We start from the raw sequence: 115,343 nt of genomic DNA on the forward strand, positions 1-115,343 counted from the left end.
ACGCTGAAGTCGGTGATGTATCCCTCGCGTTTGAGGATCTCGGCGATGTTCACCTTGATCTTCGACGACGGGAGGGTCACCTCGTCGTGGAACGCCGAGTTGGCGTTACGCAGACGCGTCAGAAAGTCTGCGATCGGATCAGTCATGGTCATGGTTGACCGTCAACCTTTCTCGTAGCGGTTCCCATACAGCAGTGACCTGCGGATTACTCCGCACGATGCGCCGGTGGGCCTTCCACGAAGTGGATAGTTGTGCATTTTCTCCCCCGCTGATGCCATTGGCTTTTCACCGGCACCCGCGAGCTATGAAGTTGTGGCTCCTGGGGGCACACTTCACCCAGGCAACTGGTCCAGTGTAAGGAACGCTGCGGCCTGAGCCAAATCGGTGGCTGAGCATCGGTGGTCGAGACCCCCTACGAGCCCTGTGACCACATACCGGTAACACCGCTCGTAGCCGTTGTTACCGCTCGGTATCCACAGATTGTCAGAGGGTACTTCCGTCCGGGCGTGCGTCCAGCAAGACTTCAGCCATGGGGGACGATACCGGCTGGGCAGAGGCCCGTTTGAAACAGCTACTGCATGATCAGAGCGACGTCGTCAGTCGCCGCCAGGTCCTCGAATGCGGGCTCGACTCCGCATTCGTCAGACGCAGGCTCCGACGCCGGGAGTGGGTCGCCGTCTACGACGGTGTCTACGTCACGCACACCGGTCCGATGACGTGGACGCAACGAGCGTGGTGCGCGATCTTGTGCGCGGCGCCCAGCGCGTTGAGTCACGAGTCGGCGCTCTTCGCGCACACCGGCGACTGCGACGGCCGAGGTCCGATCCACATCGCGGTGAAGGCGCACCGCAGTCTGCGAGGCAGGCCGGGGCTGGTGATCCACTACCGCGCCGACTTCGACGACGCCGTCGCTCGTCTCGACCCGCCGAGGATCCGGCTGGACGAGACCGTGCTCGACCTGGCCTCGGCCGCGACGTCGAAGGTCGACGTGATCGCTGTCCTGTCGGGCATCGTCGGTGCTCGGCGGACCACTGCCGAGCGACTGCTCGCGGCCCTGGACCGTCGTGAGCGAGCCCGGCACAGCGCGTTCATCCGTGCGGTTCTCCACGATGTGCGGGACGGGACCTGCTCGGTCCTCGAGCACGGATACCTGACGAAGGTCGAACGGGCGCACGGACTCCCCGCGCCGACTCGCCAGGCGCCTACCTGCGTCGGCCGCTCCGGATTGCGAGATGCCGACTATCCGGATTGGGGCGTGATCGTCGAGCTCGACGGTCGCCTCGGCCACGACGACGCCGTCTCCCGGGACCGGGACATGGAACGCGACCTCGACGCCACGGTGCTCGCGGACCGAACCACGCTGCGCGTCGGTTTCGGACAGGTCCACGACCGCCCGTGCTCCACCGCGCAGAAGGTCGGCATCGAACTGTCGAAGGGCGGTTGGCCTGGTCGACTGCACGCCTGCCGACTTCCCGACTGCCTACTACGAGCCGCGTGACCGGTATGTGGTCACGCGGCTCGTAGTAGTCGGATCTCCCCCTACTTCTGTGCAGGCAGGATGTGCGCTCCCGTCTTGTCGCAGGCCAGGGCGAGGGACGAGATGTACTGCGTCGAGCCGTCGGGAGCGGGGACGGCGGAGGCCAGCATGTCGGGGCGCTCGAACTCGGCGCCGGTCACGCAGCACAGGAGGATGGCGTCGCTCGGGTTCCCGTACTCGTCGTACATCGGCAGGTCGATGCCGTCGTCGGTGCGACGCAGGTAGTACCGACCGCGAGTCGCGACGGCGAGGATCGGCGGGAGCACGAGAGCCAGGACTGCGGCGACGAGCGGCGAATACGGTGCGATGCCGTCGCCGAACGCTCCGAAGAACACGGCGATCGACGCGCCCGCGGCGACGGCGACCGACACGAAGCCGACCGGGTTCACGGCGTACAGCATGCCGCGACGGAACTCGGGAGCCATCGGGCTGATCTTCAGCAGCCACTTGTTGACGACGATGTCCGTGGCGACGACGACGATCCAGGCGATGGCGCAGTTCGCGTAGAAGTTGAGCAGTTCGTTGAGGAAGCTGAACATGTTGGCTTCCATCAGCACCAACGCGATCAGCAGGTTGACCACGACGAACACGAGCCGTCCCGGATACGTCTTGGTGACGCGAGTGAACGAGTTGGTCCACGCGAGCGAGCCCGAGTACGCATTCGTCACGTTGATCTTGATCTGCGAGACCACAACCAGAATCAGCGCGAGCGTCATCGCCAACCACGGCGGCATCATCTCTTCGTAGACCATCACGAACTGGTGGACGGGCTGGTTGGCGACACCTGCACTGTCGGCGACGTGGCCGATCATGTAGACGGCCAGGAACAGTCCGACGATCTGCTTCACTGCACCGAACAGCACCCAGCCGGGGCCTGCGACGAGGACGGCGGTCCACCAGCGTCGCGTGTTCTCGGGGGTCTTCGGCGGCATGAACCGCAGGTAGTCGATCTGCTCGGCGATCTGCGCGATCAACGAGAGGCAGACTCCCGCACACAGCATGATTCCGGCCCAACTGACGCCCTCGCCTGCGGGCGCACCGTTCTCGTCGATGCCACCGAACGAGAGGAAGTCACTCACCGCACTCGGGTGCGCGACGAGCAGGTAGACGAGCGGGCCGACCATCATCACCAGCCACAGCGGCGTCGTCCAGACCTGCAGTTTCGCGAGCGCCTTCATCCCGTAGATCACCAGCGGCAGGACGATCAACGTCGACGCGAGGTAGCCGACCGGCAGCGGTATCCCGAGGCCGAGTTCCAATCCCTGCGCCATGATCGAGCCTTCGAGCGCGAAGAAGATGAACGTGAAAGACGCGAAGATCAGGTTGGTGACGACGCTGCCGTAGTACCCGAAGCCGCTGCCTCGGGTGATCAGGTCCAGATCGAGGTTGTAGCGGGCGGCGTAGACGGCGAGCGGGATGCCCGTCGCGATGATGACGGCCGCGAACAGCGCGATCCCCCACAAGGCATTGCCTGTGCCGTGCGCGAGCCCGATGTTGGCGCCGATGGAGAAGTCCGCGAGGTAGGCGATGCCGCCGAGCGCGGACGTCGCGACCACCGCGGTGCTCCACTTGCGGTAGCTGCGCGGCGCGAACCGCAGCGTGTAGTCCTCGAGCGTCTCCTTGAGTGCCTCTCCCTCCCCTCCACCTGCGACTGGACCGTCTGGAACGCGCGTCAACTGGTCTGTCATTCGTCCTCCACTCACCATCTCTTCGATCGGTGAGTTGAACGTATGCAGGTGTTGTCACCAGGGCGGGGCGATCGTGTTGCGTCGCCGAAACCGTTGGTGTCGAACGTGTTACGTCGTCGCGCGTCGACGCGTCACGACGAACACCGCAGCCCAGACGGCCAAGAGGACACCGGTCAGCCAGATCCCGAGAGTCTCCAGGTCGGCTCCCCCGAGCCACGCGAACGGCCCGGTCCAGCCCCACTCCTCGTAGGCGAGGCCGGACAGTTGGACGACGGCGATGAACGCGGCGACCGCAGCCGAGATGCCCGTCATCAACGACCGGTACGAGATTAGGCGAGGGCGCTGCCCGCCGGGCGACCACACGTACGCGCGGCGCATCACCGCGCCCTGCACGGTGTCGAGCAACGACATTCCCGCCGCGAAAAGGACGGGCAGGGTGAGGACGGCCCACCACGGCACCGCTCCCAGGCTCGCCGATCCGGCGAGCGCCAACAGGCCGATCTCGGTCGCGGTGTCGAACCCGAAACCGAAGGCGAAGCCGACCGCGAACATCCGGGTAGGGCGGTCGACGACGCGCTCGAACCGGCGCACCACCGGCCACACGAGGCCGCCGGACGCGCCGTCGGACGTGCCGAGCGATCGGACGTTGACTGCGGCGATCACCAGGAGGAACAACGACGAGACGAGCGGCCCCCACACGCCGGTCACCTCGTGCAGGGTCGAGTCGTCGTCGGTGACGGCACGACCGAGCGCGCCGAGGCCGACGACGAGCGCCAGACAGAGTCCGAACACGACGCTCGAGTGGCCGAGCGAGAACCAGAGGCCGACCGTCGACGCTGGTCTGCCCCGGTCGACGAAGCGGCGCGTCGTGTTGTCGATGGCAGCGATGTGATCGGCGTCGAACGCGTGCCGCAGGCCGAGCGCGTACGCGCCCAGTCCGACAGCGAGCGCGGCTGGCCCTGCCGAGTCGTAGGTGATGCCCGACGGAACCACCACCGCCAGCAGAAGGCCCCACCCGAGCAGGTGGAGTCCGACGATGACGGCGATCGCCCACCGGCTGCCGGGATCGCGAACCGGCGGTCGCTCGGCGAGCACAGCTTGGTCTTCGGCCGTCACAGATCCGCCTCCATCAGTCGTCGCCACGTGTCCCACGTGTGTGCGAGCGGACTCTCGTGAACAGAGTGCCCGAGGTATCGGGCCAATGCGCCCCGTCCGGCGGTCTCCATCGTGTGCGCGTCGGGCTCGCCGGGCCGAATGCCTGCCAGCACGATCGACTCGATGACACGGTTCGGTCCGAGCACTCCGGACATCGGCCGGTCGCCGTGCACGTCGATCGACTCGACGAGCAGCGGGACGTCGTCGACCGTTACGGTGGTCTCGACGCAGAGTCGTCCGCCGCGCTCGCCGGAGCGTCCGAGCACACAGACGTCACGGACCAGAACGCGTGCGTCGTCGGCGAGGGCGATCTCGGTCCGACGATGCAGGTTCGCGCCGTCGGCGACGACCGTCTCCAGACCACGCCAGATCAGCGTCGCCCCGGGTCCGACGATCACGTGCGTCGACCAGTGCGACGCTTCGCCGTCGGCGTCGTAGGCGACGGTTCCGCCGACTTCGGTGAGGTCGAGCGTGCATCCGGTCCCGACGCGTATGTCGAGACCGATCGCGTCGCCGCCCAGGAGCATCGCGCCGCCGGCCACGAGCGCGACCCGCGCCGACGATGCGGTCCGGCCGAGGAGCCTCGGGACCAGCGTTGTGCCTGCTCCCGTCGACAGATCGACGCGCGCCCGACCCGGCGCGGCGTCGACGGCGATCCAAGCCGTTATCAATGCTCGTGCGAGTGCACGTACCCGCCGTCCGGGTGCGCTTCGTCGGCGTGGAAATGCGGGGCCATCGGGCCCGGATCCACCGGCTCGTGCGATCCACTGCGATGCGAAGCGAGCACACTGAGGACCCATTCACGCAGGGCGGCAACCGATTCGGCGTCGGTCCGGGACAGTGCGAGGACGGGCCGTCCTTCCCTTGCTTCGGACGCGTCGGCGACCATCGTCGGAACGTCGACGCCGACGTACGGCGCGAGGTCGGTCTTGTTGACGACGAGGAGGTCGGCACGCCCGATGCCCGGCCCGCCCTTACGTGCGACGTCGCCGCCGCCCGCGACGTCGAGCACGAAGATCTGTGCATCGACGAGCGCGGGCGAGAACGTCGCCGTCAGGTTGTCCCCGCCGGATTCGATGAGGACCACGTCGAGCGGCGCGAAGTCGGCCTCGAGGTCTTCGGCGGCGAGCAGGTTGGCGGTCACGTCGTCGCGGATCGCGGTGTGCGGGCAGGCCCCGGTCTCGACGGCTCGGATCCGATCCGGGTCCAGGACGCCCGCCGACCGCAGGAAGCGCGCGTCTTCGTCGGTGTAGATGTCGTTGGTGATGACGCCGAGCGCGAGCTCGTCGGCGAGGGAGGCGCAGACGGTGGCGATCAACGACGACTTGCCGGTGCCGACGGGGCCCGCGATCCCGAGTCGGAGTGCGCGGTCTGGTGCAGCAGTGTGGTCAGGCACGGAACAACCTCTGGGTCAGGCGGGCGTGGGTCTGCGCCCACTGCTCGCTGTGTGGAGCCCCGGACGCCGGAACGGCGGCGGGGTCGGTGACGGCGGCGATCTGCGCCACCGTGGGTTCGGCCGCGGCGCACGCGTCGAGGATCCACGCCGTGGTCTCGGCGGGATCGCGGGGATCGAGTTTGAGCAGCGCCGCCGCCGCGGTCGCCGCCTCGTCATAGATCACGAGGCGGACCAGGTCCTCGGCTGGCAGGCCGGCCGCAGCGGCGATCATCCCGAGAACCACGGCGCGGCAAGGCTTCTCGGGAAGCGCTGCGTAGTCGGCAGCGGGCCAGAGTCGGCGGGCCAGCCGCAGGTATCCGCGGGCGTGGGCTGTGGACGCGTCGCGCACCGCGGGCGACGGCGTCCGCGCAGCCCACGCGTCCTGCACCGCCTGCAGCGGTGCACCGACGAGCACGCGATGACGCGCCAGGACGGCGGTCCCGGCTTCCACCTGCGAGGTGGTCCGCGCCCGCGCACGCAGCAGGTCGCGCGCGTCGGCTCGCGGCATTCCGCTGGTCAGTGCCGGCTCCATGCCCGCCGAGTACGCATGCCCGCCGGTCGGCAACCGCGCGTCGGCCAGGAGCATCGCGAGCTGGGTCGGCGCCGTCATCAGAACATCGAGTAGAGCTGCGTCATCGGCAGCTCGGCGGCGGGGGCCGGCGTCACGAGTTCGCCGTCGATCCGGATGTCGAAGGTGTCGGGCCGGATGTCGATCCGCGGCAGGGCGTCGTTGACTTTCATGTCCGCCTTGCCGATCGCGCGCGTCGGCCGGACCGGCGCCAGACGACGTCGTAGCCCGAGCCGGTCGGCGAGCCCGTCGTCGAGCGCGGCGGGCGACACGAACGACACCGACAGATCGGCGCCGATCTGGGCGCCGAACGTCGGCCGCTGCAGCACCGGCTGCGGCGTCGGGATGGACGCGTTCGAGTCGCCGAGCGACGCCCAGACGATGGTCCCGCCCTTGATGACCAGCGACGGCCGGACTCCGAAGAATCGCGGATCCCACAGAGTCAGGTCGGCGAGCTTGCCGGGCTCGATCGACCCGACCTCGTAGTCGATGCCGTGCGCGATCGCCGGGTTGATCGTGTACTTGGCGACGTATCGGCGCGCGCGGTAATTATCGGCCCCGCTCACTCCGCTCCCGGCGACCAGGTTGTCGCCGCCACCGAGATGCCCCCGCCGCGCCTTCATCACGTGCGCCACCTGCCAGGTACGGGTGATGACCTCGCCGATGCGACCCATCGCCTGCGCATCCGACGATGTGATCGACAGTGCGCCGAGGTCGTGGAGCATGTCCTCGGCGGCGATCGTCGCCGCTCGGATGCGCGATTCGGCGAATGCCAAGTCCTCCGGGACCGCCGGGTTCAGGTGGTGGCAGACCATCAACATGTCGAGGTGTTCGGCGACGGTGTTGACGGTGTGCGGGAGCGTCGGGTTGGTCGATCCGGGGATCACGTTGGGCAGCCCGGCGATCGACAGGATGTCGGGTGCGTGACCGCCGCCCGCGCCCTCGACGTGGAACGCGTGAATGCTGCGGCCGCCGATCGCGGCGACCGTCGAGTCGACGAAGCCCGCCTCGTTCAACGAGTCCGAGTGCAAGGCGACCTGCAGCCCCCAGTCGTCGGCGGCGCGGAGCGCGGCGTCGATCGCGGCGGGAGTCGCACCCCAGTCCTCGTGGACTTTGAAGCCTGCGGCGCCGCCGAGCGCCTGTTCGGCGAGCCCCTCCGCCGACACCGTGTTGCCTTTGCTGAGGAACAGGACGTTCACCGGGATCTCGTCCAGTGCGCGGTGCATCTGCTGCAGATGCCACGGGCCGGGCGTCACGGTCGTCGCCTTCGACCCTTCGGACGGCCCCGTCCCGCCGCCGATGAGCGTCGTCAGTCCGGTCGCGAGTGCTTCGTCGCACTGGGACGGCGACAGCAGATGGACGTGGGAGTCGATCCCGCCCGCGGTGAGGATCTTCCCCTCCCCGGCGATCACGTCGGTGGACGGCCCGATCACCAGATCGGGGTGCACGCCGTCGGCGACGTCCGGGTTGCCGGAACGTCCGAGTGCGACGATCCGGCCGTCGCGGATGCCGACATCGGCGCGCTCGATGCCCCACCAGTCCAGGACCACGACATTGGTGATCACCGTGTCGAGGGTGCCCGCGCTCCGCGGCACGGCCGACTGACCCATGGACTCGCGGATCGACTTGCCGCCGCCGAACACAGCCTCGTCGCCGCCGACCGTGTGGTCTCGTTCGATCTCGATCCACAGGTCGGTGTCGGCCAGACGGATCTGGTCGCCGACGGTCGGACCGTACAGCGACGCATAGGTTCCGCGATCGATCTCGACCATCAGCATGCCTGCTTTCCGAGTGCGATTCCCGGCACGGCCCGCAGTCCCCGGAGAGATACCGCCGCAACCGATTTCGAGGCTCCTGGCTCGAATCGGACCGATGTCCCGGACGGGACGTCGAGCCGGAAGCCGTCGGCCGCCGCACGGTCGAAGTCGAGCGCCGTGTTGGCGTCGGGCAGGTGCAGGTGCGAGCCGATCTGGACCGGTCGGTCGCCGGTGTTGACGACGACGAGTTCGATCCGCTCGGACTCGTCGCGGTCGGCATTGAGGGCGATGACGCCCGGTCGGACGCGGATCGCGCCCGGTCCGTCGGTGCGTGGTGTCGACGACATGACGCCCCTTCTAATCGATCGGGTGGTGGATGGTGACGAGCTTGCGGCCGTCCGGGAACGTGGCCTCCACCTGAACGTCATCGAGCATCTCGGCGACGCCGGGCATCACGTCGTCGCGCGTCAGGACTCGCCGTCCCTGCTCCATGAGTTCGGCGACGCCCACTCCCTCGCGCGCCCGCTCGATGACCCATGTCGACAGCAGTGCGACGGTCTCGGGGTGGTTGAGCAGCACCCCGCGAGCCTGCCGGTCGCGCGCCACCATCCCGGCCACCGACAGCAACAGTTTCTCGGTGTCTCCCGGCGTGAAGCGCATAGAAAAGATAGTGCCACCGCGCACAGGCCCCGACGACCATCCGCCCGCCACGTCACACGAACGTCATTGACGCGCAACGGCCCAGAAACGCTCGACGCCGCCACGCTGGTCGAGCGGCGTCCCCACGCTGATCGAGCGGAGTCGAGATAGCTCTGCTGATCGAGCGGAGTCGAGATCCCGGCAGCAACACAGGCTACTACGAGCCGCGTGACCGGTATGTGGTCACACGGCTCGTAGGTCTCGACTCCGCTCGACCAGCGGAACAGGACTCCGCTCGACCAGCGGAACAGGACTCCGATCGAGCGGCACAAACCACGATCCGTGCCGGAAAACCGCAATCTCTGGCGAAGCACGGACGTTCGGAAGAGTCCGGCCTACAGTGCGGTCATGCGGGAATCCCACAGCGTGCAAGGACCGGCAGCGCAGGCGCTACTCGACGTCGGCAGATTCTTCACGAAGTGGGACGAGACCGACGACGGGCGCGCCGTCTTCCGGGACGGCGGCCGCAAGGGTGACGTGTTCTACCGCGACCGGTGGAGTCACGACAAGATCGTCCGATCCACGCACGGCGTCAACTGCACCGGATCGTGCTCGTGGAAGGTGTACGTCAAGGACGGCATCATCACGTGGGAGACGCAGGAGACCGACTATCCGTCGGTCGGCCCCGACCGCCCCGAGTACGAGCCCCGCGGCTGCCCGCGCGGCGCCGCGTTCTCCTGGTACACCTACTCCCCGACCCGCGTCCGCCACCCGTACGCGCGCGGCGTCCTCGTCGAGATGTACCGGGAAGCCAAGAGCCGAGTCGGCGGCGACCCCGTCCTCGCGTGGGCCGACGTCGTCAACGATCCGATGCGTCGTCGCTCATACCAGCAGGCGCGCGGCAAGGGCGGACTCGTCCGTGTCACGTGGGACGAGGCGATCGAGATCGCGGCGGCCGCGCACGTGCACACCATCAAGACGTACGGCCCCGACCGGTGCTCGGGCTTCTCGCCGATCCCGGCGATGTCGATCGTCAGCCACTGCGTCGGGACCCGGTTCATCCAGTTGATCGGCGGCGTCATGACGTCGTTCTACGACTGGTACGCCGACCTCCCCGTCGCGAGCCCGCAGGTGTTCGGCGACCAGACCGACGTCCCCGAGTCCGGCGACTGGTGGGATGCGTCGTATCTGATGATGTGGGGCTCCAACGTCCCGGTGACCCGCACCCCGGACGCGCACTGGATGGCCGAGGCCCGGTACCGCGGGACCAAGGTCGTCTCGGTCTCGCCCGACTACGCCGACAACACGAAGTTCGCCGACGAGTGGCTGCCGGCCCAGGCGGGCACCGACGCGGCACTCGCCATGGCGATGGGCCACGTCATCATGCGCGAGTTCTACGTCGACGCGCAGACGCCGTTCTTCAGCGAGTACTCGCGCAAATACACCGACCTCCCGTTCCTGATCCGCCTCGACGAACGCGACGGCACGCTGGTCCCCGGCAAATTCATCACCGCAGACGAGCTCGACGGCGGATCGCAGGCCGACGAGGAATTGTGGAAGCCCGTCGTCCTCGACTCGGTCACCGACTCTCCCGTCGCACCCAACGGGTCGATGGGATTCCGGTACGCCGCGTCCGGCGAAGGCAAGTGGAACCTCGACCTCGGCGACGTCGTTCCCGCACTGAGCCTCTACGACGGCGACCACGAGCCCCGCGAAGTCAGCTTCCCCGCGTTCGACTCCCCCGACGGGAGCGGCAGCATCGTGACCCGCGGCGTCCCGACCCGCCGCGTCCACGGCCACCTCGTCACGACGGTCTTCGACCTGATGCTCGCCCAGTACGGCGTCCAGCGCGACGGGCTCCCCGGCGTCTGGCCCACCGGGTACGACGACGCGTCAGTCCAATACACGCCCGCCTGGCAGGAGGAGATCACGTCGGTGCCCGCGGCCGCCGCGATCCGGGTGGCCCGCGAGTTCGCGGCCAACGCCCGCGAGTCCGGCGGCCGTTCGATGATCATCATGGGCGCCGGGATCTGCCAGTGGTTCCACGGCGACGCGACCTACCGCGCGATCCTCGCGATGCTGTTGCTGACCGGCAGCATGGGCCGCAACGGCGGCGGCTGGGCACACTACGTCGGCCAGGAGAAGTGCCGCCCGATGACCGGATGGATCTCCCTCGCCAACGGCCTCGACTGGTCGCGCCCGCCGCGCACCCAGCCCGGCACGTCGTACTGGTACATGCACACCGACCAGTGGCGGGGCGACGGCTACTCGACGTCGACGCTGGCCTCGCCGCTCTCGCAGGGCACCCTCGACGGCAAGCACACCGCGGACGCGATCGCCCAGTCGGCGGCGCTCGGCTGGATGCCGTTCTACCCGCAGTTCAGCACCAACCCACTCGACGTCGCCGACGACGCGCAGGCCGCCGTCGCTGCGGGCGACGCGACGGATGCGGCGTCGTACGTCGCCAAGAAGCTGCTCGACGGCGGGCTCACTCCGGCGATCTCCGACGTCGACGCCCCCGAGAATTGGCCGCGCACCCTGGTGCTGTGGCGGTCCAACCTCCTCGGGTCGTCGGCGAAGGGAAACGAGTACTTCCTGCGGCACCTCCTCGGCACCCACCACAACGTGTTGGGGACCGAGAAGCCCGAGACCCCGCATCCCGAAGGCATCACCTGGCATGACGAGGCGCCCGAGGGCAAGCTCGATCTGATGGTGTCGGCGGACTTCCGTATGACGAGCACCACGCTCCTCTCGGACATCGTGTTCCCGGCAGCCACCTGGTACGAGAAGCACGACCTGAGCTCAACCGACATGCACCCGTTCGTGCATGCGTTCACGCCGGCGATCGACCCGCCGTGGGAGGCCAAGAGCGATTTCGAGCTCTTCCACCTGCTGGCCGAGAAACTCTCGCAGCTCGCGAAGACCCATTTGGGCACCCGACACGACCTGGTCAGCACTCCGTTCCAGCACGACACCCCGGGCGAGACCGCCCAACCGCACGGCCGCGTCGTCGACTGGCGCGAGGACGGCAAGCCGGGCAGGCCCGGCGTCAACATGCCGACGTTCTCCGTGGTCGAGCGCGACTACACATCGATCGCCGACAAACTCGCAACCGTCGGGCCGCTCGCCGACACACTCGGGTTCACCGTCAAGGACGTCAACTACGACGTCGGCACACAGATCCCGAGGCTCTCCGCGAAGAACGGCGTCATGGCGTCCGGTGCCGGTGCGGGGCGGCCGGCCATCGAGACCGACGAGAAGCTCGCCGAAGCGATCCTGACGTTCTCGGGGACGACGAACGGCGCGCTCGCCGTCAACGGTTTCGAGAAGCTGGAGAAGCGCGTCGGCAAGCCCCTCGCCGACTATGCGGCGGGTTCGGAGGAGAAGCGGATCACGTTCGCCGACACCCAGGCCGGCCCCGTCCCGGTGATCACGTCGCCGGAGTGGTCGGGGTCGGAGACCGGTGGACGGCGGTACGCGCCGTTCACGGTGAACATCGAGCGCGACAAGCCGTTCCACACGCTCACCGGCCGCATGCACTTCTATCTCGACCACGACTGGATGATCGACATCGGCGAGTCCCTCCCGATCTATCGGCCGCCGCTCGACATGCACTTGCTGTTCGGTGAGCCGAAGCTCGGGTCCGGCGGCGAGAAGGAGATCACCGTCCGGTATCTCACGCCGCACAACAAGTGGTCCATCCACTCCGAATACCAGGACAACCTGTTGATGCTGTCGCTCTCGCGCGGCGGTCCCACGTGCTGGATGTCGGCGGAGGACGCGGCGTCGATCGATGTGAAGGACAACGACTGGATCGAGTGCGTCAACGGCAACGGCGTGTTCGTGGCCCGCGCCGTCGTCAGCCACCGGATGCCCGAAGGGGTCTGCTACGTCCACCACGCGCAGGAGCGCACCATCGACGTCCCGAAGTCGGAGGCGACGGGACGGCGCGGCGGCATCCACAACTCGGCGACGCGCCTGCTGGTGAAGCCGTCGCACCTGATCGGCGGGTACGCACAGCTGTCGTACGCGTTCAACTATCTCGGCCCGACCGGCAATCAGCGGGACATGGTCTCGACGATCCGCAAGCGCAGCCAGGAGGTCACGTACTGATGCGAGTCATGGCGCAGGTCGCGATGGTGATGAACCTCGACAAGTGCATCGGGTGCCATACGTGTTCGGTCACGTGCAAGCAGGCGTGGACCAACCGGGCGGGCACCGAGTACGTCTGGTTCAACAATGTGGAGACCCGCCCCGGGCAGGGGTATCCGCGACAGTACGAGGATCAGGAGCGTTGGCGCGGCGGCTGGAAGCTCGACAAGCGGGGCCGTCTCCGACTCCGTGCGGGCGGACGTCTGCAGAAGCTGCTGACCATCTTCCACAGCCCCGTCCAGCCGACGTTGCACGACTACTACGAGCCGTGGACCTACGACTACGAGAAGCTCGTCAGCGCGCCGCTGGGCGACGACTTCCCCGTCGCCCGACCGAAGTCGCTGATCACCGGCAAGGACACCAAGGTCACGTGGTCGGCCAACTGGGACGACAACCTGGGCGGCGGACCCGAGGCGGCCGAACTCGATCCGATCATCGCGAAGCTGCGCGCCGAGTCGGAGGCGCAGATCAAATTCTCGTACGAGCAGACGTTCATGTTCTATCTGCCGCGGATCTGCGAGCACTGTCTCAATCCGTCGTGCATGGCGTCGTGTCCGTCGGGCGCGATCTACAAGCGGTCCGAGGACGGGATCGTCCTCGTGGACCAGGACCGCTGCCGCGGTTGGCGCCAGTGCGTCACCGGCTGCCCGTACAAGAAGATCTACTTCAACCACAGGTCGGGCAAAGCCGAGAAGTGCACGTTCTGCTATCCGCGCATCGAGGTCGGGCAGCCGACGGTCTGCGCGGAGACCTGTGTGGGACGGCTGCGCTACATCGGTCTGATCCTCTACGACGCCGACCGAGTCACGGATGCGGCGTCGGTGGAGAACGACACCGACTTGTACGAGGCGCAGCTCGATCTGATGCTCGATCCGCACGACCCGGAGGTGATCCGCCAGGCGCGCGCCGCAGGCATCACCGACGAGTGGCTGGACGCGGCCCGACGTTCGCCGGTGCACGCGCTGGCCAAGAAGTATCGGATCGCACTGCCGCTGCATCCGGAGTATCGGACGATGCCGATGGTCTGGTACGTGCCACCGCTCTCGCCGATCGTCGATCTCCTCACCGAGCAGGGGCACGACGGCGAAGCGGCAGGCACGCTGTTCGGCGCGATCGAATCGTTGCGGATCCCGCTCGAGTACCTCGCCGAACTGTTCACCGCGGGCGACACCGACACAGTGGCACATGTGCTGCGGACGCTGGCGGCGATGCGCGCATACATGCGCGACATCAATCTCGGACGCGAGCCGGACGCGTCGATCCCGGCCTCGGTCGGCATGTCCGAGGAGACGATGTACGAGATGTACCGGCTGCTGGCGATCGCCAAGTACCAGGACCGGTACGTCATCCCGACCGCGCACACCGAACAGCACGACAAGGCAGCCGAACTCGAGGAGCTCGCGTGCTCGCTCGACTACGACGGCGGTCCCGGAATGTACGAGTCGGGGGCGTTCGGCGAGGCCAGCGGCACGCCGACGCCGGTCTCGGTGGAGACCTTCCACGCCTTGCAACAGCGGCAGACCAGCGACACCCCGGCGGGCGACGAAGCGCTGCGTGGGCGCACCAACTTGTTGAACTGGGACGGCAACGGGAGCCCCGCCGGGCTCTACCCGGAGCGAAAGGCGTCGACATGAGGCTGCGGCTGCGTTCGGAACGCTCCCCCGCCACCGACCACCGCGTCGTGCGTCTCGCGGCGTCGTGGTGCCTCGCCTATCCCGACGACGACCTCCTCGACAAGGTCGATCTGCTGCGCGCGGGCGTGGCCGAGACACCGCAGACCGCGGCGAGCAACGAGCTGGCGGCCTTCCTCGATCACCTGTCGGCGACCGATCCGGCGCGGCTGCGGCAGGACTACGTCGACGTGTTCGACCTCTCCGGCAGGCAGACCCTGTTCCTCACGTACTGGACCGACGGCGACACCCGGCGACGCGGCGAGACGCTTGCCGCGATCAAACGTGTGTACCGGGACTCCGGGTTCGTCGTCGACCTGCGCGGCGAACTGCCCGACCATCTGCCGGTGGTCTTGGAGTTCGCGGCCCGCGTCGACCCGGAACGCGGCACGACGCTTCTCGCCGAGCACCGCGGTGCCCTCGAACTGATCCGCTTCTCGCTGCTCGACAAGAAGTCGCCGTACGCGCACGTCCTCGCCGCGATCTGCGCGACGCTGCCCGGTGAGTCACCGCCCGACCGCGCGGCCGCGGTCGCGATGCGCGGGCACCACCCCGAAGTGGAGACCGTCGGTCTCGAACCGTTCGATCCTCGGCTCCTCCCGCTGCATACGGGAGCCGAAGCGGGAGCACTACGATGAGCATCTTCCTGTGGGGCGTCCTCCCCTATCTGGCGTTGATCGCGGTGATCGGCGGCACCGTCTGGCGGTACCGGTACGACAAGTTCGGGTGGACGACGCGCTCGTCCGAGCTCTACGAGTCCCGCCTGCTGCGCATCGGATCGCCGCTGTTCCACTACGGCATCCTGATGGTGATCGCCGGGCACGCGATCGGCCTGGTGATCCCCGAGTCGTGGACGCATGCGGTCGGCATCAGCGAGACCGCCTATCACTGGGTCGCCGCCGTCGGCGGCGTCATCGCGGCGATCGCCGCCCTCGTCGGCGTGGCCATCCTGATCTATCGACGGCGCACCGTCGGACCGGTGTTCATGGCCACCACCCGCAACGACAAGCTGATGTACGCCGTGCTGCTCGCCGCGCTGCTCGCCGGCAGCTACATCACGCTCATCGGGATGATCGACCCCCACGGACCGGGCGTGAACTACCGCCAGACCGTCTCCCCGTGGTTCCGCTCGATCTTCGTGCTGCAACCGGACATCTCCGCGATGGAGGCCGCGCCGCTGCGCTTCCACATCCACGTCGTCATCGGCATGTGCATGTTCATCCTGGTGCCGTTCACCCGGCTGGTGCATATCTTCACCGCGCCGCTGCACTACCTGTTCCGCCCCTACATCGTCTATCGCAGCCGCGATGATCAGCCGGCTCCGGGCAACGCTCCCCCGCGTCGCGGCTGGTCGCCCATCGGAGTGAAGGATCGCGATCGATGACCGCCCCCAGCGTCTCGACCGGCGCTGCCGTCGGCGGACAGACCCGTAACCTCGCTCTCGCCACCGCCGCCTTCGTGATCAGCTTCTGGGCGTGGAACCTCGTCGGACCGCTCAGCAAGTACTACACCGAGGCGATGGACCTGTCGGCCGGCCAGAAGTCGGTGCTCGTCGCCGTCCCGATCCTCGTCGGCTCGCTGGGTCGAATCGCAGTCGGCGTCCTCACTCCGAAGTACGGCGGGCGAGTCATGTTCCCCGCGCTGCTGCTGCTGACCGCGCCGTTCGTCGTCCTCCTCGCCGTCGCCAGTAACCTCGGCTCGTATCCGATGATGATCGTGATCGGCTTCTTCCTCGGCATCGGCGGCACCACGTTCGCGGCGGGCATCCCGTTCGTCAACAACTGGTTCGAACCGTCCCGGCGGGGTCTCGCGACGGGCATCTTCGGTGCGGGTATGGGCGGCACCGCCCTATCGGCGTTCTTCACCCCGCGGTTCGTCACCTGGTTCGGCTACACGACGACCCACATTGTCATCGCCGTCGCGCTCGTCGTCATGGCTGGCGTCTGTTGGACGTGGATGCGCGACGCGCCGTCGTTCGTGCCGAGCACCGAACCGGGTCTGCCTAAATTGGTCGGCGCACTGAAGCTGCCGATCACCTGGCAGATGTCGTTCCTGTACGCGGCGGCCTTCGGCGGGTTCGTCGCCTTCTCCACGTATCTGCCGACGTATCTGAACGACGTGTACGACATCACCGACCCGGCGGCCGCGGGAACCCGCACCGCAGCATTCGCGATCGCGGCGGTCATCGCCCGCCCGGTCGGCGGCGCGTTGTCGGACAAGTTCGGCGCACGCACGATCACCGCGATCTCGTGCGGCGGCGCCGCCTTGCTCGCCGTCTGGATGATCAGCAAACCCGCTCTCGGGTCCGGTCTGGCCGCCGTCGACTTCATCGGTATGGCGATCATGATGGGCCTCGGGTCGGGCTCGGTGTTCGCATGGGTCGCGACCGCGTCGCCCGTGGCGCGCGTCGGCGCAGTCACCGGCCTCGTCGGCGCCGCCGGCGGCCTCGGCGGATTCTTCCCGCCACTGGTCCTGGGCGCCACCTACGACGCGACGGCCCACTCGTACACGATCGGCCTCGTGCTGCTCGTTGTGTTCGCCGCCGTGGCCTGCTTGTTCACCCTGTTCGGTATTCCCCGTAAGCACGACGAGTCCGAGGAGAAGTCATGAGTTCGGTATCGCTGCCAGTCGTCGTCGACGAGTTGCTGTCTCAGGCGCGAACGGCGAGTTCCGGGCGGTCGGCGCGCACCGTCCGCGGGCACGCCGAGCACAGGCTGCGGCACACCGTCATCGCGTTAGCCGCCGGCAATGGACTCTCCGACCATGAGAGCCCGGGCGAGGCCACCCTCCAGGTACTCCGCGGCACGGTCCGGCTGACCACGCCTGACGGCGAATGGCGTGGCACCGCAGGCGATCTCGTCGACATCCCGAACGTCCGGCACGGATTGACGGCCGACGAGGACTCCGCGGTGATGTTGACGGTGGGTCTCGGCGGCTCTCGCGTCTGAGATTGATCCAGCCCGTTTGCTTGTCCTCCGATCGGAGTAGTTGAAACAGACGAGCGTGTCATCCGAACGAACTACAGTCGGAGGGTGTGACAACTTCCCGAGTGACACCGTACGACGCCACTTTCACCTACGCCGAGTCCGAGCGGGTCCGATCGTCGATCGTGACTGCATACGCATTCGATGAGAGCTCCGTCGACTCCGCGGAACTCGTCGATCAGGTCGCACGGCGCGCCGCTGCCGTGTTGCGCCTTCGCCAGCGAATGGTCCGGGCACACCTGGACATCGGCGACGCCTATTGGACCGAGGTTCCGAATTTCGACGCGCGCACGCATATCGAGGCCCGCCCCTCCATGGGGTGGGAGAGGCTCGTGCGCTTCATGACCGACCTGCACGAACTCGACTTCGACCACGACCGCCCGCTCTGGCGCGTCTACATCGTGCGCGACGTGAAAGGCGTCGAACCGACGGGCCGCCCCTGCACCGTGGTCGTGCTCCGCTTCCACCATTCGATGGCGGACGGAATGGGTGTGGCGTCGATCGCCCGATCGTTGTTCGGACAACCACTGGCACCGGCCGCACCTACCACCGAAAACGGGCCGGTGAGTCGCGGCAAGATCACCGCCATCGAGTTCGCTCGGGGATTCATCCGACCGTTCCTGATCGTCGCTGACGTCTGGCGATTGTTCACGGTGAGCCGGCGCGCCGCCAAGGACCGGAAGGCGGGCGTGTGGACGATGCCCGACGCGCAACCGCGCGCCACCGCGGTGAACCAACCGTGCGGTCCCGACCGGGACTCCGCGATCATCTTCGAGTCCGTCAGCCGAGTACGCCGCGTCGCCCACTCCATCGGATCTATGTCGGTGAACGACGTGGTACTGAGCGTTATCGGCCGCTCGATGGCCGCACACCTCGGCGAGCCGGAGCAACCACTCGCCGCAAGTGTCCCCATCTCGGTCAGGGACCTCGTCGATCCCGCCATGCGGAACGCACTGGGATTCGGGACCGTTCCCCTGAGCCCAGATCTCCCGTTCGAGGAGCAGGTCCAAGCCGTGCATGATCGTGTCCGGTCCGAGCGCACTCGGCTCAATCTCCCGACTTTCGCTGCCATGTATTCGATCCTTCCGCGCCTGCCGGGATTCGCGTACCGCCTCCTCTACCGGCGCGGACAGGCGCGTGAGGCGCGAGGCCCCAAGCCCGGTCCCACACAGCTGCGCATCAGCACCATTCCGAAGGGCCCGTCGGACTCGTGGACCCTCGCGGGCCAACTCGGCGTCGCCTGCTTCGGTGTGACACCGGTGGCCGACGGACTGGGCGTCAACCACACCGTCTCGACCTTCGGCGACAACCTGGCGATCGGAATCATGGCCGACCCCGCGCAGCTAAACGACCTCGACGGCTACGTCGCCACTCTCCGCGCGAACCTCGACGAGGTGATCGCCTCATACGGGCGCTCCGCCTGACTCTCACTCCCCGCGCGACACGTAGTACGGGCGGGGACCGCGCCACCCGTACTTCAGGGAGGCCAGACGCGCCACGATCACCAGCAGCGCGCAGATCAGCCCCATCCATCCGCGATACCAGTCGAAGGCCATGAGCGTGGACGCCACGACGGCTCCGGCGAACGCGGGGATCGCGTAGAGCGGCTCGTCGGTGCGCAGGATCGCGGGCACTTTCCCCGACAGGACGTCGCGGATGATGCCGCCGCCGACGCCCGTGGTGAAGCCGAGCAGAGCCGCGACCGTCGGCGACGCACCCCACGCGTGGCCCACGGTGGCGCCGACGACGACGAACATGCCGAGGCCGATCGCGTCCGTGACGTCCAACGGCCACCGCGTCAGCCGCGGCGGCGGATGCCAGAAGAAGATGATCAGGCCGGTGGCCGCCGCAGCCGCGAGGAACTTGAGGTCGGTGAATGCAGTCGGCGGGGTGTTGCCGACCATGATGTCGCGAATGACGCCGCCGCCGAGCGCCGTGCTGACAGCCAGAAACACGATGCCGACGATGTCCAGGTTCCGTCGTACGGCCAGGAGCGCGCCGGACGCCGCGAACGCGACGGTGCCGATCATCTCGCCGACCTCTTGGACGACCGATGCCGCATGATCGATGTCGGCGGCCAACACCGCCTGCGCAACGCTCATCGACGTCTCCTCACCGACTGGCTTGTCCTTCATGTGGAGCGTAGTCACCCCCGCACGAGCGGCCCGCACCTCGGTACAGTGAACCTGTGAGGCAGTTGTCCCCCGGCGAGAATCAGCCGCTCCCGTCATCGACGATCCGTGTGCAGGTCCGCTCGGCCTCCCCGGTGAACACGTCGGCAATCCTCGTGACCGACAACGGACGCGTCCGCTCAGACGCCGACTTCGTCTTCTACAACCAGCCGTCCGCACGCGGTGTGCAGTACCGCGACGAAGGCTCCGTCGACACGGTCACCGTCGACACCACCGCCGTCGATCGCGACGTGTCGACGATCGCTGTCACCGCGAGCCTCGACGGCACCGGCCCCAGTTCGTTCGCAACCGCAGGAGCGCTGCAGGCGACAGTGTTCGACGCCGCGGGCACCGCGGCCGCCGACTTCACCGTTCCCGGACTGACGAGCGAGACCGCCGTCGTCTGCCTCGAGGTGTATCGACGCGGCGACCAGTGGAAGGTCCGCGCCGTCGGACAGGGCTACGACAACGGGCTGTCCGGGCTGGCGACGGCGTTCGGCATCACCGTCGATGACGACCCCGCGCCGCAGAACGCACCGCGCATGACCGATCCTCAGCCGTGGCCGCCCACCGCCAGTCCCACACCGCAACCGCCGACACCGTCGCCGGTCCCCAATCCCGCCGTGGCCCCCGTCGCCGCGGGCCGTACCCCAGGAGGGTCCATGCAGAGCGAACTCTTCGCCCCCGACCACGCCGAAGTACAGGCGCAGGGCATCACGAAGCAGGGCAGCAAGATGTGCCGCGTCGGACTCAACGGCGACGTGATGGCCCGTCAGGGTTCGATGGTCGCTTACCAGGGCGACCTGCACTTCGAAGCGCTCGGTTCAGGCGGCATCGGCCGAATGGTCCGCCAGGCCGTAACCGGTGAAGGCGTTCCACTGATGAAGGTCTCCGGTCGAGGCGACCTGTTCCTCGCCGACAACGCCTCCGACGTCCATCTGATCGATCTCGACGGGTCGGACGGCCTCACCATCAACGGCTCCAACGTGCTGGCCTTCGAGCCGTCCCTCCAATACAACGTCGAGCGCATGAACGGCGCGGGCGCGATGAGCAATGCCGGCATGTTCAACTGCGTGTTCACCGGTCGCGGCCGGATCGCCATCACTACGAACGGCTCCCCCGTGGTGCTGAACGTCGCGGGCGACACCTACGCCGACCCACAGGCCGCCGTCGCGTGGTCCTCGAGTCTGCGGACGTCGGTCAAGACCAACGACAACTTCGGCCTCAACACGCTCCTCGGACGCAGCACCGGCGAACGATTCACCCTAGCGTTCGCCGGACAGGGATTCGTCGTCGTCCAACCGTCCGAGCAGCCGCCCGGCGGTTTCATCGGCGGCACTGGCCAGGGCAAGGACGCCGGAGTCGGTGGAGCGCTCGGCGGCTTCCTCGGACGCTGAGAGTCGCCGATGCGGACCCAGAAGCGCGAACTCTTCCGGGCATCGTGACCTGGCTCTTTCAAGGGCTTCTTGAAACTGGCATCGACCCCGACCCCGGGTGCTGATACCCCTCGTCACGACTCCAGAATCACCCGCAACGCCGACGCGAACTCGCCGGCGTCTCGCCCGCCCAGGCGCGCGTAGTTCAGCACGAGCCCGGACACCGCGTGCTGCGAGGATTGACTGCTCAGTGATCTCGTCCGCCACCCGGCCGCCTCGAGCGTACGAACCACCTCGTCGTCGTCACGTTCCGGCAGCAGCACGCACAGGTGCAGGCCTGCTTCGACCCCGGTCACCGCGAGGTCGGGACACTCCCGGCCGAGCGCCGCGACGAGCCGCGCCCGTCGGTCGCTGTAGACGCGGGCGGCCCGCGCGAGATGACGATCCATCGCGCCCGATCCGATGAACTCCGCCAACGCGTCGGCGGGCACGGACGACGGCCCCCGACGGTGCACCGCGAGCCACCGCTCGACGTCGCGGCGCAGTGCGGTCGGCGGCAGACACCAGGCGACGCGCAGATCCGGTGACACGGACTTAGACGACGTGCCCACGTACGCCACGCTCTCGTCCCCGCCCGGCAGGGTGACGAGCGCGGGCAGCGGAGCGACGCCGTAGCGGAACTCTCCGTCGTAGTCGTCCTCGATCACTAGAGAACCAGTCCGCCGTGCCCACTCGACCAACGCCACTCGCCGGTCCACGCTCACCCGGTACCCGAGCGGATACTGGTGTGCAGGCGTGGTGAACACGATGGTCGGTTCGTCGCCGAGGTTGGCGACGTCGAGTCCGTCGGGGTCGGCGGGATGGAACCGAACAGGGAGTCCGTGTTCGCGGGCCATGAGCACGGCTCCGCGATATCCGGGGTCCTCGATGTGAAACACAACCGGGCGGTGAGCGGCGAACGCGGCGCACAGCGCGGCGACCGCCGATCGCGAACTGTCGAACAGGATCGGGTCCGCCTCGGCGATGCCGCGGTGTCGCCGCAGATGCCCGGACAGTGCCGCGCGCAGCGTGGGGCTCGGCTCCTCCCACGGGTTCAGTCCGGACAGTCCCGCGGCCGCGGCAGCCCGCATGGCGCTGCGCCAGGCTCGCCCGTCGACCAGCGCCGCGTCGGGAATTCCGGGACGAAGGTCTCGCTGAGATCGCCCTCGTCGCCGTTCGACGTCAGGTCCGGGACCGGCGTCGTCCCGTCCGCGAGTGCGCGCCCCGGCCTGCGCGGCCTGCACCGCTCCGGCGCTGACGCATGTGCCCGAGCCGTGCTCGGAGACGACGAAGCCTGCGGCGACCAGTTCGTCGAACGCGCGCACCACCGTGCCTCGAGAGAGTCCAGTCTGCTCGGCGAGCGCCCTACTCGACGGGATTCGGTCGCCGTCGGCGAGGGCGCCGTCTGCGATGCGGTCGACGATCGCGTCCACCAGATCCGCAGCACCCGCCACGTAACCGAGGACGAGCGAACCGGGACGAGGACTGCGGGGCATGACGCCAGCATAGTGGTCCTGCGAAATTGGCAGAAGTGGATCTACCGTCCCCACCACTTAGACGGTGGAATAGCGGTATGACAGCGTTCCGACAGTCCGACCGTCTCCGTAACGTCCGCTACGACGTCCGTGGCCCCATCCTCACCGAGGCCATGCGCCTGGAAGCCGAAGGCCACGACGTCCTGCGTCTCAACCTCGGCAACATGCACCCGTTCGGGCTCGAGGCGCGCCCCGAGATTGTGGACTCCATCGCCGCGAGTCTCGCTCCCGCGCAGGCATATTCGGACTCTCGCGGGATTCGTCCCGCGCGGGAGGCCGTCGCCGACCATTACCTGCGGCACGGCATCGACGGGGTGTCCGCCGACGCCGTGTTCCTGGGCAACGGCGTCAGCGAGCTCATCACGCTCACCCTCCAGGCGCTCGTGAACCCCGGCGACGAGATCCTGGTGCCCGCACCCGACTACCCGACGTGGACCGGCGCGGTGAACCTGACCGGCGGGGTGCCGGTGCACTACCTGGCCGATGAGTCGAACGGGTGGAATCCGTCCATCGAGGACATCGAGTCCAAGGTGACTCCGCGGACCACCGCGCTCGTCATGATCAACCCCAACAATCCGACGGGCGCCGTATACAGCGAGGAGACCGTCCGCGGGATGGCCGACGTCGCACGCCGCCACGGGCTGATCCTGCTCAGTGACGAGATCTACGAAGAACTGATCTTCGGCGACGCTCGCCATCACTTCGCTGCGCGTGCAGCGGGCGACGACGTCCTGTGCCTGACGTTCGGCGGCTTGTCGAAGGCCTACCGTGTGTGCGGCTACCGCGCAGGCTGGGTGGTGGCGACCGGGCCACTCCACCTCGCGACCGATCTCCTCGAAGGCATCACGCTGCTGTCCAACATGCGCGTCTGCCCCAATGTGCCCGGCCAGTACGCCATCCCGGTCGCGCTGGGTGCGGGCACGCCCGGCTCACCCCTGCCCGCCGACATCATTGATCCCGACGGACGACTGGAGAACCAACTCGCGCGGACGGCCGAAGCGCTCAACGCGATCCCCGGCGTCAGCTGCGTCCCACCGCGCGGAGCGTTGTACTGCTTCCCGCGCATCGACCGAGAGATGTTCGGTGTCGACGACGACGAGGAATTCGTCCTCGACCTGCTCCGCACCAAGCACATCCTGGTCACGCACGGCACCGGGTTCAACTGGCCCGAACCGGACCACTTCCGGATCGTGTGTCTGCCCGACGAGCAGGTACTTCACCGCGCCGTCTCCACGATCGGCGACTACCTGTCCGATCGGCGTCGCTGACACGGCCACCGAACGCAGAACACCGTCGGCCCCGTCTCCTGACAAGGGAGACGGGGCCGACGGTGTTATTGCAGTTGTTCTCGGATCAGCGCAGAGAGAGGATCCGAGAAGAAGTCACCAGCTCGACTTCTGCACGCCCGGCAGCTCGCCTGCGTGAGCCATGTCGCGCAGGCAGATGCGGCACAGGCCGAACTTGCGGTAGACCGAGTGCGGACGTCCGCACTTGTTGCAGCGCGTGTAGGCACGCACGGCGAACTTCGGCTTCTTGTTGGCCTTGTTGACCAGAGCCTTCTTTGCCATGTCAGTTGTCCTTAGCGTTGTTGTCCTTGAACGGGAAGCCCAGCGCGCGGAGCAGCGCACGGCCTTCGTCGTCCGTGGTGGCCGAGGTGACGACGGTGATGTCCATGCCGCGCGGCCGGTCGATGTTGTCGATGTTGATCTCGTGGAACATCGACTGCTCGGTCAGGCCGAACGTGTAGTTGCCGTTGCCGTCGAACTGACGGTCGCTCAGGCCACGGAAGTCGCGGATACGCGGGAGGGCGATCGACACGAGGCGGTCGAGGAACTCCCACATACGGTCGCCACGCAGCGTGGTGCGGGCGCCGATCGGCATGCCCTCACGCAGCTTGAACTGGGCGATCGACTTGCGTGCGCGACGGATCTCCGGCTGCTGGCCGGTGATCAGAGCGAGATCGGCGACGGCGCCGTTGATCAGCTTCGCGTCACGGGCAGCGTCGCCGACGCCCATGTTCACGACGACCTTGACGACGCCCGGGATCTGCATCACGTTGGCGTAGTTGAACTCGGTGTTCAGCGATTCCTTGATCTCGTCACGGTAACGCTGCTTCAGCCGCGGCTGAACTTTTTCGGTTGCGGTCATGATCAGATGTCCTTCCCGGTCTTGCGCGAGATGCGGACCTTCTTGCCGGTCTCGTCATCGATGCGGTAACCGACGCGGGTCGGGTTGCCCTCGGAGTCGACGATCATCACGTTCGAGACGTGGATCGGAGCTTCCTGGGTCACGATGCCGCCGGAGCTTGCACCGCGCTCGTTAGCCGAATCTGCGACGTGCTTCTTGATGCGGTTGACGCCCTCGACGAGGACGCGCTCGCGCTTCGGGTAGGACTCGATGACCTTGCCCTTCGCGCCCTTGTCCTTGCCTGAGACGATGACGACTGTGTCACCCTTGTGAATCTTCATAAGGTCAGATCACCTCCGGTGCGAGCGACACGATCTTCATGAAGCGCTTGTCGCGAAGTTCACGGCCGACCGGGCCGAAGATGCGGGTACCGCGCGGGTCGCTCTCGTTCTTGAGAAGCACAGCGGCGTTCTCGTCGAACTTGATGTACGAACCGTCGGCGCGGCGACGCTCCTTGGTGGTGCGAACGATGACGGCCTTGACGACCTCACCCTTCTTGACGTTCCCGCCGGGGATGGCGTCCTTGACGGTGGCGACGATGACGTCGCCCACGCCTGCGTAACGACGCGACGAACCACCGAGGACACGGATGCAAAGGACTTCCTTGGCACCAGTGTTGTCGGCGACGCGCACGCGGGATTCCTGCTGAATCACTGCTTGTCTCCTTGACCTGGATTTCTATGTCCGCCGGATTTCCGACCCGACGCACACGGTCTGTCGCCACCGAATCATGCGCCTGCCTGGGGTTTCGCCGCGTAGCGGCTCTACTCCAGTGGGTTCGCAAGTCGGCTCGCGGTGCACGCACCGCAGGCAACCGGTCTAGTGTAGGCGAAACTGCCGGTCAGGACCAAATCGGTGCATGATCCCGACGTGACGAGATGCCCGTCACTGGGCCGCCGACGCGAGCGTGAACTCCTGGAGTTCGACGGAACCGTCTACGACGACGGAGATCGTCGCGGCGACCGCACGACCCGCGGGCAGAAGTCGGACGGTCACGTCCGTGTTCGGGGCGGCATCGCCGAGGGCAGCGACGGCGGCAGTCTGGACGGCCGTCAGGAGGTCCGCACGCTCGTCGTCGACCAGTGCAGGCGACGTCAACGTGTGGTTGGGCAGGCCGGACTGCGCCGACTCTGCCCGCGCAGAGTGGTCGTCGAGGAACAGCACCCGAACCCCACGACGGCGAGCCGCCCAGGCGGCGTCCGCGAGTTCGGGCACGTCGAGGCCGGGCGCGCGGATCCGGTCCCGCAACTGCGCTTCGGCGAGTCGGCTCTGTTCCAGCCCCTGATCGTCGAGAGGTTCGCCCGCAGCGATCTGCTGAAGCAGTGGCCGCACACGCTCGTCCAGGCGAGCCAACTGCTGATCGCGGACGGCGCGCACAGCGGTGGACGCACTCTCTCGGCGCGACTGCCTGCGCAGCGCGTAGATCTGTTCGGCCCGTGGACCGACGACGGCCGCGAACGCCGTCATCACCAGGAGGACCCCGAGGTTTCCGGGGACCATGATCTCGACGTATTCGAGCGAGTCGGCGCGCACGGTGCCCGTCACCCCGATCGCGGCGGCCAGCACGACGAACGAGATCCAGGCGGCGACCGCCTGGCCGCGCAGGCACAGCAGCGCCCCGACGATCGCGCTCGCGCCGGCGCACGGCAGAAGTCCGCCGCGCATGACGGGTTCCACCGCGACGATCACTCCGACGGCGGCCGCCGCTTCGAGGACCACGACGCTCGCGGCGGAGGCCCGACCGATCGGGCTGCCCGGGGCGCGCAGCGCGACGGCCCACGCCGTCCCCAGCGCGACGAACGCCGCGGTGTAGAGGCCTGGTCGGTCGAGGTCGCCGCTGCTCACGCCGAGGGCGAGGAAACCCGCCCAGACGACGACGGCAGCGATCAGGACGGGACGGCTCTGCAGCCCGACGATCGCCGACGCGTCTTCACGCGGCTGTCCCCGCCACCACGTGTAGCGGGCCTCGGCATCGACGGCGGTCATGGGCGAATCCATTCGATCTCCACGGTGGTCCCCGCACCCGATGAACTGCGGATTCGCGACCGCCCGCCGTCCACCGAGCGCATTCGTTGCCCGACGCTCAACCGCAGCCCGAGCCGGTCGTTGGCGACAGCGTCCGGATCGAAGCCGACGCCGTCGTCGGCGACCACCACGGACACCTGATCGTCGGACACGTCGATGGCGACGACGACGTCGGCGTCGACTCCCGCGTGCAGTCGTGCGTTGCGCACGGCCTCCCCGACCGCTTCGGACGCCGCTCGCGCCATCGACGGCGGAAACCCTCTCGCGTCGTTCAGATCCGTCCGGACGACGGTCTCGACGGTCGGACCGATCGCGGTGCGGACGCGGGCCACCAGTTCCACGTCGGAGATCTGTTCGCCGTCGGCATCGTCCGCGTCGGCCAGCGCGTCGAGTCGGGTGAGCGCCGACGAAGCGAGGTCCACGACCCGCGGATCTCGTGGATCGGCAACGGCGGCCACCAGCGTGGAGATGACGTGGTCGTGGATCAGCCCGTCGAACCGGGCGAGTTCGGCGTTGCGCACTCCCGCAGCCACCAGGTCGGCAGTCGCCGATCGGGACTCGTCCAACGACGCGCCCGCTCGCACCATCATCGCCGTCATATAGACGAACAACGACGTGAAGAGAATGCCGAACACAGCCTCTCCGGCCACCGCTCCCACGTCGGCTCCGGGACAGTGGACCACAGCCACGTATGCTGCCGAACTCTTGCACACGACGAGCACCGCGAATGCTTCACGCATCGGCCGGACCGCCGCCACCGCCACCGCGGGCAGACCGGCGAAGTCAAGCATCCACACTGCGGGTTCGGCGGCGTCGGCGACACCGGCCGCCGCCCACACCGCGGCGCCCGTCACCGCGCCGAGCGGACACAGGACACCGACGAAGAGTGCACGCCGCTGCGGGTCGGCCGCCCACCGAACGCCGAACAGTGCCAGACCGGGCCCGAACACGAGGGCGGTGCCGACCACCGGAAACCAGTCAGCCACGACGCCGTCGGCTTCGGCGACCATGACCGGCAACGTCACGAAGGCGTAGACGATGTAAGCAAGAGCGTTGATCGTCGATATGACGACGAGGATCCGGTCGTGCTCGGCCGATGCGGACACACTCTGACGGCTGGTCTCGAGGTCTTCCGCTGAAGACTTCGAGACCAGCCGTCGGAGTGTGGAGACTGTCGCCACGCGGCGCCTTAGACGACCATCGTCGGTGGCGTCACCAGACGTCGAGTGTGGTGAAGCCGTCCTGCAGGGCGCGAGCCAGCAGATGTGCCTTGGTCGGAGCCGGGCGCCCGATAGCTCCGTACTTGGCGCGGATCCGCGAGATGTGAGTGCTCACGGTCGACGACGAGATGAACAGTCGCGCGGCGGCGTCTTCTTTCGAATCGGAGACCAGCCACGCGAGCAGCACCTCCACTTCGCGCCGCGACAGTGCCGGACGCACCGTCGAGGTATCGGCGACGGCGAAGTACGCCGGCGCGCCGAGCGGCGCCTCCGTGGTGGGTACGCCAACAGCAGAGAGGGAAGCATCAATGGATGCGGCCATCGGCCTGATGTCTACGACGGTCATGCGTCAGTCCTCCTGTGAATACCCGACCAATGGTGTGAAAGTCCCGCTCGGGTTAGACCCCCTCAGGCTCGTTTACAACCGTACGAACACACGACATGGTCCGGTAGACCCAGAACTAGTGACACCTGCTGTCCGATCACCGAGACGGGGGTCACCCGGAGTGCGAACGGTTCGGCATCGGCAGCCATCCGTCCTCGACCGCACGCTTGAACAGATCGAGTTTGGTGTGGGTGGGCCGACCGGCGTCGGCGTACTTCTGCCGGATCCGTTTGAGGTACTCGTTCACCGTGTCGGGCGCGACGTTGAGTTCCCGGCCGACGCTCGCTGACGTCCCGCCGGACGCATAGAGAGTCAGTACGCGCTGCAGTTGCGGACTCAATTCGACGGCGTCGAGGTTGGGGTCGCCGTCGACGGCCGCGGCCCACTCGGTGGTGATGACGCCTTCGCCTGCCGCCGCCGACCGGACCGCATGCAGGATCTCCTCTTCGGACGCCGATTTGAGGACCACGGCGAGAGTTCCCGCGCGGGCCGCAGAGCGCAGCAGGTCGGGATGCTCGCCCGAGGTGTACACGACGGTCCCGATACCGCGTTCAGCGAGCCGTTCGACGTTCTCTCGCGGAGTGGTCCCGTCGTTCAGCCTGAGGTCGAGGATCACCACGTCCAAGCTGTCGGAGGACGCAAGGAGTTCAGACACAGTCGCCGCGGCACAGACGAATTCAAGATCGGGCTGCGGTTCGAGGATCCGGTCGATCCCCCATACCGGCGATGGGTGGTCGTCGACCATCCCCACCCGCACTACCCCTTGCAACTCCGTCACGACGACGTCCTTCTCCACCGGTTCTCCCCTGCCCCGACCAATCTCGCCGAAGTCCTCTATTCAACGTAGTGGATACATACGACAAATCGCGCCTCAACAAATTTCGGGCGGGACTTTGTACCCAATGCCTGCACGTCTACTCAATACCGCCCGGGATCGTTGTTCGTTCGCCTAGCGTCGAGGGCATGCCCGATCCGAACCATCAGGTTCTCGGCACTCACGTGTCGATGCCCGTCCAGATCCGTACTGCCCGATGCTTCGTCGCCGGCTTCTCCGCTTCCGAGTCCGCGGTCCGTTCCGCGATCTCCGCGCGCGGCGACGTCGAACTCGCTCCGCTCCGGATCCGTCCGGGCCGCACCATGTGCATGCTCGTGTTCGTCGACTACGTGGACGGCGACCTCGGCCCGTACAACGAGTTCGGCGTCTGCTTCCTCGTTCAGGATCCGGAGCGTGCGACACCGTCGCCGCTCGCCGCGCTCGGTTCGCTGGTCCGAGGCGACGCGCACGCTCTCATCCACCAACTGCCGGTGGACGGCGAGTTCACGCTCGCTGCAGGCCGGGGCATCTGGGGCTTCCCCAAGGTGCTCGCCGACTTCGAGGTCGACCACGACTCGGCGACCAAGACCGGCCGGGTGAGCCAGGACGGCAAGCTCATCGCCGACCTGGAAGTGCGACGCGGCATCGGCGTGCCCGACAGCTCCTCCGAAGCGGTACTGCAGTCATATGCACAGTTGGACGGCGTCACCCGCCGCACGCCGTGGCGGCTCACGTCGACGAGCGGCACCCGCACCCGGATCGGCGGCGCGAGCCTCCGGCTGGGCAGTCACCCGATGGCCGACGAGCTCCGTCGTCTCAAACTGTCCCGCCACGCCCTCATGACCAGTTCCGTCTCCGATCTCGCGATGACCTTCGAGGACGCTGTCGTCATCGAGTAGCCCACCCCCGCCGGTCGAGCGAAGTCGAGACCGCCAGAGGCTTCGACTCGCTTCGCTCGCTCAACCAACTAAAAGGGCGGGCTCGCTCAACCAACTACGAGGGGCGGACTCGCTCACCAACTACAAAGCCACCGCGACGGCGAGCCCACCACACCGCTGGGGTGGATTCAAGTGGTCGAGCGAAGTCGAGACCCCTCCCACGCTGGTCGAGCGGAGTCGAGACCTTATGTTAGGTTTCCCTCACACGAGGAAAGGAAACTCATGACTGTCTCCCCCGCTTGGCGTCGCCCGCTGGTCGGCGTCGTCGCGCTCGCCGCCGGTGCGGCCATCGCCTTGACCGGTTGCTCGTCCGACGACGACACCGCCACCGACTCCACCGCCTCGGCGTCGACTTCCGCTGCCGCCGACCAGTCGGCAGGCGAGTCCGCCGAGCTGAGCAACGCGCAGGCCCAGGACATTCTGCGCAAGGCCGTCGACCCGGCGACTCCCGAAGCCGATCTGGACGGCATCGTCGAGATCACGAACCCCGGAGTGAAGGCCGCCCTCGTCGGCTACGCGAAGGGCTCGTCGAAGGCGGGCTATACCCCGGACATCTACACAGTGAAGTCAGTGAAGGTCGACGGCGACAAGGCCACCGCCACCGTCGCCGTCGCGTCGCCGCACGCCCCCGCGCCCGTCGACATGGACTTCTCGTATGTGAAGGTCGACGGCTCCTGGAAGCTCGCGGCGGCCGCGGTGGAGGATCTCGCCTCGCAGATGACCGGTCGCGGTCAGTGACCCGCCTGCTTCATTGAGCTACTGAACTACTGGAACCGACCCGTCTGCTGACGTCTCGGTACTCCAGGCGAGGACGCCGTTTCGACGCGCGGCCACCAGGCGGATCACTCCGTCGGCGGTCACCACGGTCAGCACGGCGACGTCCTCGCGACCGTGCGGCAGGATCCGGGCGGTCACCACCCCTGAACTCGCCGCGGCTAACGTCGCGGCGAGTTCGGTGTGTAGGACGGGGGCGTCGTCCGACGAGGGAGCCGTGCTGCTGTCGTCGAGAACCCGCACCGCGACGCCGCGAGCACGCGCGGCCGCCAGACTCGCCGTCGTCTCGGGCGAGCACCACCCTGCGCCGCGAACCGAGTCCCGGATCCCCTGTTCCATCAGGTGGGCCCGGATCGCACTCTCCTCGTCGAACTCGTCGCCGTCGGCCACCTTCTGCAGATACGGGCGGACGTCCTCACCGAACACGCGGAGTCGCTCCGCGCGTTCGACGGCCGTCGCCCGAGTCACCGCAGCCGACCGTGCCGCCGCAACGCGCCGCACCTCCAGCGCACCGGTCAACCGGATCATCGGGCGGACCAACCACGCCATCAGAGTGGCGGGCAGCAACGCCATCACCATGCGAATCGTGAGCTGGCCGCCCGCGACGGCAGTCCCGCCGTGCTGCACCGACCACCACACCGCCGACACCAGGACCACGCCGCACGAGGCCCAGGCCGCCCCCGACCGCCCGCGCAGAGTCAACAGCCCGGCCACGACGGCGAATACGACGAGCGGTGCGCCGACTTGCACCCAGTCGTCGGCGGTCTGCGGTATCGCCCACCACGCCGCGGTCACCGCGGCCACTCCCACGACGGTGACGGCGGCGGTGCTTCGATACGGCAACGGGTCCTCGCCACCGGCCAGGATCCGGTTGGCCACCACCGCGAGTCCCACTGCGGCGAGCGCCTCCAGGACCCATTGCAGGCCTGTTCGCGGATCGACGAACGCGGTGGCGCGCACGGCCGCATAGGCGAGGAGCAGAATCCCGACCGCGACGTGGAGTCGCCGGGTCCGCAACCCGAGCATCACCGGCATTCCGACGTCGATGGTCACGGGCGCACCCACTCGAGCGAGATCATGGTGCCGTCGTTCGGCGCGGTGTCGATCTGGGCCCGTCCGCCCGCCAAGGCGGCGAGCCGCCCGGTGATGCCGACGGCGATCCCGGACCTGTCTGGGGCCACTTCCGCTAGGTCGAAGCCGCAGCCGTCGTCCACGACGCGCAGGCGTACTCCCCCGGCCGCGATGTGTCCGACGACGGCCGTGCTGGCGTGCGGGCCGGCGTGGGCGACGGCGTTGCCGACCGCTTCGCTCAGGGCATCGCCCAGCGTGTCGACGACCTCGTCGGGCAGTTCGGCTGCGTCGTCGTCCGCGTCGACGGCGACGAGGATGTCATCGCCGTAGGCGATCGCCGACTCACGGAGCCGGATGACGGCATCGGCCGCACTGATCCATCCGCCAGGACGATCGGTGGCGACGCTGCCGTCGAGTTCGGCGAGGGCGATCCTCGCCTGATCGCGTTGTCGGTCCTCGGGGCGCCCGGGCGCGATGCCGCGGAGCACCCCGATCACACCGTCGCGGACCACCGAGTCCAGACGTGTCCGTTCCGCTGCACGAGCCGCGTCGCTCGCGGACTCGACGGTCGCGGCGAGCACCGCCGACCGCCGCCGGTCCACCTCGCGCGCGATGTGCATCGCGGTGCCGAGCATGGTGAGGAACACGGCGAGCAGACCGAATGTCATCACCTGGTTGAGGTAGGCCTCCCAGCCGTCTCCGCCGAACCCGACGCTCTGCTGGACGTCGGCGAGGAGCCCGAGGCCGATCACCGTGTAGACGAGGGACCATCGCGCCGGGAAGAGTGTGGCGAGAGCGACGGCAGGCAGTGCGATGTTGTTGGCCATCCAGATCGGTGGTGTTCCACCGACGTCCGACACGGTCCCGGACCAGGCTGGGAACCACAGTGCGAGAGCCGCGACGTCGGTCGCTGCGAGCGCCAGGACCGCCGCCCGAACGACGCCGACTCGCCTGCCCGCGCGGGACAGGACGACGCCGAGCAGTACGAGCGCCGCTGCGACGACGGCCACCGCGGACATCGGCGTCCACCACGTCGCCGTCACCTGCGCGCCTTTGATCATCGGGATTCCCGACACGCACGTCACCGCGATAGTGCAGATAGCGACAGTCAGTGCGGCGGCCCGCCGCATTCGGTATTCGTTCACGACTCGACCGTTCGCATCACGAAGCCGTCGGTTCCGAGTTCGATGCGACGGCGCAGCGACCCGGTGGCGACGACGACGGTGGCGACCGGTTCCCGGCCGGCGGGCGCGATGCGGGCCACCACATCGCCGCTGGACAAGCCTGCCAGCTCTGCTTCGAGGACTTCGGCGGCCGCGTCAACGACGGTCGCCGACTGGTCCGAGCCGAACGCGGCGAGGCCGCCGTCGTCGAGGACCGAGACCGAGACACCGCGGCGCCGGGCCTCCCACACTGCGTTCCGCACGCGCGGAACGTCGAGCGCACGGCCGCGGATGCCGTCGCGGAGCTTGGCTTCCACGAGCCGAGCCTCGGCGATGTCGGCGTCGGTCAGCGTGTGCCCGTCGGCGACGTGAGTCAGGAGTGGACGGACGCGTGCATCGATTCGCCGGATCCGATCGTCGCGGTCGGCGATGTCGTGACGGCGGTCGCGCGCATCCTTGTCGTCTGCGCGCAACCGGACGGCGAGGGCACGCATCTCCGCGATCTGGGGGCCCAGGAGGATCGCGGTGCAGGTGGCGAGGAACAGGACGGTGAGACTCGCCCGTGGCAGGACTGCGTTGAACCACGCGGGTGACTCGGTGAACGGACCAGCGATCAGTCCGATCGCGACGTTCGCTCCGATCGCCGCCCAGACGAGCAGCACTCGTCCCCGCAGCATCAGGATCACCGCGACCACTGTGGCGGTCGACAGCATCGGTTGATAGTCGCCCAGTCCGGAGGCTCCAGCGTATGCAGCCGACGTCCACGTCGCGGCCACACCGGCGACGATCAGCACGGCCGCAGATCTCGCGCGTCGATCGGTCAGGTCGTCCGCTGCGGACGCACTGACGAGGATCGTCGCGACGACGAGCGCGAGGTACGCGCTCCCCATCCCGATCCAACTGGCCACGTCGAAATCGACGCCGATCCCGCCGTAGACGGTGTATGCGGCCAGCGCCCCGAAGTAGACGGTGAGGACGCCGATGATGAGGACTCGCGCAACCCTCGCCCGTTCCACACGATTGTCCACGGCGGTCACGGGCGTACCCACCGCAGACGGACGCGGGTGCCGTGTCCCGGAGCGCTGAGCACGCTGCTCGATCCTCCGGAGACCACCGCCATCCGACCCGTGATGCCGAACGAGACGCCGATCCTGCCTGGCGGAGTCGCCTCGGGGTCGAATCCGGTTCCGTCATCGGCGACGGTCACGGTGATCGCGTCGTCGCCGACCTCTCCGAGGACCACGCACGACGCGCCGGCACCGGCGTGCCGGTAGAAGTTGCGGACGGCTTCGGCCGTCGCGTCCAGGAGCGCCGACGTCGTCTCGTCGTCGTATTCGGCGGCCCGCGACGCGCTGACATCGGCGCGGACAGCCACGGTGTCTCCGAACTGCGCGACGGTGGCCCGGAGTCGGCCGACGAATTCGGGGGCGTCGAGCCGGATGCTGATCTGGTCGGGCGCGTCCCACCAGTGGTCGAGTTCGTGGAGCACTCCGGCCGGGCCGCAGAGCGAGCAGGAATGCGATGATCCGGTCGTGAACCAGAGCGTCGGCTCGACGTCGCTCGACGTCGAGCGTGTCTTCGCGAACCAGATCGCGAGCTGACTCGATGGTCGCGGATCTGGTCTGGTCGAGTCGCCGAGCAAACGAGACGGCAGCCGCGCCCACTGCGAGAAACACCGCTCCCCACGCCGTGGACCACAGGGTGCGCAGCACAGAGTCCCAGCCGTACACGCCCGTCCACGCGAACGATGCGACGGCATCACTCAACGCTCCGGCGACGACCAGGTTCACGAACGCCAGAACGGGACGTTCGGCCAGCACCAGAGCCATACACGCCAACTCGGGGAGCATCGTGAACCAGACGACGATCGTGGGACTGCCTTCGTCGATCCCGGCCGAGACCCCGCGCCACGCTACGAACCACAACGCCATGACGATGAGGTATGCGATGGCTGCGGTGGCCGCAATCGGCAGGATCGAGGTGAGTCGGGCTCCGACTCCCGCCCATACCAGACCGAGTCCGCTGGCGATCACGACGACGATGCTCAGCGGGAGCCACCACGGCGCGGCGAGGTCGCCGAATCTCGCGAACGAACCGCTGGCCGCAATCAGGTAGAGGAGGTACGAGCCACCGACGATCGCCGAGCCGACTGCTTTAAGGGCGTCGAGCGACGAGCGCCCGTCGTCCCCGCCGTTCAGAAGTGCGACCAGCCGACTTCGGACCGACGAGTCGGACGCGTGGACGACCGGGCGTTGGTCGAGCCGAGGAGCATGAGTCGGGTCGGTGAACACAGGCAGCGCACTCCTCTCGTTCCGGACATCTCATAATCGCATGAGCTTCCCCCGAAACCAGCCTGTTGGTCGAGCGAAGTCGAGACCCCCACGCCCGTCGAGACCACCCCGTTGGTCGAGCGAAGTCGAGACCCCTCGCGCCCGTCGAGACCCTCACGCGGTCGAGACCACCACGCCGGTCGAGCGAAGTCGAGACCCCAATACCCCGAAACAACTCGGCCCTCCGGTCTGAATCAGACCGGAGGACCGAGGAAAGTGTGTGCGGGAGTCAGCCGACCGAACGCAGAGTGCGCGTCGTGCTGATGGGCGTGGCGACGATTTCGCGGCCGAGCCAATGGATCATCTGGTCCACTGCGCTGGCCCGAGCAACAGACTCGAGGTCGATGAGGCTCGGCGCGGTATGCAGCAGCGCGCCGGTCAGTGCGCTTTCGAGGGACATGCCCTGGACGCCGACGATGCGCCGATAATCGTTGATGGAGGACGTCAACGCACCGAACGTGACTGCGTCACTTCCGTACCGGACGGCGACCATCCAGCTAACGGTCTCGGACCGGTCTGCCACATGTGCGCACAGGTCTGAGATCCACTGGTCGCGGATGCCTTGTGTGGTCGTGCTCATCGCCCGAACCTCCCGTTCGACTGCGTCCCCAAACGCAGTTCCTGCTGGGCCTGACGCTGTATGTCATCACCCTACGTCAGCGTAACTTAGGGGAACCAACCCCGCCAGGGTACGTTGGGGAACTCTCAGGAAGTTGTTCAATCGATCAACTGACTTGCAGGATTTCCAGATACCACGACCTGCGGTGATTCAAACGACTGTCGTTCAATTATCCGAATTCGTTATAAAACCGTGACCTCAAAACACTCCGCGAGCATCGCGAAGTCTATTCCGACTTGTCTGCTTCCATCGCGTCGATGAGGCTCTGCGGCCGCAGGTCAGTCCAGTTCTGCTCCACGTACTCCAGGCATGCGGCACGCGAGTCCTCGCCGAACACCTTCGTCCATCCTGCCGGGATGTCCGCGAACGTCGGCCACAGCGAGTGCTGATTCTCCTCGTTCACCAGAACGTAGAAGCGGCCGTCTTCGTCGTCGAACGGGTTGGTCATCTCAGTCCTTCCTAGCAACGCGCAAACGCTGCGCGTCGATGTGCGTGCACTCCCCCGAACGGGTGAGGTCGACGGGTATCAGTAAATCATCTCAGGTCAATCGCGTGCGGGACCAACCGACCGCCGCAAGGCGCGGTCGACGGCGGGGCCGACTATCGCAAGCGCTTCGGCGTCGGCCATCCCGAGGTGGTGCGTCGGGACGTCGACGTTCTCGATGCTTCCGTCGACGTACTTTGCCCACTCGCCTCGGAAGCCTTCTGGGTCCGTCTTGTCGGCGGTCGCAGTGAAGTAGTGGACGTCGCCGCGATACCGCTCGGGCCGGAAACCCTCCAACATCTGGCCGGATGTAGCGAAGCTGGTCATGACCCGCTCCACTTGATCTGCGGCGAGCAGGCCCATGCCGGCGATCTGGTCACGAACCACCGCCGCGACCTCTTCCGGACTCGACGCGTGCACGTCGTCGCCGAGATCGAACAGGTCGCGCCAACTGCCCAGGAGGTCGCCGACCGTGTCCCCGCCCGACGTCTCCTCGGTCGGTTCTGCGGACGCTTCGACGGTCAGGGACGCGTCCATGACGCCGAGGTACCCGACCCGCTGTCCGGCTTCGCGTAGTTGCCTGGCCATCTCGTAGGCGAGTGTGCCGCCGATCGACCAACCGAGGAGGTGGTACGGCCCCTCCGGCTGCACTGTGCGGAGTTCGTCGACGTACCGTGCCGCCAACGTCGGGACGTCGGTGACGGACACCTCGTCCGCGACGACATGCGGGTCTTGCAGCCCGTACACAGGGCGATCGGTCAGGTAGGGCACGAGGCCGCCGAAGAACCACGCGAGGCCGCCCGCCGGGTGGACGCAGAACAACGGAGCCTGCGCGCCGTCGGTCCGCAGTCCGATCAGGACCGAGTTCAGTCCGACGTCGCCCCCGGCGATCCGCCGAGCAAGACCGCGCACCGTCGCATCGTCGAACAGCCAAGCGAGTTGGACGTCCGTGCCCACCGCCTCACGAAGCCGGGAGACCACGCGCGCTGCGGCGAGCGAGTTGCCGCCCAGGTCGAAGAATCCCGCGTCGACGGAGACCTCGTCGACAGATACGTCGAGGACGTCGGCGAACACCTGAGCCACCGCTCGCTCGGTCTCCGTCGCGGGCGCCACGAACTCGACCCGCTCGATCACCGGTTCGGGAAGCGCACGTTTGTCGAGCTTGCCCACTGGGGTCAGCGGGAAGGCGTCGAGGACGGCGACCGACGACGGCACCATGTGGGCCGGCAGGCTCCTGCCGACGAACTCCTTCAGTTCGTCGCCATCGACGTCAGTGCCGTCGGCCGGAACCACGTAGGCGGCGAGCGCGGTGGCCACCGATCCGCCGACTCCGACGACGACGGCCGACTGCACTGCCGGATGCCCCGTCAGCGCCGATTCGATCTCGCCGAGTTCGATGCGCAGACCACGCAGCTTGACCTGATCGTCCGACCGCCCGGTGTATTCGAGCGTGAGAGAACCGACGGCGGTCCGTTGCCACCGCACCACGTCGCCCGTTCGGTACATCCGGTCCCCCGGTTGACCATGCGGGTCGGCCACGAAGCGATCAGCCGTCAGGCCGGGACGGTCGAGGTACCCGCGGGAGAGCGCCGGACCGGAGACGTACAGCTCGCCGGGAACGCCGACGGGCGTCGGGCGCAGTTGTCCGTCGAGGACGGTCAGACCGACGCCGCCGATCGGACCACCCAGGCGCACGGGCACATCGGCGGCCAGCGCGGTGCTGATGGTGATGCCAATCGTCGTCTCGGTGGGTCCGTAGAGGTTCCGAATCGTCGTCACCGGCGCCCACCGGTCCACGATGCTCTGCGGGACCGCTTCGCCGCCCGCCGCGATCGATCGAAGACTCGGCACGCGGTCCGGGTCGAGTGTCGCGAGCACGGACGGGGTCAGGAAGGTATGTGTCACACCGCTGTCGGCGATGAGCCTCTCCAGTTCGGCGCCGCCGACGGCGTCTGCGGTCCGGTACACGAGAGTCCCCGCGTTGACCGTCGCCAACAGGTATTCGAGAACCGACGCATCGAAACTCGGGGACGCGAAGCCCAGCACGACGGATCCGTCGCCCGCATCCAGTCGCTGCGACTCCTGCTCCGCGAAATTCGACAGACCCGAATGCGTGACGGCGACGCCCTTGGGCCGCCCCGTCGATCCCGATGTGTAGATCACGTAGGCGAGATTCTCCGGCCGCGCCTGCGCGACGAGTTCGCCGGGCGTCACAGCCGCTTCCGACACCGCATCCACCGCAGAGCGGATATCGGCGTCGTCGAGCTGGACCCAGTCGAATCCGTCAGACGGGAGGTCTCCGGTCCGTGCCGTGGTCAAGCCGAGCACGGCGCCGGAGTCTTCGATCATTCCCGCGACTCGATCGGCCGGATACTCCGGATCGATCGGCACGTAGCAGCCACCGGTCTTCGCCACGGCCCAGATCGCCGTCAGCAGTTCGATGGACCGGACGATGGCCAATGCCACCGGACGTTCCGGGCCGACGCCGCGGCCGATCAGCCAGCGCGCCAGACGGTTCGAACGAGCATCCAGTTCGGCGTACGACAACGCGGCGCCGAAGCCGTCGACGACAGCTGTCCGTTCCGGAGCACGCCGAGCGGCAGTCCGGAACAGGTCGCCCAACAGCACCGGCGGCGTCGGATCGCCAACCGATACCGGAGTGAGCCCGTCGGTACCACCGAGATCGATGTCGCGAACGGCCACCGTCGGGTCGTCGGTCACCGTGCGGAGCATCTCGACGAACCGGTCCGCGAGATCGCGCACTGTCGCCGCGTCGTACAGATCGGTGGCGTACAGGATGCTTCCCCGCCAACTGCCGGTCTGCGAGGTGGAGACGTGCACGTGCAGGTCGACCTTCGCAGGCGTGTTCTCGGTGCCGACCGGCTCCACCGTGAGCGGTCCGGTGATCGATGCCTCCGGGTCCACGCCTTCGTCTGCGACGGTCAGCCACACCTGGCTCAACGGCGCGAACGCCTGTGAGCGTTCCACGTCGAGTGCGTCGACGATCTCCTCGAACGGGATGTCGGCGTTGGCGAACGCTTCGACGTCGCCGGCGTGAGTCGCGGCGAGGACGTCTCGGAATCGCGAGGCCGGATCGATGTCGGTCCGCAGCGTCAACATGTTGACGAACATTCCCACGAGTGGATCGAGGATCGGGTCGCCTCGACCGGCGATCGGCGATCCGACCGCGACCTCGTCCTGACCGCTGAACCTCGACAGCAACACGGCGAGCGCGCTGTGCACGGCGATGAACGACGTGGTCCGCGCACCGTTGGCGAGATCGTTGACACCGTCTACCACGTCACCGGGGATCTCGAACTCGACGGACGATCCCCGGCCGCTCGCAACAGCAGGCCGCGGCCGGTCTGTCGGGAGATCGATGACCGACGGGAGTCCCGCCAGTCGCTCCTTCCAGTACGCAAGCTGCTGACTGACGACGGAGTCCTCGTCGTCAGAGTCACCGAGCACCGTGCGTTGCCAGATCGCGAAGTCGGCGATCTGGACCTCGAGCGGAACAAACGCGGGCTCATGGCCTGCGGTCCGCGCGAAGTAGGCGGTGATCAGGTCGCCGACGAGCGGCGTCGTCGATTCGCCGTCCGCAGCGATGTGATGGGCGACCACGGCGAGCACGTGCTCGCCGTCGGCGACCTCCCACAGGCGGACGCGCAACGGGTACGCGTTCTCCAGGTCGAACCCGGTGTCGACGGCGCGTTCGATTCCGGACTGACCGTCGACGACGGCCCAGTCGATCTGCTCCACTGCATCGACTTCGGCGGCGATGCGCTGATAGGGCGACCCGTCGCGCTGCGGGAAGGTGGTGCGCAGCACCTCGTGCCGCACCACCAGGTCGCCGATCGCGGCACGGAGCGCCGGAACGTCGAGGCTGCCGGTGAGTCGCAGAACCGCGGGGATGTTGTACATCCCGGATCCGGAGTCGAGTTGGTTGATGACCCACATCCGCTGCTGGGCGAACGACAACGGGATCATCTCGGGCCGAGGTTGCACCCTGGTCACCGGCGGAAGACCACCCGTACGACCGGCAGTCGCTGCGACGAGTTCGCGGACGCTCGGCGCCTCGAACACGTCCCGAACCGAGACCTGGACGCCGAGCGCGTCACCGGCTCGCGCGGCCAGACGCATCGCCGACAACGAGTTGCCGCCCAGATCGAAGAAACTGTCCGTGACACCGATTCGGTCCACACCGAGAACGTCCGCGAACGCGCCTGCGACGGCCTCCTCGTCGGCGGTCTCCGGCGCCACGTACTCCCCGGCTGAGAACTCCGGGGCGGGCAACGACTTACGATCGATCTTGCCCGCGCTGTTGAGCGGAATCTCATCAAGCGGCATCCACACCGTCGGACGCATGTACTCCGGCAACGGCGTCGCGATCGCCGACCGGATCGCATCGAGATCGAGGAGCTCTCCCGGAGCCCCGGCGACGTAGGCGACCAAGTGCTCGCCACCGTCCGGCGCCTGCGCGACCGTCACCGACGTGTGCACCACACCGGGCGCCTGCGCGATCGCGGCCTCGATCTCGCCGAGCTCGATGCGCTGTCCACGCAGCTTCACCTGGAAGTCGGTGCGACCCAGATATTCCAGTTCACCGGCCTGATTGCGGCGCACCAGGTCACCGGTGCGGTACATTCGCGTCCCCGCGGGACCGAACGGGTCGGCGAGGAATCGATCTGACGTCAGGTCTGGACGGTCCGCGTAGCCGCGCGCCAGCTGCACGCCACCCACATACAACTCTCCCGGGACGCCTGCGGCGACCGGGTTGAGTCGGCCGTCGAGGACGTACGCCGTCGAGTTCCACACCGGCACACCGATCGGCACGGTGTCGGCGATCTCGTCGAGCCGTTGATAGGTGATCTCGACAGCAGCCTCGGTCGGCCCGTACAGGTTGTAGAGCACCGCGCCCGGAACTGCAGCACGTGTCTCTGCCGCCACCGCTGGCGGCAGAGCCTCACCCGTGGTCGAGATGATCCGAACACGGTCCAACCGCGCCAATCGTTCCGGCCCGGCCAACTCCAGGAACACCGAGAGCATCGACGGCACGAAGTGCACCATCGTCGCACCGGAATCGGCGATCAGATCCGCCATGTACACCGGGTCGAGATGCCCGTCGGGCTCAGCGATCAACAGCCGCGAACCCTGCATGAGGGGTGCGAACAACTCGGCCACCGAGCAGTCGAAGGTGTACGGGGTCTTCAGGACCACCAGGTCGTCGCCGTCGATCGGCAACTCGTCCAACCCCCACCGGAGTCGGTTCACCACAGCATCGTGCGGCAGCGTGACACCCTTCGGCCGACCGGTGGAACCCGACGTGAAGATCGTGTACGCCGCGTGCGCTGGACGCAGTGCTCCGATCCGCTCGGCGTCGGTCACCGGCGGCGCCGCGAGGTCCACGGGCGAACCGGCGTCGACCGCCATCACCGTGATCGACTCGCCCAGACCCGCGATCGGGCCCGGCACCGACTCGCCTGCGTGCACGAGCGCGACCTTCGCGCCCGCAGTCGACATCATGTACTCGACACGGTCGGCAGGAGTAGCGGTGTCGACGGGGACGTACTGGCCGCCTGCGGCCACCACTGCGTGCACCGCGACCATCAATTCCACCGAACGCGGAATGCACACCACGACTGCCACGTCCGGGCCAACACCTGCGCGGATCAGCTCTCGGGCAAGAACATTCACGCGTGCACCGAACTCGCCGTACGTCACGGTCCGCTCCTGGAACACAAGCGCGTCGCGGTCGGCGTGTGCGGCCACACTGTCGGCAAGCGCCGAAGCGAGGTCTTCAGCACGCACGTGCCGATCCTCGCCGACCTCCACTGCCCGTAGCGCCGAGATCTCACCTGCGTCGAGCATCGGGACGTCCCCGACCGCCACATCGATATCTGCGGTCAGCCCGTCGAGCAACGCGACGAAACGTTCGGCAAGGGTCTGTGCGGTCGACTCATCGAACAGGTCGGTCGCGAAGACCACTGCTCCGTGCCAGTCGCCGGTCTGAGCTGAGTTCACCATGAACGTCAGATCCACCTGAGCGGGCGAGGTGTCCGTCTCCACACCGGAGAACACGAGGTCGCCGACGGGAATCTCCACGGACTGCGCTGCTGCTCCCGGGTCGAGCGTCAGCATCACCTGGGCGAGGGGCGCGAACGCCTCGCTGCGCACCGGGTTCACCGCGTCGACGACGGTCTCGAACGGCACGTCGGCGTTCTCGAACGCGGCCAGCGCATTCGAGCGAGTGCGTACGACGAGGTCGGCGAACGTCTCGCCGAGATCCATGCGGCTTCGCAGTACGAGCGTGTTCACGAACATGCCGATGACGGCGTCCAGTTCCTGACCGGCCCGGCCTGCGACCGGCGTCGCGATCGTGACGTCGTCGGTCGCCGACATGCGCGCCAACAGCGTCGCGAGTGCCGCGTTCAACACCATGAACGGCGTCGCGCCGACCTGTCCCGCCACCGCTTCGATGCGTCGCGCGACGTCCGCGGGAATCTCGAATCCGGTGGCCGCGCCCTGCCCGGACGCCACCTTCGGGCGCGATCGGTCGTACGGCAGTTCCAGAAGATCGGGAATGCCGGCGAGTGCGTCACGCCAGTAGTCGAGCTGACGGCCGGCCACCGAGCCCGGGTCGTCGGGCGACCCGAGGACCTGGTGCTGCCAGATGGCGTAATCGGCGAACTGGACTTCGAGCGGCACGAATTCCGGAGCCAGTCCCCCGCGTCGTGCAATGTACGCGGCCACGAGATCGCCGATCAGCGGTCGCAACGATTCGCCGTCGGCTCCGATGTGGTGGACGACGATTGCGAGCACGTGTTCGTCTGCGCCGACCGGCCAGATCCGGATCCGGATCGGCCACTCGCGTGACAGATCGAACCCGGTGGTCACTGCGGCTTCGATGTCGGCCATCGATCCGGCGAGGCCCCAGTCGAGCCGCTCGGTCACCGTGTCCGTAGCTCCGATGACCTGACCGGGCACGCCGTCGACGGCCGGGAAACTGGTGCGCAGGACTTCGTGACGAGTCACCAGGTCGGTGAACGCCGCCCGAAGGGCTTCGAGATCCAGCGGTCCGGTCAGACGCAGGACGTTCGGCAGGTTGTAGGTGCTGTTCTCCGGCTCGAAGCGGTTGATGAACCACATGCGCTGCTGCGCGAACGAGAGCGGGATGTGATTCGGACGCGGCACGACCGGCGTCACCGGGGGCAGTGCCGGAGTGCGGCCCGCCGACGCAGCCACGAGTTCGCGGACGGTCGTCGCGTCGAATACGTCGCGGATGCGGATCTCCGCACCGAGTGCTGCAGACGTCCGGGACGCGAGCCGGGCGGCGTTGAGTGAAGTGCCGCCCAGATCGAAGAACGATTCGGTGACGCTCACCCGGTCCAGCCCGAGGATGTCGCCGAACACCGCGGCGACGAGTTCCTCATCGCGGTTCGCGGGACCGACGTACTCGAACTCGGTGACGACGGGTTCGGGCAACCGCTTCCGGTCTACCTTGCCCGCCGCGTTCACCGGCATGTCGTCGAGCAGCATCCAGATCGCCGGGCGCATGAACTGGAGCAGGTGCTCGGATGCGAAGTCGCGAAGGTCGGTCTCGGTGGTGTCGGGTCGTGCGGTCACGTATGCGACCAGGCTTTGGCCACCAGGCGCCATGTCCACGACTTCGGCGGCTACCTCGCGGACGCCGGGAGCCGCTGCGATCACCGATTCGATCTCGCCGAGTTCGATCCGCTGTCCACGCAGCTTCACCTGGAAGTCGATGCGACCCAGGTACTCGATCTGCCCGTCAGGGGCCCAGCGGACCACGTCGCCGGTCCGGTACATGCGGTATCCGGGCAGACCGGCCGGGTCTGCGACGAAACGTTCGGCGGTCAGTCCCGACCGTCCGGTGTATCCACGCGCGATCTGGCTTCCACCGAGGTACAGCTCGCCCGGAACGCCGACTGGGACGGGTCGCAGCCGGGCGTCGAGAATCTGCGCGGTGGAATGCACTGTCGGGCGGCCGATCGGCACGGTCTGCGCACCCGGACCGATTTCAGCGATGGTCGAGTACACGATCGTCTCGGTCGGCCCGTACTGGTTGTGCAATTGCGACTGCGGCCACGCACGGTGCATGGCGTCGGCGACTGCCGGGGACAGCGCTTCGCCACCCAACTGCACAGTGCGAATCGACCGCATGGTCGCGAGTTCGTCATCCGACAGCTCGGTGAGCATCAGCGCGAGCATGGACGGGACCACCATGATCGACGTCACCTGATGTCGCTCAACGTAGGCGCGCATCGCCCACGGGTCGCGCTGCTCGCCCTGTCCGACGATCACGAGTTTTCCGGCGCTGATCGCGGGACGGAACAGATCGAGGACTGACGGATCGAAGGTGAAGTCGAGGACGGCGAGGACCACATCGTCCGCTGTGAACGAGTGGTCGTGGTGGTCGGCGTGCAGCATCGCCATCGCAGCGCTGTGCGAGACCGTCACGCCCTTCGGGCGCCCGGTGGAACCGGACGTGAAGATCGTGTACATCGCGTCGTCGACGTGCAGCGGCGCGATCCGGTCGGCATCGGTGATTCCCGACGTGTCGCCGACGATCGGCCCGGATGCATCGATCTCGAGGACTCGTGTCGCCGGATCCGCCCAGTCGGCGACGTCAGGCGCGTACGCGGACACGAGGACCAGCTGCGCACCGGCGGTGTCGACGATGTAGCGCGCGCGTTCGGCTGGTGCATCGATCGCGACGGGGACGTAGTGCCCGCCCGCGGTGATCACCGCATGGGCGGTGATCACCATCTCCAACGAACGCGGAACCGATACCGCGACAGCGACATCGGGCCCCACCCCGAGATCGATGAGTTGCCGAGCCAACACGTTGGTCCGATCGGCGAGCTCACGGTAAGTGATCGTGCGATCACCGTCGACCACCGCGGTACGGTGCATCGACCCCAGCTCGAAGTGTTCGAGGAGGTCGGCCAGCGTTCCGGTTCCGTCCGGGCGGATGCGGAACGTGTGGATGCCCGCCCATTCCTCGATCTGGGTGTGCTCGGACTCGCTCAACATCTCGATGTCGCCGACGAGGACGTCCGGGTCGCGGACGACCGACGCTAAGACCCGGGTGAGTCGCTCGGCGGTCGCGGCGACGGTCGACTCGTCGAACAGATCGGTTGCGTAGACCACCGAACCGTCCCAGGACTCTCCGGCCTGAGCAGTGTTGACACCGAACAGCATGTCCACCTTGGCGATCACTGGACCGCTCTCGAACGGCTCCACCGTCAGTTGGTCCTGCAGATCGACGGCGGTATCGCCCGTCGCCCCGCCCTCCACGGACAGCCATACCTGGGCCAGCGGCGCGAAGGCCTCGCTACGCGCCGGATCGACCGCGTCGACGACTGCCTCGAACGGCGCGTCAGCATGCGCGAACGCTGCGAGATCGGTGTTCCGAATCGCAGCGAGGTGATCAGCGAACGAATCGGTCGTGTCCACCTGCGACCGTAAGACGACGGTATTGACGAACATGCCGACGAGCGGGTCGAGCGCACGTTGACCACGCCCTGCGAAGGGCGCGCCGATGGCGAGATCATCACTACCGGACAATCTGCCGAGAACCACAGCGAGTGCCGCGTGGACCACCATGTACGGAGTCACACCGTGGCGAGCGGCCAACCGGGTGATCCCATCGGCGACGTCGGCAGGAATGGTGAAGTCGGTCTGCGCTCCACGGCCGGTCGCAGTCTGAGGTCGCGGCCGGTCCGAGGGGAGGTCGAGCACGTCGGGAAGCCCGGCGAGTTGTTCTCGCCAATACGTGAGCTGTTGTCCCACAATCGAATCGGAGTCATCAGGCGAGCCGAGCACCTCGTGTTGCCAGATCGCGAAGTCGGCGAACTGCACCTCGAGCGGAACGAAGATGGGTGCTTCTCCAGCTGCGCGCGCCACGTATGCGGTGATCAGGTCGCCGACGAGTGGAGCGAACGACTGCCCATCGGAGGCGATGTGGTGCATCACGACGGCGAGTACGTATTCGCCCGGCGCGGCCTCCCAGATCCGCACTCGGATCGGCCACTCCCGGGACAGTTCGAATCCGCGGGCCACCGCGTCTTCGATGGCGTCCACCGAACCCACATGGCGCCAGTCGAGGTGTTGTTCGATGGCCTCGACGGGGTTGATCATCTGGAACGGCTGACCGTCCAGGTCGGGAAAGGTGGTCCGCAGCGTCTCGTGACGGGCAACTACATCGCCGACAGCATTACGAAGTGCCACCACGTCCAGGGCACCGGTGACTCGCAGGACGACGGGAATGTTGTACATGCCGGTCGACGGATCGAATCGGTTGATGAACCACATCCGCTGCTGCGCGAACGACAGCGGAATCATCGTCGGACGGTTCTCCGCCCGACGCAGTGCCGGCAACGCAGGGGCGCGCCCTGACACTGTCGCCACGAGTTCGCGGACACTTGGGGCATCGAAGACGTCTCTCACCTTGACGTCCACGCCGAGTTCATCGGACACTCGCGCAGCGATTCGGGTAGCGGCCAACGAGTTGCCGCCGAGGTCGAAGAACGACTCGGTCACACTGGCGCGGTCGAGACCGAGAAGGTCGGCGAACAGCTTGGCGACTGCATGCTCGTCCGAGGTCTCCGGTGCGACGTATTCGACGGTCCCGAACTCGGGGGCAGGCAACGCCCGGCGGTCGACCTTCCCTGCAGTACCGAGAGGCATCTCGGCGAGCCGCACCCAGGTAGTCGGACGCATGTATTCGGGGAGACGCTGAGCGACGCTCTCCGCTAAGCGCTCGATATCAACGTGGTCTGGTGCAACATATCCGACAAGTTGCTGTCCTCCTGGCGAGTCGACGACAGCCGCTGCCGCATGCACCACCCCGGGTGCATCGGCGATCGCCGCTTCGACCTCACCCAACTCGATGCGCTGCCCGCGGAGCTTCACCTGGAAGTCGGTGCGACCGAGGTACTCGATCTCACCCGAGTTGTTCCACCGCACGAGGTCGCCGGTTCGGTACAGACGTGATCCGGGCTCACCGAACGGATCGGCGATGAATCGTTCAGAAGTCAGATCTGTGCGCGCAGCGTATCCACGCGCAAGCTGGACTCCTCCGAGATACAACTCGCCGGGAACCCCTGCGGGTACGAGCGAGAGGGACTGGTCGAGGACGTACGTCGATGTCGCGGGTACGGGTACGCCGATGGGCACACCGACGCTGCCGAACGCGACGTGCTGCGCAGTCACGTCCACCGCAGCCTCCGTTGGGCCATACAGATTATGCAGTTCAAGGCTGGGTAGCGCGGTCAGCACAGGTGCAGCAATAGAAGCCGTGAGTGCCTCCCCGGACGTGAACAGGGTGCGCACGCTTGTGAGCTCACGCAAGCGCTCTCCGAGTACGTCGGTAAACGCCGCCAGCATCGAAGGCACGAAGTGGATAGCGGTCACGGCCTCCGCGCGGATCAAGTCCGCCATGTACTCGGGGTCGCCGTGGCCTCCGGGTTCGGCGATGACAAGGGTTGCGCCTAACGCAACGGGCAGGAACAGCTCCCACACGGATACGTCGAACGTGATCGGCGTTTTCTGCACGAAGACGTCGCCCGAGCCGAGGGAATACCACTCGTGCATCCATTCGAGCCGGTTAGCAATCGCCTCATGTGCGACGGTGACGCCCTTCGGTCGCCCCGTCGATCCCGATGTGAACAGGGTGTAGGCCGCGGTGTCGCCGAGCACAGGTGCCGTGCGTTCGGAATCGGATATCGGCGCTGCCTGCTCGAATGGCCCTGAGCAGCTGATCTGCCGGACAACGGCGAGTCCGTCGTACCGTTCCCGCGCATCGTCGAGTCCGTCCGCGACCAGAACAAGAGCCGCACCCGACGTCGCAACCATGTACCGGGAACGATCGTCGGGCAGACGTGCGTCAAGTGGAACGTAATGCCCGCCCGCGGCGATGACGGCGTGGATTGCGACGAGTAGTTCTACCGACCGATCGATCTGCACGCCCACCGCGACCTCGGGTCCCACGCCGGCTGCGATGAGTTCGCGTCCGAGCCCCGCCACCCGTGCGTCGAACTCAGCGCGAGTCAGGCGCCGCTCACCGAAGACCAATGCGTAAGTCGGGGTCGGAGGCGATGCGATCAAGTCCGGCACGTTCTGCTTCTCCTCATCAGTCCTCGGGTCGGTCATCGTCGCTCCACTTCGGCCGCGACCCGCATGAGCGTGGCAGCGGTCTGGGGTCGCATCACGCCACGCGACCAGCCGAGCACCGCTTCGCGTTCTGTGGCATTCATCAACGGTGCCGAACTGATCGGGTCGCCGGGCAGGCGCGACACGTGGTCGAGAACGTCTGCGAGTCGCTGTACCAATCGTTCGGCGGTCGACTCGTCGAACAGCTCGGTCGCATAGATCGCCCGAATCTCCCAGGGGCGACGCTCGTCCGCTCGCGGTCCCCGCTGGTCGCGTTGTCCCCGGTCGTCGAGTCGTCCCCGCTGGTCGAGCGGCGTCGAGACCACAGTCACCGACAGATCGAATTGCGCCGGAACCACGAGCGGGTCGAGCGGGGTGACGGCCAAGTGGCCTGCGGTCGCCGTCTCGTCGACAGCCTGGTCGACCATTGTCACCATCACCTGCGCGAGCGGCGCGAACGACTGCGAACGCACCGGTTGCACCCGCTCGACGACCGCTTCGAACGGCACGTCAGCGTGGGCGAACGCCTCCAGATCTGTGTCCCGAACCGCATCGAGCAGGTTCGTGAACGTCATTCGGGGCGCGACTTCGGTCCGCAGCACGAGCGTGTTGACGAACATGCCGACCAGCGGCTCGATCGCCTGCTGTCCACGACCGGCAATGGGCGTCGCCACTGCGACATCGTCATTCGCAGAGAGTCTCGACAGCAGCACGGCCAACGCCGCGTGCACCACCATGAACGGAGTCACCCCCTGCTCACGTGCAAGATCTTCCACTCGCGCGCCGACCGTCGCATCCAGCGGGACGCTGACCGACGCTCCGTCGTGCGAGGCCACCACGGGCCGCGGCCGATCCATCGGCAGGTCGAGAACGCCCGGCGCACCTGCGAGCCGATCGGCCCAATAGTCGAGCTGACGACCGACGACGGAGGTCGGGTCGTCCGGTGCGCCGAGTTCACGACGCTGCCACAGTGCATAGTCGGCGAACTGCACCTCCAGCGGCGCGAATGCCGGTGCGCTGCCCGCAGACCGTGCCAGGTAAGCGGTCACAATGTCACCGATGAGCGGCCTCATCGACTCACCGTCGCCGACGAGGTGATGCAGGATCGCGACCAAAACGTACGAGTCGACTCCGGCACGCAGCAAGCGCACACGGAACGGCGGTGCGGCCGCCACATCGAACCCCGCACTCGAAGCGGCCAGCAGATCGGTCTCATCAGTGACGACCTGCCAGTCCGGATCCGCGACCGCCGAGCGGGCGTCATGGACGAGCTGAGACGGCTGTCCATCGACCGCCGGGAACGTGGTTCGGAGAATCTCATGCCGTGCCACTACGTCTCGGACCGCTTGATGCAACGCGTCGACGTCCAGTTCCCCGTCGAGACGCACTGCGATCGGGATGTTGTAGGTCGCGGATTCGGGTTCCAACTGATTGATGAACCACATGCGCTGCTGTGCGAACGACAAGGGGATTCGGTCCGGCCTCGGATGAACCGCCTCGATCGGCGAGAGGATCGCAGCATCCGACCCACTGTCCACGCGTCGAGCAAGGCTGCGAACCGAGTCGGAATCGAACACGTCGCGCACTGTCACGGACACGCCGAGCTGGTCGGACAAACGTGCCGCGAGGCGCGCGGCCGACAACGAGTCTCCTCCGAGATCGAAGAAACTCGCCGTCGCCGACACGTCGCTCTCGTCGATCGCGAGCACGGCTGCGATCACGTCGGCCACGGCCCGCTCGGCCCCGGTCGCAGGCGCGACGAACTTACCGCTCACGATGACCGGCTCGGGTAGCGCTCGCTTGTCGAGCTTGCCGACCGGTGTCAGCGGGAGTTCGTCGAGAACGGTGAACGACGACGGCACCATGTGCGACGGCAGTCGTCGCGACACGAACGCCGTGAGGTCAGCAACGTCGACGGACGGGTCGCCGACCACGACGTATGCGGCCAACGCGGTAGCCACCGAGCCTCCGACTCCGAGAACGACCGCAGCGTGAACGTTCTCGTGCTCGCTCAGGACGGCTTCGATCTCGCCGAGTTCGATGCGCAGACCGCGCAGCTTCACCTGGTCGTCCGATCGACCGGTGTACTCGAGAGTGAGTCCGCCGTCCGTAGACGGTGTCCAACGAACCACGTCGCCGGTCCGATACATCCGCGATCCGGCGCCACCGTGCGGATTAGCGGTGAAACGCTCCGACGTCAGTCCCGGGCGGTCGAGATATCCGCGCGAGAGGGCTCCGCCCGCGACATACAGTTCGCCTGGCAAGCCGACCGGCACCGGACTGAGTCGCTCGTCGAGCACCATGAGGTCGACGCCGCCGATCGGGCCACCCAGCCGGACGGGATCGCCGACGGACATCGGCGCACTGATCGTGATCCCGATCGTCGTCTCAGTCGGGCCGTAGAGGTTATGCAGAGAGCAGGTGTCGGCCCACCGATCGACGATCGGTTGCGGCACCGCTTCGCCGCCCGCCGCGATCGATGCGAGGGTCGGCACTGCGACCGGATCGAGCGTGGCCAGCACGGACGGGGTCAGGAACGTATGCGTCACTCGGTGCGCGGTGATGAACTGTTCCAGAGCGGGACCGCCGACGGCGTCCGCCGGCCGGTACGCCAAGGTGCCCGCGTTCGCGGTGGCGAGAAGGTATTCGAGGACCGACGCGTCGAAACTCGGGGACGCGAAGCCGAGGACCACGGCGCCGTCACCGGCGTCGAGGCGTTCGGACTCCTGACGTGCGAAGTTCGCCAGACCCGAGTGGGTCACTGCGACGCCCTTGGGCCTGCCGGTGGATCCGGACGTGTAGATCACGTACGCCAGGTTCGACGCCGTGACCACGCCGAGCCGATCGGCGGCGGTGACCGTGGCATCCGATTCCGCGGCGACCGCTGCAGCGATGTCCGGGGCGTCGACGCGCGTCCATTCGAATCCGCGCGACGGAAGCTCGCCGGATGCCGCGACCGCGAGTCCGAGGACGGCCGCGCTGTCTTCGATCATGGAAGTCACGCGCTCGGCCGGGTAGTCGGGGTCGACGGGGACGTAGGCTCCCCCGGTCTTGGCGACCGCCCAGATCGCCGTCAGCAACTCGACCGACCGTCCGATCGCAAGCGCCACTGGACGCTCCGGTCCGACGCCTCGGCCGATGAGCCATCGCGCCAAGCGGTTGGAGCGTTCGTCGAGTTCGCGGTAGGTCAGCGACCCACCGTTTCCATCGACGACCGCTACCCGATCGGGGGCACGACGTGCGGCCTCGGCGAACAGATCCGGCAACAGCACAGGGTCGGCAGCCGGCCCGCCAGTGACCGGCAGCAGTGCAGCGCGGTCGGTGGTCGACAGCAACGAGAGGCTGCCACAGGTATTCTGCGGATCGTCAGCCATCGTCGAAAGAACCTGGACCAGTGCCTGTGCGAAGATCTCGACCTGTTCCACCGGATATGCGGTCGGCAGGAACTTGATCTTCATGGCCAGTTCGTCGCCTCGGCGAGACGCCGACAGATTCAGCGGATAGTGCGTCGCATCCGTGGTCTGCGCGTCGACCAACTGCAGCCCACCGTTCGCGGAAGCATCGATACCGGTGATCGATTCAGTGTCCACCGGGTACGACTCGTACACCGCGAGGGTGTCGAACAGCGCGGGAAGTCCGGTCTGCGCGATCAGCGACGGAAGCCCCATCTGCTGATAGTCGAGGACCTTCACCTTGTCGTTCTGCATGGCGGTCAGCACGTCGATGACCGATGCGTTCGGGTCGACGTCCACCACCGCCGGAACCGTATTGATGAACATGCCGATCATCGACTCGATGCCGTCGATGTCGGGCGATCGGCCCGACACCGTCTCGGCGAACGACACCGCCTGATTACCGGTCATCCGGGAAAGCAGAACCGCCCACGCGAACTGGACGACGGTGGCCATGGTGACCGAGTTCTCGCGACCGATCGCGTCGAGCCGATTGGCGATCTCACCGCTCAGGTCGAACTCGAAGTCGCGCGGCGGCGCATCGGCAGACGGCTCGTGACCGGGCGCGACGAGTGTCGGCTCGGTGACCGGTGCCAACACCTCACGCCAGGCGCTGAGTCCGGCCGCGGTGTCAGTCGCCGCGACGGCGCGGGCGTGGTCGGCGAAGTCGCCTGTCGACGCACCTGCGACCGAGCCCGTGTACGTCGCCCCGGTGGCGTACAGCGCGAGGAGATCAGCGAGAACGAGCGGGCTCGACCACCCGTCCACCAACAGATGGTGATTCGTGATGACCAGCTCGGCGCCATCGCGGTGATGGACCAGGGCCGTGCGAATGAGCGGAGGCTGCGCCATGTCGAAGGGCTTCGCTCGTTCGTTGTCGACCACTGCGCGGACCTGGCGGTCGCGGTCGTCAGCCGGACCCGAGCGCAGATCCACGACGCTCCACGGCACGTCTACCTCAGCAGGAACCACCGTGACCGCGACACCGCTGCCGACCCGGACGAATCCGGACCGCAGCACGCGATGCCGGTCGAGGAGCATGCCGAATGCGGTTCGCAAGCGATCGGTGTCGACGCCGCCCGTCAGCGAGAGCACCGACTGCGTGACGTAGACGTCGATGCCCGATCGCTCGTCTGCTCCGTTCCCCGCGAGGTCGGCCTGGAAATACAGGCCCTGCTGCAACGGCGTCATCGGCCAGACGTCGGCGCCCGGGTAACGGGCAGCGACCCGATCGAGGTCGGCTTGCACGAGGTCGGTACCTGGAACGTCCGACGGGCTGAGCCCGATGTCGGCACCGCCGAGAACGAGGCCGGCGATCTCCTGCAACTCGTTCTGCCAGCGGCAGGCGATGTCGGCGACTGCGGCCTCGTCGAGAACATCAGTGGCGTACGAGAACTGGGCCTCGAGTCGCTTCGCATCGGTGCCTGCGGCACTCACGTTTATGCCGAACACATTCGGCGAGAACATCGCACCCGACACGGTGCTCGGGAGGTGCGGTCCGCCCGAGACCGGAAGGAATTCGTCCGACGCGGTGTCGTCGATCGGCGCAGTTCCGCTACCGAAGTAGTTGTACGCGATGCTCGGGAGCGGTCGCTGTGCGAGTTCACCGTCCGTGCCGTATCGGAGGATGCCGAATCCGACACCGCCTGCCGGGCGCGCCATACGCGCGTCCTTCGCCGATTTGATCGCGTGGACGATGTCCGTGGAGGGATCGACGGCGACTGGCGCAATGCTGGTGAACCAGCCGACCGTGCGGGACAGATCGATCAGACCTTCGTCGCCCGCGATCCGCTCATCGCGTCCGTGTCCCTCGATCTGAACCGTGACCGGCGCGTCGTCCTCGATACCGTGGTCGTCTTGCCATGACCGCACTGCGCGAGCCAATGCGCCGAGCAGCACGTCGTCGACGTTTCCGCCGAACGCGTTGGGCACTGCGGCGAGGACTGCATCCGCAACATCGGCGCCGACCACGTGCCGGTACGACGCCTGACTGTGCCAGCGGTGTCGCTGGCGATCAGCGGCGTCACCGAAGGACGTCCGCCTGACCGGCGACTGCCCCAGCCAGTAATCGACTTCTCCTTCTCGTGCGTCGACTTGATCGGCGAGGAGATGTGCGACGCGACGGGCGGAGGTGCCTTCCGATCGCAATTCGATCGGACGCCCCGAGGTGTGCTGCGCCCACGCGGTGACGAGATCTTCGACGATGATCGGCCACGACACCGCATCCACACCGAGATGGTGGACGGCGATCACCATGCGGTGCCACTGCACGCCAGTGACCAGCGCGACGCCCATCAGTGCCCCCGTCGCAGGGTCAAGAGCGGACAGCAGACCACGATGCGCAGTGAGCAGACTTGCGTCGATGTCGTCGGCCGCCGCGATCTCCAGAACTGCCGGAACCGAACCGGCGCCCGCCGTGAGGGTCCAATCGTGCCCACTTCCAGTGAGCGTCGCGGTCAGCATCGGGTGGACGGCTGCTACCGCGTCGACGACAGTCTGCACATCGGCGACCGTCGCCGCTCTGGGCAGATTGAAGACGACCGGCTGCGAGAAGTCTGCGAAGTCCGACGGCTGTTCGGAGTGCTCGATCATCCACGACGTCACCGGCGGCAGCGGCATCTCACCTAAGCCCCCGCCCGGCAGTTCTGCGATCAGTTCGGCGGGCCCGTCCGACGAGGCTGCGGCAGCAGCCATGGCGCGAATAGTCTTCAACTCGAAGATGTCGCGGGGAGACAGGTGCAGGCCGGCAGCCTTCGCTGCGGACGACAGTTGGATCGACATGATCGAGTCGCCGCCGAGCGCGAAGAAGCTCTCAGTGACGCTGACCTGATCCTCGCCCAGGAAGCCCGCGATGATGCGCGCGAGAGTCTCCTCCCCTGCGTTCTCCGGCGCGACGTATTCGGTCGCTTCCTTGGCGTGCGGCTCCGGCAGCGCCTTGCGGTCGAGCTTTCCTGCCGGCGTGAGTGGGATCTGATCGATCGCAATCGCTTGGCTCGGCACCATGTGTGCGGCCAGTCGTTCCGCTGCGTCGTCGAGGACAGCGTCAGTATCGATTGCCTCGCCAGGCTTGGCCACGAGGTAGGCGACGATCTCGGTGTGCTTACGTCCACCGAGTTCAGAGTCCACGCCGATCACGACAGACTGCGCGACTCCTGGTTGATCGTCGAGTACCGCCTCGATCTCGCCGAGTTCCACACGTTGACCGTTGATCTTGACCTGGAAGTCCACACGACCGGCGAACTCAAGATTGCCATTCTTGGTCCGCCGGACGAGGTCTCCGGTGGCGTACATCCGCGACCCTGGATCGCCGTACGGATCGGCGATGAAGCTGGTCGCCGTCAGGTCTGGCCGTCCGAGGTAGCCGCGAGCCAAACCAGCGGTCGCCAGATACAACTCGCCGACCACGCCATGGGGAACCTGATGAAGTCGCGCGTCGAGGACGTGTGCGGTGAAGCCGTCGTTCGGCTTGCCGATTGTGACGGGCTTCCCGGCCTGCATGCGCGAGCGCGTCGCCCACACGGTGGCCTCGGTGGGGCCGTAGCAGTTGAAGATGCGGCGGCCGCGTTCCGACCAGCGTTCGACGAGTTCCGGCGGGCAGGCTTCGCCACCGGTCGCGAGGTTGCGCACGTACTGAGCGCGCTCGGGATCGACAGTCGCCAGGACGGACGGGGTGATGATCATGTCGGTGACTTCGTCGCGTTCGAGCACCGTGGCGAGTGCATCGCCCGCGAACTCGGTGTGCGGCGCGATCACCAGTGTGTGGCCTGCGGGAATGGCCCAGGCCATCTCGAACATCGATGCGTCGAAGCTCGGTGATGCAACGTGCAGGATTCGAGTGTCGGGCTCGTCTTCTGGCGGACCCGCGGTGATCTTCGCGAGCGATTCGACGAAGTCGACGATGCCAGTGTGCGAGACGCCGACGGCCTTCGGTCGGCCAGTGGAGCCCGACGTGTAGATCAGGTACGCGAGGTTGTCCAGGCGCACCGAGCCGTTGCGTTCGGCGGGTTCGATATCGTCGCCCGACTCTGCTTCGGCCTCGAGGTCCGGGAGGTACACCCAGTCGCACGCCGAGTCGCCGAGCCGGCCGCGCGTGCCTTCATCGGTGATGCCGATCGCTGCCGCCGAGTCGGCGACCATGAAGGCGATGCGGTCTTCGGGGTAGGCCGGATCGACCGGCACGTATGCGGCGCCCGACTTGATGACGCCCCACACTGCGAGAACTGAATCGATCGAACGCTCCAGGCCGACGGCCACGACGTCCTCCGGCGTCACTCCGCGGGCGAGCAGTGCTCGCGCAATGCCGTTGGTCCGCTCTTCGAACTCCTCGTAGTCGAGTTCGACCCCGTCACAGATCAGGGCGGGGTGCTCGAGGTCGAGGTCCCGCTCGGACAGCAGATCGATCAGGGTCCCTGTCTCGACCTCGCCGCCGCGACCGATCGCCGCGCTGCTGTCGCGCAACGCTCGCGTCGGCGCAGCTTCCGAAGCCGACGGAACTACAGCGCCCACGATGTCGATGTCGCCGACCGCCACATCCTGATCCTCGATCATCGCAGTCAGGACACGCTCAAAGACGGCAGCGAACCGCCTCGCCGACGACTCGTCGAACAGGTCTGCGGCGTAGATGAAGTCCGCGGCCATCGTGGACGCGGCGGTCCGAGCGCGGACCACCGTCGTCAAGTCGAACTTCGCCTCGACGTTCGCGGACTTCATCGGCTGCGCTTCGACACCGGCCAGCGCGATCGCGTCCGGGTGATCTGCGGCGTCCGTGTAGGTGAACGAGACCTGTGCCAACGGCTGATACGCCGACGACCGCTCCGGCGCCAATTCGTCGATGAGATCGTCGAACTGAACTTGGTCGTTCGCGAACGCATTCAGGATTCCGCTGCGGGCCTCGGCGAGCAATGCGTCCACCGACTTGCCGGGATCGACCTGGGTACGCAGGAGAAGCGTGTTGACGAACATTCCGATGAGGTCGTCGAGCGCTGCGCTGCTGCGACCGGCGACCGGCGTCCCGACGACCACGTCGGACGTGGCTGCGAGACGCGCGACCGCGGCGGCGAATGCCGCTTCGGTCACCATGAACGCCGACATGCCGCGTTCCCGAGCGAGAGCGTCGACTCCGTCGGCGATCGCGTCGTCGAGTTCGACGGTGACGATGCCGCCAGCCTCGCTCAGCGCGGCTGGGCGTGGTCGGTCCATCGGCAGGTCAGTCACCGCGGGGAGACCGGCGAGTGCCTTACGCCAGTATGCGAGTTGCCTGCCCAACACACTTCCGCTGTCGGCGGCATCTCCCAGTACGGACTGCTGCCACACTGCGTAGTCGGCGTACTGCACGTCGAGTTCGGGCAGTGCCGACACTGTCTCGTCGACTCGCGACGCGTAGGCGGCAAGCAGGTCTCGCGCGAGGACGGGAATGGATTCGCCGTCCATCGCGATGTGGTGCACGGTGATCGCGATCGACAGACCGTCGTCGGACCGGTGGACGCGGCCGCGAATGGGAATCTGTCGGGACACGTCGAAACCCGCGACCGTGGACTCGATCAATTCATCGAGTGACGCGACCTCGGCCCAGTCGAGCATGGCGCGTGCCGCCGTCGCCGGAAGCACTTCTTGTACGGGCGCCCCGTCGACGGACGGGTAGACCGTTCGCAGCACCTCGTGACGCACGACGAGGTCGCGTACGGCCTCGGCCAGTGTCGAGACCTCGACATCACCGGTCAGCTTCAACGCCACCGGAAGGTTATAGGCGCCCGACGCGGTGTCGAATTGGTTCATGAACCACATCCGACGCTGTGCGCGGGACACCGGAATCGGCTGCGGTCGAGGTTCTGTTCGAACGACTGGCGGCAACGCGGGCGCCGCATCCGCGATCGCCGCGGCGAGCCCGCGAACAGTCGGTGCGTCGAACACGTCCCTGATCGAGACGTCGACATCGAGTGCAGCGCCCACACGGGCGGACAACCGTGCCGCCAGCAGTGAGTTGCCGCCCACGTCGAAGAACGACTCCGTGGCACTGACCTGGTCGGCGCCCAGCAGATCTGCGAAGACCGCTGCCACCGCTTCTTCGGCTGCGCCGACTGGCGCTACGTACTCGACGCCGCCGAACTCAGGTTCGGGCAGCGAGCGGCGGTCGATCTTGCCGGAGACGGTCAACGGCATCTCGGGAACAACCGTCCACGCGGACGGCCGCATGTACTCCGGGAGTCGCTCTGCGGTCCACTGCCGCAGAGCGTCGACAGTCGTCGTGGCCGACGGCGCCACCGACACGTATGCGGCCAGCGCATCGCCTCCGCCGGGTGCCGTCACGACAGTGACGGCGGCGTGTACGACGTCCGGATGTTCGACGACGACGCCTTCGACTTCGCCGAGCTCGAGCCGCTGACCACGGATCTTCACCTGCGAATCGGCGCGGCCGAGGTAGTCGATCTCCCCGGTCCCGGTCCACCGAGCGAGGTCGCCTGTGCGGTACATGCGAGCGCCGGGCTCCCCCATCGGGTCGCTCACGAAGGCGCCTGCGGTCTGTGCAGGCTGCGATGCGTACCCGCGGGCCAATTGCGGACCGCAGAGGTACAACTCGCCGGTGACACCGGCGCGCACGGGACGGAGCCGACCGTCCAGGATGCGAACCTCGCAGTTCCACATCGGACGACCGATGGTGATGGCCCGGTCCCGGTCCACCTGTGTCTGCGTGATGTCGACGGTGGCCTCGGTCGGCCCGTATTGATTTATCACCGATGCGTTGGGGAACAGGCTTTCCAGTTCCTCAACAAGGTTCTTACCGAGGGCCTCGCCACCGCTGTAGATGTTTCTCATCGAGTCGCATGGCTGACCGCCCGTGAATCGATGGAGTTCAGTCAACGCAGCCAGCATCGACGGCACAAACTTGGCTGTGGTCACTCGTTCAGTACGAATCAAGTCCAGGAGGTACTGCGGGTCCCGATGTCCACCGGGTTCCGCAATCACCGCAGGCCCACCGCTGAACACGGACCCGAAGTAGTCCCAAATCGAGGCGTCGAAGGTGTACGGGGTCTTCAACAGAAAGACGTGGTCGTCGAAGCCGTTCGAATCAGCGAACCACCGCAACGTATTCGACAGCGCCCGCCGCGTGACGGTGACGCCCTTGGGACGTCCCGTCGAGCCCGACGTGAACAAGGTGTACGCGGCGTGATCGGGCAACGGCGTCGAGGCGCGTTCTGCGTCACTCAGCGGGGTGCCGTTCGATGCGTCCTTCGAGTCGACGATGACCTTCTCGATGTCGATACCCGCCAACGCCTCGGGCGACTCCCCTGGTGCGACCAGGACGAGTGACACCCGAGCCGTCTGCAACACATATTCGGTCCGGTCTGCTGGGGCGTCGGTGTCGATCGGCACGAACTGTCCGCCCGCGACGATCACGGCGTGAACCGCGACCATCACCTCGAACGAGCGTTCCATGCACACGCCAACCGCAGTGTCCGGTCCCACCCCTGCTGCGATCAGACGCCTCGCCAGAGTGTTCACGGATTCGGCGAAGGAGCCGTACGACATCGGCTCCCCGCGGTACACGAGCGCTGTCGCGTCAGTGCCACGGCCGGCACGCGCCGAGTCGACGAGTCCGGTGAGAGCGAGATCGCCCGTCATCGGCACCACGTCACCGCGGCCCCATCCGGTGATCGCCGAGGATTCCTCGACCGTCAACAGGTCGACGTCTCCGAGTAGTCGATCAGGCTCGGATCGCACCGTATCGAGCAGTGCGACGACGCGGTCCCACAGCCGGATCACGGTCGATCCGTCGAAGAGGTCCGTCGCGTAGAGGACCGTGCCCTTCCACCCTTCCGAGGAGTCCTTGATTCCCAGTAGGAAGCTCAGGTCGACCTTCGCAGGCAGATTGTCGATCTGCACCGGTTCGATCGTGGCGCCTGCGATGTTCACCAGCGCCGTGTCGTCGTCGACCACGGACAGCATCGCCTGAGCAAGTGGCGCGAACGCCTCGCTGCGCACCGGGTTGAGCGCCTCCACTAGCGACTCGAACGGTACGTCTGCGTTCCCGAAGGCATCCAGGTCATGTCGCCGCACCGACCGCACGAGATCGCTGAACGACTCGGCCGGGTCGACCTTCGTCCGCAGAACCAACGTGTTCACGAACATGCCGACGAGCGGATCGAGAACCTGCTGACCGCGACCCGCGATAGGAGTCGACACGACGACGTCGTCTGTCGCGGCTTCGCGCGCGAGCACGGCCGACAGTGCTGCGTGGACGACTATGAACGGCGTGGCATTCGCAGCACTCGCGAAGTGTGTGACCCACTGTGCAGTGTCTGCAGGCAGCGAGATGCCAACCTGCGCACCACGATTGGACGCTACGGCGGGACGAGGCCGGTCGGTCGGCACCTCAAGGACGTCCGGAATCCCCTCGAGCCGACCCTTCCAGTAGGCCAACTGACTGCCGAGCACCGACGTCTCATCGGACGGGCTGCCGAGCTCCGAGCGTTGCCAGATCGCGTAGTCGGCGAAGTCCACCTCGAGCGGCGCGAACTCAGGCGCTGCACCTTCGGATCGTGCAGCGTATGCAGTGACCAGGTCACGCACCAACGGCACCATCGACTCACCGTCCGCGGCGATGTGGTGAGCGACGACGGCGAGTAGATACTCGTCATCGGCAGCACGCCACAACCTCACGCGAAGCGGCCACTGTGCCAACAGATCGAATCCTTCGACCACCGACGCTTCGACGTCGGCCTGCGATTCGACGACCGCCCAGTCCAGCCCCGCCGAGACCCCCTCGGTCCCGCTGATGTCCTGGTACGGCACTCCATCGACGGCAGGGAACGTGGTTCGGAGCGGTTCGTGCCGGACCACCAAGTCGACCAGCGCTTCACGGAGAGCGTCTACTCGCAGCGGACCGGTGATCTTCAACAACGTCGGAATGTTGTAGGCGCTGGTACCCGGATCGAACTGATTGATGAACCAGACACGCTGCTGCGCGAGTGACAGCGGAATCTGTTCCGGTCGCGGCATGCGGCTGACGGGTGGCAGAGCACTCGCGCGTCCCGCGACGGCGACCGCCAGTTCGCGAGCTGTCGGTGAATCGAACACATCCCTGATCGACACGTCGACCCCGAGTGCCTCCGACACTCGTGAGACGAGGCGCATCGCCGACAGCGAGTTGCCACCGGCGTCGAAGAACGATTCCGTCACCGAGACTTGCTCGAGCCCGAGAAGATCGGCGTACACCGCGGCGACCACGGCTTCGTCGTCCGATTCGGGCGCCACGTAATCGGCCAACTGCAGCACGGGTGCAGGCAATGCCTTGCGATCGACCTTGCCCGATGACATCAACGGCATCACGTCGACCGGCATCCACACAGACGGGCGCATGTACTCGGGAAGCGCGGCCGTCACCGATCCCTTGACGATGTCGGCGTCGAGGTCGCCCGGCGAGTAATAGGCGACCAGCTGCTGACCGCCACCGATCTCAGCCACTGCGGCGGCAGCATGGACCACTCCGGGCGCTGCAGCCACTGCTGCCTCGACCTCACCGAGTTCCAGACGCTGACCTCGCAGCTTCACCTGGAAGTCCGAACGACCCAAGTACTCCAACTGGCCCGCAGCATTCCAGCGGACCAGATCGCCGGTGCGATACAAGCGGCTGCCGGGCGCACCCGAAGGATCCGCGACGAAGCGCTCCGCGGTCAGATCAGGTCGGCCCGAATAGCCGCGGGCGACCTGGACCCCACCGATGTACAGTTCGCCGACAACTCCGCCCGGGACATCGAGAAGACGTGAATCGAGAACTCGCGCAGTGGTATTCGCAATAGGCTTACCGATCGGCGGATGAGATCCGTCCACCACCGTGTGCTCGACCACGTAGTTGGTCGCCTCGGTCGGCCCGTACTGGTTGAGGAACACAGCGTCGGGCAGGTAGGTCGTCACCGCGTCGGCCAGCACGCCGTTCAGCGCATCGCCACCGGTCTGCAGGAGCCGCACCGAACTCAGCGCACGGCTCCGGCCGTCCGCATCGTGTTCGAGAATCGCCGAGAGCACGGCGGGGACAGCCTCGAACGCCTGGATGCTTTCGGCTTCGATCACATCCACGAGGTAGTCGATGTCGCGATGGCCTCCGGGACGCGCGACGACTAGGCGTCGCCCTGCGCCGAATGACCAGAAGAACTCCCACACAGACGCGTCGAATGTGTATGGGGACTTGAGTAGCGCACTCTCGATCGATGCCTCCGCGAACAGCAGCGCCGTGCGGTGCAGGTGTGCGCGGAAAGCTCGGTGACTGACCGTCACGCCCTTCGGCCGACCGGTGGAGCCGGACGTGAACATCGTGTAGACCGCCGACTCCTGGTGTAGCGGCGCGATCCGATCCGCGTCGGTTACCGAACGCCCGTCTCGACCCTCGACGTCGACCGTCGAATCGACAGTGATCGGCCTCAGTGCGGGGAGGTCAGCAACACCGTCCGGCACCTGTCCAGGTGCAGTGAGTACGATCTCGAAGCTGGCGATCTCCGCCATGTAACCGATTCGGTCAGCAGGCGCGTCGATGTCGATCGGAACGTACTGTCCGCCTGCGACGACAACGGCGTGCATCGCGATCAGCATCTCGATGGACCGATCGACGCACACGCCGACCGCGACGTCCGGACCGACGCCCGCCCGAATCAATTCCCTGGCAGTGGCGTTCACACGACTCGACCACTCACCGAACGTCACATCGCGGCCCTGGAACGAGATAGCCACCGCTCCGGGTTCAGGCAGCCCTGCGTCGGTGAGGTAGTCGGCAACAGTCTCGCTGGGGACTGAAAGATCCGGCCCTCGGCCCAGGTCGACGATCGCCTCGAGTTCTTCTCCGGCCAGCAGTGCGCTGTCGCCGATCGGCCGGCCCGGCTCCACTGTCATCGAGTCGACGAGGGAGACGAAGCGCGTAGCGAACGACTCCGCGGTGCTCGGGTCGAACAGGTCCGTCGCGTAGATGAGGGTGGCTTCCCACGGACCGTCGTCATTCGACGAAAGGATGAGTTCAAGATCCATCTCGGTCCGCTGCGCCGGAGGCTCGACGGCCTCGACGGTCAGGTCACCGGAGGGAACGCTGATACCGCGCGCCGAGCGACCGGGATCGAACGACAGGAGTACTTGAGCGAGCGGTGCGAACGACTCGCTTCGCGTCGGACTGACGGCGTCGACGACGGACTCGAAGGGAGCGTTCGAATGCTCGAATGCTTCGAGGTCCGTGGTGCGCGCCTGTGCCAGCAGTTCGCTGAACGTCATCTCTGCTTCGACGCGCGCACGCAGAACCAGAGTGTTCACGAACATACCGACCAATTGATCCAGCACAGCAGACCCGCGGCCGCCGACAGGTGTGGCGACGGCGATGTCCTCGCTCGAGGAGAGTCGCGCCAACAGTGCGGACAGCGCAGCATGCACCACCATGAACGGTGTTGCGCCGTGTGCCGCCGCAACGTCCGTTATCCGGTCGGCGACGGCGCGCGGCAGGTGGAAGTGTGTCTCGGCGGCGCGGCCACTGGAACTCTGCGGCCGAGTACGGTCGTTCGGCAGGTCGAGCACATCGGGCAGACCTGCCAACTGGTCCCGCCAGTATGCGAGTTGCCTGCCGGTCTCCGATGCAGGATCCGATCCCGCGCCGAGGACCTGATGCTGCCAGATCGCGAAATCAGCGAACTGAACCTCGATCGGTGCGAACTCCGGACGCGTGCCCGTCGACCGCGCCTGGTACGCGGCGACGAGGTCGCCGACCAACGGGCCCATCGACTCACCGTCGGCGGCGATGTGGTGGACGACGATGGCGATCACGAATTCGCGCGGACCGCTCTGCCACAGGCGAGCACGGATCGGCCACTGCACCGAGACGTCGAAGCCCTGCGTCACAGCGGCGTCGAGCAGATCCTTCGATGGGACTACCGCCCAGTCGATGTGCTCGTCGGCCGCCGCGCGTGCACCGATCTGTTGGTACGGGTCTCCGTCGATCGACGGGAACGTCGTTCGCAGCACCTCGTGGCGCTGCACGACGTCGACGAGAGACTGCCGCAGCGCATCGACATCGAGATCGCCGGTCAGCTTCAGTACGGCCGGAATGTTGTACGTTCCCGCATCCGGATCGAGGTTGTTGATGAACCAGATGCGCTGCTGTGCGAACGACAACGGGATGCGGTCCGGACGTGGTTCGACCGCAATGACGGGCGGAAGGGCATCCGTGCGATCGGCCACCGCTGCCGAGAGTTCGCGGACACTCGGCGCGTCGAAGACGTCACGTACCGACACCTGCACGCCCAGCGCTTCCGCCGACCGAGCAGCCAACCGCATAGCCGCGAGCGAGTTGCCACCGAGGTCGAAGAACGACTCTTCGACACTGACCTGTTCCACGCCTAGAAGACCAGCGAAGACGTCGGCGAGGGCCGCCTCGTCCTCGGTCTCCGGCGCCACGTATTCGGCCTCCACCAGCTCGGGATCGGGCAACGAACGGCGGTCCACCTTGCCAGCGGAGTTCAACGGCATCACGTCGAGGAGCACCCACGCCGTCGGCCGCATAAACTCGGCCAGTCCTTCGGCGAGCGAACTGCGGACTGCGTCGAGGTCGACCGTCGCCGGGGCCGCGTAGCCGACCAGTTGATCGCCTGCCGCTCCGGCGACGACGCGAGCTGCGCCGTGCACGACGCCGGGCGCCGCCGCGATCGCCGCCTCGACCTCGCCGAGTTCCATTCGCTGGCCACGCAGCTTCACCTGGAAGTCGGTGCGACCCAGGTATTCCAGGTCGCCCGATCGGCGACGGCGCACCAGGTCGCCGGTTCGGTACAGACGAGCCCCCGGAGCCCCGAAGGGATCCGCGACGAATCGCTCGGCAGTCAGGTCCGGACGGGATGCGTAACCGCGCGCCGACTGCACGCCGCCGAGATACAGTTCTCCCGCGATACCGGCCGGAACCGGGTGGAGTCGCGCATCGAGGACCAGCGCCGAAGTGTTCTGCATCGGATGCCCGATCGGCACCACGTCCACCACGTCGTCGAGCTCCGCCGACATCGTGTAAACGGCGGCCTCCGTCGGACCGAACAGGTTGACGACGCGCGCGTGGGGTACGCGGTCGGAGAAGCGGTGATAGACGGCAGGCGGCAACGCCTCGCCACCGCTGAACAGCACCTGCAGACCGGGCAAGAGGTCGGGTTCGTCGACCACGTCCAGGAACACCGACAGCATCGATGGGACGAACTGCACCACCGTGACGTCGTTCTCCGTCATCACATCGGCGAGGTACTGCGGGTCTCGGTGGCGTTCTGCATCGGCGATCACCATGGTCTGCCCTGCGGTGAGCGGCCAGAACAGTTCGAGCACCGACGCGTCGAAAGTGTGCGGCGTCTTGAACAACAGTCGCTGCTGTCCGTCCGGGATCAAGGAGTCGAACCACGCGACGAAGTTGACCACCGCGCGGTGCGAGATGGTCACGCCCTTCGGGCGACCAGTGGAACCCGAGGTGAAGAGCGTGTACGCCGCATCGTCCTGGCTCAGCACAGCCAGACGCTCGGACGGGTCGAGCAGAGTCGAACCTTCGGGCACCGTTCGATCGACGTCCACGTCGATGACCCGTGCGGTCGCGCCGAGAACCTCGACGGCTGAGGGCGTCGGCCGCCCGGCTTCCACCAACACTGCGCCGACTGCCGCAGTGTCGATCATGTACTGCGACCGATCAGCAGGGGCGTCCGGATCGATCGGCACGTACTGGCCACCGGCCGCCATGATCGCGTGAATCGCGATCACGGTCGCCGCGCTCCGGTGCATAGCGACGCCGACCGCGACATTCGGGCCGACGCCGGCATCGATCAAGGTGCGCGCGAGCGCGGAGACGCGAAGACCGAACTCCTCATAGGTGTATGTCCGGCCTGCCTCGATCAGCGCAGCTGCCGTCGCCGAATCAGCGGCACGAGATGCGACGAGGCCTGCGATCGTCTCCTCGGTCTCCGCGACGCTTGCCGCGGCCGACTCGGCGACGAGCGCCGCCCACTCCGACTCGTCGACCAACGCGACGTCGCCGACCGCGCGGCCGTCGTCACCGAGAACGCCTGCGAGCAGACGAACGAATCGGCTCGACATCGCGTCTGCCGTCGACCGGTCGAACAGGTCGGTCGCGAACGTCATGATCGCGGACCAGTCCTGATCCGGCTCGCCGGTAGAGACCGTGAGGTTCAGGTCCACCTGTGCGGGCGCCTCAGTGATCTCGACGGGAGTCACCGTCATTCCGTTCACCGTGGCCGCCGTCGTGGCCGCATCGATCGGATCGACCGACAGGATCACTTGGACCAGCGGCGAGAACGCCTCCGAGCGGATCGGATTCATCGCGTCGACGACCGACTCGAACGGGACGTCGGCGTGCGCGAACGCATCGAGATCGCCGTCGCGGACGGCCTCCACGACCTCGCCGAACGGGCGCGAGACGTCGACTTCGGTCCGCAGGACGAGGGTATTGACGAACATACCGACCATCGCATCGAGCGACTGCCTGCCACGACCGCCGATCGGCGACCCGACAGCGATGTCCTCGCCACCGGTGAGGCGAGCGAGGAACACCGCGAAGGCGGCGTGCAGAACCATGAAGCGGGTGGCGCCGTGACGTGTCGCGACCTCGTCGATACGCCGCGCGACGTCCGACGGGATATCGAACGTCAGCAGTTCGCCTCGGTGGGTCGCCACCAGTGGCCGCGGGCGGTCGCCCGGGAGATCGATGACATCCGGGACACCGGCCAGTCGGTCGCGCCAGAACGCGAGTTGCCCACCGAGGATCGACGCCGGATCGTCTGGTGATCCGAGTACCTCGCGCTGCCACATCGCGTAGTCGGCGAACTGCACGTCCAGCGGTGTGAACGTCGGCGCGGAGTCGTTGGTCCGTGCGCCGTAGGCAGTGAGCAGATCGGCGGCGAGCGGCGCGAACGACTGCCCGTCGAAAGCGATGTGATGTGCCACGAGCGCGAAGGTGGCCTCGTTCGGCCCCGCCTGTAGCAGTCGTGCTCGCAGGGGCCACTGCTGCGTCACGTCGAATCCGCGGCGCAGGTCCGAGTCCAGTTCGTCCGCGGACGAGACGATCCGCCAGTCGAGCCGTTCGTCGATCGTGTCGGTCGACGCGACAGCTTGGTACGGGAACCCGTCGGCATCGGGGAAGGTGGTCCGCAGCACCTCGTGCCGCGCCACCACGTCGGCGGTCGCAGCTCGCAGTGCGGCGACGTCGATCTCTCCGGACAATGCGAACACTGCCGGGATGTTGTACGTGGGGAGTTCGGGCTCCATCTTGTTGATGAACCACATCCGCTGCTGAGCGAACGACAGCGGAATGCGTTCGGGGCGGGACTCGACGGGCATGACCCGCGGCAAGGCCGATCCCCGACCGGCGACTGCGGCAGCCAACGCACGCACCGACGGCGCATCGAACACGTCCCGGATCGACACCTCGACCCCCAGAGCATCCGACACCCGCGCCACCAGGCGCATCGCCGACAACGAGTTACCACCGGCATCGAAAAACGACTCCGTGGCCGACACCCGCTCGGTATCGAGCAGCGCTGCGAACACCGCAGCCACTTTCTCCTCGACATCGCCCTCGGGCGCCACATACTCCGCGGCCTCGATCACCGGCGCAGGCAACGCCTTCCGGTCGACCTTGCCCGACGACGTCAACGGCATCGCATCCATCGGCACCCACACCGACGGGCGCATGTATCCCGCCAGCGCACCACCGATCCCGTCGCGCACCACGTCCACACCGACATCAGCCGGCGAGAAATAACCGACCAACTGCTGACCGCCGGCCGCCTCGACCACCGACGCAGCCGAATGCACCACACCGGGAACTGCACCGATCGCGGCCTCGACCTCGCCGAGTTCCAGACGCTGGCCACGCAACTTCACCTGGAAGTCGGTGCGTCCCAGATACTCCAACTCCCCCGAGGACGTCCACCGCACCAGATCACCCGTGCGATAGAGCCGCTCACCAGCACTACCCGACGGATCGGCGACGAAACGCTCCGCAGTCAGATCCGGCCGCGCCGCATACCCACGCGCAACCTGGACGCCGCCCAGATACAACTCACCCGGGACGCCCACCGGCACCGGCCGCAACCGCGAATCGAGCACCACCGTCGACGTGTTCGTCACCGGTCCACCGATCGGAACCACCGACTCGCCGACCCGCACCGCGTGCGCCGTGACATCGACCGCGGCCTCCGTCGGGCCGTACAGATTGTGCAGCCCCACATCCGGCAGCCGCGTCAACAACGAATCAGCAACCGCAGGCGTCAACGCCTCACCCGAGGCGAACACGTACCGCAACGACTCCAACGCCGCGACACGCTCGCCGAGCACATCGGTGAACGCCGCGAGCATCGACGGCACGAAGTGCATCACCGACACCCGCTCCTCAGCGATCACCTGAGCCAGATACTCCGGATCGCCATGGCGCCCCGGTTCGGCGATCACCAACGGCACTCCGGACATCAACGGCCAGAACAACTCCCACACCGACACATCGAAGGTCGTCGGAGTCTTCTGCAGCACCCGGTCGGCGCCGGTGATCGGATACCAGTCGTTCATCCACGCCAAGCGATTGAGCACCGCCCGATGCGACACCGTCACACCCTTCGGACGCCCCGTCGAACCCGAGGTGAACAAGGTGTAAGCCGCGTCATCAGAAGCCAGAGCCGACAAACGATCCGCATCGGTGATCGGTGAGACATCGACCACCGCACCTGAGCAGTCCACGCCGACGACCTGCACTGCACTGCTCGACACCGGACCCGGAACGGCCGCACGACCGCCCACCAGAACGACGCGGGCGCCCGACGTCGCGAGCATGTACTGCACACGCTCGGCGGGAGCATCCGGATCCACCGGGACGAACTGCCCGCCCGCGGCCACCACCGCGTGAATCGCGACCATCATCTCCACCGACCGCGGAATACACACCGCCACAGCCGAATCCGGACCGACACCTACCGCGATCAACTCACGAGCCAGCGCACTCACCCGAGAACCGAACTCGCCGAACGACACGCTCCGCGCCGCGAAGACCAACGCCGGATCGTCACGATGACGCTCCACGCTCGCCCGGACAGCAGACGCCAACGACCCCGCAGGGACCGGAGCCGACGCACCACGAGCGAATCCGTCGACCACCGACCGCTCGGCGGACGACAGCACATCGACATCGCCGACCGGCGCGTACGGGGCTGCGGTGAGCGCATCGAGGAGTGCGACGAACTTCGCCATCATGCCGTCGACCGTCGACGGGTCGAACAGATCTGTGGCGAAGGTGACTGACCCGGTCCAGTCGTCGTCCTCCGTGGTCGACACCGCGACCGTGAGGTCGACCTGCGACGGCACCGAAGGCGATTCGAGTTGCTCCATCTCCAGGCCCGCCACCGAGATGCTGCCGGACCGACCGAGCGACGCGGCCGGATCGAACGACAGCATGACCTGTGCGAGAGGCGCGAAGGCTTCACTCCGAGTGGGACTCACCGCATCGACGACGGCCTCGAACGGCACCTCGACGTTCGAGAACGCGTCGAGATCCGTGGATTTGACCGATTCGAGGAGGCCTGCGAACGACACCGTCGGGTCGATCGCCGTGCGCAGTACGAGCGTGTTGACGAACATGCCGATCTGGCGATCGAGAGCGGCCTGCCCACGACCCGCGACGGGAGTCGACACCGCGATGTCGTCAGTGGCAGAGAGTCGTGCGAGGAGAACGGCCAGTGCGGCGTGAGCCACCATGAACGGCGTTCCGCCGTGCGCTGCCGCGACCTCGCGCACGCGCGCAGCAACGTCCGCGGGGACGGTGAATTCACGCTGCGCCCCACGGTACGACGCGACCGCAGGTCGCGGACGGTCCGACGGCAGAGTGAGCACGTCGGGCACGCCGGACAGTTGCTCGCGCCAATATGCGAGTTGGCCGCCGACCACGGAGTCCGGGTCGGTCACTTCGCCAAGGACCTCGCGCTGCCAGAGCGCGAAATCGGCGAACTGGATCTCGAGATCGTCGAACTGCGGAGCACTGTCCGCCGCCCGCGCGCGGTAGGCGGCGACGAGGTCACCGATCAGCGGGCCGAGCGATTCACCGTCGGCAGCGATGTGATGCACGACGAGGGCGAAGACGTGCTCGTCCGGGCCCACCGAGATCAGCCGAGCGCGGATGGGCCAGTGCCTGGTCAGGTCGAAGCCGGTGGTGACGGCGGCTTCGACAGCGCCTGCCGCTGATCGAACGGAGTCGCCTGCTGCCGATCGAGCGGAGTCGTTTGCCGCTGATCGAGCGGAGTCGAGATCGGTCTCGACTCCGCTCGACCAACGGGCGGAAGTCTCGTCGTCGCTCGAAGTCTCGACTCCGCTCGACCAACGGGCAGAAGTCTCGTCGCCGTGCGGGGTGAAGTCGAGGGAGGCGGCCACTTCGCTGGCGGGCGCGACCTGCTGGAAAGGTTCTCCGCCACGGTCGGGGAAAGTCGTGCGCAGTACCTCGTACCGCTCCACGACGTCGACGAGTGCCAGGCGCAGTGCTTCGGCGTCGAGCGGGCCGGTCAACCGTAGAACTGCGGGAATGTTGTATGTGCCTGCTGCGGTGTCGAAGCGGTTGATGAACCACATCCGCCGTTGAGCGAACGACAGCGGCACTAGGTCGGGACGCGGGTCGATCCGGGTGATCGGCGGCAACGCATGCGTTGTCGTCTCCTGTGCGCGCATCGCGAGTCCGCGCACTGTCGGAGCCTCGAACAGGTCTCGCAGATTCAAGTCGACGTCGAGTGCCTCACACGCCTGGCCGATGATCCTGGCGGCGAGCAACGAGTTGCCGCCGATGTCGAACACCGACTCGATCGTGCTGACTTCGTCGACCCCGAGAGCTTCGGCGAAGATCGCGGCCAGCGTCGCTTCCACGTCGTTCTCGGGAGCGACGTACTCGACGGTCGCAGTGGCCACCGGCTCCGGCAGAGCCTTCCGATCGAGCTTTCCGTTGACGTTCAGTGGGAGCTGATCGAGCACCATGATGACGTCGGGGACCATGTAGTCCGGAACCTTCGTCGCCGCGAATCGCCTGATCTCTGCGACGTCCAGGTCGGCTCCGTCGGCGGCTGCTCCCACGACGTACCCGACCAACTGGTCCGGGAAGCCTTCGCGCTCTGCGATAGCTGCCGCTGCGGCGTTGACACCGTCGGCGGCCAGAATTCCTGCCTCGACCTCGCCCAACTCGATGCGATATCCGCGTAACTTCACCTGACCATCGGCGCGTCCGAGGAACTCGAGACTTCCGTCGCGGAGCATCGCGACATCGCCGGACTGGTACATCCGACTACCGGCTGCACCGAACGGATCAGCGACGAAGCGAGTCGCATTCAGCTCGAACCGACCTGCGTACCCGCGAGCCAACTGATCGCCCGCGAGGTAGAGGTCGCCGGGCACCCCGTCCGGCACTCGGACGAGTCGCGAGTCCAGCACGTACACCTGCGATCCGCTCAGCGGCAGACCGACATCGCTGGCGTCCGTCGCCGCGACGAAGTCGGGTGTCAGAACCCGTCGCGTCATGTAGACGGTCGCCTCCGTCGGCCCGTACATGTTGTTGAGTTCCGGCCCGTCGTTGCCGTCGAACTCACGGCGGTCGGCGTACCACCGGCGTACCTGCGCGAAATCGAGAGCCTCGCCGACGAAGATCATGGACCGGACGGTCGGTGACAGTGTGCCGGTCGCCGGAGGACGAAGCGCACCGGCCAACTGGTAGAACGCCGACGGCGTCAGATTGACGACCGTCACCTGTTCCCGATGCAAGACCTCGGCGAACACGTCAGGAGAGCGCGTCGTGAGGAAGTCGAGGACCACGAGTCGGCCACCGAACGACAGCGCCACCCAGATCTCACCGACCGACACGTCGAACGCGTACGACTGGAACATCGACCACACGTCATCCGACGAGTAGTCGTACTCCACGTTCATCGCCGATAGAAGGGCGACCACGTCGGCGTTCGTCACCACGACGCCCTTCGGTCGGCCGGTCGAACCCGAGGTGTACATGACGTACGCCGGATGCGAGCCGTCGATCCGGTCCGGGATCCGGCTGCGCAACTCGTCGGTGGCGAGTGCGCTCTGCGCTGCCACCGTCGCGAAGTCGGCGTTCAGAGCAGTCCAGTCAGACGCTGTGCTCTCATCGGTGATGACCAGTACCGGTTTGGCGTCGTCGACGACCGATGCAAGACGGTCGATCGGGTGCGACCGGTCCAACGGCAGGTACGCCGCGCCGGTCTTGACGACGCCCAGAAGCGCGACGATCAGTTCAGCCGTCCGCGGCAGTGCGATACCGACCAACTTCTCGGGTCCGGCGCCTGCCGCGATCAGGCCCGCTGCGAACAGGTCCGACTGCTCGTCGAGTTCGGCGTACGTGAACTGCGCACCGTCCGTGTCGGTGAGCGCGACGCTGTCTCCCATATGCGATGCGGCCGCACGGAAGATTCCAGCCAACGATCCGACGTCAGACGATCCGAGTACGCCGAGTGCGTCGGCGCGCAGTCGCTCGACCGCTGCGCTCGTCTCGACGGCGACCTGTGCTGCAGGAAGGTCCCGTTTCGGTCCCAACGCGGTGATCGCGGCCCCGACGGAGACGTCGGGATCGATGCCTTGCGCTGCCAGCACTCCCGCAGTCGCGGAGACTTGCGCATTCAGAGCCGAATACAACACCGGCCCGGCGGCTCCGTCGAAAGCCACCCTGGTCGGTTCCGCCTTCGCGACGAACGCCACCAGATCCACCGTCGTGGGGCGTGCGCCCCACGTCCGGGCAAACGCGTCAGCAGTCTCGGTACCCAACATCGTGTGAATCAGTTCCTTCAATCGCGGACGTAAGGAGACGTTTTGGCATGAACTCCAGCCGTGTCACGAACTTGCTGAAGCACGTCGCCGAGCCCGTCGGCCCCGGCCGTCCCGAGGTCGGGAGCCAGGCCCATCAATGCGGAGACGAGCGCAGAGTCTGCGTCAGGAAGTACTGCAGCCATTGCTGTGACCGTCGCCGACAACGAACCGAACGTTACGGACGCCCCGCCATACGAGAAGGCCACAGCCTCGGGCGCGGCCGTCGCCGCTCCGTCGATCAGAGTCGGCAACGGAACCACCTCTTCGGCAACGGTGTCTGCATCGGCGAGCCGATCCGCTTGCGTCGCTATCGAGATATCGGCCACCAGAACTTCTGGGTCGTCGACCACTGACTGGAGAATCTGGACGAATCGCTCCGCGTACCTCTCGATCGTGATCTCGTCGAACAGTTCCGTCGCGTACACGAAGCCTGCCCGCATCGGCGCACCGGCCGCACGGTCGCCGAGCACGGTCGGATCGTTCGGGTACACCGCCAACTGGAGGTCGACTTTCGCCGAGGTGAGAGCGTCTGGAACCGCACGGATTGCGAGCCCGTCGATCTCCACCTTCGGGAATTCGAGGTTCTGGAACCAGAGCATCGCCTGGAAGACGGGGTTGTACGAACGTGTCCGAGGCGCATCGACCGTCTGCACCACGGACTCGAATGAGACGTCGGCGTGCGCCATGTCGTCCATGTCCTCGACGCGAACCCTGTCGATCAGCGCGGCGAAGGATTCCCCACTGGCCACACTGGTCCGTAGCGCCAGACTGTTGACGAACATCCCGACGAGATCGGCCACCGCAGGCTCGTTCCGTCCGGCGAATGGAATTCCGACCACCACGTCAGAACTGCCGCTCATCCGGGACAAGAGCACGGCGAAGGCCGAGTGCACGACGACGAACAGCGTCGTGCCTCGAGCCTGTGCGAGTGCTTCGAGACGTCCGGTCAGCTCCGCCGATATCTCGAACACCACTTCAGACCCGTCGTACGACGGAGTGGGCGGCCGCGGTCGGTCCGTCGGCAGTGCCAAGAGGTCCGGCGCACCGGAGAGTCGACGTCGCCAGTATTCGAGTTGACGATCTCGTTCGGTGGTCCCCTCGGAGTCCTCGGCGGCCAACCATTCCTGCTGCCACATCGCGAAGTCGGCGTACTGGATCTGCAAGGGCGCCCACGCCGGAGCCCGGCCCGCCGACCTCGCAGCGGCCGCGGTCAAGAAGTCTTCGGCGAGCGGCCGGATCGATGAACCGTCAGCAGTGATGTGGTGCATGACGAAGACGATCAGGTATTCGTCAGCGGACACGCGGAGCAGTCCTATCCGCACCGGAGCCTCAGCGGTCAGGTCGAAGCCACGATCCATCACAGCGGCGACTGCGTCGATCGACTGTCCTTCGACGTCGACCGGATCGAGTTCCAGCGCCGACATCACTTCTGCCGCTGAGGTCAGCCGCGACATGGGTTCGCCGCTGATCATCGGATAGACGGCCCGCAGCGATTCTTGACGTTCGATCAAGTCGCCCACGGCGGCTTTGAACATGTCGACGTTCAACGCACCGGAGACCCGGAGTGCAAACGCGATGTTGTACGCAGACGATTCCGGATCCGCACTGTTCAGAAGCCACATTCCACGCTGCACCTCAGAAAGCGGCACGACGTCGGGCCGTGGTCGGCTGACGAGTGCAGGCACGTCGGCCGCGATCGGCGCGGTGGTCAAGAACGAAGCCAGCGCGGTTGCCGTCGGATTCTCGAATATGTCACGCAACGCGATGCGCCTGCCCCGCAGCTTGGTCAGGCGCGCCGCGACGCCGACCGCCGACAGCGAGTTCCCGCCCGTCTCGAAGAAACTCTCCGTGACGCTGACTCGATCGACGCCGAGTTCGGTAGCGAAGACCTCCGCGACCAGACGTTCGGAGTCGTTGCGCGGCGCGACGAAATCATGTCCTGCGTCGAAATCGACCGCAGGCAACGACGACCGGTCGATCTTCCCCACCGTGTTGGTGACGAAATTCTCCACCGGCACCACTGTGTGCGGGACCATGTGCCCGGGCAGGAGATCCATCGCGTAACTGCGGATCTCGGTCGGGTCGATCGTCGCTGCTCCTCGGGGCGTGACATACGAGACGAGGACCGTGTCGCCGACAGGCCCCGGCATTCCGACGGTGAGAGCGGCGGCCACCGCACGGTGAGTGGTCAAGGCGCCGTCCACCTCGCCCGGCTCCACGCGCATCCCTCGGATCTTGAGTTGGAAGTCGGTGCGGCCCAGATACCGGAGGCCGCCACCGGGAAGGCTCATCACCCGGTCGCCGGTTCGGTACATCCGCGCCCCGGACTCGCCGAACGGCGCCGCGACGAAACGTGCTGCAGTGAGGTCGGGGCGTCCCAAGTAGCCGAGTGCCAGCTGATCGCCGGTCAAGTACAACTCACCGGGCACCCCCACGGGAACCGGCCGTAAGCCCGCACCGAGGACCAGGGCGCCGACTCCTTCGACGGGATCGCCGATCGTGACCTCTTCGCCCACTGCGAGCGGACCTGACGCCGTCGCCCAAATAGTCGACTCGGTAGGTCCGTAGAGATTGAAGAAGTCGCGACCGGCTCCGGCCCACCTTTCCGCCAACTCTGGCGGGCAAGCTTCGCCGACGCTGACCAGCGTCCCGAGGTCAGGCAAAGCGTCCGGATCGAGTCCAGCCATGACCGACGGCGTCATCACGGTGTGCGTGACCCGGTGCTCGTTGATCACCTCGACCAGTTCATCGCCTGCGAACACGTCAGGCGCCGTCACGACGAGCCCAGCACCGCTGCACAACGCCATCGTGATCTCGAAGATCGACGCGTCGAAACTCGGAGCGGCCACCTGCAGCACCCGACTCGTCTCGTCGAGGCCGAGGACCGACTGCTGATTGGCAGCCATGTTGGCCAGGCCGCGGTGACTGACCACCGTCGCCTTCGGCTTTCCGGTGGATCCCGATGTGTAGATCAGGTACGCGATGTCGTCCACCCGTGGGGAGCGCGTCAGCTCGTCGTCGGCGATGGGCGCGGCCGATCGCTCTACGACACGTGGGGCGTCGACGCTCAGCCAGTCGATGCCGCCGCAAGCCTCAGTCCCGACGCCGAGCACTGCCCCGCTGTCCTCGAGGATCTCGACGCGCCGTTCGTCTGGGAGGTTCGGGTCGACGTTGACGAACGCCGCACCGGCCTTGGTGATCGCGACCATTCCGATCACAGCAGGCACGCCTCGGCCCGCGCCGACCGCAACGACGTCGCCCGTCTGGACCCCGCGTCCGAGCAACTCCCTCGCCAATCGGTTGGCGGCAGCGTCGAACTCGGCCCGGGTCAGTGCCCGTTTGCTGTCTCGGATCTCGCCCGGATTCTGTGATCCGTGTAGATCCCATAGGTCGCCGAGCACAACAGGACTGGCCGCAGGAGTCGGTGCAGCAGTCAACCCGGCGAGGGACTCCCGGCTGACGATGTCGAGCCTGCCGACCGGTGTCTCGGGAGCGCTCCCGGTGAACTGATCGAGCACGCGCAAGACGGCGCGACCGAACCACGCCGCTGTCGACTCGTCGAACAGGTCGGTGGCATACGAGATCTCGAAGTCCAGGTGATCGTCGCTCTCGATGACGGTGACCGAGAGGTCGTACTTCGCTGACGGAACGCGTGCATCGACGAGTTTGAAGCCTGTCGAATCGTCACGGAGCGCGCTCGTGGTGTCCGCGAGCATCGTGAGGCCGACTTGGAACAGCGGCGTGTGCGCAGCCGACCGGGCTGGGGCGAGTTCTTCCACGACACGTTCGAACGGCACCGTTGCATGCGCCATCGCGCGGGCCCGGGTGCGGTGCGCGTCTGCGAGCAGTTCCGTCAGACTCGCTCCGTCGGACACGGCGGTTCGCAGGACGACGGTGTCGATGAACATGCCGACCAGTTGAGCCAGACGGTCGTCCCGACGCCCGTCGACGGCGACGCCCACCGCGACATCGGTGGTTCCGCTGCATCGGGACAAGACCAGTGCGACCGCAGCATGGATCACCGAGAACGTGGTCACCCCGGACGCTTTCGCGAGGTCGCGAACGCCGCCCGTGAGGACCGGATCGGCGACGAGGTCGACGTACGCGCCTCGCCCGCTCGCGACGGCGGGTCGAGGGCGGTCCGTCGGAAGCGGTAACAATTCGGGCAGCCCGTCCAGTTCCGAACGCCAGAACGACAGGTCAGCGGTGACAGTCTCGCTGCCTTCGCCCGATAAATGCTCGTGCTGCCACAGCGCGTAATCCGCGTACTGCAACGCCTCTGGATTCTTCGCAGGCGCCTGACCGGACTTGCGTTTGGTGTACGCGGCAGTCAGGTCGGCGATCAACGGGATCAGCGAGTAACCGTCTGCCGCGATGTGGTGAACCACCACGACGAGGATGTGCTCGCGACTTTCGAGGACCAGGCGACAACGGAACGGAGCTTCGACCGTGAGATCGAATCCGCTCGCGGCGATCCGATCGACTGCCGTCTGCGCGTCGTCCGCGCGGATCGGAGTCAGATCGATCGCGTCGGCCATCGAATCCACGTCCCCGACAGTCTGGACTTGCCGGCCGTCGTCGAGGGCGTCGAACGTCGTCCGCAGGATCTCGTGCCGATCGACCACATCGCGTACGGCGGCGGTGAGCGCGGCGACGTCGACGTCCGTGCCGAGACGTACCGCTCCCGGCATGTTGTACGTCGATGCGGAAGGGTCGATCTGGTTGACCAGCCACAGCCGCGACTGAGCCGTCGACAGCGGGATCCGATCCGGCCGCGGACTCACATGCACCAGCGGCGACTGCGAATCGTGGTCGGCGTGCGCGGCGCCCGCTGCTAGTTCAGCGAGGTCTGTCGCGTCGAAGACGTCGGCCAATCGGAGGTCCAGGCCCAGCCCGTCGCGCGCTCGCGTCACGAGCCGCGCAGCGACGAGGGAGTTCCCACCGAGCTCGAACAGATTGTCCCGTCGTCCCACTTGGTCGACTCCGACCAGTTCGGCGATGATGCCTGCCAGTTGCACCTCGATCTCCGACTGCGGAGCGTCGTACTCGGCCGAGTGCATCTCCGGGACCGGCAGGGCGCGCCGATCGGTCTTACCGGAGGAGTTGATCGGGAAATCGTCGAGCACGATGATCGCCGACGGCACCATGTGCGACGGCAGACGGCGCCGCGACCAGGCGAGCAACTCGGGCTCGTCCGGCTGGGGGGCGGCGGCTCGCACGTACGCGACGAGGGTTGGCACGGCCGCCAGGTCGTCACGCACCATCGCGACCGCCCCGTCGACGCTCTGGTGATCGACCAATACCGACTCGACTTCGCCGAGTTCCACTCGCTGTCCGCGGATCTTCACTTGGAAATCGGTACGACCGAGGTATTCGAGCTCGCCGTCGATGCTCCACCGCACGAGGTCGCCGGTGCGATACATCCGAGCTCCCGGGACGTCATCGCCCACAGCAGCGACGAAGCGCTCGCCAGTGAGGCTGGGCCGACCGACGTACCCGTGGGCCAGTTGGATTCCGGCGAGGTAGAGCTCGCCCGGCGCGCCCGGCGGGACCGGTGTCAGACGATCGTCGAGGACGAGAGCGCGGGTGTTCGGAACCGGCGAGCCGATCGGCGGCATCGTCTCCCCGAACCGGACCCGGTGCTCGGTGACGTCGACGGCCGCCTCAGTCGGTCCGTACAGGTTCACCAAGTCGACGTCCGGCGCATCGAGAAGCAACCGATCGGCGGCGTTCCCGGTCAGGGCCTCCCCCGACGTGAACACGCGGCGAAGCCCGCTCGGAAAGAGGTCTTCCCCGGCCTGCCGCCCGGCTCGGTCATCGAGGTAGACATCGAGCATCGAAGGAACGAAGTGGACGACCGTGACGTTCTCGACCTCCATGAGTTCGCGTAAGTATCCCGGGTCCCGATGCCCGTCGGGTCGCGCGATCACCATGCGGGCTCCGACCGCCAGCGGCCAGAACAGCTCCCACACCGATACGTCGAACGTGAACGGAGTCTTGTACATCACCGCATCGCTCGCAGCGAGCGGGTAGTGCTCGTCAGTCCAGGCCAACCGGTTGATCACCGCATCGTGCGGCACCTCGACGCCCTTCGGCGTGCCCGTCGAACCGGAAGTGAAGATGACGTATGCCGGTGCGTTGGGCGCGAGCGGCGCGGTCTCGACAGGATCGAGTCCGGTCGCGTCGTCGCGCTCGAAATACGCAGCGTCGAACACCAGTCTCGCGTCTGCGGCGTCGGTGACGAGATCTCGCCGGTCCTGCGGGTGAGACGGGTCGACCGGAACATACGCGGCGCCGACCGTGAGGACGGCGTAGACCGCGGCGAGTTGGCCGAACCCACGGACCATCGAGACGATCACCCTGTCTCCGGCACGCACCCCGTCTCGGACCAGCCGCGCCGCATGAGTCCGACGCACCACGTCGAACTCGGCGTACGTCCACGTCTCGTCCCCGAAGGTCAGTGCATTCGCATCCGGGTGTTCGCGAACCTGCCGTTCGAATCCGTCGAGCAGGTGCGCCCCGAAGGCGGAGTAGTCGCGCACCGCACCGCGCTCCGCGGACTGGATCGACGAGTGATCCGCAGCGGTCCGCAAGTCCACCGTTCCGAGCGGCTGCTCGGGATCGTCGAGCAGACGCTCGAAGAACTCGAGGAACCGTTCGACATGGATGTCGAGTTCGTGCTGGGTATACAGGTGTGGGTTGCCGTGTAGATCTACGAAGACCGGCGCGTTCGGGCTCGCCTGATAGAAGTTGACCCGCAGGTCTTCGAGGATTCCCGATGCCAGGATGTGGTACTCGACTTCAGCGCCCGCGATCTCGATCGGACGGTCGAAGAACACCATGTTCACGATCGGGCCGAACGAAGCGGTCGCGGCGTCACGCAAGCCGGCGTCGAGGCGAATGTCCTCGAACCGGTACCGCTGATGGCGCAGCACACCGGTGAGTTCGAGTTGAATCTGGGCAACCAACTCGGGGAACGTCAGGCCACTCGGCCGAGTCGCCCTGACTGGCAGCATGTTCGACACCATGCCGCCGGCCCGCTTCACCTTCGCGGTGGCGCGTCCCGTCACCGGAACACTGAGAACTACCTCGTCGGCATCTGTCATTCGCGACAAGTACACGGAGAATCCGGATGTCAAGAGCGCAGGCAGCGAACTGCCCATCGCAGACGCGAGTGACGCCAGTCCGCGTTGGAATTCGTCGGTGAGCCGACGTCCAGCAACCAAGTTCTCGGGCGACAAGGGCGCCGTCGCCGCGTGCTGGGCGAGCGTCACTCGCTCGGGCAGATCCGCAGCGCGCTCCGCCCAGTGTTCGCGATCCCGTTCCCGACGCGTCCCCGAGCTGTACGCGGCGTCGTCCGCCACGAGCTCGGCCAAGTCGGCATGAGGTTTGGCTGCGACGTCGTTCCCGGCCAAAGCAGCGTTGTAGCGGTCGACCAGCCAGAGGACGTTGTTGAGGGCGGCTACGCCGTCCATCAGAAGGTGATGCCCGCGGAGGTACCAGAACACCCGATCGTCGGCGACGCGCAGCAGTCCCGCACGCGCCAGCGGCACACCTGCGAGGAGGTCCACCGTCCGTCGGTAGTCAGCGTTCATCCATTCATGGGCAGCCGCCACCGGGTCGTCGTGGCTGCGGAGATCGACGTGCTCAAGAGTGAACGGCAGCGAGAAATCGATGGTCTGCATCAACTCGCCGTCGTTCGCGACGAGTCGAGTGAACGCACTCTGAAGTTCTCGGGCGCCGTCGTGATGTATCGAGTCGAACAAGTCCACGTCAAGGCGCCGATCGATGTCGCGGATGTCGAGGTACTGGGCGACGTTCACCGAGTAATCCGGCGACATGTTCTCGGCGAACCACATGCCGCGCTGGGCGGCGGTCAACGGCAGCCATTGCTGCTCGTCGGATCCGCTGCTCAACTCACTCATTACCGTTCGTGCCTTTCACTCGTGCGCTGGTGCACTGCCGTCCGTCCGACGACGTCGGACACGTTGTCCACGGATTCGATTCCGCGGCCCGCTCACTACTTCATCGAGACCCTCCTCTAACAGCCTCCCATTCTCCGGCCCTGCGTATACCGACTGTTGCCTGACCGGCACCGACCATAGCCGTTCACCTGCTCGTCGCCGCTTTCCGGTAACCGACGAGCGCAGGGTAGATACTTGCCCCTACAAAGATCGCCGCCCATATCGCCACCTTGATCAGATTCATCGTGATCGGCCCGCCGGCAGCAAGCGAGCGCATCAGATCGATCCCGGGTGTCATCGGTTGATTGGCAACGATCGGTTGCAGCCAACCCGGGTATGCGTCGATCGGGGAGAAGCCCGAATTGAAGAACATGAGCACGTTCATCAGCAGCCCCAGGTATTGGACAAGCGGCGCGCCCGCAGGCGAGTTGACTGCAATCGCGAGCACGAACACCGCGTACGCGGACCCGAACACCACAGGCACAGCGATCAGCGCGATCGCCGCAGGGACTCCCTCTGAAAACCGGAAACCCATCGCTGAGCCAACAGCCAACAGGATTAAAGTCACGACCAGGATGCGCACGGTCTCGGCGAGCACCCGCGAGGTGAGATCTGCCGCGCGGTTGATCGGAAGGACGTACAAGCGCGCCAACAATCCAGTCGAGCGCTCTTTGTTCAACCTGATCGCCGACACCATGGACCCGCCCATCGCGCCCACTAAGATCATCAGCGGAACGGTCCCGTACAAGCTGTCCTGTCCGGTCGCGTCGCCGACGGCATCGCCGAGAACCACCTTGATCAGCACAAGCGACACGGCCGGGATGATCAGCGACTGGAGCACGGTCGGCACATTTCGGACGTAGACGAGCAACTGCCGCCATGCGAGGACCCGACTGTTCGCCAGCCAAGTGCGTAGCGAGCCCTCTCCGTGCGTGCGCTCGGCCTGGAGATCAGCGGCGTGCACCGCGTCGACGCTCATACTCGCGCCTTCCTGCTACCGACGACGATCAGATACGCGGCAAGCGCTGCGAGGCCGAGACACCAGTACACAGTCGGTGCGGCAACCGACCACGTCATCGACTGCGACGAGTCCGCGGCCCGCATCACCTCGACGAACTGAGAAATCGGCTGGTTTCGCGCGAAGCCCCGAATCCAATCGGGAAAGCGTTCCTCCGGGACGAAGCCCGTCGACACCATGCCGAGAATCATCGTCGGCAGTCCCAGCATCTGACTCGTGGCCTCCGGCGTGCCCGCGACCAGTCCGACGCCGTCGGCGACTAGAGCGAGCAGCACCCCGATGGCCAGCGGGATCGCGAACAGGAGCGCTGTCCCACCGACACCACCGTCCGGTCGCCATCCGATCACAACCGATGCGACCGCTCCGCAGATCAATGACACCAAAAGCAGCACGATGTTCGTGCCGAGCCGAGCCGACAGCGGCACCCACCCCGCCATCGGCAGGACGCGGAACCTCGTATTGATGCCGCGACTCACGTCGAACGCCGACCGCATCGCAGCCGACGTCGCGGTGAAACTCATCGCTTGCAACAGGATGATCGGCATCAAGAACTGCCCGTAGTCCATACCCGGTGCCGAGTCCATGACCTTGCGCAGCGGAAGGTAGAAACAGACCGCGAGGAACACCGGCGCGATGAACGCGAAGAGAAACTCGCCGTTGCGCAGGACCTTCAGCAGTCCGCGTGAGGTCAGCGTCCACCACTGTCTGGCAGTGCGCACCCCTGCGGACACTGCGACAGTATCGAGCGGACGAATTCCCGAATCGACCGTCACTGGTCACCGTCGCGGGTGGGCAGCGCGGACTTCACCTGGTCCCCGAGCGAGTCGCCGTCGTGCTCGATCAGCGTCACCTTGCTGTCGTCCTTCGGCTTCTCGGTCAACGAGAGGAACACCTCGTCCAGCGACGGACGACGCAGCGCGATGTCGGCGAGCGGGATCTTGGCCGCCTCGGTACGACGCATCACCTCGGCCAAGGTCTCCGGCCCGTTGGGGGCAGGCACCGAGACCGTCAATACATCGAGATTGGTGTCGTCGGCCGCCTCGTCGCCGATCAGGTCCCGCAACCGGGCACGCAGCCGGGGCAGATACGCCGGATGGGCAGGCGTGACTTCGCAGTACGCCGCCCCCGTGGCCGCCTTCAGTTCGCTCGACGTGCCCTCGGCGATCACGCGGCCCGAATCGATCACGACGATGTTGTCCGAGAGGACGTCGGCCTCTTCGAGGTACTGCGTAGTCAGCAGGATCGTCACGCCGTCGTCGCGGAGTTTGTCGACCAGGTTCCAGACGTCCTGACGACTCCGCGGGTCCAATCCCGTGGTGGGCTCGTCGAGGAACACCACTTCCGGCGACGTGACGAGGCCGCACGCGATGTCGATACGACGACGCATGCCGCCCGAGTACTGACCGACACGCTTCCCCGCGGCCTCCACGAGGGAGAAGTCCTCGAGCAGTTCGTCGGCGCGCGCCGCAGCCTTCTTCTTCGGGAGCCCCAACAGTCGACCGAATAGGATCAGGTTCTCCCGACCGGTGAGCGACTCGTCGAGAGCCGCGAACTGGCCGGTCAACATGATCGAGGTCCGCACCCCCGCCGGGTTCTCGACGACATCGTGACCCGCGACCACAGCGCTCCCCTTGTCAGGGGGCAGCAACGTGCACAACATGTTGACCGTCGTGGTCTTGCCCGCGCCGTTCGGCCCGAGCAGCGCGACGATCGTCCCCTTGGGTACTCGGAAGCTCACGTCGTCGACGGCGACGAAATCGCCGAATGTCTTACGCAGATGGCTCGCCACAATCGCGGGCTCGGCTCCGGGCTCGGGTTCGAGATCCTTCTGCGAGATCGCCTCGAACGCCACAGTGCTCGCCGCAGCCAGTCGCTGCTCATGCTCCGACACGAACGGCACAGGCTGCTCAACCTCGTCCGGCACCTCCGTTGGAGCGAGATTCTCCGTCTCGGCCGGCGTCTGGGGTGCGGGTGCGGGTGCCATGACGTCCCACGCGGCGTGACGTGGTCCACGCGGCGCATGGGTCGGGGTGTACCGGGTGTCCTGTGGCAGCCGATGGCTGCGTGTAGCGGCGCCGCCGCTGCTCAGCCCCTCGGGGGCACTGCCGCGATCGTCGGAATCCCCACGCCACCGGCCGAACCGGCGGGTCGGCGACGAATCGTCGGAAATCTGCTCTTCCGACCGAGACGGAGGGGGCGGGCGGTTGTCGGTGGCCTGAGTATCACCGCTACCCGCATCACGCGCAGACCGCGATCCGACGGCACGCTGCGCCGGGTTCTCTCCACTGCCAGGACCGCCGTCCACCGGAGCTCGATCGTGCGGAGCGGACGACAGATCGTTCCGCCACGCGCGGAGTTCGCGGAGGACCGGATCGTCGTCCGGCACCCACGGCATCGTGTCCTGGAGAGGGTCAGCCTCAGTCCCACGTCCCGGAGTCCGACCACCGGCATCGGCGGCACTTCCGGCAGGGTCTGGCATGTGACGATCCCCCTCCTTCGCTCTACTACGTTCAGCGGACAAGATTTACTACCCTATGACTATCGCCGACAACGTCAAGCCTGTTTCACGATTCGCCCACTTCAGAGCCGGACCGTGACGCGACTTCCCGAATCGACCTATCCTTCTAGAATTTCAATTCTATTGCTATGCTTCACATTTCGGGCATATTCACGTCAGACTAAGCCCATCACATCAGCCGAGATTCACGCATCCACGATGTTATCTGACACAACTCGAGATGCATTCGCCGACATTCACGTGGCGTGATGTCGATCAATCGATCGACATTTTGCGCGGAATGGACGGTATTGAAACTCTCATCACATATGGCCGGGCCACCGTGCCAGCACAACGAAGATCGCCCCTCCCGAACCCGGGAGGGGCGATCTTCGTTGTCTAACCGTCAGGCGACGAAATGCCTACTAGACCTACAGGTCTACTTGGCCTTCTCGAGCACCGTGACCAGACGCCAGCGCTTGGTCGCCGACATCGGTCGGGTCTCCATGATGCGAACGCGGTCGCCGACGCCGGCGGTCTCGTTCTCATCGTGCGCCTTGACCTTACTGGTGCGGCGGATGATCTTGCCGTAGAGCGGGTGGCTCTTACGATCTTCCAGCTCGACCGTGATGGTCTTGGTCATCTTGTCACTGACGACGTAGCCGATCCGCTCTTTGCGGCGGCCGCGCTCTTCGACGTTCACGTTCTGGTCCTCACTCATGCGTCTTCACCTTCCGGTCCGGACGCCAGGCCCAGCTCGCGCTCACGCATCACGGTGTAGACGCGAGCGATCTCACGACGCACGGTGCGCAGGCGACGGTTGTTGTCGAGCTGGCCGGTAGCCATCTGGAAGCGAAGGTTGAACAACTCTTCCTTCGACTCCTTGAGGCGGTCGACCAGATCGGTGTCACTGAGCTCGCGGAGCTCAGATGCAGCGATTCCGAGTGCCATCAGAACTGCTCCTCTCTGGTCACGATCCGGGTCTTCATGGGGAGCTTGTGCTGTGCGCGGCGCAGAGCCTCGCGAGCGGTCTCCTCATTGGGGTACGACATCTCGAACAGCACGCGGCCCGGCTTCACCGGGGCCACCCACCACTCGGGCGAACCCTTACCGGAACCCATGCGGGTCTCGGCAGGCTTCTTCGTGATCGGGCGGTCCGGGAAGATGTTGATCCAGACCTTGCCGCCACGCTTGATGTGGCGGTTGATCGCGATACGAGCGGACTCGATCTGTCGGTTGGTGATGTAAGCACCCTCCAGGGCCTGGATACCGTAGTCGCCGAAGCTGACCTTGGTTCCGCCCGACGCCTGACCCTTCAGGCTGGGGTGGTGCTGCTTGCGGTGCTTGACCCGACGAGGGATCAACATGGGCTAGCCCTCCTGCTTCTCTGCCTGCGCAGGCGCAGACGCCTCTGCAGCCGCACCCTCGGCAGCCGCACTGCGGCCTGCGTCGGTGCCGGTCGACGTGGTGCCCGAGGCACCGCTGCGACGCGGGCGGCTGGGACGACGCGGACGACGGTCTTCTGCCGGAGCGGCCGCAGCCAGCTCGCGACGACCACCGACGACGTCACCCTTGTAGATCCACACCTTCACGCCGATACGACCGAAGGTGGTCTTGGCCTCGTAGAGCCCGTAGTCGATGTCGGCACGCAGCGTGTGCAGCGGGACGCGACCTTCGCGGTAGAACTCCTTGCGGCTCATCTCAGCTCCGCCGAGACGACCCGAGCACTGGACACGGATGCCCTTGACGCCCGGCTGACGCATCGCCGACTGGATGGCCTTGCGCATCGCACGACGGAACGCCACACGGTTGGACAGCTGCTCCGCGACACCCTGAGCTACGAGCTGGGCGTCGGCCTCGGGGTTCTTGACCTCGAGGATGTTCAGCTGGACCTGCTTGCCGGTGAGCTTCTCCAGGTCGCCACGGATGCGATCGGCTTCGGCGCCGCGGCGACCGATGACGATGCCCGGACGAGCGGTGTGGATGTCGACGCGAACACGGTCACGGGTGCGCTCGATCTCCACCTTGGAGATGCCTGCGCGCTCGAGGCCGGTGCTCAGCAGCTTGCGGATGGCGACGTCTTCCTTGACGTACTCCGCGTACTGCTTGTCGGCGTACCAACGCGAGCTCCAGTCGGTGGTGATGCCGAGGCGGAAGCCATGCGGGTTGATCTTCTGGCCCACGGTTCAGGCTCCCTTCTTCTTCTGCTGGCGCGAACGAGCACGTCCGCCGTTCTCCGCTGCAGCTGCAACGACCACGGTGATGTGGCTGGTGCGCTTGCGGATGCGGAACGCACGTCCCTGTGCACGCGGCTGAAAGCGCTTCAGGGTCGGTCCCTCGTTGGCGTAAGCCTCCGAGACCACCAGGGTGCGACGATCCTGCCCCTGGTTGTTCTCCGCGTTGGCGATCGCACTGGCGAGCACCTTGTACACGGGCTCGCTGGCCGACTGCGGAGCGAACCGCAGAATGTCCAGAGCCTCGTCCACGTTCTTGCCGCGGACCAGGTCGAGGACTCGGCGAGCCTTCATCGGGGTGACGCGAACGAACTTCGCTGTCGCCTTAGCGGTCTGCACTGCGTTGTCAGTATCAGTAGTCATGGTTACCGGCGCTTCGCTTTCCGGTCATCCTTGATGTGACCCTTGAAGGTTCGGGTGGGAGCGAACTCACCGAGCTTGTGCCCCACCATGGAATCCGACACGAACACCGGCACGTGCTTACGACCGTCGTGGACGGCGAACGTGTGGCCGATGAAGTCAGGTGTGATAGTCGAGCGGCGCGACCAGGTCTTGATGACCTGCTTCGTGCCCTTCTCGTTCTGAACATCCACCTTCTTCAGGAGGTGGTCGTCGACGAACGGGCCTTTCTTCAGGCTGCGTGGCATTTTTTACCTCCTCCTATTATCGCTTGTTCTTGCCGGTACGACGGCGGCGGACAATCAGCTTGTCGCTGGGCTTGTTCTTGCGGGTACGGCCTTCCGGCTGTCCCCACGGGCTGACCGGGTGGCGACCACCGGAGGTCTTGCCCTCGCCACCACCGTGCGGGTGGTCCACCGGGTTCATGACGACACCACGGACGGTCGGGCGCTTGCCCTTCCAGCGCATGCGGCCGGCCTTGCCCCAGTTGATGTTGCTCTGCTCGGCGTTGCCGACCTCGCCGACGGTGCCGCGGCAGCGGACGTCGACGCGACGGATCTCGCCGGAAGGCATACGCAGCGAGGCGTAGGGGCCTTCCTTGCCGAGAAGCTGGATCGACGCACCGGCCGAGCGTGCCATCTTGGCGCCACCGCCCGGACGCAGCTCCACGTTGTGGATCTGGGTACCGGTCGGGATGTTGCGCAGCGGCAGGTTGTTGCCCGGCTTGATGTCGGCGTTCGGACCCGACTCGACGATGTCGCCCTGCTTCAGGTTCTTCGGCGCGATGATGTAGCGCTTCTCGCCGTCGACGTAGTGGAGCAGTGCGATCCGAGCCGTACGGTTCGGGTCGTACTCGATGTGAGCGACCTTGGCGTTGATGCCGTCCTTGTCGTTACGACGGAAGTCGATCAGACGGTAGGCACGCTTGTGGCCGCCACCCTTGTGACGAGTGGTGATGCGACCGTGAGCGTTACGGCCACCAGTGGAAGACAGCGGGCGAACCAGCGACTTCTCGGGGTGCGAACGCGTGACCTCGGAGAAGTCGGCACCGCTCGAGCCGCGGCGACCCGGGGTCGTCGGCTTGTACTTACGAATTGCCATGAGTGTTAGTCCCTATCCTTCTCGCGGGCGGTCAGCTGACCGCTCCCCCGAAGATCTCGATGGGCTTGCTGTCAGCGGACAGCGTCACGATGGCGCGCTTGGTGTCCTTGCGCTTGCCGTAGCCGAAGCGAGTGCGCTTGCGCTTGCCCTGTCGGTTCGCGGTGTTGACGCTGGAGACCTTGACGTCGAAGATCGCTTCGATCGCGATCTTGATCTGGGTCTTGTTCGAATCCGGGTGCACCAGGAAGGTGTACACGTTGTCTTCGATCAGCCCGTAGGCCTTCTCCGAGATCACCGGCGCCAGGATGATGTCACGCGGATCTGCGTGCGTAGCCATTCCTAGGCCTCCTTCTTGTTCAGCTCGATGAAGGCGTTCAGAGTCTCGACGCTGAACACGACCTCATCGGAGTCGAGAATGTCGTACGTGTTGAGCTGGTCGGTCGTGATGCCCAGCACGTTCGGCAGGTTCGCGATGGACTTCCAGCCGGCTGCGTCTTCACGCGAGAGGACGACCAGGAACTTGCGACGCTCGCTGAGCAGCTCCAGGAACTTGCGAGCGGCCTTCGTCGACGGCGTCTGGCCTGCGACGATCTCGGTCACGACGTGGATGCGCTCGTTACGAGCACGATCCGACAGGGCGCCACGCAGAGCGGCGACCTTCATCTTCTTGTTGACCTTCTGCGAGTAGTCACGCGGCTGCGGACCGTGGACGGTGCCACCGCCGACGAACTGCGGTGCGCGGGTCGAACCCTGACGGGCGCGACCGGTGCCCTTCTGGCGGTACGGCTTTGCGCCACCGCCGGCCACATGTCCGCGCGTCTTGGTCGCGTGCGTGCCCTGACGGCCTGCGGCCTGCTGGGCGATGACGACCTGGTGCATCAGCGCGATGTTCGCGGTCTTGTCGAACAGCTCAGCCGGCAGGTCGACGGTTCCGTTGACGGAGCCGTCGGCCGCGCGGACGTCGAGCGTCAGCTTGGTTGCGGTTTCGGTGCTCACTTCTTGCCACCCTTCACTGCCTCGCGGACCACCACGACGCCGCCCTTGCGGCCGGGGATCGCGCCCTTGATCAACAGGAGACCGGCGTCGGCGTCGACCTTGTGAACCGTGAGGTTCTGCGTGGTCACCCTGTCGTTGCCCATACGGCCTGCCATGCGCATGCCCTTGAACACGCGGCCCGGAGTCGCACAGCCGCCGATGGAACCCGGCGAACGGTGGACGCGGTGCGTGCCGTGGGTTGCGCTCAGACCGGCGAAGCCGTGACGCTTCATGACGCCGGCGAAGCCCTTGCCCTTAGAGGTGCCGGTCACGTCGACCTTGACACCGTCTTCGAACAGGTCGGCGCCGAGCTCCTGGCCGATCTCGAACTCTGCGACGTCCTGGACGCGCAGTTCGGTGAGATGGCGGCGGGGAGTGACTCCGGCCTTGGCGTACTGGCCGGCGACCGGCTTGTTCACCTTGCGGGGGTCGATGGCACCGTAGGCGAGCTGGACTGCCGTGTAGCCGTCGCGCTCCTGAGTGCGGAGCTGGGTGACGACATTGGAGCCGGTCGCGATAACGGTCACCGGAACGACCCGGTTGTCCTCGTCAAAGACCTGGGTCATGCCGAGCTTGGTGCCCAGGATGCCCTTGGTTGCATTCTGCTTGCTCATTTAATCCAATCCTCCGTCACTGAATGTTGACGTCGACGCTGGCAGGCAGGTCGATGCGCATAAGGGCATCGACCGTCTTGGGCGTCGGGTCGAGGATGTCGATGAGTCGTTTGTGAGTGCGCATCTCAAAGTGTTCGCGGCTGTCCTTGTACTTATGCGGCGAACGGATAACGCAGTACACATTCTTTTCGGTGGGCAACGGCACCGGGCCGACCACACGTGCACCCGTGCGGGTCACGGTCTCCACGATCTTGCGCGCCGAAGCGTCAATCGCTTCGTGGTCGTAGGCCTTGAGCCTGATGCGGATCTTCTGTCCCGCCACGCTGTGTCCTCTTCCGTCTGATTGTCTCTCGACAGCAGAACACCGCGTGGACCACACCCGTGCATGCACGGGCGGCAACTGAGCCACATGACCAACCCTGTGAGATAGGGGCGATCGACGCTGTTCTTCTGTCGTTGTACGGTGCTGAACTCTCGTCCAGCTGCCGGCTCTCGCCGACTTCGCCTCCGGTGCCCCGCGGTCGGGCGTGTCGTGTCCGTGTCGATCAGCAAATCGCACGCGTTACACGCCTAAGCCCACGGTTGCGGCCCTAGAAGTATTGTGAGCCTCCAGCTGGAGGCAACCTGAATAGTATGCAGTACCTGGTCGGTGATCTCAAATCATTGCCGAACGCACTTCGGGTGATCCTGGTCTCGTTCTCGGCTGGCTCGGCCGCAGTACAGGTTCGGCCGCTGCGCGGTTCGGCTACAGCGCCACACACCCGAGTACACCGCGAACATCCGCACGCCCGTCGACGTCCGCCTTGATGGATCCATCAGTCCACTCACCCCCGTGTTACGACACCACTGCCGATTCAACCCGCGCGGCGCCCTCTAGCAGGCGAGAGCACTGCGCGCGCACAATGCGGAGCACAGCCGCGAAAGCTAGCACCCGCCGCACACGCGGCGCGGCGCGGCCACACGTTCGACGGCCACAACCGGAGCCCCAGGCAATCGACGGGCCGGAGTCGAGCAATGACCCACATAGCCCCCTGGACAGTCGGAGATCCGATCGATTCCGACGCCCCAGAAGATCCGGACGCGATGGAATATATGACGACGAAATTGATAGATAATGCAATTTTCATTGAGCGTTCTCAAGCCATTGACGCTTGAGTGGCCAATGGCTACACTGGTCTGTGACCTGGACCTCCGGGGTAGACAGTATCTATTTCATGCGCTGCCCATCGCCGATTGGCCCCCTTCCGGAAACTGGCCGCCTCCATTCAAGTGGGCGCATTTGATCCTCGACAGTAGGAGTGAGTATCTAATGAGTAATTTATTGGACAGACACGAACTGGGTGCCATCTCGTTGAAGAATCGCGTCGTAATGGCGCCGATGACTCGGGCGCGAAATGCAGATTGCGTTGCCGCGTCCCACAACGCCACATATTACGGACAACGCGCGGGCGCAGGCTTGATAGTCACCGAAGGCACTCCGGTCTCACCCCAGGGCCAGGGGTACGCTTTTGTGCCGGGCATATGGTCCGACGAGCAAGTCGTCGGCTGGCGTGGCGTCACAGACCGAGTTCACGAGCGGTCCGGGCGCATCTTTGCCCAGTTGTGGCATGTCGGCCGACTCTCTCACAGTTCGCTGCAGCCCGGCCAGCAGAGGCCGGTGAGCGCAAGCGAGACTCCTGCGGACGGCGTTATGACCTACGCGTTCGACCACAGCGGGGGCCTCGGATTTTTGCCCGTGACCCCGCCGCGAGCACTGACGGTCAACGAGATCGAAAGCGTCACAGCAGAATTCGCGAACGCCGCCAAAAACGCAGACTCCGCCGGGTTCGACGGTGTCGAACTACATGGGGCCAATGGATATATTTTCGAACAGTTTTTCAACCCCAACAGCAATGTGCGCGAGGACCAGTACGGCGGATCGATCGAGAATCGAACCAGGTTCGCACTCGAGAGCGTCGATCATGTCATCGCCGCAATCGGCGACTCCGCACGTGTGGGAATCAGACTGTCTCCATTCAGTCAATCATTCGATATGCAACCGTACGACGAGGCGGAGCAGACCTACCTCCATCTCGGACAGGAACTCGCCAAGCGGAACCTGGCATACGTGCACATCAACGACCAGTTCGCCGGCGGCAATCGCGTCGTGAGCAAGGATTTCCTTGCGAAGTTCCGCGCTGCCTACTCCGGCTCGGTCATTCTTGCCGGCGGACTCAATCAGCAACTGGCCGAGGACTACGTCGCCGAAGGGTTGATCGACCTGGCAGCATTCGGTCAGCCGTTCATCTCGAACCCGGACCTTCCGGAGCGTTTCCGAAACAATTGGGAACTCGCCGTTCCTAATAAGGACACCTTCTACGGTGGCGGCCTCGAGGGCTACACCGACTATCCCGATTACGGTCGAGTCTCCGTCTGACCGGCCAGTCCGCAGACATTGATGGATCGATTCGGCGACAACACATCTATAAGTACCCCGGACGTTTTTCATAACAATTGGAGGAATCTATGAACGAGCTGACAATCCCGACGTACGACCCGGCCACTCTGGTGCGATCGATCACCGTCGACATCGAAGCACCCGCAAGCGTTGTCTGGGACGTGCTCGTCGATCTCGACGAGTACCCGAAGTGGAATCCGTTCTGCATCGCCGTGAAGTCGACGCTGGAGATCGGCGCTCCTTTCGAGATGACATTGACCGACTACTCCCGTGGCGAGGGAACCTTTTTCTACACCGAGTACGTCTGCGCGGTAGTACCGGAGAAGCTCCTGTCATGGGAACTGCTGCCCACCGCCGAGTCGCAGGACGCCGCACGTCGCGATCAGGTGATCGAGGCAGTATCCGAGACGGCCTGCCGATATTACTCGACAGACGCCTTCCTCGGTTCGCAGGCTCACACGATCATGGCCGAGAGCGGCGAATGGGTGAAGCGCGGGTTCGACGACACCGCGATCGCACTCAAGGAACGCGCTGAAGCCGTGCACTCAGCGCGCTGACCAGTACGAACGACGGAAATGCCCGGCGAAACCGATTCGCCGGGCATTCTCGTTTCTTCTGGTCAGTCGACGGCGGCCGACTCCCTCATTGCCGAATTCCTCGATCGCCGGTCGTCGGAGGCTCCTTCGATCCGGCCGTCGTCGTTCGCGACGCCGCGAGTCGGAATCGTCCCGAACGCCACGACAGCGACCACAGCAGCGATGACGATCAACACGGCAGCCGAGTACGGATTGTCGAAGACCGCAGTCATCTTGGCTGCGAGATACGGACCCGCGCCGCCCCCGATGGCCGAGCCAAGACCGAAGGCGACGGCCGCCCCGCTGTACCGGACACGGGCCGGAAACACTGCGGTCAGGGCGGCATACGCGGGGATCGCCGCAGCACCGGCCAGCCCCGTGGCCAGTGCGTATCCGAGAGCAGAGACAGTGAAGTCGCCGCCAGTGGCTTTCATCGAATACATCACCGGGAAGATCACGCACCCGAGGATTCCCACGAGGATCACTAAAGTTCCGCGCCGACCGAGACGGTCGATGACCATCGCAGACACGATCAGCACGAGGATGGCGCCCGCGCCACCGACAGCCGCGATGGCTGCGGCGCGCCCCGGTGACACGCCCACCTCCTGGTTCAAATAGACCGGCAGGTAGCCGGCGAGGATGTAACCGATCATCAGGATCGCCGCGCTGAGTACCACCAGGCGAATCACCACACGCCAGTATTGGCTGAACAACTCCCGCAAAGGCTCCCGCACTGGCTGTGACTCGTCAGCGATCCGACGGAACTCCGGCGAGTCTTCCAACCGCACGCGCAGCAACAGACACGTCGCAGTCAGCGGCAGCGACAGCAGCAACGGAATCCGCCATCCCCACCCGTCCATGGCGGCATCGGAAAGGATGAACGATACGAGAGTGACCACGGCGGGAGCGACCGCAGTGCCGACCGTGAAGCCGATCGGCGTGATCGCGCTGAGGCGGCCGTGGTTCGAGTTCCCCGCGTGCTCGGAGATGAACGTCGTCGAACCCATCTGCTCGCCACCCGCGGCGAAGCCTTGTGCCAGACGCAGGACTACCAGCAGGACCGGTGCAGCGACCCCGATCGTCGCGTACGTCGGCAATAGGCCGATCAGTGTCGTGGAGATCCCCATTGCGACGATCGTCGTCACCAAAGTAAATCGCCGACCCCGGCGGTCGCCGAGTCGTCCGAAGAACAGCCCGCCCAGAGGCCTCGCGACGAACCCTGTTCCCAATGCCGCCAACGAGGCCAGCGTCGCCGCAGTGGAACTGTCACCCGGGAAGAACAGGGGCGCCGTGTACGCGATGACGAACACATAGACGATGAAGTCGTACGCCTCAACGACAGTACCGAGAAAACCGGCCGTCGAAGCGCGCCGGACGATGGCCGGCGAGGGGGCGTTCTGTGTGCCCATACTGGGCTCCTATCTGCGGTCGGCGGTACGAGAGATGATGAAGTCGGTCAAGCATGCGACGGTCGTGACCGAATCGGATTCGTCAGGGAACAGCAACGGCCAGGTGTGCGAGCGGCCGGCGACAACCTCCAGCCGTGCCGAGACATCGTTCTCCGCGAGCGCGTGGGCGAGGCCCACAGCATCGTCAACGAGCGCCTCATGGGCGCCGACTTGGAGCAACGTCGGCGGGAATCCCGCAAGATCGGCCAGCAGGGGCGACACGAGAGGGTCGTCCGCGGAAGCACCCTGCAGGTAGGCCTCGCGGGCGGCCACCGCCGCCGTATACGGGAAGTACACGTCCGGCGACGATCGATAGAACGGTGAGATACACCGGAGATCGAGCCACGGAGAGAGCAGTGCGAGCCCGTCCGGCGTTCGAAGCCCCGCCCTGATCGCGGTCGCGGTGACTGTTGCAGACAGTCCTGCGCCCGCCGAGTCGCCGGCGATCACCATCGGGCCGTCCATTGACGACACGAGATCCTCATACACATCGACGGCATCGTGCAGGCCCGCCGGGAACGGATTCTCAGGCGCTAGACGATATCGAGGGATCACGACGGTCGTGCCCGTGGCGTCGGCGATCACCGAGCAGTATCTCAAGTACGCCTCCGGGCTCCCCATCCGGAAGCCGCCACCGTGCAGATACAGGACCGTGCCTGCGTCGCCGGCGCGGAGTACGCGGCAGGGCACTGAGCCGTACGACGCATCGCCGACCGAAACCTTCAGTGACGGATCAACAGGTGCGGCCGCGAACTTAGCTCGGCGTTCGATCAGATCGGGGTCGGCCGGCACCCCCGCGCGTTCGGCAGGCAGGCGCGCCGCCGAGGTCGACGTCGCCATCAGCTGTCCGACTCCCGGCCGGAGATCATTGCGTCAGGGTGTCGAGCGGCGACCGTCCGCCGAATGCCGTCACGCCAGTCGACCGTGCACGGGCCGGTGATGTCGAAACGTCGCGAAACGTCTGCGATCGATCCCCGATGGGTCCCATCGATCGGCGCGACGTCGATTGTCGCCTCGATCCCCATCAACTCGCCGGCGTACGCGGACCATTCCTGGGCACTGACCGCCTCGTCGCCCGCCCAGTTGACGACGGTCGCGGGCACCGTCGCAGCCTGCAGCAGACTGCTGACCTGGATATTGATGTCGTCTTCGTAGATCGGGCTGTACATGCACGGGTCCCAGCGGGTGGTGACCGGGAGGCCGGCGGCGATCGCATCGACGTGCAGTGCGGGCAGACCGCCGTTGGGGCCGAACGAGGCGTTCATCCGGGCGATCGTCACCGGCACTCTGAACGCGCGAGCCGCCAAACGGGCAGTCGCCTCCTGTCCGATCTTCGATATCGAATACGTCGGGCAGTGGGTGCTATTGCACTCCCCCAACGGCGACTCCTCGGCGAATATGTACATCGGATCGTCCTGCGGGCGGTACACGGAGTGCGTGGACATCACCAGCGCGCCACGCGCATTCCGGCAGTGCTGGAGCAGCAGCCCCGTGCCCTCAGCGTTGTCGCGCAGCGCTGCGTCGTAGTCCCAACCGGACGCCTGGTTCGCCGCGAGATGCACGACGTAGGTGAAGTCAGTCGGCAGGTCGGTGAAGTCACCGCGCCCCACGTCGCCTTTGACCGGGGTCACGCCGGCGTCGGCGAGATGCTGCCAGTCATTCTGCTTGCTGAATCGTGCAAGCCCCCAGACTTCGTTGTCCGCACTCAGTTGACGCGCGACCGGAAAGGCGATCTGGCCTGTGGCCCCGGTAACCAGGATCTTCTCACCGCTCAGCATTATTGACTGACCTCACAGATGTAGGGACGAGCATCGTGCTCGTCGTGACTGGGATTCGCTTGACTGGAATCTGCCGCACACGCCCTCGGATGCGTACGAGGATGCGCGGAACTCGAGGCCCCGCGCATCCGTCACGATCACCAGAGTTGATCGGTGTACTTGTCGGTTCCGACCTCGGTCGGGATGAACGGCGCCGCGAAGGTCACGCGTCCCGCGCCGGAGCTCTCCACGTCAGCGGCGTAGTCGACGATCTGTTGCCAATTCTCGGTCGGATCGCCCTCCAGAAAGCACATCTGCATGATTCGGTCCATCGTCCCGCCGTCGTTGCCCATCTTCATCGGCACGTTGTGGTTGGCGGGCCACGGCTTCATCCGCCAGCTGCTCACCTGATCGACCGCACCCTTGGCCAGCAGTTCGCGAACCGGCCCGGCGTCGAGCACGGCGATCGACTCGTCGCGCGCAGCGGCGTCAGTCGGTTCGATCATGATCGCAACCAGACCGCGGTAGTTGTGGTCGAGTGCGAGTTCGAGCGGCACGCCGTCGCCGTGCGCGGAGACTCGCGAGTCGGGCAGGTACTGAGCAGTGTGCACGTGCTCGCGTTCGGGGAATCCGCGGCCGGCACTGTACAGCTCACCGACCTGCGTTCGGCCCCACAATTCGGCCTCCTCCATCTCGGGCTCATGGACCCAGTACGTCGCAAGGTACGAGCCCGCGTTGACCGGCTCGGCGACCGGGCTAGTGTGCGGGAACCGCAAATCTTTGAGATTGCGCGGCGCGACCCAGCGGCGACCGGCGAACCAGCCCGGCCCGATCATGCAGCCCGCGTAAATGTGATCCCGCTCGTACCAGCGGTTGTACGCGACTTCGTAACCACGCGAGGGGTCCACCAACGTGAAGAGCATCTGGCCGATCTTGACCGGTGCTTCTGTCATCACTGCTTCAGTCATTTTCTTATCTCCTTGGATTCGGAACGCATGGAATTGTTGATGAAAGGCGAAAGAGGCCTAGTGCTCGGTGACGAGACCGTCGAGTTCGCCGTCGGCGCGCCACTTCTCGAGCAGCTCGAAGTACTCGAATCCGGGAACGTAGACGCCGGAGACCAGCGGGTTCCGGTTGTCAGTGATCTTGCCCTCGTTGTTGTAGAGGCCCGGGGTACACGTCGTCAGCCAGTCGGTACGGGTGGCGGTCTGATCGCTCATGACCTTGCCCCAGGCCTCCTCGGCCTCGGCCGTCGGCTCGATGGTCCGCGCCCCCGACGAGCGGCACTGATCGATCACGTACACCATGTGGACGGCCTGCTCGTCGATCAGATGGGCGATGTTGCTGACGGTCGCGGTCTGGGTGAAGCCGAGCAGGAACAGGTTGGGAAAGTCTCTCGACAGGAATCCATGCAGCGTCCTGAGGCCGTTCGCGAACTTTTTCGACAGTCGGTTGCCGTTGCGACCGACGACGTCGTAACCGGCCTTGTCGGACCACGTGCGGCCGCCCTGGAAGCCGGTCGCGAAGATGATCAGATCGAACTCGCGCTCCTGGCCGTCCGTCACGATCCCGGTCTCGGTGATCCGTTCGATCGGTGTGGTCGCCGTGTCGACGACGTCGACTGACTCCTTGTTGAATGCCGGGAGGTACTCGTCGCTGAATCCGGGACGCTTGCACATCGTGCGGTAGTACGTCTTGAGCTTCGCGGCCTTCGACTCGTCGGTGACGACGGCATCCACACGGGCACGAAGCATCTCGTTCCACTCGTAATCCGAGCGCTCCAGCGCGTCCACGTACTGTTCGACGGTCGGGCTCTCACCGCCCGCCGCGAACACCGCCTCCATCTGGTACTTGGCGAACCTGACCCAACCGTCGTCGACGTCGCTGACGACCGCGTGGTCTTGCACGCATTTGTCGAACGCGACGCGCCGCGTGCTATGCCAGCCCGGCTTGAGTGAGGCGAACCATTCGACGTCGGTCGCCGCGTTCTGGCGCGGCATCACCTGCGTCGGCGTGCGTTGGTAGACGACGAGCTCGTCGGCGTACTCGGCGACCTGCGGAATCACCTGCAGGCCGGTCGCACCGGTGCCGATGATCGCGACCTTCTTACCTCGCAGCCCATTAAGGTTGCCGCTGTCGTCGCCACCGGTGTAATCGAAGTCCCATCGGCTCGTGTGGAAGCTGTGTCCCGCGAACGACTCGATTCCAGGAATACCGGGAAGATGCGGGCGCGTGAACAGACCACTCTGTGTGGCGACGAATCGCGCACGGAATTCATCGCCGTTGTCCGTCCGTACGGTCCACCGAGCAGCGTCCTCATTCCACTCCATATCGGTGACCCTCGTCTGGAAGACGGCGTGGTCGTACAATTTGTTCTGGCGAGCAAGCGACTGACAGTAGGCGAAGATCTCACTGCCGCGGATGTAGCGCTCAGTCGGGACGTACCCAGTTTCCTCGAGGTACGGAAGGTAGATGTACGACTCGACGTCGCAGCGGACACCTGGGTACCGGTTCCAGTACCAGGTGCCGCCGAAGTCGGCTGCGACGTCCAGGATCTTGTAGTTCGAGACGCCGATCTTCTCGAGCTCGATGCCGGCGGTCATACCCATGAACCCCGCGCCGACCACGAGCACGTCGAGATCGAGCGACATCGGGCTGGCCTGTCGCGGACCGTCGACGTACGGATCAGTATCGAACTCCGAGAATTTTCCGGTGAATCCGATCGCTTGGAACTGATCGGAGCCTTCCTTCGTCAGGCGCTTGTCGCGCTCGGCCGCATACTTCTGACGGAACGTTTCCAGCTGATCGACTTTTCGGCCGGGAGTGAAGGAATGAGGGTCTGAAATACCGACATTTCGGTCATTCATGGGTAGGTCCTAAGAGGGTCGTTGTGGATGGTCGTCGGTGCCGAGACCTCGGTCGAACTAGACCGAGGTCACCAGGCGGTCCCTGCGGGAATGTGCATGAACTCGATGCGGTTGCCGTCAGGATCGGCGACGAACGTGAACTGCGCGCCTGCCGGATCGTCGAGCCCACAACGACTGTCCGGGACGAGAGTTCCGCCGTAGCCGACCATCGCCTCGGCGGTCGCATCGATGTCGTCCGCGAAGAACGACAGGTGGGTGAGGCCGAGGTGGTTGCGGCGATGGTGCGGCTCCCCGATCACTCCCGGCTTGCTGTAAGCCAGCAACTCGAGGCGCATGCCATCCTTCTCGATCATGGTCGAGGTAAGGCTGCACGGCGCGTCGACCTCGGGAATCTGCTCGTCGAGCTCATAGTGAGCGAGCTGCTCGAACCCGAGACCGTCTCGGTAGAACCGGAGACTCTTCTTTAGGTCGCTCACACAGAGTCCGACATGGGAAGTGCGGTACGTGCTGGCAGCGGCATTCTGAGTCATTGTGATGATTTCCTCTCGGTCCAAGTTGAGTGGGTGGCCGGCGTTCAGCCGACCGCCACCGGGGTGACGGGGCTGGCCGTACCGCCAGAGATGTTGAGCGCACCGATCGTGAGCAGGAATTCGTGGCATCCGTCTGCCGCGAGCTCCTTGAGATCCAGGTTCTCGACGAGGTGGATTCCGTTGTCGACCAGCAGCACGATGTGCCCGCCGAGGTAGATATCCCGATCGAACGGGATCGCCTCGACGGCCGAGTTGTCTGATCCGACGAGCGCGACATCGCATTCGGCCAAGTACGTGGCCGCCTCGACACCGATGCCTGGCTGCGGCAGGAGCTCCCCCTGCGTTCGCATGAACTCTTCGAGCCAGCCGGTTCGGATCAGCACAAGGTCGCCCGCAGCCAGCGCGACTCCCTGTTTGTCGAGCGCCTGCTTCAGATCGCCACGGGTGACCACATAGCCGGCGGCGAGCGCGTCGACACCCTTGGACGCCGCGACGTCGATCAGCACGCCACGACCGACGATCGGGTCGACGTTCTCGATACCGCACTTGTCTGCGCCCGAGTACGGACGTACGCCATCGTGCGGATAGCCGTTGTAGATTTTGCTCTCGGAGTACACGTGGCACAGCGCATCCATGTGAGTGGAGGTGTGCGACGGCATGATCAGCTGATCCTCGTGCGCGCCGACGCCGGGGGCGCCGCCGTTCGCCTGCGCCATGGCCTCGTCGTCGTGGTTGATCATCGTCAACCGCTGCGGCGTGCCGCGGTACTCCATGTTCGGCACACCCGATCGCTGGATCGGGATGCCCAGGCTGTATCGCTTGCCGGTCCGCGGGATACGCAGAGCCGCGAGCACACTCTCGGGTGTCAATAGGTTGAGCGCGCCCTTCTCGTCCGCCGCGCCCCAGCGCCCCCAGTTTGACCTACGTGTACTCACATCGGCTCCTTCGTCCGTCAATCGTGTCAATTTGCCCTGGCAATCATGCCCGAGGGAAGTAGGCGCAGTCACTACGACCATCTGTCGTGATAGGAATCACTGTAGCCAGTGGCTACCGAGTCGTCAACATGTTCGCGGTGTTTTGTACATAATCACTGGTCATCGGGCGATCCTCACTACGCTCACGCGTACATCTGACGGCGAGCGCGGCGAGAGCCCGTCAATGGCGTCGGGAGCCATCACGAGCCACCCCGGCGGCCGTACAGCGCGCGGCTCCTGGCAGCCCGACATCGTCAGATAGACGTGACGACCACAGGCTCCGCGGGCGTCCGCAGGTCGATTCGATCGACCTCGCCCACCCGGTTGGTCGGAACTGCCACTTGAACGATGTTGCGGGGCACCAGGATCGTGGCGACAAGCGCGATGATCGCGACGACGGCGCAGGAGATCCACGCAAGGGCCATTCCCGTGGACGTATACAGCGGGACTCCGTCTACGACGTCAGCGACATTCGAGTTCAGCACGGTGAACACGGCGACGGGCAGAATCGCGCTGATCGTGGATTGGCACGTTGCCACGATGCTCGCCGTTGACGCCTGAAGCTCCGGCGGCACCGATTGGAACTGGAGGTTGGGGATCGAACTGTAGGTCAGACCGGTTCCAGCGCCGGTGATCACCGCCGCCACCATCACGACCCACTTGGTGTCCATCCCCGTGACGACGACGACGGCTCCGACAGCCAACAGAGCGGTACCTGCCGCGCACAGGATGCGGGGCGGGAGGCCGCGGCCCATCATGACACCGACGAGAATGCCACCGAGGACCTGCGCGACACCGAGTGGAGACTGAATGAGCGCGAATCCCTCGGCGTCGATGCTGAACCCGTACCCGAGCCCCAGGGATGCCGACGTCATGCACATCATCGGAAGGATCGTGGCGCTGATCGTTGTAGAGCCGTACCCCATGCCGGCGGCGATCGCGGTCAAGCCGATCGACCGACGAGTCAGCAGCCGGAGATCGATCAGCGGCTCAAGGATGACTGTCGCCGAGTAGATCCAGAGGCCGAGGAGAACTGCGCCGACGAGAAACAATCCCAACGTCTTCCCCGACGCCCATCCCCAACTCACTCCGAAACTGACCGCTATCAGAATCGCGCCGATGCCACCGCCCAATAGTGCGCCGCCGACGAGATCGATCTTGGAACGCAGACGGTAGGTCGATTCATCCGTGGACAGTTTGATGGAGATGCCCGTTATCACCAGGATGATCGTGAAGAACCAGAAGAGCGACCGCCAGCCGAAAGCATCGAGGAGCCAGCCAGTCAGGAACGGTGTCGCGATGAGGACGATTCCCATTCCACTGGTGATAAGGGCGACTGACATAGCGACGATCTTCGGTGGATAGACGTCGCGAACGAGCGAATAGCTCAGGAACAGGCAGGAGACGAGCAGGCTCGACATTGCTCGGCCGGTGAGGAGCAGCGCGAAGTTCGGTGCCACTGCCGATACCAGCGAGCCGGCTGCGGCGATGAAAACACAGAAGAGCAGGACGCGACGTTTGCCGACCATGTCGGCAATCTTCCCCAAGGTAGGACTGATCACCGCAGCGACCAGCAGGAATGAGGCCTGAATCCAACCGCCTTGATCGGTATGGAAGTACGCCATAATGGCCGGCAGCCCGGTGGAGATCATGCTGGAATTCATGGTGAGTGCTTCGAGCAGCACAACCAGCGATACCAGCGACAGGAGTATTCGAGGCGACCAACCCTTTTCAGGGGCTGGAGGACCCGAAACGTGAACTGAGCCAGTCTGTGCCATCGATGTTCCTTTGTTTGTCCGTGAAGGGCCTGAAGGAGTCGCGCGGTTCTGGGAACCCACGAGGAAGGTGCGCGGTCGCCGCGTCTTTTCGGTACGACTCGACGCGGCCGATCGTTCGAGGATTCGAATGACCGTGGCCGCTGATCGAGAGCTGTATGTGGGATCGGCGAACGGGGGCGGTTGTCTCGTTCACCGTGGTGAACGCCGGTCGAGTTCAGGGACGAGAGAAGTCGATGACCGCTCGGCCGTGCAGTGAGCCGTCCCGGAGCTTTCCGTAGGCTGTCTCGATATCGTCGGGCGAGAAGACCTCGACAGGACTCTGAATCATTCCACGCCTAGCCAAGGCCATCACCGCTTCCAGATTGCGCACGGTGGAACCCTGATAGGTGAAGACCTCGCCATCGCGGGGCAGCATGTGGAACCATTCACCGGGCGCTGCGAGGCGACCGCCGCCTGCGCCGACGAGCCCGTATTTGCCGCCGGGCCGCACGGCCGCGATCCCGGTGGCAATCGTCTGATCGATCCCAACGAAGTCCAGGAGCGCGTCGGCCCCGCGGCCGTCCGTCAGCTCGCGTATCTGGTCCAGCGTCGAGTCATTGACTCCCTCGAACGTCTCGTGCGCGCCGAGTTCGCGCGCCACTGCCAGCTTGTCGGGCGACATATCGATCGAGACCACGAAGGCGGGACTCACGGCTCGGAGGAACTGAAGCGCGAACGATCCCAGCCCGCCCGCACCGAACACCACGACTGTCGACTCCGGCGTCAACGACCCCCGGATGCGATCGACGCCGTGGTACGCGGTGGAGCCCGCATCGCTGAGCGGAGCCGCGCGGATCGGATCGAGCCCGTCGAGCGGCACGATGTCTCGCGGATTCTTCACGAGCACGAAGTCGGCGAGGCCACCGTCATCACCGTAACCGCGACCGGCACCCGCGTTGCTGCAGTTATTCTCAGCGCCATGCAGGCAGTACCAGCACTTTCCACAACTGCTCGCGGGCAAGACCACGACCGGCTCGCCCACGCTGGGGTGCTCGACTCCCTCCCCCAATGCCGAGACTTCGCCGGCGATCTCGTGGCCGAGAGTGAACGGGAACGTCCAACCCGCCGGCTCGACTGCGGCCGCAGGCATCTCCTGCATGTCGAGGTCGGAACGACACAGACCGACTGCGGACACCCGGACGACTACCTCCCCGGGGCCCGGCGTCGGCTCGGCAACCTCCGCCCATGTGGCCGCGGCGAGGGGTGCCATGATCCGGAAAGCGCGCATTCTTCACTTCTCTCAATCGGGGGGTCATTAATTCGTACCGGTCGCAGATCAGTGAAAACTGATGCGCACCAATCACTTCGGCAGCAATTCGCAGGCATCACGGGCGGCCGCCACGCGAAGTTCCGATCGCCACTTGAGTGATCTAGACCATATTCACTCCATATAGTGACTCCACACACTGTAGCCAGTGGCTACAGTGGCGTCAATGATTTTTGTGGATTCATCGCATCCGATCCTCGCGACGCTGGCGTGGCCAGGAGACATCGGGACCGATGCCGGGCGATGAGGGCCTCGTATCCGTCGACAAAGTCTTCGGCGGCAGCGACCGACCTCGCGTCTGCGTGCACACACAGCCAGGTGGCGCCCGCGGCCCGCAGATGATCGACCTCGACGTGCCAACGCGCGATCGACTCATCGTCGGCGACGTCGACAGGAGGCGCCTCGACCTGGATATCGATCTCAGACAAGCTTCGGTCGACCTTCGTCAACTCGGCCGCGAGCGCATCGACTGTCGCGGCGAATGCCGCCACGCCGTCGATCGCCTGGGTTCTGATCGAGGCGGAGACACCGGCGTCAGCGATGACCGGGCACCACCCGCTGCCGAACGTGGCCACGCGGCGGCGGGCAGCTCTACTGTTGCCCCCGATCCACAGCGGAGGATGCGGGGTCTGCACCGGACTCTGCAAGCGCATCTCGCCGATCGCCGCGAAATCAGTGCCGACTACGGGAGTCGACGGGTCACGCCAGATGCTCGACAAGGCACCGAGCGCCTCGTCGAACAGTTCCGGACGCCGGACGAACTCGACGCCGAGAGCGGCGAACTCTGAGCGGAGGTAACCGGCGCCGACCCCGGCGATGAGTCTGCCGCCCGACAGAGTGTCGAGAGTGGTGAGTTCCTTCGCGGCCAGATACGGATTTCGGACCGGGAGGACGAGAAGGTTCGTCATGAGCTTCAATGACGTCGTCGCGGCGGCGGCGAACGCCAGTGCTACGACCGGCTCGAAGGTGTCGTGGCCACCGTTGCGGAACCACTTCGCCGACGGAGCGGGGTGATCTGCGAGGCAGACTGCCTCAAACCCGCGCATCTCGGCGCGGCGGCTGATCTGCGCGAGCGCCGACCCGGTGAGCATGCTCGGATGCGCATCGGGCACGTCACTCGGATACTCCAGGGTGAATTTCATGCTGCACTTCCTATCTTCGCGGCGTCGGACCAGTCGTCTTTACTTCGTGCCCTTGATGGCCTGCCGTCCGGCCGTTGCGCCGCCGTCGACCACCAGGTCGTGACCGGTGACGTAATCGGCCTCATCGGAGGCGAGATACAGGATTCCCGTCGCCATCTGCGCCGGATCCGCCGCGTAACCGATCGGCTGGATGCCGTCCAGCACCTTGATGAACTCGGGGTCCGACGGGGCCATCCCCGACAGCATGGTGCCGGGCGACAGCGTGTTGACACGAACGCCCTTCGAGGCGAGTTCGATCGCACATGCCTTGGACATCCCGATCACAGCTGCCTTGGAGCCGCTGTAGAACGCCATGCCCTCGGTCGGCAGGGACCCGCCGTTCGAGGCGGTGTTCACGATGGCGCCTGCCCCCTGGGCAGCCATCACTCGTCCCGCTGCCCTGGTGCCGTAGAAGGCTCCGAGAATGTTCACACCGACCATGCGGTCGACTTCTTCGTTCGGTGCGTCGATCAGTGGACTGCCGCCGAACACCCCCGCATTGTTGACCATCACGTCAAGCCGGCCGTAGCGCTCGACAACCCCACTGACCAGGCTGTCTACTGCGGCCGAGTCCGCAACGTCAGTCTGGACGAACTCTGCGCCGGCCGCAGCGGCGACGGAGGCGCCCGGGTCCGCGTTGACGTCCGCAGCGACGACGGCGGCACCCTCCACGAGCATCAATTCCATCGTTGCCTTGCCAAGTCCCGACGCTGCGCCGGTGACGATGACTATCTTGTCCTGCATTCGATTGCCCATGTATGACAAGCCTCCTTCAGCGCGTGCGACGATCGCACGAGCCCACACTGAGTCCTGTGGTCAGAACTCAATCTCAATCGGACCTTCGGACGGCCGAGACTGACACCCCAGCACGTACCCTTCGGCAGCGTCTTCAGGCTCGAGGACGTCGCCGGCGTCAGTGGTGACCGCCCCCTTGGTCACGCGGCACACACATGACCCGCATTCGCCGGACCGGCATGAGTACGGGACCGCGACGTCGCGCGCCAGCAGTGCATCGACCAGCGTGAGGTCAGTCGACCACTCGAAGTTGTGGGTGAGGCCGTAGAGAAGCACGGACGTCTCGACTCCAGATGAGCCTCCCGGCTCGAGCATGTTCACCGGAACAGGCGTCGGTGTGAACGGATCCCCGGTGATGGACGAGAAGACCTCCCGGTGAAACCGCTCGCGCGGCACCCGTGCCGCCTCCACCGCAGCCGCGACGGCATCCATGAAGGGGCCAGGCCCGCACACGAACACTTCGCGCGAAGTATCCGCATCGATCACTTCGATGAGATGCGAAGTCGTCGGAAATCCACTGACGCCGTCAAACCAGTGGATCACGGTGAGTCGGCCTCGGTGCGCGTCCCGCAGACCGTTGAGCTCACGAGCGAAGATGACCGAATCCGCGTCACGGTTCGCATAGAAGAGAGTGACCGCCCCTGCCCCGTTCGCGAGGATCGCCTTCAGGATCGACATGACCGGGGTGATCCCACTGCCCGCCGCGAAGAGCAGCACGTCGACGTCGTAGGACGTCGGCGTAAATCGGCCTGCGGGAGGCAGGACGGTCACCAACGCGCCAGTCTGGACGTTGTCGCAGAGCCAGTTGGACCCGTATCCGGACGAAATCCGCTTCACAGTGATCTTCAGGTCCGCGTCGAGGGACGGCGCGCTCGACAGCGAATACGAGCGGGCGACGTGGCCGGTCAGCTCACTCGGGATCGCGATGGTCAGGAACTGTCCGGGATCGTATGCGAACGTCGGACGGTCGACTTCTGTCGGCCGAAGGACGATCGATCTGGCATCCGGCGTCTCATCGATCACCGCCATCACTTCGAGTAGGTGCCCCCTGCTCGAAGGCTCTCGGGCAGTGAGATCGGTCGGCTGCACGACGTTCCTACTCCGCGCTCGCGAACTCGAAGTCGAAATCCCCGGGATGGGGATGGACGCACATCCCGAAATACTCTTCGCCGTCCCACGGAGCGCTGACCTGTAGCCGACCCCATTTGTTGACGTAATAGTTCTTCCGCGTCGCGCTTGTCTGCGAGAGGTAGATCAGCCGGCTCGCTTCCTTGTGCAGCTGTTCGTTGTAGTGGTCGAACGCCTCACGCCGGATCACCGTCGAGCCGTAGCCGTTGTCGAGCATCTGCAAGATCAGTTCGGCGATGTAGCTGCACCAGGTCTCCAGCCAGATCGGCAGGCCCGCACCGCTTGCGACGGGCTGTGAATTGGGGCCGTACAGCATGAACAGGTTGGGGAAACCTGGCACGGTCATGCCGAGATGGGCTTGCGCACCCTGCACCTTCCACACGTCCTCGAGACTCACACCGTCCGCGCCGATGTATTCGGTCGGCCACAGGAATTTCTCTGTCTGGAATCCGACCGCCGCGATGATCAGATCCGTTTCCCGCCGCGCGCCGTCGGCTGTCTGCACGGCCGAGTCGGTGATTCGATCGATCGGGGTCGTAACCAGCTCGACACTGTCTCTGGTGAGCGACGCGTACCACTGATTGTCGACTACCGGTCGCCGGGTCATCGGAGGATAGTCCGGTACCAGTTTCTCGACCAGATCCGCACGGTCGTTCACCTGATCGCGGATGTAGCCGACCAGCATCTCCCGCATCGCATCGTTGCGTTTGCTGACGTCGCCGCCGTCGGCGATCCACTGCTCGTCAGCGATGAGGAGCTCACGAAGGTCGTTCGACGCGAATCCTGCAATGTACTTGTTCCAGTTCCAGTAGAAGGGCATTGTCTGAATCAGCCACTGAAGTTCGTCGGAGATCGCTTCGCCGTACTTCGCGCGCGGCGAGATCCACTGAGGGGTCCGCTGGTAGACCGTCACCGACGCCGCCTCGCTCGCGACCTTCGACAACAGCTGGACACCGGTCGAACCGTTACCGATGATCGCGACCTTCTTCCCGGCGTAGTCGATCGAGTCGTTCCACTCAGTGGTGTGCACGATCTGGCCGGAGAAGTCTGCGGCGCCCTCGACCGACAGTTCGCGCGGTGTCGCGAACAGTCCGCTCGCCGCCACCACGACGTTGGCGACGACTGTGGTCGGCTCCTGGTCGGCCACCGATACCGTCAGGGACCACGTCTTCACGTCGTCCGCGAACTCTGCAGCTGTGACATCGGCGTCGAAGACTATGTGCTCGAACACGCCGTGCTTTCGCGCGACATGGTCGAGGTACGCACGCACTTCGGACTGGCGCGCGAAGTACTCGGTCCACGGATACTTCTTCTCGAATGAGTACTCGTACGACGCACTGAGCGTGTCGACGCGGACGTCGGGATAGGTGTTGATGCTCCACACTCCCCCGATCTCCGAGCGACGTTCGTAGATGGTGAACTCGATGCCGAGCCGGGCGAGTTGTACGCCCATCGCGATGCCGGAGAAGCCGGCTCCGACGATCGCGACGGAGTAGCCATCCGGCGCCGATGTCTCACCTTTCGGTTCCCGCTGAAAGGTCCAATCAGGGAACGACAGGATCTGGCGGCGCATGAACAGATCCTCGGCTTCCAGATCGCGGGCCTCGGCCATGCGGATGAGATCGCTGATCTCGTCCTGGGACGGTACGTGCGCCTCATCAGCGAGGTCACCGGCGATCAGGTAGTCGACCGCTTTCGACCGGATCAGGTCCGCGTCGGCATCGGCGACCACCACTGTGTCAGCCACCAACCCTGCGACGCGTTGAGCTTTCACCGCGGCGACCTCGAGATCACCGGTCGCCTGAAACAAGGCCATACGCAGGGCGTTTACATCTGCGGCGGAAACCGCGCGCTCGACGAATTCACGGTCTGGCATTTGGGGATTCAATTTCTCACTCCTGTACGTGCTCCAGTCGGGAACGCCGAAGCGCCCAGCTGAGTGTCGGGAAGGATCGTCTGCGCGGTCGGCACTTGCGGGCGGACTGACGTCAGGCAGGCGAATGCGCGACGGTCTGGCCGTCGACGAAGCGCTCGCGCAGCTTCTGCTTACGGATCTTCATGGTCGGGGTCTTGGGAAGCTCTGTGACGAACTCGAGTTGCTCGGGAAACTTCGCGGGCGAGATGCCGGCCTTCTTGCAGTACTCCCGCAGTTCGTCGAGGCAGATGGTCTGCGCCGGGTCGACGAATTGCACCACTGCGCATATCCGTTCACCGCGGACCTCGTCGGGAAGCCCGATCACCGCGACGTCCTCGATCGCCGGGTGCGCGACTACAACGTCTTCGATCTCGGACGGGCTGATCGATTCGCCCTTACGGATGATGAGATCCTTCTCCCGGCCGACGAGGGTGAGGTGGCCTTCGCGCCCGAGTGTGCCGATGTCACCAGTGAAGAACCAGCCGTCGGCGTCGAAGGGCTTCACGATCGTTCCGTCGACGATGTAGTGCTTGAATAGGATCGGGCCACGCAGCCACACTCGGCCGACCCCACCGACTGGAAGGACCTCGTCCGACTCGGAGCGGATCTCGATCTCGCAGTTGCGAACCGCGCAGCCAGACGTCGTCGCGAGTTGATCGACAGTGTCACTCGGTCGGGCCGACGCGATCATCGGCGACTCGGTCATGCCGTAACCGTGCAGGACTGCCACACCGACCTCGGTGAAGACCTCGTGGAAGAGCTTCTCCGGCATGGGAGCACCGCCGCCTACCAGCATGCGCAGAGTTGGAACCACCGGAACGCCTGGCTGCTTCCGCTGCTGCTGGAGAAGCAGCGAGTAGTGCGGCGTCGATCCGCCGGTGAAGGTGACTGCGTGCTTACGCATCAACTCGACGGCGGCCGCAGGTTCGTACACCTCCATGAGCACCAACGACATGCCGCTCGACAGCGAGGCGACCAACATGTCGGGACCGCCGATGTGCGCGTACGGGAACAGGATCGTCCCGGTGTCCGCACTGGTCACTTCGACGGCGTCAACGATGCCGAGGCCGCCTCCGATGAGTGTTCCGTCCGTGTGACAGACTCCCTTCGGTGCCGAAGTGGTCCCGGATGTCGTATAGATCCAGCGGATCTCGTCCGCGCCGGACCTGACTGGCGGGAGAAGCGTCGGATCGCCCTGCGGCAATCCGCCGGTCAGGACCAGGGTGCGCAATGATCCGGGCACCGAGGCTCGGACTTCGTCGGCCATCCGGGCATGATCGAATCCACGGAACTCGCCGACCGTGATCAGCCATCGCGACGCGCACTGCTCAACCATCGCGGTGACCTCGCGTCCACGATAGAGCGGGATGATCGGATTCTGGACGACGCCCAGACGAGACAGCGCGAGACTCATCACGATTGCGTCGATGCTCGTGGGGAGCTGCCAACTGACCACGGAGCCCGGCTCGACGCCCAGGGCAAGCAGGCCCGCTGCGGTGCGCTCGGCAGCGTCACTGACGTCAGTGAACGTCTCCTGGCGGTTGTGCTCGTCGATCAGCGCCACCGCTGTCGGGGTCTGTTCGACTCGGTCGGTGAGGAGCGACCAGACCGATGTCGCCTCGCTGATCGGATTCGGCGTGTTCATGACCGGTCCTGCCTTGCTTCCACAGGCAGCGGTGCCTCACTGAGCAGCGGGTAACCGGTGGTCAGCATGGAGTTCGCGTGTCCGAGCCAATGCATGTCGAACGCCGACTGCAGTGCTGTCTGCTGGCCCATGATGTCCAACGTCTGGTTGACGGCACGCTTACCTTGGCGGAGGGCCCAGGCGTCCATCTGCGCGATCTCACGAGCGAGATCCATCGTCTGCGACTCGAGTTCGTCGAGCGGGACGACGCGGTTGACCATGCCTGCGGTGAACGCCTCATCAGCGGAGAAACTGCGCGCGGTAAAGATCATCTCCTTCGCGCGGCGAGCGCCCAGTTCCCAGGTGTGCGCATGGTATTCGACTCCGCCGACCCCGAACTTGGCGACTGGATCGCTGAAGAAGGTGTTGTCGGCCGCGACAATGAGATCACACGGCCAAATGACGTTCAGAGCGCCGGCGATGCACGCGCCCTTGACCGAGGCGATGCTCGGCTTGGGGACGTCACGCCAGCGGCGAGAGAACCCGAGATAGAACTCGGTCTCCCAGCCGTAGGCCTTCTCCAGCTGACTCTTATCCGCCGACGGCTCGTAGCCGCTGGTCACGGATTTCAAGTCGTGGCCTGCCGAGAAGTTGTCGCCGTTGGCTCGGACCACGATGACCTTGACCGCGTCGTCTGTTGCCGCCGCCCGCCATGCAGCGTCGAGTTCCTCGAGCATCGACTCGTTCTGCGCGTTGTGCTTCTCCGGACGATTCAGAGAGATCAGGGCGACTGCGTCCTCTATCCGATAGTCGATCAGCGACATAGTCACACTCCTTCGTAGAGTCCGGTGATCGTCGAAACGATCGAGCTGTTGAGGTCAGCGGCGTCGCCGAAGTCGTACTGCCAGCGTTTGGCGGCGTCGGTGAACAGATGAACGTTGGACTCGACCATGTAACCGATGCCTGCGTGGACTTCGTGCGCGCAATGGACGATCTCGCGAGCGGTGAGGATCGCCTGGTTGCGCATGAGGTCGACATACGGCCGGCCGTCACCGGTGGTGTCAAGTGCCGTTGCCGCCGCACGGGTGTGCGCCGAGGTGACGTGCGCGTTGAGCGCGATGTCCGTGCACAGATACTGAACGGCTTGGAAGCGGCCGATGGGCCCGCCGAACTGGTGGCGTTGCTGGGCATACAGGACGGTCATGTCCAGGAGCCGCATGCCTGCGCCGTAGACTTGAGCCGCGCGCAGCACGTCGCCGCGCTGTGACGCCAGATCGATCGCGCGGTCGGCGTCAGCGCCGCGAGCGAGGGTCCGCTCGGCGGTGACGGCAACGTCGGTCAACGTAACGCTGAAGATCGGGTATCCACCGATATTCGACATCGCCTCGACGCTTGCGTCCGCCGTATCGACGAGCATCAGGAGACTCTCGCCGTCCTCGGCCGCGTGCACCAGCAGGCTCTCCGCCTGATCGGCGTAGCCGACGCCGAGCAGCCGCCCGGTGGCGGTGCCCCCGGTTACGGTGACCGCCGAACCCCAGTTCTCGGTGCAGAATGCCGGGACGACGACTGCGTCGCCGTCGCCGATGCGCGCTGCCAGGGCGGTCGCCGCTGGTGCGCCGGCGAGGATCGCCGCGTCTCTGGCGACGGTGAGATCGAGCAGCGGAGTCTCCACCAGTGCGCGGCCCATCTCGACGAAGACCGCCGCGATGGTTCCCAGCGAGGCGCTCTCCTCATCGGTTCCCGACGCGTCGGCGAGTTGCAGCCAGCCCAACTCGGCGAACTGACTCACCTGGTCGGCGAACGGAACGGTATTCGAACGGTCGTCCAGCGGTGAGTACCGCGCAAAGACCGACTTGCTTACGTCAGTGAGGGCTGCGAAGTCATCGCCCCATGTCAGTTCCATGATCTTCTCCTATCGCGGCAGACCGAGGCCTCGCGTCGCGAGCACCATCCGTTTGAGCTGAGACGTTCCTCCGGCGTGGTTCGCGAACGATTGTCGATACCAGGCCTCGGGCCTTCCGTTGATCGGTGCATCCGCCGATTCGCTACGTAGCTGACTTGTCGGTCCGAGGACGCGATCGAAGACCTGAGCGAAGACCGGCTCGTATTCCTTGGCGATGACTTGCTGCGCACCACCTGCCCACGGGGTCTTACGTCCCGCGGCGTTGTCGCCGATGATCTCGTAGGCGAGCATTCGCTGGGTCTGCACCATTTCGGCGAGCTTGGCGAGATCTGCCTGCACGTGCGAATCGTCCAGCTTGCCGGGGATCTCCTTGCAGTGCTCGAGCAGTTCCCGCAGTCGGCTCTCCTGCATCGCGTAGATCGGCTCGACAGTGCCCGAAGCGTAGAAGGCGCGCATGATGTACTGCCAGCCCTTGCCCTCTTCGCCGATCAAGGCGTCGGCGGGCACTCGGACCTTGTCCAGATACGTGCTCGACTGCACGCCGCCGCCGTAGTTCCGCATCGGGTGCAGCGTGACGCCCGGCAACGTCAAATCGACCACGAAGATGCTGATCGCGTCGCGCGCAGCATCATCCGTCGAGGTGCGTGCGGCGACGAAGAGCACGTCGGACATCGGGCCCCACGACGTGAACGCCTTCTGTCCGGTGATCACCCAGCTGTCGCCGTCACGGACGGCCTTGGTCTGCAAGCTGCCCAGGTCCGAACCGGCCTCTGGTTCGGTAAGACCTTCGGCCCAGAGGGTGCGCATGTTCGCGATGGCGGGCAACAGAAGCTTCTTCTGCTCGTCTGTTCCGCCCACCAGGATCGTGCCTGCGGCGAGAAAGATGCCGACCGAGTTGATCATCGGAGCGTCAGCGGCATACAACTCCTCCAGAAGGATCTGATTTGCGACCGGCGTTCGCCCCTTTCCCCCGTACTCGACGGGCCAAGTCAGGCCGATCCAACCCTTCTCGGCGACCTTTCTGCTGAAATCGACAGCGATCTGCCACTGCTCCGGAGCATCGTCGAATTCAGGGTTGAACGCGTTCTCGCGAGGCAGTTCAGCCTTCAAGAATTCGCGGATCTCATTGCGCCAACCTTCGAGATCCTCAGTCAACGGTGTGCGCATCAGGCCCCTCCCGCCGACTGTGCGTCGGTGCCGGCCAGTTGCTCTTCGACACGGTGGCCCTTTTCTCCCTCGGAGTAGAAGCGACGGGCCCACTGACGAATGTCTCGGAATCCGGCCGCCTCCGCAGTCGCCAAGCCCGGCGGCTCGGTATAGCGCTGGTGCTCCCAGATCGCGATGTCCGCACGCACTTGGTTGATCGCGCTACGCTGCCGTTTCGCCACCTTGTTTTGGTCCTGCCCTGGTTCGATGCTCGCCCACGCGGAGAACCGCAGGATTGACGTCTCGTCGTCGACCGGCGTGACCGCGGAGAGGCTGCAGACGTCGCCGACACCCCATGCGTAGGCGTACCCAAGTCCGAGCCCGAGCAGCGTCGCCTTGGTGCCACCGGGAACGGACTCGATCTCACCGTCCACACCACGGACTTTGAATGCCAAAGCCAACTCGGTCTTGAAGTCGTGATCACCGAATTCCCGGTTTACCACCGTCGGAATCTCGTCCGCACGGTGCACATATTTGAAGTGCGCGAAGTCAACGCCGTTCTCGGCCGCATACTGCGGATGGATGGGAGCCTTCGCGTGCTCGTACCGACCGGACTCACCGAGGGCGTGGTAGTTCTCGGCAGGCCCGCTGTCGTCGAACAGGTCGAAGATGCTGGGAACGTCATATGCGGGCCCGTCGCCGCTCACGTCGTGCCACACGTACATGACTCCGTCACGTTCGGCCGCCGTCCACACGCCGATCCGGCGCACCCGGTTCGTCGACTTCTGGTACGGAATGCACGTGTTTCTACCGTTGGGACCCCATCGCCATCCATGGAAGGGGCACTGGATGTCGTCGCCCTGCACAGTTCCGCCGTACGCGAGATTGGCGCCGAGATGCTCGCAATACGCGTTCATCACGACCAACTCACCGTCGTCGGTCCGGTAGGCGACGAGATCCTTTCCGAAGTATCGGAGCGGCAGGACGGCACCCGCCTCCAGTTCGTCAGACCATCCGATCTGGAACCAGCCGATGGGCTTCATCGACAACGCCATCGATGTCATTTCAGATCTCCTCGCTGTTTCGGCACTGCCAAGGGTGGCTGTTCGGCACCGCCGCGGATGAAAAAGAAGTCCAAAGGAACTCGCGGTTCGAAGCGCCCTCCCCGGAGACTCCGGTCCCCCAGGGCTCGCCATACGGCCCGCCAGCTCCGTGACTGCCATCACTGTAGCCGTTGGCTACGTATGCGTCAATCCCGTCAACTTGAGTGGCTACATTCTGCTTGACGCCACCCTTGGTCGGCTCTACAGTGTGGCTACGAATGAGGCGTCCGCCACGGAGCTGGCAGGCATTTCGGATTTCGAATTACCCAATCGACCGGACAAGGCGAGTCGCATCCGCGGCGTGCGCTGAGGTTCGGCCCATTTTTCTACGATGATCAGTGAGGTTGAGACGTTGAGAGCTCTTGTGTTCGACGGAAACGAGAACAAGATCGTGGACGGGGTAGAAGTCCGCGAACCCGGCGTCGGCGAAGTCGCTGTCCGGATCGAGGCGAGCGGGCTGTGCCAAAGCGACCTGAGCGTCATCAACGGCAAGATTCCGTTCCCGGTGCCAGTGATCCTCGGGCACGAGGGCGCCGGAGTAGTGGAGGCCGTCGGGCCCGGTGTGACGACTCCGGCGATCGGCGATCATGTCGTGCTGTCGACGCTCGCCGCGTGCAGGATGTGCGCATCCTGCTCAAGCGGCCATCCGACGATGTGCCGCGAGTCGTTCGGCAAGATCGCGACTCCGTTCCGAATCGGCGACACGGAGGTACACAACTTCGCCGCGCTGTCGACTTTCGCTGAGCGCATCGTCGTCTCCGCCGGCCAGGCCGTGCCCATTCCGAAGGACGTCCCGATGGAAGCCGCGTGCCTGAT

General features: G+C 65.9%; 76 protein-coding genes (2 of these 76 cut by a window edge). 16 read left to right on the forward strand and 60 right to left on the reverse strand.

The window, feature by feature from the left end:
- Positions 1–152, reverse strand: the beginning of a protein-coding gene (gene rpsH / locus L5G32_RS00310; protein ID WP_237009022.1) for a 30S ribosomal protein S8. 247 nt of this gene lie to the left of the window's left edge; only the first 152 of its 399 coding nucleotides appear in the window; its start codon is at positions 150–152; its stop codon lies off the left edge, out of view.
- 377 nt (positions 153–529) lie between these two features.
- On the opposite strand from rpsH, the gene L5G32_RS00315 reads away from it, so the two are divergent.
- Positions 530–1,498, forward strand: a complete 969-nt coding sequence (locus L5G32_RS00315) for a hypothetical protein (protein ID WP_237009023.1) — start codon at positions 530–532, stop codon at positions 1,496–1,498.
- 41 nt (positions 1,499–1,539) lie between these two features.
- Here the strand turns inward: L5G32_RS00315 and L5G32_RS00320 are convergent, their stop codons facing one another.
- The 8 genes from L5G32_RS00320 to L5G32_RS00355 form a co-directional block, all read right to left on the reverse strand.
- Positions 1,540–3,225: a purine-cytosine permease family protein gene (locus L5G32_RS00320; RefSeq protein WP_237009024.1), complete on the reverse strand. Its 1,686-nt coding sequence runs from the start codon at positions 3,223–3,225 to the stop codon at positions 1,540–1,542.
- 108 nt (positions 3,226–3,333) lie between these two features.
- Positions 3,334–4,341 carry a HoxN/HupN/NixA family nickel/cobalt transporter gene (locus L5G32_RS00325; protein WP_237009025.1) on the reverse strand — a complete coding sequence of 336 codons (1,008 nt, stop codon included), beginning with the start codon at positions 4,339–4,341 and terminating at the stop codon, positions 3,334–3,336.
- Complete coding sequence (locus tag L5G32_RS00330) at positions 4,338–5,051, reverse strand: urease accessory protein UreD (protein ID WP_237009026.1); 714 nt, start codon at positions 5,049–5,051, stop codon at positions 4,338–4,340. The genes L5G32_RS00325 and L5G32_RS00330 overlap by 4 nt, the downstream gene beginning before the upstream one ends.
- Positions 5,048–5,776, reverse strand: a complete 729-nt coding sequence (gene ureG / locus L5G32_RS00335; RefSeq protein WP_237009027.1) for an urease accessory protein UreG — start codon at positions 5,774–5,776, stop codon at positions 5,048–5,050. Before ureG ends, L5G32_RS00330 begins: the two co-directional genes overlap by 4 nt.
- Complete coding sequence (locus tag L5G32_RS00340; protein WP_237009028.1) at positions 5,769–6,425, reverse strand: urease accessory protein UreF; 657 nt, start codon at positions 6,423–6,425, stop codon at positions 5,769–5,771. Before L5G32_RS00340 ends, ureG begins: the two co-directional genes overlap by 8 nt.
- Complete coding sequence (locus tag L5G32_RS00345) at positions 6,425–8,155, reverse strand: urease subunit alpha (protein ID WP_237009604.1); 1,731 nt, start codon at positions 8,153–8,155, stop codon at positions 6,425–6,427. The genes L5G32_RS00340 and L5G32_RS00345 overlap by 1 nt, the downstream gene beginning before the upstream one ends.
- Positions 8,155–8,487 carry an urease subunit beta gene (gene ureB, locus L5G32_RS00350; RefSeq protein WP_237009029.1) on the reverse strand — a complete coding sequence of 111 codons (333 nt, stop codon included), beginning with the start codon at positions 8,485–8,487 and terminating at the stop codon, positions 8,155–8,157. Before ureB ends, L5G32_RS00345 begins: the two co-directional genes overlap by 1 nt.
- 10 nt (positions 8,488–8,497) lie before the next feature.
- Entirely contained in the window at positions 8,498–8,800 is a 303-nt protein-coding gene (locus tag L5G32_RS00355) for an urease subunit gamma (RefSeq protein WP_237009030.1), read from the reverse strand.
- A gap of 387 nt (positions 8,801–9,187) precedes the next feature.
- On the opposite strand from L5G32_RS00355, the gene L5G32_RS00360 reads away from it, so the two are divergent.
- The 7 genes from L5G32_RS00360 (at position 9,188) to L5G32_RS19300 (ending at position 19,009) form a co-directional block, all read left to right on the forward strand.
- Entirely contained in the window at positions 9,188–12,892 is a 3,705-nt protein-coding gene (locus tag L5G32_RS00360; protein ID WP_237009031.1) for a nitrate reductase subunit alpha, read from the forward strand.
- The gene (gene narH / locus L5G32_RS00365) at positions 12,892–14,565 is read left to right on the forward strand and encodes a nitrate reductase subunit beta (RefSeq protein ID WP_237009032.1); all 1,674 of its coding nucleotides are present in this window, start codon (positions 12,892–12,894) and stop codon (positions 14,563–14,565) included. The genes L5G32_RS00360 and narH overlap by 1 nt, the downstream gene beginning before the upstream one ends.
- Entirely contained in the window at positions 14,562–15,239 is a 678-nt protein-coding gene (gene narJ / locus L5G32_RS00370; RefSeq protein ID WP_237009033.1) for a nitrate reductase molybdenum cofactor assembly chaperone, read from the forward strand. The genes narH and narJ overlap by 4 nt, the downstream gene beginning before the upstream one ends.
- Positions 15,236–15,985: a respiratory nitrate reductase subunit gamma gene (gene narI, locus L5G32_RS00375; RefSeq protein ID WP_237009034.1), complete on the forward strand. Its 750-nt coding sequence runs from the start codon at positions 15,236–15,238 to the stop codon at positions 15,983–15,985. Before narJ ends, narI begins: the two co-directional genes overlap by 4 nt.
- Complete coding sequence (locus tag L5G32_RS00380) at positions 15,982–17,211, forward strand: MFS transporter (protein WP_237009035.1); 1,230 nt, start codon at positions 15,982–15,984, stop codon at positions 17,209–17,211. The genes narI and L5G32_RS00380 overlap by 4 nt, the downstream gene beginning before the upstream one ends.
- A complete protein-coding gene (locus L5G32_RS00385; protein ID WP_237009036.1) occupies positions 17,208–17,549 on the forward strand; it encodes a cupin domain-containing protein in 342 nt (113 codons plus the stop codon). Before L5G32_RS00380 ends, L5G32_RS00385 begins: the two co-directional genes overlap by 4 nt.
- A gap of 86 nt (positions 17,550–17,635) precedes the next feature.
- The gene (locus L5G32_RS19300) at positions 17,636–19,009 is read left to right on the forward strand and encodes a wax ester/triacylglycerol synthase domain-containing protein (protein WP_237009037.1); all 1,374 of its coding nucleotides are present in this window, start codon (positions 17,636–17,638) and stop codon (positions 19,007–19,009) included.
- 3 nt (positions 19,010–19,012) lie between these two features.
- On the opposite strand, the gene L5G32_RS00395 is transcribed toward L5G32_RS19300, so the two are convergent.
- A complete protein-coding gene (locus L5G32_RS00395; protein WP_237009038.1) occupies positions 19,013–19,720 on the reverse strand; it encodes a trimeric intracellular cation channel family protein in 708 nt (235 codons plus the stop codon).
- A 53-nt stretch (positions 19,721–19,773) separates the two neighbouring features.
- Here L5G32_RS00395 and L5G32_RS00400 point away from each other — a divergent pair, with 53 nt between their 5' ends.
- Entirely contained in the window at positions 19,774–21,153 is a 1,380-nt protein-coding gene (locus L5G32_RS00400; protein ID WP_237009039.1) for an AIM24 family protein, read from the forward strand.
- 113 nt (positions 21,154–21,266) lie between these two features.
- Here the strand turns inward: L5G32_RS00400 and L5G32_RS00405 are convergent, their stop codons facing one another.
- Complete coding sequence (locus L5G32_RS00405) at positions 21,267–22,667, reverse strand: aminotransferase-like domain-containing protein (RefSeq protein WP_237009040.1); 1,401 nt, start codon at positions 22,665–22,667, stop codon at positions 21,267–21,269.
- Positions 22,668–22,744: 77 nt separating this feature from the next.
- On the opposite strand from L5G32_RS00405, the gene L5G32_RS00410 reads away from it, so the two are divergent.
- Entirely contained in the window at positions 22,745–23,974 is a 1,230-nt protein-coding gene (locus L5G32_RS00410) for a pyridoxal phosphate-dependent aminotransferase (RefSeq protein ID WP_237009041.1), read from the forward strand.
- Positions 23,975–24,088: 114 nt separating this feature from the next.
- Here the strand turns inward: L5G32_RS00410 and L5G32_RS00415 are convergent, their stop codons facing one another.
- The 8 genes from L5G32_RS00415 to L5G32_RS00450 form a co-directional block, all read right to left on the reverse strand.
- Positions 24,089–24,274, reverse strand: a complete 186-nt coding sequence (locus tag L5G32_RS00415) for a type Z 30S ribosomal protein S14 (protein ID WP_132992042.1) — start codon at positions 24,272–24,274, stop codon at positions 24,089–24,091.
- 1 nt (position 24,275) lies between these two features.
- Complete coding sequence (gene rplE / locus L5G32_RS00420) at positions 24,276–24,854, reverse strand: 50S ribosomal protein L5 (protein ID WP_237009042.1); 579 nt, start codon at positions 24,852–24,854, stop codon at positions 24,276–24,278.
- A 2-nt stretch (positions 24,855–24,856) separates the two neighbouring features.
- Positions 24,857–25,174, reverse strand: coding sequence for a 50S ribosomal protein L24 (gene rplX, locus L5G32_RS00425; RefSeq protein ID WP_237009043.1), 318 nt, complete (start codon positions 25,172–25,174; stop codon positions 24,857–24,859).
- 4 nt (positions 25,175–25,178) lie between these two features.
- Entirely contained in the window at positions 25,179–25,547 is a 369-nt protein-coding gene (gene rplN / locus L5G32_RS00430; RefSeq protein ID WP_183370362.1) for a 50S ribosomal protein L14, read from the reverse strand.
- A 231-nt stretch (positions 25,548–25,778) separates the two neighbouring features.
- A complete protein-coding gene (locus tag L5G32_RS00435) occupies positions 25,779–26,879 on the reverse strand; it encodes a DUF8320 family protein (RefSeq protein WP_237009044.1) in 1,101 nt (366 codons plus the stop codon).
- Complete coding sequence (locus L5G32_RS19305; RefSeq protein ID WP_237009045.1) at positions 26,876–28,099, reverse strand: ATP-binding protein; 1,224 nt, start codon at positions 28,097–28,099, stop codon at positions 26,876–26,878. The genes L5G32_RS00435 and L5G32_RS19305 overlap by 4 nt, the downstream gene beginning before the upstream one ends.
- A gap of 31 nt (positions 28,100–28,130) precedes the next feature.
- Positions 28,131–28,484 (reverse strand): helix-turn-helix domain-containing protein, encoded by a 354-nt coding sequence (locus tag L5G32_RS00445; protein WP_237009046.1) that lies wholly within the window; start codon positions 28,482–28,484, stop codon positions 28,131–28,133.
- A gap of 151 nt (positions 28,485–28,635) precedes the next feature.
- A complete protein-coding gene (locus L5G32_RS00450; RefSeq protein ID WP_237009605.1) occupies positions 28,636–29,268 on the reverse strand; it encodes a LuxR C-terminal-related transcriptional regulator in 633 nt (210 codons plus the stop codon).
- Positions 29,269–29,486: 218 nt separating this feature from the next.
- On the opposite strand from L5G32_RS00450, the gene L5G32_RS00455 reads away from it, so the two are divergent.
- Together L5G32_RS00455 and L5G32_RS00460 are read left to right on the forward strand one after the other, a co-directional pair.
- Positions 29,487–30,236: an acetoacetate decarboxylase family protein gene (locus L5G32_RS00455; protein WP_237009047.1), complete on the forward strand. Its 750-nt coding sequence runs from the start codon at positions 29,487–29,489 to the stop codon at positions 30,234–30,236.
- A 261-nt stretch (positions 30,237–30,497) separates the two neighbouring features.
- Positions 30,498–31,013, forward strand: coding sequence for an MTB12 C-terminal domain-containing protein (locus L5G32_RS00460; RefSeq protein ID WP_237009048.1), 516 nt, complete (start codon positions 30,498–30,500; stop codon positions 31,011–31,013).
- Between the two features lie 18 nt (positions 31,014–31,031).
- Here the strand turns inward: L5G32_RS00460 and L5G32_RS00465 are convergent, their stop codons facing one another.
- The 4 genes from L5G32_RS00465 to L5G32_RS19310 are packed head-to-tail and all read right to left on the reverse strand — an operon-like array spanning position 31,032 to position 34,772.
- The gene (locus L5G32_RS00465) at positions 31,032–32,102 is read right to left on the reverse strand and encodes a DUF8320 family protein (RefSeq protein ID WP_237009049.1); all 1,071 of its coding nucleotides are present in this window, start codon (positions 32,100–32,102) and stop codon (positions 31,032–31,034) included.
- Positions 32,099–33,265: a sensor histidine kinase gene (locus tag L5G32_RS00470; protein WP_237009050.1), complete on the reverse strand. Its 1,167-nt coding sequence runs from the start codon at positions 33,263–33,265 to the stop codon at positions 32,099–32,101. The genes L5G32_RS00465 and L5G32_RS00470 overlap by 4 nt, the downstream gene beginning before the upstream one ends.
- Positions 33,262–34,320, reverse strand: a complete 1,059-nt coding sequence (locus tag L5G32_RS00475) for a hypothetical protein (protein WP_237009051.1) — start codon at positions 34,318–34,320, stop codon at positions 33,262–33,264. Before L5G32_RS00475 ends, L5G32_RS00470 begins: the two co-directional genes overlap by 4 nt.
- Entirely contained in the window at positions 34,317–34,772 is a 456-nt protein-coding gene (locus L5G32_RS19310) for an ATP-binding protein (RefSeq protein WP_237009052.1), read from the reverse strand. The genes L5G32_RS00475 and L5G32_RS19310 overlap by 4 nt, the downstream gene beginning before the upstream one ends.
- 212 nt (positions 34,773–34,984) lie before the next feature.
- On the opposite strand from L5G32_RS19310, the gene L5G32_RS00485 reads away from it, so the two are divergent.
- Complete coding sequence (locus L5G32_RS00485) at positions 34,985–35,398, forward strand: hypothetical protein (RefSeq protein WP_237009053.1); 414 nt, start codon at positions 34,985–34,987, stop codon at positions 35,396–35,398.
- Positions 35,399–35,842: 444 nt separating this feature from the next.
- Here the strand turns inward: L5G32_RS00485 and L5G32_RS00490 are convergent, their stop codons facing one another.
- The 19 genes from L5G32_RS00490 to rpsJ all read right to left on the reverse strand — a co-directional run bounded on the left by L5G32_RS00490 (position 35,843) and on the right by rpsJ (position 90,382).
- Complete coding sequence (locus L5G32_RS00490) at positions 35,843–36,193, reverse strand: hypothetical protein (protein WP_237009054.1); 351 nt, start codon at positions 36,191–36,193, stop codon at positions 35,843–35,845.
- Between the two features lie 265 nt (positions 36,194–36,458).
- Positions 36,459–36,680 carry an MbtH family protein gene (locus L5G32_RS00495; RefSeq protein WP_237009055.1) on the reverse strand — a complete coding sequence of 74 codons (222 nt, stop codon included), beginning with the start codon at positions 36,678–36,680 and terminating at the stop codon, positions 36,459–36,461.
- Between the two features lie 96 nt (positions 36,681–36,776).
- Complete coding sequence (locus L5G32_RS00500) at positions 36,777–48,890, reverse strand: non-ribosomal peptide synthetase (RefSeq protein WP_237009056.1); 12,114 nt, start codon at positions 48,888–48,890, stop codon at positions 36,777–36,779.
- On the reverse strand, positions 48,887–73,159 hold the full coding sequence (locus L5G32_RS00505; protein WP_237009057.1) for a non-ribosomal peptide synthase/polyketide synthase: 24,273 nt from the start codon (positions 73,157–73,159) through the stop codon (positions 48,887–48,889). The genes L5G32_RS00500 and L5G32_RS00505 overlap by 4 nt, the downstream gene beginning before the upstream one ends.
- A 17-nt stretch (positions 73,160–73,176) precedes the next feature.
- Positions 73,177–81,123, reverse strand: a complete 7,947-nt coding sequence (locus L5G32_RS00510; protein ID WP_237009058.1) for a non-ribosomal peptide synthetase — start codon at positions 81,121–81,123, stop codon at positions 73,177–73,179.
- Between the two features lie 184 nt (positions 81,124–81,307).
- The gene (locus L5G32_RS00515) at positions 81,308–82,141 is read right to left on the reverse strand and encodes an ABC transporter permease (protein ID WP_237009059.1); all 834 of its coding nucleotides are present in this window, start codon (positions 82,139–82,141) and stop codon (positions 81,308–81,310) included.
- On the reverse strand, positions 82,138–82,899 hold the full coding sequence (locus tag L5G32_RS00520) for an ABC transporter permease (protein WP_237009060.1): 762 nt from the start codon (positions 82,897–82,899) through the stop codon (positions 82,138–82,140). Before L5G32_RS00520 ends, L5G32_RS00515 begins: the two co-directional genes overlap by 4 nt.
- 50 nt (positions 82,900–82,949) lie before the next feature.
- Positions 82,950–84,659 carry an ATP-binding cassette domain-containing protein gene (locus tag L5G32_RS00525; protein ID WP_237009061.1) on the reverse strand — a complete coding sequence of 570 codons (1,710 nt, stop codon included), beginning with the start codon at positions 84,657–84,659 and terminating at the stop codon, positions 82,950–82,952.
- Positions 84,660–85,116: 457 nt separating this feature from the next.
- On the reverse strand, positions 85,117–85,398 hold the full coding sequence (gene rpsQ / locus L5G32_RS00530; RefSeq protein ID WP_237009062.1) for a 30S ribosomal protein S17: 282 nt from the start codon (positions 85,396–85,398) through the stop codon (positions 85,117–85,119).
- The gene (rpmC, locus tag L5G32_RS00535; protein WP_161893840.1) at positions 85,395–85,628 is read right to left on the reverse strand and encodes a 50S ribosomal protein L29; all 234 of its coding nucleotides are present in this window, start codon (positions 85,626–85,628) and stop codon (positions 85,395–85,397) included. Before rpmC ends, rpsQ begins: the two co-directional genes overlap by 4 nt.
- The gene (rplP, locus tag L5G32_RS00540) at positions 85,628–86,044 is read right to left on the reverse strand and encodes a 50S ribosomal protein L16 (RefSeq protein ID WP_237009063.1); all 417 of its coding nucleotides are present in this window, start codon (positions 86,042–86,044) and stop codon (positions 85,628–85,630) included. The genes rpmC and rplP overlap by 1 nt, the downstream gene beginning before the upstream one ends.
- 3 nt (positions 86,045–86,047) lie before the next feature.
- Positions 86,048–86,860 (reverse strand): 30S ribosomal protein S3, encoded by an 813-nt coding sequence (rpsC, locus tag L5G32_RS00545; RefSeq protein ID WP_237009064.1) that lies wholly within the window; start codon positions 86,858–86,860, stop codon positions 86,048–86,050.
- A 3-nt stretch (positions 86,861–86,863) separates the two neighbouring features.
- Positions 86,864–87,274 (reverse strand): 50S ribosomal protein L22, encoded by a 411-nt coding sequence (rplV, locus tag L5G32_RS00550; protein ID WP_237009065.1) that lies wholly within the window; start codon positions 87,272–87,274, stop codon positions 86,864–86,866.
- Between the two features lie 2 nt (positions 87,275–87,276).
- Entirely contained in the window at positions 87,277–87,558 is a 282-nt protein-coding gene (rpsS, locus tag L5G32_RS00555; protein WP_236996200.1) for a 30S ribosomal protein S19, read from the reverse strand.
- Between the two features lie 16 nt (positions 87,559–87,574).
- Entirely contained in the window at positions 87,575–88,411 is an 837-nt protein-coding gene (gene rplB, locus L5G32_RS00560; protein WP_237009066.1) for a 50S ribosomal protein L2, read from the reverse strand.
- A gap of 31 nt (positions 88,412–88,442) precedes the next feature.
- Positions 88,443–88,748: a 50S ribosomal protein L23 gene (rplW, locus tag L5G32_RS00565; RefSeq protein WP_237009067.1), complete on the reverse strand. Its 306-nt coding sequence runs from the start codon at positions 88,746–88,748 to the stop codon at positions 88,443–88,445.
- Between the two features lie 2 nt (positions 88,749–88,750).
- Positions 88,751–89,407 carry a 50S ribosomal protein L4 gene (rplD, locus tag L5G32_RS00570; RefSeq protein WP_237009068.1) on the reverse strand — a complete coding sequence of 219 codons (657 nt, stop codon included), beginning with the start codon at positions 89,405–89,407 and terminating at the stop codon, positions 88,751–88,753.
- Entirely contained in the window at positions 89,404–90,060 is a 657-nt protein-coding gene (gene rplC, locus L5G32_RS00575; RefSeq protein ID WP_237009069.1) for a 50S ribosomal protein L3, read from the reverse strand. The genes rplD and rplC overlap by 4 nt, the downstream gene beginning before the upstream one ends.
- A gap of 16 nt (positions 90,061–90,076) precedes the next feature.
- The gene (gene rpsJ / locus L5G32_RS00580) at positions 90,077–90,382 is read right to left on the reverse strand and encodes a 30S ribosomal protein S10 (protein WP_003938093.1); all 306 of its coding nucleotides are present in this window, start codon (positions 90,380–90,382) and stop codon (positions 90,077–90,079) included.
- Positions 90,383–91,369: 987 nt separating this feature from the next.
- Here rpsJ and L5G32_RS00585 point away from each other — a divergent pair.
- Both L5G32_RS00585 and L5G32_RS00590 read left to right on the forward strand, forming a co-directional pair.
- A complete protein-coding gene (locus tag L5G32_RS00585) occupies positions 91,370–92,476 on the forward strand; it encodes an alkene reductase (protein WP_265738543.1) in 1,107 nt (368 codons plus the stop codon).
- A gap of 89 nt (positions 92,477–92,565) precedes the next feature.
- A complete protein-coding gene (locus tag L5G32_RS00590) occupies positions 92,566–93,054 on the forward strand; it encodes an SRPBCC domain-containing protein (protein ID WP_237009070.1) in 489 nt (162 codons plus the stop codon).
- A gap of 62 nt (positions 93,055–93,116) precedes the next feature.
- On the opposite strand, the gene L5G32_RS00595 is transcribed toward L5G32_RS00590, so the two are convergent.
- From L5G32_RS00595 to L5G32_RS00680, 18 genes are all read right to left on the reverse strand, one after another.
- Positions 93,117–94,481 carry an MFS transporter gene (locus L5G32_RS00595; RefSeq protein WP_237009071.1) on the reverse strand — a complete coding sequence of 455 codons (1,365 nt, stop codon included), beginning with the start codon at positions 94,479–94,481 and terminating at the stop codon, positions 93,117–93,119.
- 9 nt (positions 94,482–94,490) lie between these two features.
- Complete coding sequence (locus L5G32_RS00600; RefSeq protein WP_237009072.1) at positions 94,491–95,360, reverse strand: alpha/beta hydrolase; 870 nt, start codon at positions 95,358–95,360, stop codon at positions 94,491–94,493.
- Positions 95,360–96,298 carry an NAD-dependent epimerase/dehydratase family protein gene (locus L5G32_RS00605; protein ID WP_237009073.1) on the reverse strand — a complete coding sequence of 313 codons (939 nt, stop codon included), beginning with the start codon at positions 96,296–96,298 and terminating at the stop codon, positions 95,360–95,362. The genes L5G32_RS00600 and L5G32_RS00605 overlap by 1 nt, the downstream gene beginning before the upstream one ends.
- A 137-nt stretch (positions 96,299–96,435) precedes the next feature.
- Positions 96,436–97,245 (reverse strand): hypothetical protein, encoded by an 810-nt coding sequence (locus L5G32_RS00610; RefSeq protein ID WP_237009074.1) that lies wholly within the window; start codon positions 97,243–97,245, stop codon positions 96,436–96,438.
- A gap of 57 nt (positions 97,246–97,302) precedes the next feature.
- Entirely contained in the window at positions 97,303–99,144 is a 1,842-nt protein-coding gene (locus tag L5G32_RS00615) for a flavin-containing monooxygenase (protein WP_237009075.1), read from the reverse strand.
- A gap of 68 nt (positions 99,145–99,212) precedes the next feature.
- Complete coding sequence (locus tag L5G32_RS00620; protein ID WP_308191999.1) at positions 99,213–99,803, reverse strand: VOC family protein; 591 nt, start codon at positions 99,801–99,803, stop codon at positions 99,213–99,215.
- A complete protein-coding gene (locus tag L5G32_RS00625) occupies positions 99,719–100,609 on the reverse strand; it encodes a cyclase family protein (RefSeq protein WP_237009077.1) in 891 nt (296 codons plus the stop codon). Before L5G32_RS00625 ends, L5G32_RS00620 begins: the two co-directional genes overlap by 85 nt.
- A 293-nt stretch (positions 100,610–100,902) precedes the next feature.
- Entirely contained in the window at positions 100,903–102,312 is a 1,410-nt protein-coding gene (locus L5G32_RS00630; RefSeq protein WP_237009078.1) for an MFS transporter, read from the reverse strand.
- 328 nt (positions 102,313–102,640) lie between these two features.
- Positions 102,641–103,693, reverse strand: coding sequence for an alcohol dehydrogenase catalytic domain-containing protein (locus tag L5G32_RS00635; protein ID WP_237009079.1), 1,053 nt, complete (start codon positions 103,691–103,693; stop codon positions 102,641–102,643).
- 191 nt (positions 103,694–103,884) lie between these two features.
- Positions 103,885–104,874: a TIGR03619 family F420-dependent LLM class oxidoreductase gene (locus L5G32_RS00640; protein WP_237009080.1), complete on the reverse strand. Its 990-nt coding sequence runs from the start codon at positions 104,872–104,874 to the stop codon at positions 103,885–103,887.
- A gap of 39 nt (positions 104,875–104,913) precedes the next feature.
- Positions 104,914–105,669: an SDR family NAD(P)-dependent oxidoreductase gene (locus tag L5G32_RS00645; RefSeq protein ID WP_237009081.1), complete on the reverse strand. Its 756-nt coding sequence runs from the start codon at positions 105,667–105,669 to the stop codon at positions 104,914–104,916.
- Between the two features lie 60 nt (positions 105,670–105,729).
- Positions 105,730–106,737, reverse strand: coding sequence for a ferredoxin--NADP reductase (locus L5G32_RS00650; RefSeq protein ID WP_237009082.1), 1,008 nt, complete (start codon positions 106,735–106,737; stop codon positions 105,730–105,732).
- 67 nt (positions 106,738–106,804) lie between these two features.
- Positions 106,805–108,712: a flavin-containing monooxygenase gene (locus L5G32_RS00655; protein WP_237009083.1), complete on the reverse strand. Its 1,908-nt coding sequence runs from the start codon at positions 108,710–108,712 to the stop codon at positions 106,805–106,807.
- Positions 108,713–108,824: 112 nt separating this feature from the next.
- A complete protein-coding gene (locus L5G32_RS00660; protein WP_237009084.1) occupies positions 108,825–110,396 on the reverse strand; it encodes a class I adenylate-forming enzyme family protein in 1,572 nt (523 codons plus the stop codon).
- Entirely contained in the window at positions 110,393–111,199 is an 807-nt protein-coding gene (locus L5G32_RS00665) for an enoyl-CoA hydratase (protein ID WP_237009085.1), read from the reverse strand. Before L5G32_RS00665 ends, L5G32_RS00660 begins: the two co-directional genes overlap by 4 nt.
- A gap of 2 nt (positions 111,200–111,201) precedes the next feature.
- Positions 111,202–112,278 (reverse strand): acyl-CoA dehydrogenase family protein, encoded by a 1,077-nt coding sequence (locus tag L5G32_RS00670; protein WP_237009086.1) that lies wholly within the window; start codon positions 112,276–112,278, stop codon positions 111,202–111,204.
- Between the two features lie 9 nt (positions 112,279–112,287).
- The gene (locus L5G32_RS00675) at positions 112,288–113,445 is read right to left on the reverse strand and encodes an acyl-CoA dehydrogenase family protein (RefSeq protein WP_237009087.1); all 1,158 of its coding nucleotides are present in this window, start codon (positions 113,443–113,445) and stop codon (positions 112,288–112,290) included.
- Positions 113,445–114,488, reverse strand: coding sequence for a Rieske 2Fe-2S domain-containing protein (locus L5G32_RS00680; RefSeq protein ID WP_237009088.1), 1,044 nt, complete (start codon positions 114,486–114,488; stop codon positions 113,445–113,447). The genes L5G32_RS00675 and L5G32_RS00680 overlap by 1 nt, the downstream gene beginning before the upstream one ends.
- A gap of 370 nt (positions 114,489–114,858) precedes the next feature.
- Here L5G32_RS00680 and L5G32_RS00685 point away from each other — a divergent pair, with 370 nt between their 5' ends.
- On the forward strand, positions 114,859–115,343 hold the beginning of the coding sequence (locus L5G32_RS00685) for a Zn-dependent alcohol dehydrogenase (protein WP_237009089.1). It continues 619 nt past the right edge of the window; 485 of the gene's 1,104 nt are visible here — the first part of the coding sequence; it begins with the start codon at positions 114,859–114,861; the stop codon falls past the right edge of the window.

The organism is Gordonia zhenghanii, assembly GCF_021738965.1.
GTDB classification, from domain to species: domain Bacteria; phylum Actinomycetota; class Actinomycetes; order Mycobacteriales; family Mycobacteriaceae; genus Gordonia; species Gordonia zhenghanii.

What these genes read in the sequence shown, in the direction of transcription:
- L5G32_RS00500 (WP_237009056.1), bottom strand. Translation starts at nt 48,890, where the DNA reads ATGACCGACCCGAGGACTGATGAGGAGAAGCAGAACGTGCCGGACTTG.
- L5G32_RS00315 (WP_237009023.1), top strand. Translation starts at nt 530, where the DNA reads ATGGGGGACGATACCGGCTGGGCAGAGGCCCGTTTGAAACAGCTACTG.
- rplW (WP_237009067.1), bottom strand. Translation starts at nt 88,748, where the DNA reads ATGGCTACGCACGCAGATCCGCGTGACATCATCCTGGCGCCGGTGATC.
- L5G32_RS00515 (WP_237009059.1), bottom strand. Translation starts at nt 82,141, where the DNA reads ATGAGCGTCGACGCGGTGCACGCCGCTGATCTCCAGGCCGAGCGCACG.
- L5G32_RS00340 (WP_237009028.1), bottom strand. Translation starts at nt 6,425, where the DNA reads ATGACGGCGCCGACCCAGCTCGCGATGCTCCTGGCCGACGCGCGGTTG.
- L5G32_RS00610 (WP_237009074.1), bottom strand. Translation starts at nt 97,245, where the DNA reads ATGACTGAAGCAGTGATGACAGAAGCACCGGTCAAGATCGGCCAGATG.
- rplV (WP_237009065.1), bottom strand. Translation starts at nt 87,274, where the DNA reads ATGACTACTGATACTGACAACGCAGTGCAGACCGCTAAGGCGACAGCG.
- L5G32_RS00360 (WP_237009031.1), top strand. Translation starts at nt 9,188, where the DNA reads ATGCGGGAATCCCACAGCGTGCAAGGACCGGCAGCGCAGGCGCTACTC.
- L5G32_RS00490 (WP_237009054.1), bottom strand. Translation starts at nt 36,193, where the DNA reads ATGAGCACGACCACACAAGGCATCCGCGACCAGTGGATCTCAGACCTG.
- L5G32_RS00590 (WP_237009070.1), top strand. Translation starts at nt 92,566, where the DNA reads ATGAACGAGCTGACAATCCCGACGTACGACCCGGCCACTCTGGTGCGA.
- narJ (WP_237009033.1), top strand. Translation starts at nt 14,562, where the DNA reads ATGAGGCTGCGGCTGCGTTCGGAACGCTCCCCCGCCACCGACCACCGC.
- L5G32_RS00510 (WP_237009058.1), bottom strand. Translation starts at nt 81,123, where the DNA reads ATGAGTGAGTTGAGCAGCGGATCCGACGAGCAGCAATGGCTGCCGTTG.
- L5G32_RS00615 (WP_237009075.1), bottom strand. Translation starts at nt 99,144, where the DNA reads ATGAATGACCGAAATGTCGGTATTTCAGACCCTCATTCCTTCACTCCC.
- narH (WP_237009032.1), top strand. Translation starts at nt 12,892, where the DNA reads ATGCGAGTCATGGCGCAGGTCGCGATGGTGATGAACCTCGACAAGTGC.
- L5G32_RS00600 (WP_237009072.1), bottom strand. Translation starts at nt 95,360, where the DNA reads ATGGCGACGTCGACCTCGGCGGCGCGCCTGCCTGCCGAACGCGCGGGG.
- L5G32_RS00680 (WP_237009088.1), bottom strand. Translation starts at nt 114,488, where the DNA reads ATGACATCGATGGCGTTGTCGATGAAGCCCATCGGCTGGTTCCAGATC.
- L5G32_RS00595 (WP_237009071.1), bottom strand. Translation starts at nt 94,481, where the DNA reads ATGGGCACACAGAACGCCCCCTCGCCGGCCATCGTCCGGCGCGCTTCG.
- L5G32_RS00650 (WP_237009082.1), bottom strand. Translation starts at nt 106,737, where the DNA reads ATGGCGGTGATCGATGAGACGCCGGATGCCAGATCGATCGTCCTTCGG.
- rplE (WP_237009042.1), bottom strand. Translation starts at nt 24,854, where the DNA reads ATGACCGCAACCGAAAAAGTTCAGCCGCGGCTGAAGCAGCGTTACCGT.
- L5G32_RS00455 (WP_237009047.1), top strand. Translation starts at nt 29,487, where the DNA reads ATGCCCGATCCGAACCATCAGGTTCTCGGCACTCACGTGTCGATGCCC.
- L5G32_RS00410 (WP_237009041.1), top strand. Translation starts at nt 22,745, where the DNA reads ATGACAGCGTTCCGACAGTCCGACCGTCTCCGTAACGTCCGCTACGAC.
- ureB (WP_237009029.1), bottom strand. Translation starts at nt 8,487, where the DNA reads ATGTCGTCGACACCACGCACCGACGGACCGGGCGCGATCCGCGTCCGA.
- L5G32_RS00345 (WP_237009604.1), bottom strand. Translation starts at nt 8,155, where the DNA reads ATGGTCGAGATCGATCGCGGAACCTATGCGTCGCTGTACGGTCCGACC.
- L5G32_RS00405 (WP_237009040.1), bottom strand. Translation starts at nt 22,667, where the DNA reads ATGCCCCGCAGTCCTCGTCCCGGTTCGCTCGTCCTCGGTTACGTGGCG.
- L5G32_RS00505 (WP_237009057.1), bottom strand. Translation starts at nt 73,159, where the DNA reads ATGTTGGGTACCGAGACTGCTGACGCGTTTGCCCGGACGTGGGGCGCA.
- rplP (WP_237009063.1), bottom strand. Translation starts at nt 86,044, where the DNA reads ATGTTGATCCCTCGTCGGGTCAAGCACCGCAAGCAGCACCACCCCAGC.
- rpsS (WP_236996200.1), bottom strand. Translation starts at nt 87,558, where the DNA reads ATGCCACGCAGCCTGAAGAAAGGCCCGTTCGTCGACGACCACCTCCTG.
- L5G32_RS00630 (WP_237009078.1), bottom strand. Translation starts at nt 102,312, where the DNA reads ATGAATTCCAGCATGATCTCCACCGGGCTGCCGGCCATTATGGCGTAC.
- L5G32_RS00380 (WP_237009035.1), top strand. Translation starts at nt 15,982, where the DNA reads ATGACCGCCCCCAGCGTCTCGACCGGCGCTGCCGTCGGCGGACAGACC.
- L5G32_RS00640 (WP_237009080.1), bottom strand. Translation starts at nt 104,874, where the DNA reads ATGAAATTCACCCTGGAGTATCCGAGTGACGTGCCCGATGCGCATCCG.
- L5G32_RS00395 (WP_237009038.1), bottom strand. Translation starts at nt 19,720, where the DNA reads ATGAAGGACAAGCCAGTCGGTGAGGAGACGTCGATGAGCGTTGCGCAG.
- L5G32_RS00460 (WP_237009048.1), top strand. Translation starts at nt 30,498, where the DNA reads ATGACTGTCTCCCCCGCTTGGCGTCGCCCGCTGGTCGGCGTCGTCGCG.
- L5G32_RS00620 (WP_308191999.1), bottom strand. Translation starts at nt 99,803, where the DNA reads ATGCCACGAATTCCTGCTCACGATCGGTGCGCTCAACATCTCTGGCGG.
- L5G32_RS00385 (WP_237009036.1), top strand. Translation starts at nt 17,208, where the DNA reads ATGAGTTCGGTATCGCTGCCAGTCGTCGTCGACGAGTTGCTGTCTCAG.
- L5G32_RS00660 (WP_237009084.1), bottom strand. Translation starts at nt 110,396, where the DNA reads ATGAACACGCCGAATCCGATCAGCGAGGCGACATCGGTCTGGTCGCTC.
- L5G32_RS00645 (WP_237009081.1), bottom strand. Translation starts at nt 105,669, where the DNA reads ATGGGCAATCGAATGCAGGACAAGATAGTCATCGTCACCGGCGCAGCG.
- L5G32_RS00450 (WP_237009605.1), bottom strand. Translation starts at nt 29,268, where the DNA reads ATGGTCGACGACCACCCATCGCCGGTATGGGGGATCGACCGGATCCTC.
- L5G32_RS00415 (WP_132992042.1), bottom strand. Translation starts at nt 24,274, where the DNA reads ATGGCAAAGAAGGCTCTGGTCAACAAGGCCAACAAGAAGCCGAAGTTC.
- L5G32_RS00585 (WP_265738543.1), top strand. Translation starts at nt 91,370, where the DNA reads ATGAGTAATTTATTGGACAGACACGAACTGGGTGCCATCTCGTTGAAG.
- L5G32_RS00605 (WP_237009073.1), bottom strand. Translation starts at nt 96,298, where the DNA reads ATGCTGAGCGGTGAGAAGATCCTGGTTACCGGGGCCACAGGCCAGATC.
- L5G32_RS00655 (WP_237009083.1), bottom strand. Translation starts at nt 108,712, where the DNA reads ATGCCAGACCGTGAATTCGTCGAGCGCGCGGTTTCCGCCGCAGATGTA.
- L5G32_RS00670 (WP_237009086.1), bottom strand. Translation starts at nt 112,278, where the DNA reads ATGGAACTGACATGGGGCGATGACTTCGCAGCCCTCACTGACGTAAGC.
- L5G32_RS00320 (WP_237009024.1), bottom strand. Translation starts at nt 3,225, where the DNA reads ATGACAGACCAGTTGACGCGCGTTCCAGACGGTCCAGTCGCAGGTGGA.
- rplC (WP_237009069.1), bottom strand. Translation starts at nt 90,060, where the DNA reads ATGAGCAAGCAGAATGCAACCAAGGGCATCCTGGGCACCAAGCTCGGC.
- L5G32_RS00675 (WP_237009087.1), bottom strand. Translation starts at nt 113,445, where the DNA reads ATGCGCACACCGTTGACTGAGGATCTCGAAGGTTGGCGCAATGAGATC.
- L5G32_RS00635 (WP_237009079.1), bottom strand. Translation starts at nt 103,693, where the DNA reads ATGCGCGCTTTCCGGATCATGGCACCCCTCGCCGCGGCCACATGGGCG.
- L5G32_RS00435 (WP_237009044.1), bottom strand. Translation starts at nt 26,879, where the DNA reads ATGACCGCCGTCGATGCCGAGGCCCGCTACACGTGGTGGCGGGGACAG.
- rpsQ (WP_237009062.1), bottom strand. Translation starts at nt 85,398, where the DNA reads ATGAGTGAGGACCAGAACGTGAACGTCGAAGAGCGCGGCCGCCGCAAA.
- rplX (WP_237009043.1), bottom strand. Translation starts at nt 25,174, where the DNA reads ATGAAGATTCACAAGGGTGACACAGTCGTCATCGTCTCAGGCAAGGAC.
- L5G32_RS00525 (WP_237009061.1), bottom strand. Translation starts at nt 84,659, where the DNA reads ATGCCAGACCCTGCCGGAAGTGCCGCCGATGCCGGTGGTCGGACTCCG.
- narI (WP_237009034.1), top strand. Translation starts at nt 15,236, where the DNA reads ATGAGCATCTTCCTGTGGGGCGTCCTCCCCTATCTGGCGTTGATCGCG.
- rplB (WP_237009066.1), bottom strand. Translation starts at nt 88,411, where the DNA reads ATGGCAATTCGTAAGTACAAGCCGACGACCCCGGGTCGCCGCGGCTCG.
- L5G32_RS00445 (WP_237009046.1), bottom strand. Translation starts at nt 28,484, where the DNA reads ATGACCGTCGTAGACATCAGGCCGATGGCCGCATCCATTGATGCTTCC.
- L5G32_RS00355 (WP_237009030.1), bottom strand. Translation starts at nt 8,800, where the DNA reads ATGCGCTTCACGCCGGGAGACACCGAGAAACTGTTGCTGTCGGTGGCC.
- rpmC (WP_161893840.1), bottom strand. Translation starts at nt 85,628, where the DNA reads ATGGCACTCGGAATCGCTGCATCTGAGCTCCGCGAGCTCAGTGACACC.
- L5G32_RS00495 (WP_237009055.1), bottom strand. Translation starts at nt 36,680, where the DNA reads ATGACCAACCCGTTCGACGACGAAGACGGCCGCTTCTACGTTCTGGTG.
- L5G32_RS00665 (WP_237009085.1), bottom strand. Translation starts at nt 111,199, where the DNA reads ATGTCGCTGATCGACTATCGGATAGAGGACGCAGTCGCCCTGATCTCT.